Genomic DNA, 111,099 nt, shown 5'->3' on the forward strand with positions numbered 1-111,099 from the left:
TAGTGGCAGCACCTGGAGATTCGGATGAACCGCCCTCGATATTTTCAAATCACGTATGGCTTCAAGAAGACTCGGCATATTTTTATTCAACCCGACTCCCATATGTCTGAGGCAGACGCTTGGTACTACGCCTGCCTGCATTCGGGGATCGGGCTTTCGTATGGGGACAATCACGATCAGCAAGACTTTGATGCGCTACGAAGCCACGCACAGGAAAATGGCTTGAGGCAGGTGAGTTGGGAGGAGTTACCGTAAATGACCGTGTGCGGCCGCTGAGGTGCCGCCGTCCACGCCCTCTGTTGCCGTTGCAAATGCAGTGCTCGCCTCTTTCACCAACTTGCGCCATTCCACGCCGCTGATCAGCCCGGTACGTTCCATCTCGTCGGCAGACTTGAGCAACTCGTCGTACTGTTCCTCAACATCCATGTGAATTTCCGGTTCTTTCAGAAGCTTGTACCAGGCCGCCAGGGCTTGCTTCTTTTGATCATCATTCATCGCCAAACTCCCAGGGACAGTTTTCACTTGGATGTTATCCAGCGAATGACCGTTCCTCAGTTCCGACATACGGCGCTTACAACCGAAACTCACATGCATTGAGTCTTACAAGCAGCTACGAACCGCCTTGCGCATCGCGCCCGACTTGGCCCATGGCGGGCCCTGATACAGCGAGACTCGACTGCCATCCTTGTATTTCACGATGTCCAGAATCTCGTCAGCCGTAATAATGCTGGGCGCGTTGATCCGGTAGCCATTGGAAATACCGGTCTGAGTCGTCTTGGGGACTTCCTGCTGCCATAGTGGCAAAAGACACGCGGCGTATTCTTTGGGCGCCTTGTTACTGTACTTGCTGACGTTAGGCTCACCTGGAACCAGGGATGCCGGCAATGAACAACCCGCCAGCATCGCCATCGCTATTCCCCCAATCAACATCCGCATGACGCTTCCTTATCCTGAAAAACGGGAAATGTAGCGCGTAGCGAACCAGACATCCATCTATAGAATCAGCCCTCAGGGCGTTACGTTGTGATCGGGATACGACCGTTTGTTCAAATACGTCATCCATCGCTCATACGCTTCATGCTGCCATTGAGTGACCCGCTCCCACTCCGGCCCACTTAACTGATGGGCCGAAATCAGCTTCATCATCTCCGCAGTTGCTGCGTCCAGGTCAACCATCAGCTCATGCGCATGGAATCTGAAATCGTCGGTGCTGGTCATTTGAAGTTGCCTCGCCCTAGCGAACATTCGCCACTTCAGTACGACATCACGCGGGTTCGTTCGCGCTCACTCTCCCGACAAGCGGCGCACCTTCCATCCCCTGAGCAGCAGGCGAGCAAACGCCCCGCCCGTTAATTGGGACTACTCTTTTGTAGCGGGGTATCAGCAGGAGGTCATCATGTGGCTCAACGAAAATGAAAACGAACTTCGGCGTGATCTGCAAGGAGTTGCGTCGGACCTGAGGTGGTCGGCAGTGGAGCTCTTGCGCATCGCAGAGCAGCTACGCCTGGCCGGCAATGATGTCGATGCGCAAGCAACTAAAAGGCTGTGCGAGTTATTTCAGGGTGATGAACAGCGACTGATGGGCTATGCCGATGAAGTGAAAGCCAAAATCATCAGCCGGACGAAAGCCCAATAACGGGAGCGTTGTCATGAACGCCTCTATTCGCGCTAGTTGTCATGCTGGCAGCGACGGGTGGCTGCAGCATTGATTCATACGTTTATCGGGACCAGCCGCTGGTCGCCAAGCATGGTTACTAGCCAACATGGGGTGGCAAGCTAGCTGGAAGCGGGTTTATTACAAGTGTCCCGCCATTTATCCGCGAACCTGTTAATGGCTTGGCTTTTGAGTTCTGGAGAATCGAGGACGGGCTGGTTGTACGCTTCGTTGATCAGCATGGCACCCAACTTGTCATGATCAGGATTGCCCGACTTCACGACCAGCAGGCTTTCTTTCGTTTCGTTATTTTGCCGAGACTGCATGATCGATCCGGCCAATGTACGAAAAACATCGCAGACCTTTTGGTTGGTGTGGATTTCGCCTTGCGTCTGGGCTAGAACCTGACCAACACCAGCAAGGTAAACAGCAGATAACAATGCCAGAGCAGTGCAGCGACCTTTCAACATGCTTTCTTCCTTGAATTAAAAGCGGCCACCCTATCATCCAAATGTCACGTTTAAAATCTTACAACTCCTGATTTCAAGACAAAAAAAGCCCCGGCATCCCAGGGCTTCAAACTTGCGCTCATTCTGATTTCTGGCTTGGCGTCGATCGAACCGCTCTTGCTCTGTAGGCAGGAAGCGCTGCCGCAAACGCCAGTGCCTCCTCTTTGCTGCCAAAAGCCCCGAGACGGTCGCCTTTGGTGCACACCCGCCAGGGGCCGTTGTTTACGCTGAGTACGTCATAACCGTTCATGTGCATTTTATTCAGCATCGGAACGCTCATAGTCACCTCCTTTTCGGCAGTGATAAGCCACGATTGACTCGGTTACCTTACACCCGCCCTTTGCCCAAGTGCCGACCAGACGTCGTGTCAGGTTTTCGACATTCCTTTGCACTTTCTACCGCTTCCCTCACTCCAACCCTTTGAAACAGAGGCACGGGCCTGAATATTGCATTTTCATGACTGTTTTATGACACGCGGCGGTTTAGTAACACATGAAAGTACGGGCAACAGTCATTTGCGAGCAGGATCGGCATGTTCTCCTGGTGCGCAAACTCAGGTGTCGCTGGACCTTGCCCGGAGGAAAAGTCGAGCGCGGCGAAACCACTGCGTGCGCCGCCATGCGCGAACTCCAGGAAGAAACCGGGCTTGGAGTCGACGGCTTGTTGTACTTGATGGAACTGGAAACGGGCAGCACCCGCCACCATGTGTTCGAGGCGTCGGTCCTCAACTCGGACGAAGCCCGGCCCCAAAATGAAATCTTCGATTGCATGTGGTTTCCGCTGGACTCAGTCCAGAACCTGAACACAAGCGACGCCACGCTCAAGATCGTCAAAGCCTTCCAGCGTCGCTTGTAGTTTGCGCAGCCGCCTCAGCCCTGATCGCCGCCGCCCACCGGCATGACCATGCCGGTGATGTACGAAGCCTCGTCGCTGGCCAGAAACAGAATAGCGCCAGCCTGCTCATCCAGCGTGCCGTAGCGCTTCATCAAACTGCTGTCGAGCGTCTGGCCGACAAGTTGCTGATACCAGACTTTCTCTTCGGCGCTCTGCTCTGCGCTGTTTCGCGGGATGACCCGCGGCGGTGCTTCGGTGCCGCCGGGCGCGGTGGCATTGACCCGGACTCCGCGACCGGCGGTTTCAAACGCCAGGCAAGCAGTCAGCGCATTGACACCGCCCTTCGCCGCGCCATACGGCACACGATTGATGCTGCGGGTGGCGATGGACGAAACATTGACGATCGCGCCGCTGCCCTGTTCAAGCATGAACGGCAGCGCGGCATGGCAGCACCACAAGGTCGGAAACAACGAACGACGGACTTCGGCTTCGATCTGCTGCTCTTCGTAGTGTTCGAAAGGCTTCGCCCAGATCGTGCCGCCCACGTTGTTGACCAGCACATCCAGACGCCCAAAGCGCTCGACGGCGGTGCGCATCACGCGGCTGCATTCGCTGTATTGCTCAAGGTCGGCGGTCAGGGCAAGCACCTGGCTGCCCTGCCCCAATTGTTGCTGCACCTCGAACACCAGGTCCGAGCGATCAACCAGAATCAATCGCGCACCCTCAGCGGCCATGCGCTCCGCCACCCGCCGACCAATGCCTTGCGCCGCGCCGGTGATCAGCGCGACTTTTTCGTGAAATCTGTTCATGTGGACCTCGTGACGAAGGATGCCATGCAGTGAAAACGTCCCAGACAAAACACTGACCTGTGGAATCAGTGATCACGCAACGGCTGGACTCAAGCCGCGCTGGCAGCGAATTTCTCGTAATAGAAGTTCGCAGGCGCGACGCCTTGCTCGCGAATGTACTGACTGACCGCTTCGACCATCGGCGGCGGGCCGCACAGGTAGATGTCGACGTCGCCCTCGTTCAAATGTCGTGGCTCGATGTGCTGGGTCACGTAGCCTTTGAGCGGATGCTGGCTGTCGGGGTTGGCGACGCAGGCACTGAAGCTGAAATTCGGGATGCGCGCGGCAAACGCTTCGAGCCGGTCCATTTCCACCAAGTCAAAATCGTTGGTCACGCCATAGATCAGATGCAGCGGATGCTCGCTGCCCTGCTCGGCTATTTTCTCCAGCATCGCGGTTAACGGCGCCAGACCGGTTCCACCCGCCAGCAGCAACAACGGCCGGCGAATGTCGCGCAGATAAAAGCTGCCCAACGGCCCGGCCAGACGCATGCTATCGCCGGCCTTGGCCATGCCGGTGAGGAAGCTGCTCATCAAGCCGCCGGGCACGTTGCGGATCAGGAAACTCACTTCGCCGTCACGCTGCAACGAGCTGAAGGAGTAAGCGCGGGTCTGCTCGCTGCCGGGAACTCCCAGGTTCACATACTGACCCGGCAGAAACGCCAGTTTGCTCAGCGCTTCGCCCTTGATCGACAGCGCGATGGTGCTGTCGGACAACTGCCGCACGGCGCTGATGGTGGCGTCGTAACTGGCCTGCTGGGTACGGCAAACCTGCGATGAAGTCGGCACGCGCACCACGCAATCGCTCTGGGCGCGCATCTGGCAGGTCAGGACAAAACCCTGCTGCGCTTCATCGGCGCTGAGCGCGTCTTCGATGTATTCCTCGCCCAAGTCATAACGACCGGCCTCGGCGAAACACTTGCAGGTGCCGCACGCGCCGTCGCGGCAATCGAGCGGAATATTGATGCCTTGACGGTACGCGGCATCGGCCACGGTTTCGCCCACGTTGGCGTCGATGAACCGGGTGACGCCGTCTTCGAAATTGAATGCAATGGAATGAGTCATGACGGCCGCCTCAGAGGTGGTAGACATCGATGACCTGGCGAACGTAATCGTTCTTCAGGATCACTTTCTTGGCCTTGATCAGCAGGTTTTCACCGCGCCCATCAAGGGTGTAGAAACTGCTGCCGAAATAGCTGTCGACGGTCTTGTAGCGAAAGCTCAGGGTGTGCCAGTTGAAGCGCACCTTGCACAGGCCGTCGGCCTGCTCAAGCAGTTCGATGTTGCTGATGTTGTGCGATGTGCGGGTGTCCGGAACACTGGCGCTGGAGCGCTCGGTCTTGATGCGGAAGATGCGGTCTTCCAGGCCGGTGCGGTTGCCGTACCAGATCAGCGAAATTTCCCGCTGCGGATCTTCGGTCAACTCGTCGTTGTCGTCCCAGGAAGGCATCCAGAACGAGGCATCGGCGGCGTACATCTCCAGCCAGTCGTCCCATTGCTTGTCGTCGAGGTAGCGTGCTTCGCGGTAGAGGAAATCGCGCACTGCATCATAAGTGAGGGTCATTGCACGGCCTCCACAGCAATCAATTCCGGCTGTTCGGCACCCAGGGCCTTGAGCATGGTTTGCTGCCAGTACTTGTGTTGCAGCACGAACAGGCCTTCGTCTTCGGTGCGCACGCCGCTGAGCAAGGGATGCAGGTCGATTTCCCTGGCCGCCTCATCGGCGCCCTCGACCCAGTGTTCGGCACCGCGGGACATGTCATTCCACGTCGTGACGCTGCCCTGATAGCTGGTCTGGCACGAGCGAAACTCTTCCAGATCATCCGGGGTGGCCATGCCGCTGACGTTGAAGAAATCCTCGTACTGACGAATCCGGCTCGAACGGGCGTGGTCGCTTTCGCCTTTGGGGGCGATGCAATAAATGGTGATTTCCGTGCGGTCGACCGAGATCGGGCGGGCGATGCGGATCTGCGAGCTGAACTGGTCCATCAGGTAGACGTTCGGGTACAGGCACAGGTTGCGCGAATTCTCGATCATCCAGTCGGCACGGGCCTGGCCGAAGTCCCGGGACAACTCGTCGCGGCGTTCGTAGAGCGGGCGATCCTCGGGGTTGGACCAGCGGGTCCAGAGCAGCATGTGGCCCTTGTCGAACGAGTAGAAACCCCCGCCCTGCTTGGCCCAGGTCCCGGCGCTCATGGTCGGATTGCTGTCACCGGCTTCACGCTGTTTGCGCTGGTTCTGGGTAGCGGCGTAGTTCCAGTGCACGGAGCTGACGTGGTAGCCGTCGGCGCCGTTTTCGGCGGTGAGTTTCCAGTTGCCTTCATAGATATAACTTGAGGAACCGCGCAGCACTTCGAGGCCATCGGCGGACTGGTCGACGATCATGTCGATGATCTTTGCCGACTCGCCCAGGTGCTCGACCAGCGGCACCACATCGGCGTTGAGGCTGCCGAACAGGAAGCCGCGGTACGACTCGAATCTCGCGACTTTGGTCAGGTCGTGGGAGCCTTCGCAGTTGAAGCTCGCCGGGTAACCCGCAGCCGCCGGGTCTTTGACCTTGAGCAGTTTGCCGGAGTTGTTGAAGGTCCAGCCGTGGAATGGGCAGGTGTAGGAGCTCTTGTTGCCGGTCTTGTGCCGGCACAGCGTCGCGCCGCGATGGCTGCAGGCGTTGATGAAGGCGTTGAGCACACCTTCCTTGTTGCGCGCGATGAAGATCGACTGGCGCCCCATGGTGGTGGTGTAGAAATCGTTGATGTTGGGGATCTGGCTTTCGTGCGCCAGGTACAGCCAGTTGCCTTCGAAGATGTGTTTCATCTCCAGGTCGAACAGCCGTGGATCAGTGAACATCTCGCGCTTGCAGCGGTAGATGCCCTGTTCTTTGTCATCTTCAAGCAGGGAGTGAAGGTATTCGGGTCGCAGGGACATGGCCGCCGCCTCCATTGTTTTTATTCAGGCAGGGCCATGCTAGGACGGGGGGAGGCGGGGGACTATCCGATGGGTGCAGACCTGTATCCGTTTACTGCAACGTGCGGTGAATCATTGATGCCCACCCATCAGGACCGACAGGAACCTGTGGCGAGGGAGCTTGCTCCCGCTCGACTGCGCAGCAGTCGCAAACCTGTGCCCCCCGGTTTTGCAGAATAATCGCGGTCGCAGGTTTTGGCGCTGCTTCGCAGCCCGGCGGGAGCAAGCTCCCTCGCCACAAGTTGCATGTCGCCTGGGGTCAGTGCCGGCGCTTGAGGGTGTCGGACGGTAACTCGCCGAACTGTTTGCGGTAGTTGTCGGAGAACCGCCCCAGGTGCAGGAAGCCGTAATCCATGGCCACTTCCGTGACGTTTCGCACGTTGCAGGTCGGGTCGCTCAGGCACTGGTTGATGCGTTCGAGTTTCTTCTGCCGGATGTAGTTTTGCGGCGAAGTCCCTGCGTTGCGTTCGAACAAACCATACAGCGAACGCAGGCTCATCCGCGCCTGACGCGCCAGTTCTTCACTGTCGATGTCCTGCTTGAGGTTGCGCGCGATGTAATCGGCAATCCCCTCGAACGTCGTCGCCGGCGAGCCAAGGCTGCTGCGGATGACGTTGGTTTTCATCAGACTGAGCATCTTGCTGACGATGATCTGCGCGTAGTGTTCCTGAACCCGGGGAATCTGCTGGGTGGCCTCGGCTTCCTGGCAAATCATCGCCAGCAGGCCGACGAAACCTTCCAGCTCATCAAGCTGATAACGATTCTCCAGAAACCGCACGCCCTGCCCCGGATAGCGCCAGCGCTGCTCCTCGCACACCGACTCGAACAGCCGGGTAGGTACTTTGAGGATAAATTTTTCGCAATCGTCGGAGTACGTCAAGTCCACCGGGTCGTCGGGGTTGATCAGCAGCAATTCACCTGGCGCAAAGTAATGCTCCTGACCGTAACCGCGCCACAGGCAGTTGCCGCGCAGTAGCACTTGCAGGTGATAGATCGTTTCCAGTGCGCCCGAGGTCACCCGCACGCTGGCGCCGTAGCTGATGCGGCACAGGTCAAGGCTGGCGAATTTGCGATGATCGAGGCTGGCCAGAGGACGGCCGGCCCTGGGCATGAGGATGCAATGATTGCCGACATGCTGATTGACGTAACCCGACACCGCGTAAGGGTCGGCGTGGTCGAATACTCTGCTGCGCGGACTCAACAGTTGCGCCTGCATCATCGGGTTACTCTCGTTGTTGTTATTGATTGCGTCGGGTCATTCTAAGGCCATATTTGCAGCGGTGTGTCAGTGGGCTGACCTGTGGAAGGTTCTGGCCCTATCGCGAGCTGGCTCGCTCCCACAGTTGACCGCGTTCGCCCTGATGTAACTTGGTCAATGTGGGAGCGAACCTGTTCGCGATAGGGCCATCAGTCTCAACATCAACGTTGACGGACACCCCGCATTCGCAAGCAGGCTCGTTCCCACAAAGATTCGACGATCGAGGCGATCAATCCTCGAGCGCGCGAACCCGTTCGTGGCGCTGCTGCTCGTCAGGTTGCGCGGAGGTCTGCAAGGTAAAATCGAAGTCAATCTCGGCAAACCGGCCGCTGACACCATGGGCCGCCGCGCGCTGCGGGTCGTCGCTGAAGGTGATGTGGGCGATCAGCTCGTCGCGGGTGGCGTAGGCAAAATCGTCATGCAGGTACTGATCGCCATCGAGGTTGATCTGGGTGGTCAGGTGACGATGGTCCGGCGCGGAGATAAAGAAGTGAATGTGCGCCGGACGCTGGCCATGACGGCCCAGTTGATCGAGCAATTGCTGGGTCGGACCGTCCGGCGGGCAACCGTAGCCCGACGGCACGATGCTGCGGAAACGGTAGCGGCCCTCGGCATCGGTGACGATGCGGCGGCGCAGGTTGAATTCCGATTGCGTGGTATCGAAGTAGGAATAAGTGCCGCCCGTGTTGGCGTGCCAGACATCCACCACTGCGCCGGCCAAAGGTTCGCCAGCGGTGTTGCGTACCTGGCCCTGCATGAACAGAACCACGCCCGGATCGACGCCATCGTCCAGTCGTGCCTCAGCCTCGGACAACGGCGCGCCCGCCACATACAACGGGCCTTCGATGGTCCGCGGCGTACCGCCCGCCTTCCCCGCCTGCTCGTCTTCGGCGTCCATCAGCAAGTCCAGGTAGTGTTCCAGGCCGAGGCCGGCCACCAGCAAACCGGCCTCCTGGCGCGCGCCCAGCACGTTGAGGTAATTGACCGCTTTCCAGAACTCTTCCGGGGTCACGGCGAGGTCTTCGATGATGTTTACCGAATCACGCAAAATACGGTAAACCAAGGCTTTGACCCGCGGGTCGCCAGCGTCGTTGAGCAAGCCGCTGGCGTCTTCGAGAAACTTCTGGGCACTGGCAGTGTGGGAAATCTTGACGTTCATTTTTTGGGGTTCCTCATCTTGTAATTATGGGCGTAGCGAACTGAACAGGCTGGGTTCAGCGGTCATCCTCGCGAATGGAAGAAGGATGCCGGCACATCGCATCGACCTCGATCGCCATGTACGGAAACAGCGGCAATTGCATCAGCAGGTCGTGCAGTTCCTGAACGCTGTCGACGTCGAAAACGCTGTAATTGGCATAGTGCCCGGCGATGCGCCACAGGTGACGCCATTTGCCTTGCTCTTGCAGGCGCTGGGCCAGGGCTTTTTCATCGGACTTGAGCTGGGTGGCGAGATCCGGGTTGATGTCGACCGGCAGATTCACGGTCATTTTTACGTGAAATAGCATGATGCTCTCCTCAGGCTTGATGAACGGAAGTGGATGTTTTGTCGCGCCGGAAAAACGCCAGGCGTTCCTCATCCAGGCTCAGGCCAAGGCCTGGTGTTTGCGGCACGTGCAGCGCAAAGTCGCGATAGACCAGCGGCTCGCTGAGCACGTCTTCCGTCAGCAGCAACGGGCCGAACAGCTCGGTGTCCCAGGCCAGTTTATTCAGGGTGATAAAGGCATGGGCCGAGGCCAGCGTGCCGACCCCTCCTTCAAGCATAGTGCCGCCGTACAGACCGATACCGGCAGCTTCGGCGATGGCGGCGGTCCGCAGCACGGCCCGTGGCCCGCCGTTCTTGGCGATTTTCAGGGCGAACACCGAAGCGGCCCCTTCGCGTGCCAGATTGAAAGCGTCTTCCACGCACTCGATCGATTCATCGGCCATGATCGGCGCCGGGCTCATGGCGTTCAGTCGCACCATGCCCGCGCGGTTGGTGCGTGAGATCGGCTGTTCGATCAAGTCGATGCCGTTGCTGCCCAGTATCCGGCAGGCGCGCAGTGCGACCGCCTCGTCCCAGGCCTGATTGACATCGACCCGCACGCTGGCGCGATCGCCCAGGGCTTTCTTGATGGCAATAACGTGGGCCAGGTCATGATTGACTTCTCCGGCACCGATTTTCAGTTTGAAGATCCGGTGGCGCCGCAGGTCGAGCATTTTTTCCGCTTCGGCGATGTCCTTGTCGGTGTCGCCGCTGGCCAGGGTCCAGGCCACCGGCAGCGCATCACGAACGCGACCGCCCAGCAACTCACTGACCGGCAGGCCAAGGCGTTTGCCCTGGGCGTCGAGCAAGGCGCTTTCGATACCTGATTTGGCAAACGTGTTACCTCGAATGCTGCGCTCCAGGCGCAACATCGCCGCATTGATGTTGCCGCTGTTCTCACCGATCAGCAGTGGCGCGAAGTGTTTGTCGATATTGGTCTTGATGCTGTCCGGGCTTTCATTGCCATAGGCCAGGCCACCGATGGTGGTGGACTCACCAATGCCTTCGATGCCATCGGCGCAGCGCACGCGGATGATCACCAGAGTCTGGTTCTGCATGGTGTGCATGGCCAGTTTGTGCGGGCGAATGGTCGGCAGATCGACGATGATCGTCTCGATCGATTCAATGGCAGTTGCACGCATGTCGATACCCGTCAGGTTCTTTAAGTTCTGAAATGGATTCTCATACGGCTTTTTGCCGACGGCCAATATAGAATTGGTCTGGATCGATACCTTAAAGGTATTCAGCCGCTCAATGCCTGGAGGCACCATGGAATTGCGTCACCTGCGGTATTTTCAGGTGTTGGCTCAAACCCTCAATTTCACCCGCGCCGCCGAACTGCTGCACATTGCCCAGCCCCCGTTGAGCCGACAGATCCAGCAACTGGAAGATGAACTCGGGGTGTTATTGCTCGAGCGTGGCCGTCCGCTGAAGCTGACCGACGCCGGGCGCTTCTTCCATGAACACTCCACCGCCTTGCTCGAACAGCTGGCCAAGGTCTGCGACAACACCAAGCGCATCGGCCTGGGGGAAAAGACCTGGCTGGGCATCGGTTTTGCGCCATCGACGCTGTATGGCGTGCTGCCGGAACTGATTCGTCGCTTGCGCAGTGGCGAGCCTCTGGAGCTTGAGCTCGGGCTTTCGGAAATGACCACGCTGCAACAGGTGCAGGCGCTCAAGGCCGGGCGCATAGACATCGGTTTCGGGCGGATCCGCATCGACGACCCGGCGATCATCCAGACGGTATTGACCGAAGACCGGCTGGTCGCCGCCCTGCCTGCCGGCCACCCGCTGCTGGCCGGGCCGATCAGTCTGCGCCAACTGGCGAAAGAGCCTTTTGTGCTGTACCCCGGCAATCCACGCCCCAGCTACGCCGACCACGTTATTGCGCTGTTCGAATCCTACGGCGTGAGCATCCACGTGGCGCAATGGACCAACGAACTGCAAACAGCAATCGGTCTGGTAGGGGCCGGTATCGGGGTCACACTGGTGCCCGCGTCGGTGCAGTTGCTGCACCGCGACGACATTGGTTTCACCCCGTTGCTGGAAGACAACGCGACGTCACCGATCATTCTCAGTCGGCGCGTGGGCGATGTGACGCAGGGGTTGAATCATTGCTTGAAGATAATTGATGAACTGCTGCCCCGCTAACCGGCGAAGGCCCGGCGCCCGGCACGCAGTTCGGTGCGTAATTCGCCAATAAGGTCGGAGATCGCGCGAACGGTGGTCAGCCTGGCGGGCGTTACACAGGGAATCAGCAAATCGATGCGCCCGGTGGCCCGGTCGTACACTTTGATCCGCAACAATCCATTGGGATTCACTGTGCACTCGCAGGAAAGCGGCTTAAAACCGGACTCTATAATGATGCAAAGGACTGAAATAGAAACCATGACTGACGCCTCCTTGGCGGCTCATCGGATTCGACCCGCTGAGGATAGATCCATTTTCGCCCGTCTGCGCCCGCCGGCCTCACATTAAGTGTTAGCTGTTTCTCATTTTGCTGAAGTTCTAATGAGAATCCCCGTCCCACAACCAATTCCAGATTCCCGGCAACTTCACTGCCTCTGAACCGCTTCTGACGGTGCGCGCCAAAGCCGCCCGTTGCAGCGCCGCCCTGTCGTCGTAAAACGGCTTCTGCGCCACCGTCACCCCCGTGGCACGGGCGCTGTCGAGGAGGATTTGCAGGTATTCGCGGGCATGCCGGGCGGTGTAGCGATTCAGGTCGTGGAAGGTCACCACCACCGGAATCACACCGTCCACCGTCGGCAATTCGCCCAGTGCAATGCGTTCACGCACTTCGGACAGTTGCCGCAACATGTTGGCCCGTCGCCGCGGGCTGGCGTTGAAGCCCCAGATCTTGCCGTCGTTGGCGCTCAGGTCGGTCAGCAGCAGGTGCAGGCCATGTCGCTGATAGGCGGCGAACACGCGTTTGTCATAGCTCCAGAACGGCGGACGCACCAGGGTGGGCGGTGCGCCGGTGATTGCGGCAATGTCGGCACTGCCCTTGCTCAATGATTGCTCCAGCTCTTGCGGGCTCAGCGAGCGGTGATTGGTGTGCGAGTGGGTCGCCGTGTGGAAAGCCAGCACATGCCCTTCAGCCTGCTCCCGGTGCATGACCCCGCGCCCGATGTCGCTGTCGCCGGCCCGTGGCGCGCCGGTCTGCACGAAGAACACCGCTTTGATCCCCGGTTGCACCGGGTTCTGCGCGAGGCTGTCGAGCACCGTCATGCTCGGGTTCCAGAAACTTGATGCGCTGGGACCGTCGTCGAAGGTCAGCACAAAGCGGATCGGTGGCTGCGCGCGCAGACGCTGTTCGGTCTGCGGGGTCAGGTCGATCGGTGAAGCGATGCAGCCAGCGAGCCCGACAGCGATGGCTAGCGTAGTGAGAGCCTTGAACAACTGTTTCATGGTTTGCCTTGGGCCAGACCGTAATGGTCATCACGTTAAAACGGCAAAAACCCTTCGCCCATTGATCCCTTGTCAGCCCGCAGGTCGCTGCAGGCCGAGGTTGGATCAGGGTACACAGTGTTTGGTTCCAGCGCTCACCCTCGTGGCTTACCGCGCCAACGACTGCTGGAACCATCGCCAGAGCTACATTCGTCAGGAATTGGCCGTTCAACCACAGCATCCTCGCGAAGGACGGTACCCGTGCTCCTACACTAAAAGCTCAAGCCTGAGGATTAACCGATGTGCGGACGACTCTCGCAGTACCGTGGCATTCACGACTTTGTCGCGGTGCTGAGCATTCCCGACGCGCTGATCAACCATGTCGGTGATGAACCGCTGGCCCGCTACAACGCCGCGCCCACCACTCAACTCGCCCTGCTGCACCTTGAGCCTGACGGGTTGCACGCCGATTCGGTGCGCTGGGGATGGCGGCCGCACTGGGCGAAGGACCGGGCGGCGCCAATCAATGCCCGGGTCGAGAAAGTCGCTCATGGCCCGTTCTTCCGGGCGATCTGGCCGCACCGTGCGATTGTGCCGATCGACAACTGGTTCGAATGGGTGGATGCCGGCGACACGACGCGGCAGCCGTGGCTGATTCGTCGACGGGATCGGGCGCCGATCTACTGCGCGGCGATCGGCCAGTTCCCCCACGGTGGCAGCGAGCCGCGCGGCGACGACGGTTTCGTCATCATCACGGCGGACAGCGCTGGCGGCATGCTCGACATTCATGACCGACGGCCAGTGGTGTTGTCTGTGCAACTGGCACATGAATGGCTGGACCCGGCTACGCCTAAAGAGCGTGCCGAGCAGATGGTGCTCATGCAAGGTGAAGTCAGTGAAGTGTTCGAGTGGTACAGAGTCGATAAGGCAGTGGGAAATGTCAGGAACCAGCGTGCAATGTTGATTGATAAGCTGACTTGAATTGGATCCATTTCCGGTTTCTGAATAGCCGAACGGCATAAACGTTACACGGACTGTTTCATCCAAGAAACACTAAAAGGAATGCGGCAAAACGATGCATTAACCGCTTGTCTGACAATTGAATTGTTGTACATACATTTAGTAGTGCTACAGATAGCATGCGCGCCGCATTTCCCCTGGCAGTACCTAATTGACCAAAGAGTCAATAAACAAGGAAATCCCTAAATCCAACGAGCCTGCAGAGAACTAAGTTGCGCGAAGATCTTGTCATTAATCAAGTCGGCGGTCTGGAGTGCGTGTACCTGTCGCTGACAGAACGCTATCAACTTGACTGCTTTATCGGGCAATACATAAAGACCCGAAACCTGCGTTCCATCCCCAATATCAACGACATCCTGCGCTCAACCCTCGCAGCCTACTCTGGCAAGCCGCCGGTCATGGTCAACGAATTGAATGCCTGGATCGACAAGACGTTGGGCTACCGGGCCTCCCACCCGGATTTTCCGTCACTGGACGATATTTGAAGTGAGGCGCTGCTGAGTTCAGCACAAGACTGAACGAACCGGACATTGTTGCACTCTGAAGAAGAGGCCCATCGAGGCCTCTTTTTTTCAGCTCTTATCCGCACAAGGATTGCACCCCAGACTTTGCGAATTGCCCGTTCGATGCCTGAATCAAAGCCCTGGCGAATTTAAGGAGGAATACATGAGCGAACTCGTTCCCTATGCCGTGCATTATTTGCTCGATGGCGTTCGTCAGCACTTTTTCAAACTGGCTGAACAGTTCTCCGATGTTGACGCGATTCGTTCAGCCTCGGCGCATGCCTTTCCGCAATCCGACGGAAAGATCGCCGCCCACGCCTCCCCCGAAACGGCGCGCTTGAGCGCTCAACAACTGGGTATCACGCAGATACGTTGGAATGAGGCGATCTGACGGCCTTACCCGCCCTGCTTGATCGCGAATGACTGTTCAATCAAGCAAAGCACTTCAGACACACCTGCTTTTGTGGCGAGGGCGCTTGCTCGACTGAAGATCAGCGGGCGGGGATGCGGACCCGTCAGGGCTTCAGCGGACGCTCTTGGTCACGATCTGACAGTTCTTTACCATCGTCGGGGTGCTTCCAGTCAGGTGTCGAACGCCTCTGTCGCTCAAGCTCTTCTTGAGTCGGTTCATCCTCATCTTCATCCAGATCAGGACGTTTTGGTTCATTGGCCATACGCGCCTCGCTTCCTGAAGGAATTCCCTTTAAGCGTAGAACAGTTTCCGAAGCGCGACTCAAAGCCACCAGCGCAGCAAAAAGAAAAACCCCATGCTCAAAAGCATGCTGAGCAAGGTATTGCGGGTGTACAGCACCAATCCCACTGCCACCAGCGAACTGATCAGGTACGGGTTGTCCCACTGCAGATTCAGCTGTTTGTCGGGCATGAACACAATCGGTCCGCAGATCGCGGTCAACATCCCCGGCACGGCAAAACCGAGGAACTGCCGGGCATTGCTGCTCAAGCGCAGCGGCAGTCGTGGTTCGAGGAATACGTAGCGGTTCAGGAAGACGAGCACGCCCATCCCGATAATTACAGCCCAGACCATCATGTGCGCCCCCCATGGAATTTGTTGCAGATGAAGCCTGCAGTCATGCCCGCCAACCCCGACAGCACCAGCGCCGAGCCCCATTGCCAGTAGCTGAACAACACGGAACAAAACAGCGAAACCGCGACGCAGACCACCGTCGGAACGTTGCGTACCACCGGGGTGATCAGGGCAATGAAGGTCGCAGCGATGGAGAAGTCCAGCCCCAGGTGTTCGAGGCCGGGAATGCTGCTGCCGAGGACGATGCCGGCCAGCGTGAACAGGTTCCAGGCGATGTAAAACGTCAGGCCAACGCCCAGGGCGTACCAGCGATTGAACTGCTGTTTGTCATGCTGGCTGGTCAGGGCGAACAGCTCGTCAGTGAGCAAAAACCCCAGCCCCACGCGCCAGCGACCCGGCAGCGGTGAAATCACCGAACGCATACTCATTCCGTACAGCAAATGCTGGGAGGTCAGTAACAGCGTGGTCAGCAAAATCGAAAAGATCCCGGCACCGCCCTTAAGCATGCCGATGGCGACCAATTGCGCGGCACCGGCAAACACGATGCTCGACAACCCTTGACCTTGCAGCGGCGTGAGATTGGCCTCGATGGCCATGGACCCGGCCAGCAGGCCCCAGGGCGCGGTCGCCAGGGACAACGGCATGATCGCTACAGCGCCGCGAAGAAAGGCACTGCGCGGCATGAGTGAGTTCGACATAAAGCTCTACAACCAGGGGAAGACGCCAGACTGTGCCAGCAGTTGCGTTCGATGGCTTGAACAATCTTGCGCACTTGCGGGCAGCGCTTGCCGAATGGCTCTGGGCAGCAGCAAGGAACAGAACCCGAGTACCATGGAGCCATTCGCCTAACGCGTCAGGGAGTCGACATGCTTTACCGGATCGCCGCCGATGGGCTGGTGCTGTTTCATTTGCTGTTCATTCTGTTCGTGCTATTCGGCGGGCTGCTGGTGCTCAAATGGCGACCGCTGATCTGGTGGCACCTGCCCGCTGTTGTGTGGGGCGTGAGTGTGGAAGTCTTCCACCTGATGTGTCCCCTGACTCAATGGGAAAACGTCATGCGCCAGGCCGCTGGGCAAACCGGTTACGGCGGTGGCTTCATCGAACACTACGTGTGGCCGGTCATTTACCCCGCAGGGCTGACACCGGCGATTCAACTGGCGCTGGGCAGCGTGGTGCTGGTGATCAACGTCATGGTCTATCTTCGGCTGATCAGGTTGTGGAAGTTACGCCGGGCAGCCTGAAATACCCGCCGAGAATCGAAAATGCTGTCGATTGAAGACCTGACGTTGCTTCAAGCCATCCGCGAAACCGGCAGCCTGTCGCTGGCCGCCGCGCACTTGGGCAAAGCGCCTTCTACCGTGTCCTGCTGTCCAGGGCAGTGACCGCTTCGTTTGAAGTCAGTTGGCGATGACGCTCATGTTCCGCCCACTGGCCTTGGCCACGTACAACGCTTTGTCCGCAGCGGTGACGAGGTCGTCGGGCTGATCCTGCGAGGCCGGGTTGTAGGCGCAAACCCCCACGCTGACAGTCACCATACCCTCAGGGCATTCGCTGTGTACGATGCCGGCCTGCTGCACCCCGCGACGAATTTTTTCGGCGACCAGAAACGCCCCCACATAGTCGGTGCCGGGCAGCACCACCGTGAACTCCTCGCCGCCATAGCGGGCGGCCAGATCGCCGGGGCGTTTGATGTTGTCCTTGATAATCGCGCTGATTTTGCGCAGACAGTCATCACCCGCCACGTGCCCATAACGATCATTGAAGCTCTTGAAGTGATCGACATCGATCATCAGCATGGCGAGGTGGGTCACCGTGCGCCGGGCCCGGCCCATTTCCGCGAGGATGAACAGATCGAACTGACGCCGGTTGGAGAGCCCGGTGAGTGCGTCTTCGAGCGCCAGCAATTCAAGGCTGCGGTTGACCTCGATGAGCTTTTCCCGGGCATCAAGCAGCACGCTCTGAAAATGATTCTGCTGCTTCATGAAGCGAATGAGGCGATAGCCGAGCCCTCCCAGAAACACCAAAAGCAACAGCACGATGCCAGCGCTGAGGATGGACTCCTCGCGCCAGCCGGCCAGGACGTCTCGCTTGTCCAGGCCGGCAAAGACGATCAGCGGATAACCATCAACCCGTCGAAACCCCACGACTCGCTCCACACCATCAACATATGACTTGACGGTGGCCGTGCCGGAATTGCCCTTCGGCAACAGCTGCATGAACAGCGGCCCCTTGGCGACGCTGGTGCCGACGTCTGCTTCGTTGAATGGCCGGCGAACGACGATGCTGCCATCGTCGGCGATCAGGTTGATCACGCCGTTTTGGCCCATGTCGATGCTGTCGTACAGCGCGAGAAAATGGTCGAGGTAGATCGTTGCCAGCGCCACACCGGCGAAACTGCCATCTGGATGATTGATCCTGCGTGACACGGTCATGATCCATTCGCGGGTCGATCGACTCTTGATCGACGGTCCGATATGAGGTCCCCGGTCAGTATGATCACGATGGTAGATGAAGTATTCACGGTCGGAATTGTTCGCACCGGGTATATCCGCACCGTTGGAATTGGCGATCCACCCCCCTTTTTCGTCAAATACGAACAGACCATGGAGCTGGGTCAGCTCACTGCGTTGGGCGGCGAGCAAACGTCTGAATCTGGGCAGCTGCGCTGAGGCCACGCCCTCGTTTTCGACGCGGTCCACCAAGGCAAACAGCAGCGTATCGGCCTGTTTGATTGACGACTGCGCTTGCGACGTCAGGGTCTGGGCAAGGTTGGACATTGCCACTTCTTTGTCATGCAAATGGTACTGGCGCGAGTTCCAGGCTTCCCAGATCACAATGGCCGTCAAGGACAGGCACACCGCCACGAGCAGGACAACCGCGTAGCGGACCCTGCGCCGGGACTCGATTTGCTCGGCCCCCCAAGGCGCGACGGGCCGGCTGTGTTCAATTCGGTCGTTGATGGACGGATGCCCCATGACGCTCCCTGACTCGTTATGACATGGCGACTTTTCCCGTTCGCCCTTTTAGCGCCATCCAGTCGTGCCTGACACTCGGACCGCTATGCCCCACCAGAAACAAGATAGGCGATTTGCTCGCGTTGTGACGGGTTTGTGTGGGGTGAGGATGCGACCCCACGGGATTTACGTCGGTGTCTGCTTCACCGCTTCAAGCCAGGCGGGGTTCAGTTGTGTCTGTTCAGTGTCGAGGCCCAGCGCTTCCATCCGCGCCTTGTGTTGCTCCACTTCCCGGCTCAATTGCCCATGGTCGCTGGAGTTGCCGTCCAGTTCGTGCATCTGGCTCAAGCCCAGATGGTAGAAGCGCAGCAGTTTCATGGCCGTCGGATCACCCGCCTCCACCGCCGCCGTCACTTGATGCATCACATTGGTGATGCTCATCAGGCTGCGCTTGAGCTGCCAGCCGTACACCGCCGGCGTCATCCAGGCCTGAGACCAGAACATGCCGCGCATCAGCGCCACCATCAGCAGCACCGCGACAAACACGCCGCCGACGTTAAATCGCAGATTGTCGCCCCCCGGCTCGCCAAACAACGCCACCGCCGCAGTGGACAGCACCATCGCCAGCGCCAGAAATATCAGCGCAATAATGACCGTGCTGCGCCGCGTCTGCTTTCGAAAGAGTTCGGCGTTCATCGGCTGGATTTCGAACATCGTGACGGGGTTCCTTGCATCAATGGTAAAAGGCTCGGTGAGCGAAAAGACTGCGGGGCATTATCGCCCCTGTGCAGGATTTAGCTATGCTGGGCGCCTCTTCATCTTTTCATCGTCAAACGGGGAACATGGCGATACAGCGCAGTTCGTGCCATCTTCTTTCTTGGATACACACTATTCGGATGCCATTTGCCTGTTTGAACGGCATCGTTTTAAGGATCATTGAATGACCCAACGACAAGTAATCAACGCCTCCGTCAGCCCTAAAGGCAGCCTGGAAACCCTTTCTCAACGTGAAGTACAGCAACTGAGCGAAGCCGGATCCGGCAGCACCTACACCTTATTCCGCCAGTGCGCCCTGGCCATCCTCAATACCGGCGCCCATGTTGATAATGCCAAGACCATCCTTGAAGCCTACAAAGATTTCGAAATCCGCATCCACCAGCAGGACCGCGGCGTCCGCCTGGAACTGCTGAATGCCCCCGCTGACGCCTTCGTCGACGGCGAAATGATCGCCAGCACCCGGGAAATGCTGTTCAGCGCCCTGCGTGACATCGTCTACACCGAAAACGAGCTCGACGCCCAGCGCATCGACCTGAGCACCTCCCAGGGCATCAGCGACTACGTCTTCCACTTGCTGCGCAACGCCCGCACCCTGCGCCCCGGTGTCGAGCCGAAGATCGTGGTGTGCTGGGGTGGCCACTCGATCAACACCGAAGAATACAAATACACCAAGAAAGTCGGCCATGAACTGGGCCTGCGCAGCCTCGACATCTGCACCGGTTGCGGCCCCGGCGTGATGAAAGGCCCGATGAAAGGCGCGACCATTGCCCACGCCAAGCAACGCATCCACGGTGGCCGCTACCTCGGTTTGACCGAGCCCGGCATCATCGCCGCCGAAGCGCCGAACCCGATCGTCAACGAACTGGTGATCCTGCCGGACATCGAGAAACGCCTGGAAGCCTTCGTGCGCGTGGGCCATGGCATCATCATTTTCCCGGGCGGCGCCGGCACAGCCGAAGAGTTCCTGTACCTGCTCGGCATCCTCATGCACCCGGACAACGCAGGCCTGCCCTTCCCCGTGGTGCTCACCGGGCCGAAACATGCGGCGCCGTATCTGGAGCAACTCGACGCGTTTGTCGGCGCAACGCTGGGTGACGCCGCGAAACAACACTACGAAATCATCATCGACGACCCGGCCGAAGTCGCGCGCCAGATGACCCAAGGCCTCAAAGCGGTCAAACAGTTCCGCCGCGAGCGCAATGACGCGTTCCATTTCAACTGGCTGCTGAAAATCGACGAAGGCTTCCAGCGCCCGTTCGACCCGACCCACGAAAACATGGCCAACCTCAAACTCAGCCGCGACCTGCCACCCCACGAACTGGCGGCCAACCTGCGCCGCGCGTTCTCCGGCATCGTCGCCGGCAACGTCAAGGACAAGGGCATCCGACTGATCGAAGAACACGGCCCTTACCAGATCCGTGGCGATGCGGCGGTCATGCATCCGCTTGATCAATTGCTCAAGGCCTTCGTTGCGCAGCACCGGATGAAACTGCCGGGTGGCGCGGCTTATGTTCCGTGCTATCAGGTGGTTGCATAACAAAGCTTATGTGAGCTGTAACATCGCGAGTCGGCCTTGTGAGAGCAAGGTTGCTCGCGATGAGGCCGGTACATCCAACTGTGCTGTTGCCTGTACGACCGCTATCGCGAGCAGGCTCGCTCCTACAGGTTGAACGGGTAAATCCGGGGAATCTGTTCGGCCCGAAGGCCGCCAAGATCAGCCGCCCTGATTGCCACACGCCGCAAACTTGCTGTAATCCAATACCTTCTGCGTACCGCTCGAATCCAGATACGTCACCCGCGCATTCACAATCCCGCAATTTGCCCCGCCGTCTTCTACAGTGGAAATCACCGTCTTGATATCCCCATTTAAACGGCCGGAGGTATCTTCCATGTGTCGTAAAACCGGGACTATTAAGGCGTAAGGTGTCACACAGGGCAGCCGATACCCGCCCCTGAAAAAAACCGACTTGTATGCCCCTGTATCAAAGTCATCTCCAGATACAGTGAGATACAAAGGCCGGCAGGCAGGTGCGGCGTGGCTCCCTAGAATGCGCGACGTGCGAATAACAAGAGGTTTGAGCAATGGAACACGTGAACCACATCCTGATCGTCGATGACGATCGCGAGATCCGTGAACTGGTCGGTAATTACCTGAAAAAGAACGGCCTGCGCACCACCGTGGTTGCCGATGGCCGGCAGATGCGCAGCTTTCTTGAAACCAACACCGTAGACCTGATCGTGCTCGACATCATGATGCCCGGCGATGACGGCCTGCTGCTGTGCCGCGAGCTGCGCTCAGGCAAACACAAGGCCACGCCGATCCTGATGCTCACCGCCCGCAACGACGAAACCGACCGCATCCTCGGCCTGGAAATGGGCGCGGACGATTACCTGACCAAACCGTTCTCCGCCCGCGAACTGCTGGCGCGGATCAACGCCGTACTGCGCCGCACCCGGATGCTGCCGCCCAACCTGCTCATCACCGAAAGCGGCCGGTTGCTGGGCTTCGGCCGCTGGCGCCTGGACACCACCGCCCGCCACTTGCTGGACGAAGACGACACGATGGTTGCACTCAGTGGCGCCGAGTACCGCTTGCTCCGGGTATTCCTCGATCACCCGCAGCGCGTGCTCAGTCGCGACCAGTTGCTCAACCTCACCCAGGGCCGCGACGCCGACCTGTTCGACCGCTCCATCGACTTGCTGGTGAGCCGTCTGCGCCAACGGCTGATGGATGACTCCCGGGAGTCGACCTACATCAAAACCGTGCGCAGCGAAGGCTACGTGTTCTCCTATCCCGTGGAATTGCTCGGCGCCGAATCATGAAACGCTACCTGCATTGGCCACGGACGCTGTCGGTGCGCAATATGCCTTGGCGTTTACTCGCATCCAAGGTGCGCAACAGCACTTCCAGGCACACCTGAAACTCGCCGACGGCAGCCCGCTGACCATCGACGTCCGGCCATCGGTGATGCCGTTGTCCTCGTGGCTGCCGATGGTGCTGCTGGTGCTGCTGGTGCAACTGACCCTCTTATTGATCTGCACCTGGCTGGCGGTCAGGGTCGCCATCCGCCCCCTCACCCGCCTCGCCCAGGCAGTGGACACCCTGGATCCGAACACCCACGCGGTGCATCTGGACGAAAAAGGCCCGACCGAAGTCGCCCATGCCGCCAAGGCGTTCAACGCCATGCGAAGGCGGCGGCCTGTGCGCCGAGCTCACCCTCGCGGCACAACCCTTGTCGCAGCTTGGGGCAAGGGTTTTGTATCCGTCTGTATAAGAACCCCGAACGGATACGTATAAGCCGATTTCAGCGCGTTCAAGCACACATCACCGATACACCCGGGCGTTTAACTGTGTTCACCGGATAGCAGCAGCTACCGACCCACACACATTCAAGCGCACGGAGAATCACCCATGTTCAACTTCTCGAAAGTCTCGTCCCTGGTACTCGGTCTGGCATTGGTTGGCGGCCTCGGCCTGTCGAACCTGGCGTCGGCCAATACCGTCAGCGCTGCGTCCCACAGCCAGATCCAGCAACTGTTGGTGGAAGGTGGCTCGGACCGGTTGCAACAGAATCGCGTCGCAGAATATGGCTCTGAAAACCTGCAAAACAACCGTGTTGCTGAAGGTGGCTCCGATCGCCTGATCGAGAACCGCGTTGCCGAAGGCGGCGCTGATCGCCTGCAAGAGCTTCGTGAGCGTGTGGCTGAAGGTGGCGCGGATCGCCTGCAAGAACTGCGCGAACGTGTCGCGTCGATCAGCCCGAAGAATGCTGTACAAGGGGGGGTTGTCGTCGCGGAGAATCGCCCTGAGTTCGGCTCCAAATATCAGCGTTACTGATCAAACTCTGCAAACCGCCAGAGATCAAATGTGGAAGCGAGCCGGCCCCAGGCGGCGTGGTGGTGATGGCGCGCTGGCAACAGGCGCTGGATGAAATGAGACGCGACGGACGTCTCGAACGACTCAGGCAGCGTTGGGCCAGCACCCCCCGCTGACAGTGGATCAACGCGCTCGATATCAACTATGCGCAAGGGTGTTTTCTCATCGGGACGCTCCAGCACTACAGTGGCCACATCTTCTCCCCACTCTACTGGAGCAACATCATGAAAAGCATCATTGGTCTTGGTTTCGCCCTGTCGGTTCTTGGCGCTACATCCGCCATCGCCGCCCCACATGCCACCTCGCAAGTCGTTGCGGCAGCCAAAGTCAGCCAACCGGCAACATTGAACGTGAACACTGTCGGCGTTGATCACAAAGACAGTCAGGCCAGCAAACTCTACGTCGCGGAAAACCGCCCTGAGTTTGGTTCGAAGTATCAGCGCTATTGATTAACGGCTTTGGGCCGTTTGAAACAGGAAACCCCGGGTAGATCCGATCTACCCGGGGTTTCTCGTATCCGGGCAGACGTGTAACCGAATCACAGTAGATCGTAGGCTCCAGCGGCGCAGGCGCTGCCAAAGTCTACGATCATGTTCGCGCTTCAGGCCGCCAGCTGGCCGCTGGCAATCGCCGCCGACGCGGCCAGCATCGCCCGCAACAACACCGCACACCCTGCCGCCAGATCATCCGGCGCGGCATTTTCGATTTCGTTGTGGCTGATGCCGCCTTCGCACGGCACGAAGATCATCCCGGCCGGGCCGAGTTCAGCGAGGAAGATCGCGTCGTGCCCTGCTCCGCTGACGATGTCCATGTGCGACAGCCCCAGACCCTGCGCAGCCCCGCGTACTGCTTCGACGCAACCCTTGTCGAAGTAGAGCGGCGGGAAGTCGGCGGTGGGTGTCAGTTCGAAGGTCAGGCCGTGCTCCTCGCAGGTGGTTTCGATGACTTCACGGACTTCGGCGATCATCGAGTCCAGGCGCGCCGGTTCCAGATGACGGAAATCCAGGGTCATGCGCACTTCGCCGGGGATGACATTGCGTGAGCCGGGATAGGCTTGCAGGCATCCGACGGTGCCGCAGGCGTGAGGTTGATGGCCGAGAGCGGCGCGGTTCACTGCGCCGACAATCACGGCAGCGCCGACCAAGGCGTCCTTGCGCAGGTGCATTGGCGTCGGGCCGGCGTGGGCTTCGACGCCGCGCAGTTTCAGGTCGAACCATTTCTGGCCGAGGGCGCCCATGACGATGCCGATGGTTTTGTGTTCGTCTTCGAGGATCGGGCCTTGCTCGATGTGCGCCTCGAAATAGGCACCGACGGCGTGGCCGCTGACCGTGCGTGGGCCGGCGTAACCAATGGCATTCAACGCTTCGCCAACGGTGACGCCATCGGCATCGACCTTGGCCAGGGTTTCTTCGAGGGTGAATTTTTCCGCGAACACGCCGGAGCCCATCATGCACGGGGCGAAGCGCGAGCCTTCTTCGTTGGTCCAGACCACCACTTCCAGCGGCGCCTCGGTTTCAACGCCGAGGTCGTTGAGGGTACGCAGCACCTCGACGCCGGCCAGCACACCGAAGCAGCCATCGAACTTGCCGCCCGTGGGTTGAGTGTCGATGTGGCTGCCGGTCATCACCGGGGGCAGGTTCGGGTTGCGGCCGGGGCGGCGGGCGAAGATGTTGCCGACGGCGTCGACGCTGACGGTGCAACCGGCCTCCTCGCACCAGTTGACGAAAATGTCCCGGGCCTGGCGGTCGAGGTCGGTCAGGGCGAGGCGACAGACGCCACCCTTGACCGTGGCGCCGAGTTTGGCCAGGTCCATGAGCGACTGCCACAAGCGGTCGCGGTTGATGTGCTGATGGGTGGACTGCAGAACGTCTACAGCAGCGTTCATGGTGATCTCCTCAGGCAGTTCTTATGAATATTTTTTTGGTGTTTTTGAGGCCGTCTTCGCGAGCAAGCTTCGCTCCTGCAAGGAATACGCGAACCTGTAGGAGCGAGGCTTGCCCGCGAAGAGGCCAGTGCTCACGCCGCAGATTTCGCGATTGACGCGCTAGGCCGCATCGAGCACAACCCGTAATAAATCAGCCCCCCCAGCGCCGAGCCGGTAAACCAGCCATAACTGTAAAACCAGCTGAACGCATCGCTGCCCAGGGACAGCAGCGTCAACGCCACCGGCACGCCAAACGCGATAAACCCGAACCAGTTCCACGCCGGGTACACGTCATCGCGATACAGACCGGCCAGGTCCAGTTGCTGTTTCTTGATCAGGAAATAGTCCACCACCATGATCCCGGCGATCGGCCCCAACAGGCTCGAATAGCCCAGCAACCAATTGGAGTAAACCGTCTCCAGGCTCAGATCCGAAACGATCAATCCAAGCTTCTTCAACAGCTCATGGGCCATCAGCGCCAGGCCGACCAGGCCAGTGAGGATCACCGCCTTCGTGCGGTTGATGAGCTTGGGCGCGACGTTCTGGAAATCGTTGGTCGGCGACACGATGTTGGCCGCCGTGTTGGTCGACAGCGTGGCAATGATGATCAGCGCCATGGCTACCGCGACCCAGACCGGGCTCTGAATGTGACCGATCAGGGTGACCGGATCGGAGACGCTGACGCCCACCAGTTTGACCGAGGCCGCCGTCATTACCACGCCCAGCGAGGCGAACAGGAACATGGTCAAGGGCAGTCCGATGATTTGCCCGATGATCTGGTCCTTCTGGCTTTTCGCATAACGACTGAAGTCCGGAATGTTCAGGGACAACGTGGCCCAGAACCCGACCATCGCGGTCAGCCCAGCGGCAAAGTAACTGACCACGCTGGCCCCTTCCGGGCGCTTGGGCGGGATCGCCATCAGTTCGGTCATCGACACGTTTGGCATGGCCCACACCAGCAGGCCTGCGCCCACCAGCACCAACAGCGGCGCCGAAAGGGTTTCCAGCCATTTGATCGAGTCCGCACCGCGAATCACCACCCACAGGTTCAAGGCCCAGAACACCATGAAGCCAATCACCTCGCCGGTGCCGCCGAGGGCTTTCCAGCCATCGAACACCGAGCCGAGAAACAGGTGAATGGCCAGTCCGCCAAACATGGTCTGAATGCCGAACCAGCCGCACGCCACCAGCGCCCGAATCAGGCAAGGAACGTTGGAGCCGAGGATGCCGAAGGACGAACGCAGCAGCACCGGAAACGGAATGCCGTACTTGGTACCGGGGAAAGCGTTCAGGGTCAGCGGGATCAATACGATGATATTGGCGAACAGAATCGCCAGCAGTGCTTCGCCGACGCTCAGACCGAAATAAGCGGTGAGTACGCCGCCGAGGGTGTAGGTCGGCACGCAAATCGCCATGCCAACCCACAGGGCGGTAATGTGCCATTTGTTCCAGGTTCGTTCACGCACCTTGGTCGGTGCCATGTCGTGGTTGTAACGGGGACTGTCGAGGACGTCGCTGCCGGCTTCGAGCTCAAACAAGCCGTCGCGCTCGGTCACTTGCGATCTGATCTGTTGCATGGCCGCTCCACTGTTCTTTGAATTATTTTTTGCTCATCAGGGGTTGTTGGCATCAATAAGCGTGCCGGGCACCCCGTTTTCGCATCGGGCAGTTCCACAAAAACTTCGCAACCAACTGATGTTTATCAGTTTTTATATACCGTCCAAATAGTCCCTTGGTTACTTGCCTGTTCACTCAGGCCGAATGCCGGGCAAGTTGTCCGAACCGTCAGGGCTCAATCTGGTGCATGGGTCTTTTTTTCAAAGTTGCGCATCAACCATAGACCATCCTCAAGCAGCTGATTTCACATAAGAAATCTCGTTCATTTTGAGAACCTGTCAAGTGCGTCAAAATGGTTCAGGACCACACCATTTTGGTGATTTCACAATTTAATCGTTATTTATCAATATGTTAAAACAGATATAAGCTTATAAAAAATATTCTTGCTCATTCCATAAACTCAGACTAGTTTCTATTCCTGACAGCGCTGACAGGAATACACCTGTTTGCGCCGGCTTCATATAAAACATTTAGAACCGACATAAGTCGGTCATTGCCTGCGAGGAACTCGGAATGTCTCTGTTGATCCGTGGCGCCACCGTTATTACCCATGATGAAAGTTATCGCGCCGACGTCTATTGCGCCGACGGCGTGATAAAAGCCATCGGCGACAATCTTGATGTTCCGGCCGGCGCCGAAGTGCTCGACGGCAGCGGCCAATACCTGATGCCCGGCGGCATCGACCCGCACACGCACATGCAACTGCCCTTCATGGGCACCGTGGCCAGTGAAGACTTTTTCAGTGGCACTGCGGCAGGCCTTGCCGGTGGCACCACGTCGATTATCGACTTCGTGATTCCCAACCCACAGCAATCCTTGATGGAGGCGTTTCATCAGTGGCGCGGCTGGGCCGAGAAGTCGGCGTCGGATTACGGTTTCCATGTCGCCATTACCTGGTGGAGCGAACAGGTGCGCGAGGAAATGGCGGAGCTGGTCAGCCAGCACGGGGTCAACAGCTTCAAGCATTTCATGGCGTACAAGAACGCGATCATGGCCGCCGACGACACCCTGGTAGCGAGTTTCGAGCGCTGCCTGGAGTTAGGCGCGGTTCCGACCGTGCATGCGGAAAACGGTGAGCTGGTCTATCACCTGCAACGCAAGTTGATGGCCCAGGGCATCACCGGTCCCGAAGCGCATCCATTGTCGCGACCTTCTCAAGTGGAAGGCGAAGCCGCGAGCAGGGCAATCCGCATTGCTGAAACCCTGGGCACGCCGCTGTACCTGGTGCATGTCTCGACCAAGGAAGCGCTGGACGAAATCACCTACGCCCGCAGCAAGGGCCAGCAGGTCTACGGCGAAGTGTTGGCCGGGCATCTGCTGCTGGACGACAGCGTCTACCAACACCCGGACTGGCAGACCGCCGCCGGTTACGTGATGAGCCCGCCCTTCCGTCCTCGCGGCCACCAGGAAGCGCTTTGGCACGGTTTGCAATCAGGCAACCTGCACACCACCGCCACCGACCACTGCTGCTTCTGTGCCGAACAAAAAGCCGCCGGGCGAGATGACTTCAGCAAAATCCCCAATGGCACTGCCGGTATCGAAGACCGCATGGCTGTGCTCTGGGATGAAGGGGTCAACACCGGCCGTTTGTCGATGCAGCACTTCGTGGCGCTGACCTCCACCAACACCGCGAAGATCTTCAACCTCTACCCGCGTAAAGGTGCGATCCGCGTGGGCGCTGATGCGGACCTGGTGCTGTGGGATCCGGAGGGCACGCGGACCATTTCGGCGAAGACTCACCACCAGCAGGTCGACTTCAACATCTTCGAAGGCAAGACCGTGCGCGGTGTGCCGAGCCATACCGTGAGCCAGGGCCGAGTGGTGTGGGTCGATGGTGATCTGCGCGCTGAGCGTGGTGCCGGGCGGTATGTCGAACGGCCGGCGTATCCGGCGGTGTTTGACTTGCTGAGCAAGCGGGCTGAGCAGAATAAGCCGACTGCCGTGAAACGCTGAAAATCGAGGCCTTCGGCCTTCGCGGGCAAGCCTCGCTCCTACAGTGGCACGCAATCCAAAAAACAGGAGCGAGGCTAGCCCGCGAAGAGGCCGGCCGCGACAACACAAAACCAATGCCCATCAGAGGCAGTACCTCAATAACCGTGAGGCCAACACCGTGATCAAGTCCCTGAACCACCTCCCGCATCCCTATGAGAATGCGGCCGCCCTCGCCGGCCACTTCACCGACCTGGCACCGCCACTCAACGACCGTCAGGCGCATCTGGAAGCTTCGCGCTGCCTGTATTGCTACGACGCGCCGTGCGTGAATGCCTGCCCGAGCGAGATCGATATCCCGTCATTCATCCGCAATATCCATCAGGACAACGTCCAGGGCGCCGCGCAGAAAATCCTCTCCGCGAACATCCTCGGCGGCAGCTGCGCACGGGTGTGCCCGACGGAAATCCTCTGCCAGCAAGCCTGCGTGCGCAACAACGACCACGAGTGCGCACCGGTATTGATCGGCCTGTTGCAACGTTACGCCGTCGACAACGCGCACTTCAGCGAACACCCCTTCCAGCGCGCCGCCACCACCGGCAAACGCATCGCTGTGGTCGGTGCCGGCCCGGCCGGGTTGTCCTGCGCTCACCGCAGTGCGATGCATGGCCACGACGTGGTGATTTTCGAAGCACGGGAAAAGGCTGGCGGCCTCAACGAATACGGGATCGCCAAGTACAAACTGGTGGATGACTATGCGCAGAAGGAGCTTGAGTTCCTGCTGCAGATTGGCGGCATCGAAATCCGTCACGGCCAGAAACTCGGCGAAAACCTGACCCTCAGCGAACTGCATCAGCAATTCGACGCGGTGTTCCTTGGCCTCGGCCTGGCCGCCAGCAAGCAACTCGGTTTGCCTCACGAAGACGCACCCGGCCTGCTCGCTGCCACCGATTACATCCGCGAACTGCGTCAGGCCGATGACCTGAGCCAACTGCCGCTGGCCGATCATTGCATCGTCCTCGGCGCCGGCAATACGGCCATCGACATGGCCGTGCAAATGGCCCGCCTCGGCGCTCACGACGTGAATCTGGTGTACCGCCGTGGTGTCGAGGAAATGGGCGCCACCGGTCACGAGCAGGACATCGCCAAGGCCAATCAGGTGCGCTTATTGACGTGGGCGCAACCCGAAGAAGTGCTGCTCGATGACCAAGGCAACGTGCGCGGCATGCGCTTCGCCCGCACGCACCTGGTGGACGGTCGTCTGCAAACCACCGGCGAAACCTTCGAGCTGGCCGCCGACGCGATCTTCAAAGCCATCGGCCAGGCCTTCGACGCCAGCGCCCTCGCCGATCCGCTGGCACGCGAACTCAAACGCCAGGGTGATCGAATCCAGGTCGATGAACAGCTGCGTACCAGCATTCCCGGCGTGTATGCCGGTGGCGACTGCACCAGCCTCGATCAGGACCTCACCGTGCAAGCCGTGCAGCATGGCAAACGGGCGGCCGAGGCCATCAACGCTCAACTGATGCTCAACGTGGAGGCTGCGTAAATGGCCGATCTTTCGATTGTCTTCGCCGGCATCAAATCGCCGAATCCGTTCTGGCTGGCCTCCGCGCCGCCGACCGACAAGGCCTACAACGTTGTTCGTGCCTTTGAGGCTGGCTGGGGCGGCGTGGTCTGGAAAACCCTGGGTGAAGACCCGGCAGCGGTGAACGTGTCATCGCGTTACTCCGCGCTCTTCGGTGCCAACCGTGAAGTGGTGGGCTTCAACAATATCGAGCTGATCACCGACCGCTCGCTGGAGATCAACCTGCGGGAAATCACCCAGGTCAAAAAGGACTGGCCGGACCGCGCGCTGATCGTGTCGCTGATGGTGCCCTGCGTCGAAGAGTCGTGGAAGTTCATCCTGCCGCTGGTGGAAGCCACCGGCGCCGACGGCATCGAATTGAACTTCGGTTGTCCCCACGGCATGCCGGAACGCGGCATGGGCGCGGCGGTCGGCCAGGTGCCGGAGTACGTCGAGCAGGTCACCCGTTGGTGCAAGACCTATTGCTCGCTGCCGGTGATCGTCAAGCTCACGCCGAACATCACCGACATTCGCGTCGCCGCCCGTGCGGCCCATCGCGGCGGGGCCGATGCGGTGTCGCTGATCAACACCATCAACTCGATCACCAGCGTCAATCTGGAGCGCATGGTCGCCAATCCCGCCGTGGGCAGCCAAAGCACCCACGGTGGTTATTGCGGTTCGGCAGTGAAGCCGATTGCGCTGAACATGGTCGCCGAAATCGCTCGTGATCCGCAGACTCAGGGTTTGCCGATCTCCGGCATTGGCGGCATTGGCAGCTGGCGTGATGCCGCGGAATTCATCGCCCTGGGCAGCGGCTCGGTCCAGGTGTGCACCGCGGCGATGCTGCATGGCTTCCGGATTGTCGAGGAGATGAAGGACGGTCTGTCACGCTGGATGGACAGTCAGGGTTACGCCAGCATCCCGGAGTTTTCCGGTCGCGCAGTGGGCAATACCACGGACTGGAAGTACCTGGACATCAACTATCAAGTGATTGCGAAGATTGATCAGGACGCGTGCATTGGCTGCGGACGCTGCCACATTGCTTGCGAAGATACCTCGCACCAGGCGGTGGCCAGTTTGAAGCAAGCGGACGGAACGCATAAGTATGAAGTGATTGATGATGAGTGCGTCGGCTGCAACCTGTGCCAGATCACCTGCCCGGTGGAGGATTGCATCGAGATGGTGCCGATGGAGAACGGCAAGCCGTTTCTGGATTGGAATCATGACCCACGAAATCCCTACCACGTCGCCGTTTGAGATCTGCGTCGCCTGAGCCTTCGCCTGCGTCTTCGCGGGCAAGCCTCGCTCCTACAGGTTTTGTGTCGATCCACGATTAATTAATCGACGCTGGCCCTGCAGGCGCGAGGCTTGCCCGCGAAGAGGCCGTCAGCCGCACCGCAAACCTCAAGGCTCCAACCCGATCCCGCGCAAAATCACACTCGTCACCGTCTGCACCGCCCGTTCGAACTGCATGTCCGACAGCGGCTGATGGTCGTTGAGGATATTCACCTGATGATCAAAGTCCGCGTAATGCTGGGTCGACGCCCAGATCATGTACAGCAGGCTTGAAGGCTCCACCGGCAGGATGCGTTTGTCGTCCACCCACTGGCGGATTTTCGCTTCTTTCATCTTGGCCCAGTCGTACAGGCTCGCGTCCAGCGCCACGCCCAGGGTGGGGGCGCCGTGGATGATTTCATTGGCCCAGACTTTTGACCCATAAGGCCGGCTGCGCGAGTGGTTCATCTTGGCGCGGATGTAGCTGCTGAGCACTACGCGCGGATCATCGAACATCTCGAAGCACAGCGCGTCCTGCTTCCACACTTCCAGCAAACCCAACAGCACGGCGCTGTACAGCTCGCTTTTGGTGCTGAAGTAGTAATGCAGGTTGGAGCGCGGCAGTTGCACTTCGGCGGCAATGTCGGCCATGGCGGTGCCGCCGAAGCCTTTTTCGGCGAAGACCTTTTCGGCCCCCAGCAAAATCTTCTCGACGTTACTGCGACGAATCTCGATCTTGTGATTGCCCATGAGGGCTCCCTGACAACAGCGTTGGCCAAGACTAGCATCCGCTCTAGCTCGCGGCGACAAGGGAAAAACGAAACTTCACTCGCAGGTAAACTGGCGCTCCTTTCGACCGGCCTCCGAGGCAGCAGCGGTGTCTCCTCGGCTCCTTGCCCCCGACAATCGTGAGCCGAACCGGATCCCACAGGGATTCGAGCACACCGGCGCAAGTCATCGTATAACTTCTGATTGACAATCCCTGAAAGCCCCGCAAATAATCGCCCCAATGTTGTACGACGACGTATGACAAAAAAATAAAAACAACAAGAAACAAGGGAGCGTCACTGTGAGCAAACTCGTCCGCAATTCCTTCGCCAGCACCCCTCGCCCGACCTTTGTATGCCGCACCACCCTGAGCCTGATCGGTTGCAGCGGCCTGGCCTTCGCCTTGCCGATGACCAGCTATGCAGAAGGTTTCGTTGATGACGCCAAAGCCACGTTGAACCTGCGTAACGCCTACATCAATCGCAATTACACCAACCCGGCCTATCCCCAGGGCAAGGCTGAGGAATGGACGCAAAACTTCATCCTCGACGCCAGGTCCGGATTCACCCCGGGCCCGGTCGGTTTCGGTGTGGATGTGCTGGGCTTGTACTCGCAAAAACTCGACGGCGGCAAAGGCACAGGCGGCACCCAGCTGCTGCCGATCCACGACGACGGCCGCCCGGCCGACAATTTCGGCCGCATGGGCGTGGCCCTCAAAGGCAAAATCTCCAAAACCGAAGTGAAGGTCGGGGAATGGATGCCGGTGCTGCCGATCCTGCGCTCCGACGACGGCCGCTCGCTGCCGCAAACCTTCCGTGGCGGCCAGGTGACGTCCACCGAGATCAGCGGCCTGACGCTCTACGGCGGCCAGTTCCGCCAGAACAGCCCGCGCAACGATGCGAGCATGGAAGACATGTCCATGAACACCAAGGCCGCGTTCACCTCGGACCGCTTCAACTTCGGCGGCGGCGAATACGCGTTCAACGACAAGCGCACCCAGGTCGGCGTCTGGTACTCGGAACTCAGCGACATTTACCAGCAGCAATATTTCAACCTGAGCCACAGCCAGCCCATCGGCGACTGGACCCTGGGCGCCAACCTCGGTTACTTCATCGGCAAGGAAGACGGCAGCGCCTTCGCTGGCGACCTCGACAACAAAACCGCATTCGCCATGCTCTCGGCCAAATATGGCGGCAACACCTTCTACGTCGGCCTGCAAAAACTCAGCGGCGACGATGTCTGGATGCGGGTCAACGGCACCAGCGGCGGCACCCTGGCCAACGACAGCTACAACTCCAGCTACGACAACGCCAAGGAAAAATCCTGGCAGTTGCGTCACGACTATAACTTCGTCGCCCTCGGCGTCCCGGGCCTGACGATGATGAACCGCTACATCAGCGGCGATAACGTGCACACCGGGACGATCACCGATGGCAAGGAGTGGGGCCGCGAGTCGGAACTGGCCTACACCGTGCAAAGCGGCCCGCTGAAGAACCTCAACGTCAAATGGCGCAACGCGACCATCCGCAAGAGCTTCAGCACCAACGAATTCGATGAAAACCGCATTTTCATCAGTTACCCGATTTCGTTGCTGTAAGGCAGACATCCCTTGCAGGCTCACATCAATCCTGTGGTCAGAAGATCCTCTTATCACAGGGATGTGTGAAATGACCCTCCGTCATTTTCAACCAAAGTCGCGTTGACAAGACTCGGAAAGCCTTACGATACTTCAACAAAGTCATACGACAACCTACAACAATAATAGCGCCCCAAGGGACTCCCATGACCACCACTTCCACAGCCCCTTTCAATCGCCTGTTGCTGACCGGTGCCGCCGGTGGCCTCGGTAAAGTGCTACGCGAAAGCCTGCGCCCTTATGCCAATGTCATTCGCCTGTCGGACATCGCCGACATGCCCCCCGCCACCGATGACCGCGAAGAAGTCGTCAAATGCGACCTGGCGGACAAGCAGGCCGTCCACCAACTGGTCGAAGGGGTGGACGCGATCCTGCACTTTGGCGGCGTCTCGACGGAGCACTCGTTTGAAGAGATCCTCGGTGCCAACATCTGTGGGGTTTTCCACATCTACGAGGCCGCACGCCGCCATGGCGTGAAACGGGTGATTTTCGCCAGTTCCAACCACGTCATCGGCTTCTACAAGCAAGGCGAAATCATGGACGCCCACTGCCCTCGCCGCCCGGATAGCTATTACGGCTTGTCCAAGTCCTACGGCGAAGACATGGCCAGTTTCTATTTCGATCGCTACGGCATCGAGACCGTCAGCATCCGCATCGGCTCCTCGTTCCCGGAACCGCAGAACCGCAGAATGATGAGCACCTGGCTGAGTTTCGGCGACCTGACCCACTTGCTCGAACGCGCGCTGTACGCGCCGAACGTCGGGCACACCGTGGTGTACGGCATGTCCGACAACAAGAACGTCTGGTGGGACAACCGTTTCGCGACCGCCTTGGGCTATGCACCGCAGGACAGCTCTGAAGTGTTCCGCGAAAAAGTCGAAGCGCAGCCGATGCCTGCGGCGGACGACCCGGGCATGGTTTACCAGGGCGGCGCGTTTGTGGCGTCCGGCCCGTTCGGTGACTGAAGCCGCTGACTTCACTTGATCCCCACAACAAAAATCCAAGGGAATGAGTTGCCATGCAAGCCGAATTGATTGTTGATGCCCGTAACGCGGTAGGAGAAAGCCCGGTCTGGGTCCCTGAGGAAAACGCCCTGTACTGGGTGGATATTCCTGCCGGTGGATTGCAGCGCTGGAGCGCCGACAGCGGTCATGTCAATGCCTGGAAAGCCCCGCAGATGCTCGCCTGCATCGCCCGTCACCGCAATGGCGGTTGGGTGGCCGGGATGGAAAGCGGCTTCTTCCATTTGCAGCCGCACAACGACGGCAGCCTCGACAGCGAACTGCTGGCCCACGTCGATCACGCCCGCGTCGACATGCGCCTGAACGACGGTCGCTGTGATCTTCAGGGCCGTTTCTGGGCCGGCAGCATGGTGCTGAACATGGGCGCCAACGCCGCCGATGGCACGTTGTATCGCTACAGCGCCGGGCAACGCGGACCGCTCGAAGCGCAACTCGGCGGGTTCATTGTGCCCAACGGCCTGGGCTTCAGCCCGGACGGCCGGACGATGTACCTGTCTGATTCCCATCCCCTGGTCCAGCAGATCTGGGCCTTCGATTACGACATCGACAGCGGCACGCCATCCAATCGGCGGTTGTTCGTCGACATGAATCAGTTCCCCGGACGCCCCGACGGCGCTGCGGTCGATGCCGAAGGCGGCTACTGGATCTGCGCTAACGACGCCGGGCTGATTCACCGCTTCACCCCGGATGGCCGACTGGACCGTTCCCTCGCCGTACCCGTGAAAAAACCCACCATGTGCGCCTTCGGTGGCAGTCGACTGGACACGCTGTTCGTGACCTCGATCCGCCCCGGTGACGACGATGACCCGCACTCACTGGCCGGCGGCGTGTTTGCGCTCAATCCCGGCGTCAAAGGTTTACCGGAACCGCTGTTCAACGATCTGCTTTAACCGCTTCTGCTACACCCTTGCGCCTTGAATACAAAAAAAATAACAAACTGGAGACACCCCCATGGACTTCAAACGCACCTTGCTCGCCGCTGCACTCCCTTTGGCCTTCACCCTCAGCAGTGCCGCTCAGGCGCTGGAAATCAAGTTCGCCGACATCCACCCCACTGGTTATCCGACCGTGGTGGCCGAGGAGCAACTGGGTAAAACTCTGGTGGCCGACAGCAACGGCGCCCTGACCTTCAAGATGTTCGCCGGCGGTGTGCTCGGCTCGGAAAAAGAAGTGGTTGAACAAGCCCAGGTCGGCGCCATTCAGATGGCGCGGGTCAGCCTCGGTATCGTCGGGCCGGTGGTGCCGGACGTGAACGTGTTCAACATGCCGTTCGTGTTCCGCGACCAGGCGCACATGCGCAAGGTCATTGACGGTGAAGTCGGCGACGAGATCCTGGCCAAAATCACCGATTCCGAGTTTGGCCTGGTTGCCCTGGCCTGGATGGATGGCGGTACTCGCAACATCTACACCAAAAAACCGGTCAACAACCCCGAAGATCTCAAAGGCATGAAGATCCGCGTAATGGGCAACCCCATGTTCATCGAAACCATCAACGCCATGGGCGGTAACGGGATCGCGATGGACACTGGCGAAATCTTCAGTGCCTTGCAGACCGGTGTGATCGATGGCGCAGAAAACAACCCGCCAACGCTGCTTGAGCACAACCACTATCAAAACGCCAAGTTCTACAGCCTGACAGGCCACCTGATCCTGCCCGAGCCTATCGTGATGTCGAAAATCACCTGGGAAAAACTCACCCCCGAGCAGCAGACGCTGGTGAAGAAAGCCGCCAAAGCCGCACAGGCGCAAGAACGCATCTTGTGGGATGCGAAGACGGCCAGCAGTGAAGAAAAACTCAAGGCCGCCGGGGTCAAGTTCATCACCGTCGACAAGAAACCTTTCTATGAGGCAACCGCCTCGATCCGCGAAAAATACGGCGCACCTTATGCCGACCTGATCAAGCGCATCGAAGCCGTTCAGTAACCCTCCTTGCCCTCATGAAAGGCCCGGCGCCATTGGGTATATGTCAGTGCGCGCCCGGTTACGGTGAAACCCGATGAAGAATCTACTGCTACGCATCAACGACAAAATTTACATGACCTGCATCTGGGTAGCCGGTCTGTCGGTCCTGACCATTTCCCTGATCATTCCCTGGGGCGTCTTTGCCCGTTACGTCCTCGGCACCGGCTCAAGCTGGCCGGAGCCCACTGCCATCTTGCTGATGATGGTCTTCACCTTCATCGGCGCCGCTGCCAGCTACCGCGCCGGCGCGCACATGGCCGTGGCCATGCTCACCGACCGCATGCCCCCCGGAGTGCGCAATGCGATGGCGATTGTCTCGCAACTGCTGATGGCGACCATCTGCCTGTTCATGACTATCTGGGGCACCAAGCTCTGCCTGTCGACCTGGAACCAGTTCATGAGCGCCATGCCGACGCTGCGCGTGGGCATCACCTACATGCCGATCCCGATTGGCGGGTTGCTGACGCTGATCTTTGTCCTGGAAAAACTCTTGCTCGGTGACCAGAGCAACCGTCGGGTCGTGCGTTTCGACCTGGTTGAAGAAAGCGAAGGGGCTGCCTGAATGGACGCGTTGATTCTGTTGGGCAGTTTTATTGCACTGATCCTGATCGGCATGCCGGTCGCTTACGCACTGGGGCTTTCCGCCCTGATCGGTGCGTGGTGGATCGACATCCCGTTCCAGGCGCTGATGATTCAGGTCGCCGGCGGCGTGAACAAATTCTCGTTGCTGGCGATTCCGTTCTTTGTACTGGCCGGCGCGATCATGGCCGAGGGCGGCATGTCCCGCAGGCTGGTGGCCTTTGCCGGTGTGCTGGTCGGGTTTGTCCGTGGCGGCTTGTCGCTGGTCAACATCATGGCGTCGACCTTCTTCGGCGCAATCTCCGGCTCTTCGGTGGCGGACACCGCCTCGGTCGGCTCGGTGCTGATTCCTGAGATGGAACGCCGCGGCTACCCGCGGGAGTTTGCCACGGCCGTCACGGTCAGCGGCTCGGTGCAAGCGCTACTGACCCCGCCCAGCCACAACTCGGTGCTCTACTCACTGGCCGCTGGCGGCACGGTGTCGATTGCGTCGCTGTTCATGGCCGGCGTCGTCCCGGGCCTGCTGATGAGCGCGTGCCTGATGGTGCTGTGCCTGATCTTCGCGAAAAAGCGCAACTACCCCAAGGGCGAAGTCATCCCCTTGAAGCAGGCGCTGAAAATCTGCGGCGAAGCCATGTGGGGCCTGATGGCGATGGTCATCATCCTCGGCGGGATTCTATCGGGTATTTTCACCGCCACCGAATCGGCGGCGATTGCGGTGCTGTGGTCGTTCTTCGTGACCATGTTCATCTACCGCGACTACAAGTGGAGTGAACTGCCGAAGCTGATGCACCGCACGGTGCGGACGATTTCGATCGTGATGATCCTGATCGGCTTCGCGGCGAGCTTCGGCTACATCATGACGCTGATGCAGATTCCGTCGAAGATCACCACGATGTTCCTGACCCTGTCGGACAACCGCTATGTGATCCTGATGTGCATCAACGTCATGCTGCTGTTGCTCGGCACCGTGATGGACATGGCGCCGCTGATCCTGATCCTGACGCCGATCCTGATGCCGGTGATTCTGGGCATTGGCGTGGACCCGGTGCAGTTCGGCATGATCATGCTGGTGAACCTGGGGATCGGATTGATCACGCCGCCGGTGGGCGCGGTATTGTTTGTGGGGTCGGCCGTGGGCAAAGTCAGTATCGAAAAAACCGTGAAGGCACTGCTGCCGTTCTATGCCGTGCTGTTCCTGGTGCTGCTGGGCGTGACCTACATTCCGGCGCTGTCGCTGTGGTTGCCACATTTGGTGTTGTAAAACCTTTTCTGCAGGAGCCAGGCTTGCCGGCGAAAGCGTCCCTGAGTGGGCCTTCGCCGGCACGCCTGGCGCCTACAAACAGCCTGTTCACCCATTACCGAAAAACCTGAATATCGCGGGTCAACATGACGCCAGAAATTCTCGAACTCAAAGACGAACTCACCCACCTCACCCTCGCCCCCGAACTCGGCGGCAGCGTTGTCAACTGGACCGTTCGCAGTACCGGGCAGCCGCTGCTGCGCCACAACGACGCCCATGCGCTGAACACCGGCCTGCCGGGCAAGCTGGGGTGCTATCCCCTGGTCCCCTGGTCTAACCGCATCGCCGAAGGAGGTTTTGACTGCCCCGAAGGCTGGCTCGCCTTGACGCCCAACAGCCTCACCGATCCGTTACCGATTCACGGCAGCGCCTGGCAACAACCGTGGCAGGTGATGTCGCAGACCCATGACGAAGTCGTCCTGCAACTCAACAGCATTGCCCCCTTCGCCTATCGCGCCCGGCAGCGGTTTCATCTGAAAGAGGGCCGATTGAGTATCGATCTGCACGTCACCCACTTGGCCAAACACCCCGCGTGGCATGGGCTCGGCCTGCACCCGTACTTTCCGCGCACCGCCGGCACACGACTACAGGCTCAAGCGGAAAAAGTCTGGTTATGCGATCAATCTAAACTGCCGACCGAACGGATGGACGTGCCCGACGAGTGGGACTTTCATCAGCTCAAAACCCTGCCGGACACGCTGGTCGACAACGGTTTCTGCGAATGGGACGGTCATTGCCTGATCCAGCAACCCGAGCTCGGTTATGAACTGGAATGCCAGGCCACCGGCAGCGATAACTACCTGCTCTACTGCCCGGTGGGCCTGGGTTTTTTCTGCATCGAACCGGTCAGCCATCCGGTCAACGCCCACCACTTGCCGGGTCGGCCGGGGCTGCGTCTGCTGGAGCAAGGTCAATCCACCGAACTGGGTTTCAGCCTGCACTATCGCCGGCTTGATCAGCCCAACATCTGACTGAGCACTGCACGCAACTTGCCGGGTTTCACCGGCTTGTTCAGCAGCGGCGCGTCGAGTCGCTGCAACGAGCGCCGACATTGGTCGGTGCGGTCGGCGGTGATGATCACCGCTGGAATCGTCCGGTTGAAATGCTCGCGCAAGTGCCGCACAACATCACAGCCCACCACCCCGTGATCGAGGTGGTAGTCCGCCAGGATCAGTTCCGGCGCCCGCCCCTGCAAGGCCGCCAGCGCTGAGTGTTCATCCGTGGCAATGACCACCTCGCAACCCCACTGCCCGAGCAACGCGCTCATGCTCTCCAGAATGCTCACTTCGTTGTCCAGCACCAGCAGGCGCCGGCCCGGCAACGGGTTACCCGTACCCGGCTGCGGCGCGGCCAGACTGATCGGTAGCGGAATCTCATGGGAAATCGGCACGTCAATGCTGAACATCGAACCGCGTCCCGGGCGCGAATGTACGCCGATTTTATAGCCGAGGATCTTGGCGATACGCTCGACAATCGCCAGTCCGAGCCCCACGCCCTTACGGTCAGCGGCGCGCCCGACGTCCAGTTGATTGAATTCGAGGAAGATCGAGTCCAGCCGGTCCGCCGCGATCCCGCGCCCGGTGTCCCACACTTCCAGGCGCAGCATGTTGCCGCGCCGTCTGGCCCCCAGCAGAATGCAGCCCTCATCGGTATATCGGCAGGCGTTGCTGAGAAAGTTGCGCAGGATCCGCGTCATCAAGCGCAAGTCGGTGTGAATGGCGTAGTCGCCCATGTGCACCCGCAGGTTCAACCCGGCGGCCTCGGCCACCGACTGGAACTCCGAGACCAGCGGCGCGAGCAATTCGTCGAGGCGGTACAACGCGACGTCCGGCTTGACGGCGGCCTGATCGAGCCGGGAAATGTCGAGCAAATCGGTGAGCAAATCTTCAGCGCCTTCCAGGGCCTGGTGCGTGCGCTCCACCAGCACCTGCTCGACATCCGGCAATTTGCGCTCGCGTAACGTCGAGATCAGCAAACGCGCGGCGTTGAGCGGTTGCAGCAAGTCATGGCTGGCGGCAGCGAGGTATTTGTCCTTGCTGCGGTTGGCGGCTTCGGCGGCGTCCCGGGCGTCGCGCAACGCTTCTGCGATCTGTTTACGCTGGGTGATCTGCTGTTGCAGGTTGCGATTGGCTTCGAGCAGTTCGTCGGTGCGCGCGGTCACCCGCTGCTCCAATTCGTCATTGAGTTGTTGCAGGCGCTGCTGGGCGATTTTGCGTTCGGTGATGTCGGCGACAAAGCCCTCTACCAGCCCTTCCTGATCGGGTTTGAGCAACAGGTTCATCAACACGTCGAGGCTGCTGCCGTCCTTGCGCCGCAATTGGGTTTCATAACCGTGCAGGCTGCCTTGGTGGCGGAGGATTTCGCCGATGTTCTCCAGCTCCCGGGCACCGCCGACAAACAGGTTGCTCGCCAGGTCCGCCAGCGAAAACAACACTTCTTGCGGGTCCTGATAGCCGAGCATTCGTGCCAGCGCCGGGTTGGCGGCGCGCATGCCTTGCAGCAGGCTGGCCTGGAAGATCCCGTGCACGGCGTTTTCGAACAGCCACTTGTAGCGGTTGCGCTCGGCTTCCAGCTCGTCCAGCCGTGCGGCGAGTTCCGGGTAATGGCTCTTGCGCGCCGAGTGGCTGCCTAATCCCAGTAGCCCGGCGAGCGCGCGTTGCTGCTCGTCAGAGGGCTTCGCCATAGACGACCTCGACATCACGCTGACTGGATTCGCGCGGGTTGGTGAGGATGCAGGGGTCGTGCATGGCGTGTTGCGACAGGAACGGAATGTCCGCGGTGCTGACCCCGTGCAACCCCAGGGTTTCATGGAAGCCGATCGCGTGTTTCAGGGCGATCAGGTGCTCGACCAGCCGTCCGCTGATCTGCCGGTGATTGAGGCCACGGCAATCGATGCCGAGGGTCTCGGCGATCACCTTGAAGCGATCCGGCGCCGAGCTGTAGTTGAACGCCACCACGTGTTCCACCAATACCGCGTTACACAAGCCGTGGGGCAAATCGAGGAAGCCGCCGAGGCTGTGGGACATCGCGTGCACCGCGCCCAGAATCGCATTGGAGAACGCCAGTCCGGCCTGCATGCTGCCCAGCATGATTTTTTCGCGCAGGGCGATGTCGCCCGGGTTGGCGATCATCTGCACCAGGTTGCCGTTGATCAACCGCATCGCTTCCAGGGCGTGCGGGTCGGTCAGCGGCCCATGGCCGGTGGAGACGAACGCTTCGATGGCATGCACCAGCGCATCGATGCCGGTACAGGCCGACAGGAACGGGTCCATGCTCAGGGTGGTTTCCGGGTCGATCAGCGACACGTCCGGCACCACGGCCTTGCTGACGATGGAGAACTTCATGCGTTCTTGCTGGTTGGAAATGATCACGAATTGCGAGACATCGGCCGAGGTGCCGGCGGTGGTCGGAATCAGGATCAACGGCGGACTGGGCACACGAATGGTGTCGACGCCTTCGAATTCAAGGATGTTGCGCCCGTGGGCGACGACGATGCCGATGCCTTTGCCGCAATCCATCGGGCTGCCACCGCCGACCGCGACGATCACGTCGCAGTGGTTTTCCTTGTACAACTCGGCGCCGAGCATGACTTCCTCGACCCGCGGGTTGGGTGACACGTCGCTATAGAGAAAGTAATCGATGCCCTGGGCTTGCAGGCTGGCTTCGACATCGGCCACCCAACCGGCGGCAATCACACCGGGGTCGCTGACCACCAACACCTTGCGCGCACCAAAGGTTTTGGCGCAGTTGCCGACGTTATGCCGGCAACCGGCACCGAAGATGATTTCAGGCGAAACGAATTTACGCAGCTGGCTGAGACTCTGGCTCATTGGAAAGCCTGTTTTTATTGTTTTGAAGGTAGAACCACACTAACCCATCCCGACGCGAATGCAATCAGACCAATGGGTAGCAAGCAGGCCGATATTGTATTCACCGCAAATCCCCTGTGGGAGCGAGCCTGCTCGCGAAAGCGGTGGGTCAGGCAATGTAGATGTTGAATGTGCAGGCCTCTTCGCAAGCAGGCTCACGCCTACAGGGAATTTGTGTCGTCCTTGGTTTATCCGCGATAGATCAGCCGCGATGCTTTCTCGTTACGCAACGTAAGGTGCTCCATGCCCTGCCCCGGCGCGTCCGCTTCGTCGCGGGCCTTGAGGATCACCCCGTGGTGCGCCGACTTGCTGCACACCGGGTCAGCGTTTTCGGCATCACCGGTCAGCATGAACGCCTGGCAGCGACACCCACCCAAATCCTTGTGCTTCTCATCGCAGGAGCGGCACGGCTCTTTCATCCAGTCATCGCCACGAAAGCGATTGAAGCCGAAGGATTCGGTCCAGATGTGCGAGACGCTATGCTCGCGCACGTTGGGAAACTCCACCGGTAACTGGCGGGCGCTGTGACAAGGCAGTGCCGTGCCGTCCGGGGTGATGTCGAGAAACAGGTTGGCCCAGCCGTTCATGCAGGTCTTGGGGCGCTCTTCGTAGTAGTCCGGGGTGACGAAGATCAGCTTGCAGGGATGCCCTTGGGCCTCGAGTCGCTCGCGGTATTCGTTGGTGATGCGCTCGGCACGCTGCAATTGCTCGCGGGTTGGCAACAGGCCGACGCGGTTGAGTTCGGCCCAGCCGTAGAACTGACAGGTGGCCAGCTCGACGAAGTCCGCTTCCAGTTCCAGGCACAGGTCGATGATCTGCGCGATCTGGTCGATGTTGTGCCGGTGGGTGACGAAATTCAGCACCATCGGGTAACCCTGGGCCTTGACTGCTCGGGCCATGGCGAGCTTCTGGGCGAAGGCCTTGCGCGAGCCGGCGAGCATGTTGTTGACCTGTTCGTCGGCGGCCTGAAAGCTGATCTGGATGTGGTCCAGCCCGGCGACCTTGAAGTCGCGGACTTTCTGCTCGGTCAGGCCGATGCCCGAGGTGATGAGGTTGGTGTAATAACCCATGTCCCGCGCCGCTTTGATCAGCTCGGCCAGGTCCTGTCGCACCAACGGTTCACCGCCAGAAAAACCCAGTTGCGCCGCGCCCATCTCCCGGGCTTCGCGGAACACCCGAATCCATTCTTCGGTACTCAATTCCTCGCCTTGCTGGGCGAAATCCAGCGGGTTGGAGCAATACGGGCACTGCAACGGGCAGCGGTAGGTCAGCTCGGCCAATAACCACAAGGGCGGACCGGGTGGCTGTTCGATCAGGTTCACAGGGCGATCCCCCGGTGCCAGACATTCTGCTTGGAGACGGTGTGATACGGCGGCCGACCCAGCTCATAGGCCATGCTCATCGCGTCGAGCATGCTCCACAGCACGTCGAGCTTGAACTGCAGAATCTCCAACATGCGTTGCTGGCCGTCGACCGTGACGTAGTGCGCCAGGGTGATGCGCAAACCATGCTCGACATCGCGCCGCGCCTGGCTCAGGCGCGTGCGGAAATAGTCGTAACCGGCCGGGTCGATCCACGGGTAATGGGTGGGCCAGGCGTCGAGTCGGGATTGATGGATCTGCGGCGCGAACAGTTCGGTGAGCGAACTGCTGGCCGCTTCCTGCCAACAGGCGCGACGGGCGAAATTGACGTAGGCGTCCACCGCGAAGCGCACGCCAGGCAGCACCAATTCCTGAGAAAGGATTTGCTCACGGTCCAACCCCACCGCTTCACCCAGACGCAGCCAGGCTTCAATGCCGCCTTCGCTGCCGGGGACGCCATCGTGGTCGAGGATGCGTTGCAGCCATTCACGGCGCACGTCGCGGTCCGGGCAGTTGGCGAGGATCGCGGCATCCTTGAGCGGGATGTTCACCTGGTAGTAGAAGCGATTGGCGACCCAGCCCTGAATCTGCTCGCGGGTGGCACGGCCGGCGTACATGGCTTGGTGGAACGGGTGGTGGATGTGGTAATAGGCGCCTTTGGCGCGCAGGGCTTGCTCGAACTCGGCGGGGGACATGGGTTGGTCAGTCATTGCGGTTCTCCGGATTTCTCGGTGTTACGGCTGACACCTTCGCGGGCAAGCCTCGCTCCTACAAGGTTTCGCCGACTGCAGAAGTGGCGCACGACACAAAACTTGCAGGAGCGAGGCTCGCCCGCGAAGAGGCCATGAGCTACAGATCAATACTCATGCCATCAAAAGCCACCTCAATTCCCCGCCGCGTCAGCAACGCGCGCTCAGCCGAGTCTTCATCGAGGATCGGATTGGTGTTGTTAATGTGGATCAGCACTTTGCGTTGACGGGTAAACCCTTCCAGCACTTCAAGCATCCCGCCAGGACCGCTTTGCGGTAGATGCCCCATTTCACTGCCCAGGCTCTGGCCGACTTCACACACGCGCATCTCGTCGTCGCGCCACAGGGTGCCGTCCAGCAGCAGGCAATCGGCGCGCTGCATCCAGCTCAGCACCTCGTCGTCGATTTGCCCAAGGCCCGGGGCGTAGAACACGCTGGCGCCGCTGCGCCGGTCTTCGATAAACAAACCGATGGTGTCGCCCGGTTGCGGATGGCCGCGATTGGGCGAGTACGGCGGCGCGTTGCTCACCAGCGGAATCGCGCGAAATTGCAGGTGTTCGCAGGCTTTGATGCGGAATGGTTCACGGTCCAGCCCGACCGGTTGCCAGTGCAACCCGCCGTTCCAGTGCTCAAGCATGGTGAATAAGGGAAAACCACTGCTCAGGTCTTGATGCACGCGTTCGGTGCACCAGACCGAATGCGGGCAGCCTTCGCGCAGGCTCAACAGACCAGTGCAATGGTCGATCTGGCTGTCCAGCAGGACGACTGCGGCGATCGCCGTATCGCGCAAGCGGCGGGCCGGTTGTAGCTCCGGGAAACCTTCAAGCTGCGCGCGAATGTCCGGTGACGCATTGCACAGCACCCACTCCACACCGTTGTCGCTCAGGGCAATCGACGACTGCGTGCGCCGTTGCGCCCGCAGGCTGCCATTGCGCATCCCGGCGCATTGGCGGCAGTTGCAGTTCCATTGCGGAAAACCGCCACCAGCGGCGGAACCGAGAACGCGGATGTGCATGGGAGGCTCCAGAAGGCAGGCCCGGCCAACGCGACGGCTGGCCGGGTGGACAATCAACGGTTGGCGAAATACATCGTCACTTCAAAACCAATGCGCAGATCGGTAAACGCGGGTTTATTCCACATGGGTCAATCCTCTTCTTGTGCCGGGACATTCCGGTAAAGCCATTAATGCACGGGGCGCGAGACGACCGGATGCTACTTTCGAACGAGGTCGCGGCGTGCGTTGGTAGGGGGTCTTCAATCGCACAAAAACCAATGTGGGAGCGAGCCTGCTCGCGAAGAGGCCAGCACATTCAACATGGATGTTGACTGTCAGGCCGCCTTCGCGAGCAGGCTCGCTCCCACAGGGGATTACGGTGTGCCTAGGGGATCAGAAAAAGCCCATCGGGTTGATGTCGTAGCTCACCAGCAGGTTTTTGGTCTGCTGATAATGGTCGAGCATCATCTTGTGGTTTTCACGGCCGACACCGGACTTCTTGTAGCCACCGAACGCCGCATGCGCCGGGTACAGGTGGTAGCAGTTGGTCCAGACCCGCCCGGCCTTGATCGCCCGGCCCATGCGGTAGGCGCGGTTGATGTCGCGGGTCCACAGGCCGGCGCCGAGACCGAACTCGCTGTCGTTGGCAATCGCCAGAGCTTCGGCTTCGTCCTTGAAGGTGGTGATACCCACCACCGGGCCAAAGATTTCTTCCTGGAACACGCGCATTTTGTTGTGGCCCTTGAGCAGGGTCGGCTGGATGTAATAGCCGCTGGACAAGTCGCCCTCCAGACGCTCGGCCGCGCCGCCGGTGAGCAGTTCGGCACCCTCCTCCTGGGCAATTTTCAGGTACGAGAGGATCTTGTCGTACTGCTGCTCGGACGCCTGGGCGCCGACCATGGTTTCGGTGTCCAGCGGGTTGCCGCGCTTGATCTTGACGATCTTCGTCATCACCACTTTCATGAAGTCGTCGTAGATCGACTCCTGCACCAGGGCCCGGGACGGACAGGTGCAGACTTCACCCTGGTTGAAGAACGCCAGCACCAGGCCTTCAGCGGCCTTCTCGATGAACTGCGGCTCGGCTTGCATGATGTCTTCGAAGAAGATGTTCGGCGACTTGCCGCCCAGCTCGACGGTGCTTGGAATGATGTTCTCGGCCGCGCATTTCATGATGTGCGCGCCAATCGGCGTGGAACCGGTGAAGGCAATCTTGGCGATGCGCTTGCTGGTGGCCAGCGCCTCACCCGCTTCACGGCCGAAGCCCTGAACGATGTTCAAAACGCCGGGTGGCAGCAAGTCGGCGATCAGCTCGGCGAAGACCATGATCGACAGCGGCGTCTGTTCGGCGGGTTTGAGCACCACGCAGTTGCCGGCAGCCAGGGCCGGGGCGAGTTTCCAGGCGGCCATCAGCAGCGGGAAGTTCCACGGGATGATCTGCCCGACCACGCCCAGCGGCTCGTGGAAGTGATAGGCGGTGGTCAGCTCATTGATCTCGGCGGCGCCGCCCTCTTGGGCGCGGATGCAGCCGGCAAAATAACGGAAATGGTCGGCGGCCAGCGGCACGTCGGCGTTCAGGGTCTCGCGCACGGCCTTGCCGTTGTCCCAGGTTTCGGTGACAGCGAGGATTTCCAGGTTCTGTTCGATACGGTCGGCGATTCTCAGCAGCACCAGCGAGCGATCCTGGGCCGAGGTCTTGCCCCAGGCATCCGCCGCCGCATGGGCAGCGTCGAGGGCTTTTTCGATGTCGGCGGCGTTGGAACGCGGGAATTCGGCGATGACTTCACCGGTGACCGGCGAGGTGTTGGTGAAGTACTCGCCATTGACCGGGGCAACGAACTCGCCGCCGATGAAGTTGCCGTAGCGCGCTTTGAAGGAAACGACGGCGCCGGGTGTTCCGGGTTGTGCGTAGATCATGGTGGGCCTCTGTCTGGGTCGATGCCTGTCGGGCAAACAGGCGATGAACCGATAGTAGAGAGCCCCGCGTGCCAGACGAATGCGCCGTTGGCAGGGGGACTCTCGTTATTTGGTCGTAGAAAACGCCTCGGTTCTTGATCGTTCCCACGCTCCGCGTGGGAATGCCTCAACGGACGCTCCGCGTTCGGCTCTTGGGACGCAGAGCGTCCTGGGCTGCATTCCCACGCTGAGCGTGGGAACGATCAATGCGGTGGATTCAGGGTTAGTGTTTGGCCACGACGAGGTCTTTGGGCAGCTTGAAGGTCCAGAGCATCCCGCCCTGGTTGAAGTCCTTGATGCGCTTGGCTACTTCGCCGCCCCACAACGGCACGGCGCCGCCCCAGCCGGACAGCACCGAAACGTATTGTTCGCCGTCCATTTCCCAGGTCACAGGCGAGCCGAGGACGCCGGAGCCGGTCTGGAATTCCCAGACTTTCTCGCCGGTCTTGGCGTTGAACGCCTGGAGGAAACCTTCCGGCGTGCCGGTGAACACCAGGTTGCCCTTGGTGGTCAGCACCCCGCCCCACAGCGGCGCGAAGTTCTTGTGGCGCCAGACTTCCTTGCCGGTCTTCGGATCGATGGCACGCAGCACACCGATGTAGTCTTCATTCAACGGCTTGATGGTGAAGCCTGCACCGAGGAACGCCGCGCCTTTCTTGTAGGCGATGCCTTCGTTCCAGATGTCCATGCCCCACTCGTTGGACGGCACGTAGAACAGTCCGGTGTCCTTGTTGTAGGCCATCGGCATCCAGTTTTTCGCGCCGAGGAACGCCGGGGCGACAAACACCGAACTGCCTTTGGCTTCGGTGCCCGGTGCGCCAGGGCGGCTGGCTTCGTTGTAGATCGGCCGGCCCTCTTTATCCAGGCCAGTGGCCCAGGTGATCTTGTCCACGAACGGGAAGCCGCGAATGAATTTGCCGTTGGTGCGGTCCAGCACGTAGAAGAAACCGTTACGGTCAGCAGTGGCGGCGGCTTTGATTTCTTTGCCGCCTTCGGTGTAGTTGAACGACACCAGCTCGTTCACGCCGTCATAGTCCCAACCGTCGTGAGGCGTGCTCTGGAAGTGCCATTTGATGGTGCCGTCGTCCGGGTTGAGCGCCAGGCGCGACGACGAGTAGAGGTTATCGCCAGGACGCAGGTGCGAGTTCCATGGCGCCGGGTTGCCGGTGCCGAACAGCAGCAGATTGGTTTCCGGGTCGTAGTAACCGCCGAGCCAAGGCGCCGCGCCGCCGGTTTTCCAGAGATCGCCGGGCCAGGTCTTGCCGGCTTCACCGCCGGAGATACCGTTCTCTACCGCTTTGCCGTCTTTGTAGGTGTAACCCATGTGGCCTTCGACGGTAGGTCGGGTCCACAGCAGATCGCCGTTTTTCGGGTCGTAGGCTTCGATCTTGCCGACCACGCCGAATTCGCCACCGGCCACGCCCGTGATCAGTTTGCCGTTGATCACCAACGGCGCGGCGCTGATCGAATAACCTTCTTTGTGGTCGGCAACTTTCTTGCTCCAGACCACTTTGCCGGTGTCCTTGTTCAGGGCCACAAGCTTGGCGTCGAGGGTGCCGAAGAACACCAGGTCGCCGTACAGCGCGACGCCGCGGTTGATCACGTCACAGCAAGGACGGATGTCATCGGGCAGGCGCGCATCGTATTGCCAGAGTTTCTTGCCGGTGCGTGCATCCACCGCGAACACCCGCGAGTAGGAACCGGTCATGTACATCACGCCGTCCTTGATCATCGGCTGTGCTTGCTGACCGCGCTGTTTTTCCCCGCCAAAGGAGAACGCCCAGACCGGGCGCAAGTCCTTCACGTTACTGACGTTGAGCGTATCCAGCGGGCTGTAGCGCTGACCCTGGACGCCCAGACCGTTGGTGACGATCTGCTCCGGGTTCTTGGGGTCCTGGAGAATGTCCTGGTCGGTGACGCCGGCCAATGCCTGGCCGGACAACAGCATGGCACTGAGCAACAGGCTCAAGACGAAGGGTTGGCGACGTGCGGGTTGGGTCATGACGGCTGCCTCTGCGGTTTTTGTTATACCCGGGAAATTTTCCCGGTCTGGTGCAGATTCTTGGGCGCCGCCGCCCTCGCAACAATTGCCCGCAGTGTGGAGATTGCTAGTTCCTTAGTAGCGGGTCGGAGCAAATGAACACCGGTTATGTAGGTCGACACCTGCCCCTGTGGGAGCGAGCCTGCTCGCGAAGGCGCCGTGTCAGGCAACATTATTGTCAATCGGCACACTGCTTTCGCGAGCAGGCTCGCTCCCACAAAAAAGTGTGTGGGTCATTTGTTTGCGGTGGAATCGACTCGGGTCATCTGCGCGCGCTCATAGCGCGGATACAGATGACTGACACTGCGAATCAGCTCATAGCGACTCAGGCTGATGCCAGCAAACCGCTCGGGAATGGGGCTGCGGATCATCTCGCTCATGTCACTGCCATTGGCGGCGCCGTCGCGCATGAGCTGATCGAGCCAGGTGAGGTAGTCGCGCATTTGCTCGAACGGTTTTGTGTCCGTGGCCACCGGTCCATGGCCGGGCACGATCAGCGTCCATGGCAGGCCTTGTAGCGTGGCGATGTCCGCCAGCCACACCGACAGCCCCGGACTGTTGGGCGTGGTCAGCGCCCTTTGATAAAACACCAGGTCCCCGGCAAACAGCACGCCGGTTTTCTGGTCGAGAATAGCCAGATCCGCACCGGTGTGCCCACCCAGGCTCAGCAGGCGCAGATCGTGATTCCCAAAATTCAATACGCCAGGCGCCAGCGTCCGGGTCGGCAGCAGCACTTCGGTGCCGCGCATCCAGTCCCCCACCAGTCGATACATATTTTCGGCCATGGCGTCACCCTGCCGATGCAACAGCTCGGTGGTGCCGGCCAACGCACCGATTGGCACGTCGCTGAAGGCCTGGTTGCCCAGCACATGGTCCGGGTGGTGATGGGTCAGCAACACCTCAATCACCGGTTTATCAGTGGTCGCGGCGATGGCTTTGCGCATCGCTTCGCCGTAGCGCCTGGACGGCCCGGTATCGATCACCACCACCCCGCGGTCAGTGACGATGAACGCGGTATTGACGATGTTGCCGCCGTTGGCCTTGGCGAAATTGTCGGTGCTGCCTTCGAGCAGCCAGGTGTCTTCGGCGATTTGCCGGGGCTTGAGCACATAGTCGAGGTCCGCCAGGGCCGGCAGGCTCAGGCTCATGAACAACAGCAGCATCCAGCGCATCACGCGCTCCTTGGGGTCAGGGTATGGCCGCATCGAATTGATTGCCGCTGTTGTCGCGCAGCACCAGGCGCGTCTGCCCTGCCCCTTCGATGTCGAAGGCCAGGTTGGGGTTCTCGCTGACGGCGGGAAACAGCTCCAGTCGGGCCAGCAGCTGATCGTTCCCGTCGCGCAGTTCAGCATGGTTGATAAAGAATTCAGGGATGCCGCTGACCATGCCGTTGTCCATCGGATGCGCCACTTGCAAGCGCACCCGGCTGAACTCACCGCGCGGATAACGACCGCCCAGTACTTCGCCGATATGCTCTTCCCAGCCAGGCTCGGTGCGCACGACGCTGGGCGCAGTGCAACCACCGCCCGCCGCATCGATCAGTGTCGAGCCGACATGCCAGAGGCCGTCACGGGTCAGCACCGCCGCGCGCAACGGCGTGGCTTGCTCGATACGGATGCGGATCGACAGCCACGGCAATACGCGATCCAGCGGTTGGAAATCGACTATTTTCGGCAACGGATTGAGTTCCGCCCAAGCGAGGATTTTCACCACCTCGCCTTTAAACGCCCGGGCGTCGATTTCCAATGGCACTTGCCGGGCATCTTCGGCGAACGGCGGCGCCAGCAGCTTGACCCGGTCATCGAACACGAACGGTGCATTGCCGAGCATCTGCTTGTGGTAGAAGGCCCACATCACCGAGGGCACCGGGTCTTTGCCCGGCTCGATACCGGCAGCGTGCGCCGCCAGGGGCAACCAGCAGAGCAACAGGCAACTCGCTCGCCAGTTCACGGTTGGTACATCTCGGGCACGTCATAGCGCAGGCCGTAATGACCGTAAATGGTGTTGACCGCCCCTTCACGGATCAAGCCCTCCAGCGCCTCTTCCACGGCATAGGCCAGTTGCCGGTTGCTTTCATGCACCGCCATGCCGATCTCCCAGAGTTGCTTGCCCATGTTCGGGTAAGCGTTTTGCGCCAGCGCCACTTGTGGATCGTTGGCTTGGTGAACTTGCCAGTCGATCTCGCCACGCATGGCCATCACCGCATCGACTTCACCGGCCTTCATCGCGGCGAAGGCTTGCGGTACACCGGGATAGTGGTGGGTTTTGCCGGCGAGCATGCCGTTAAATACCGACGTCAGGTAGAACGACGGCACGCTGTCGACTTCGACGCCAATCGGATGGTGTTCGAACACGGCGACGCTGCCTACCTTGTCGAGACGGCGGCGATCATAGGCGACCTGCCATTGTTCGTTCTGGTACGGCCCGAACATCACCACATGGCCGTTTTCCAGCTCACCCAGTTCGTTGCGTTTTTGCGCGTAATCGCGGTCATACGGCACGCGCATCATCAGGTCGGCCAGTTGCAGATCATGCAGCTGACTGGCCCGCCAGATGTAGTCGCGCAGGTCGTCATCGAGCTTCTCGCCGGCGGGCGCCCAGATCAGCGTCAGGCGCACGCCCAGCGCTTTGGCCAAGGCTCCGGCGAGCTCGACATCAACCCCGCGCGGCTGGCCGGCGTCTTCAAAACTGTAGGGGGCGAAGTCCTTGTAGACCGCCACTTTCAACTCACCGGCAGCGATCATTTCGTCATAGGTACGGACCTGCGCCTGCACGACTTGGCAGCACAGCAACACAGCGCTGATCAACACAGCGAGCAGGCGCATGGGTTACTCCTCGACGCGAACGGTGTCCAGGTAGGTGCGCACAGCCCACAGAGCTTCCTGACTCAGGTAATCCGCCATTTTCGGCATGTACACCCGGCCATCCCGCACAGCGCCGTGGCGCACGCGTTCGACGAACCATTCATCACCCGCTTCACCGACGTCGAGCATGCGCAAATCGGGGGCGATGCCGCCGGACTTGGCTTCCAGGCCATGACAGGCGGCGCAGTTCTGGTTATAGGCCGAGGAGCCGATTTCCACGGCTTTCTCATGTTCCGGGGAGGCGCGATACGGATTCACCGCCGCCCAACCGTCGGCATCCACCTGCACGCCGGCATCTTTGATCGGGGTCAGGCCTGGGGTGGCGATCGCCTGCGGTACCACGTTGCCGTGGGCCCAGACGGAGCCTGCACTGATAAAGCCGGCCAGCAGTCCGGCAACGAGCAAGGCGTTGCGTTTTGTTGTCATTGTTATGCCCTCAAGATTGCACGCAAAACCTCTTTGAAGAGGCTATGGCACCCATATTGGTACCGGCCTCGCGCAATCCCCATGCTGCTTTGGTGGCCGCCTTCTAGTCCCTTGGTAGTAGGGCTTGTGACGCACACCCAAATCAGGTGCCGTTCGGGAAGTCTTCCCGGTCACAGCGGGACTTTTTCCGTATCCGGCAACCGGCCGGGCGCACCACCCTGTGCAGGCCAAAACCTCCACTGGGAACCGCAACCATGACAATAAGATCGCTACCCGCCCTTTCCCCTCTGTCTATCGCCGTGCAGGCTTTTCTGCTGGTGGGCAGCCTGTCCCTGAGTGCTGCAAGTCACGCCGCAACCGCTCCGGCCACGCCCACCCGCAACGTGACGTGGGAAGACATTGCCAACGATCACCTGACCACCAAGGACGTGCTGCAATACGGTATGGGCACCAACGCTCAACGCTGGAGCCCGTTGGCGCAGGTCAACGACAAGAACGTGTTCAAGCTGACGCCGGCCTGGTCCTATTCGTTCGGCGATGAGAAGCAGCGCGGCCAGGAATCCCAGGCCATCGTCAGCGATGGCGTGGTCTACGTCACCGGTTCCTATTCGCGGGTGTTTGCTCTGGATGCCAAGACCGGCAAGCGCCTGTGGACCTACAACCATCGCCTGCCGGACAACATTCGTCCGTGCTGCGATGTGGTCAATCGCGGGGCGGCGATCTTTGGCGACAAGATCTACTTCGGCACCCTCGATGCGCGGCTGGTCGCCCTGGACAAGAACACCGGCAAGGTGGTGTGGAACAAGAAGTTCGGCGATCACGCCGCCGGCTACACCATGACCGGTGCCCCGGTGCTGATCAAAGACAAGACCACCGGCAAGGTGCTGCTGATTCACGGCAGCTCCGGCGATGAGTTCGGCGTGGTCGGCCAGCTGTTTGCGCGCGACCCCGATACGGGTGAAGAAGTCTGGATGCGGCCCTTCGTCGAAGGCCACATGGGCCGGCTGAACGGCAAGGACAGCACCACCACCGGCGACGTCAAGGCACCGTCCTGGCCGGATGACCCGACCACCGAAACCGGCAAGGTCGAAGCCTGGAGCCACGGCGGTGGTGCCCCTTGGCAGAGCGCCAGTTTCGATCCGGAAACCAACACCATCATCGTCGGCGCCGGCAACCCCGGCCCGTGGAATACCTGGGCGCGCACCGCCAAGGATGGCAACCCCCACGACTATGACAGCCTCTACACTTCTGGCCAGGTCGGCGTCGACCCGAGCACCGGCGAGGTGAAATGGTTCTACCAGCACACGCCAAACGATGCCTGGGATTTCTCCGGCAACAACGAACTGGTGCTGTTCGATTACAAGGACAAGGACGGCAAAACGATCAAGGCCACCGGCCACGCGGACCGCAACGGTTTCTTCTACGTGGTCGATCGCAACAACGGCAAATTGCAGAACGCATTCCCCTTCGTCGACAACATCACCTGGGCCAGCCACATCGACCTCAAGACCGGCAAACCGGTGGAAAATCCAGGCCAGCGTCCGGCCAAACCTTTGCCGGGCGAGACCAAGGGCAAGTCAGTGGAAGTGTCGCCGCCGTTCCTCGGCGGCAAGAACTGGAACCCGATGGCGTACAGCCAGGACACCGGGCTGTTCTACATTCCGGGCAACCAGTGGAAAGAGGAATACTGGACCGAAGAGGTCAACTACAAGAAGGGCTCGGCCTATCTGGGCATGGGTTTCCGCATCAAGCGCATGTACGACGATCACGTCGGCTCCCTGCGCGCCATGAACCCCACCACCGGCAAAGTGATTTGGGAACACAAGGAAGCGCTGCCGCTATGGGCCGGCGTATTGGCCACCAAAGGCAACCTGGTGTTTACCGGCACCGGCGACGGTTTCCTCAAGGCGTTCGACGCGAAAACCGGCGCTGAGCTGTGGAAGTTCCAGACCGGCAGCGGCATCGTCTCGCCGCCGATCACCTGGGAACAGGACGGCGAGCAATACGTCGGCGTGACCGTCGGTTACGGCGGTGCGGTGCCGTTGTGGGGCGGTGACATGGCCGAGCTGACCAAGCCGGTGGCTCAGGGCGGGTCGTTCTGGGTGTTCAAGATTCCGAGTTGGGACAACAAGACTGCGCAGAAGTAATCCGCTTGCCCCCTGTGCTCACAGGGGGTTTTCTGGTGCTCAACAAGCTTTTCTGTGGCGAGGGAGCTTGCTCCCGCTGGGCTGCGAAGCGACCCCCTCATTTTTCAGCAACACCGAGTTGCCTGGATTTACGACTGCTGCGCAGCCGGGCGGGAGCAAGCTCCCTCGCCACAGGAACCCACATAACCGTTGTTTTTTGTGTATCCAGCTGCCCTCCACCTTTCGAGGACCTGTCATGAAGTACCTGCCTCTACTGCTATTGCTTGCCGCCCTTCCGGTTTTCGCCGACAACGGCGACGACTCCCCACTCATCATCAACGGCTGCACCATCGCCGATCACAGCCAATGCCCCGGCGCCAATCTCAAAGGCGCAAACCTGAGCAATCAGGACCTGCGCAACATGAACCTCAGCGGCGCCGACCTGCGCGATGCCGACCTGCGGCACGCCCGACTCGACCTCGCCAACCTGGAAAAAGCGCAACTGCAAGGCGCCAACCTGACCCGCGCCAGCCTGCAACAAAGCAACCTGCGGCTGGCGGATTTCACCGGTTCAACGTTGATGGCGATCCAGGGCTGGGGGATGTTTGCCCAAGGCGCGCAATTCCAGGACGCCAACCTCAGCGGCGCCTACCTGCAATTCGCCCGCCTCTCCGGCGCGAGAATGCACAACACCAATCTGCGTGCCGCGGACCTGGAAATGACCTGGTTGAGCAAGGCTGACCTCAAAGGTGCCAACCTCAGTGACGCCAACCTGCAAGAAGCCAAATTAAGTGAAAGCAATCTGGAACAGGCCAACCTCAGCGGGTCGCGGCAGCATTATGCGAATTTTCAGGATGCGAACATGGAGGGCTGCAGCGGTTGCCCGACGACCTGGAACAAATGAACTGTATGCACACAAAACCATTGTGGGAGTGAGCCTGCTCGCGATAGCGGTGTAACAGTCAACTGAGAGGTTGAATGTGCCGACGTATTCGCGAGCAGGCTCGCTCCCACAGTGGATATGGGTTGCCGGCACTATCGAGTCAGCCCGCCTTGCGCACAACCCCCATATCAATCCCCAGATGCACCAGTTCGGCATGGGACGTGACCTGCAATTTGCTCTTGAGCAAGGTCAGGTGGTTGGAGACGGTTTTGCTGCTGATGCTCAACTGTTCGGCAATCAACCGCGCTGGCGTGCCTTTGGCGAGCATCACGAAAATCTCCAGCTCACGCTGGGTCATGCTCTGCAATCGCGGGTCGCTGGCGTTCTGTTGCGGGTGGCACGCCAGTTGGGTGGCCAGGGGCTGTTCGATGTAGGCATGGCCGGCGAGGATCCGCTGCACCGCCTCGATCAGCACTTGCGGCGCCGAGCTCTTGGTCAAGTAACCCGAGGCACCCGCCTCCAGCGCCTGGCGCACCAAGGGCAGTTCATCGTGCATGCTGAAAAACAGCACCCGCAGTTGCGGCAGTCGTTGACGCAAACGCCGGGTGGTTTCCAGCCCGCTGATCCCCGGCAAACCGAAATCCATGATCACCAGGTTCGGCACGGCTTCCTGAACCCGGATCAGCGCGTCTTCGCCGGTGGCGGCTTCACGCACTTCCATTGCCGGCAACAACGCCCGCAACAAACTCGCGTAGCCCTGACGGACCACCGCATGGTCATCGACCAGCAGAATATTCATGACACCTCCAAAGGCATGCTCAAGGCCAGCGCCCATCCGGCGCCGGGGTGGCTGATGACCCGCAATTCGCCGCCGACGCTGCGCGCGCGTTCGTACATCGAATACAAACCGACGCCGGGCCGCTGCGGTTGTGTGGCGCCGCGCCCGTTATCGCGAATCAACAGGTGCAGATACGCGCCTCGATGTTGCAGGCGAACCCGCACCCGGGTGGCCTGCGCATGCCGGGCGACGTTGGTCAGCGCTTCCTGCAACAGGCGATAGAGCTGGGTTTTGTCCGGCGCGGACAAGGGCGGCAACTGCGCGCCGATCCGCAGCTGGCAGTCAATGCCGTGCCGCCCCTGCCATTGCTCCACCAGCAGGCCAAAGGCTTCTGCCAACGGCAGGTGTTGCAGTACCACCGGATAGAGGTCATGCACCAGCGCCCGAAATCCCTGTTGCAGGTGTTCGCAGTTGTGTTCCAGCTCACGCACCGTGCGTTCCATCACCACGGGTTGATCCGTCACCAGCCGCAACAGACAGGCCTGGGCGCGAATCCCTGCCAGGTACTGGCCGAGATCATCGTGCAGGGTCTGCGCCAGATGAGTGCGCTCCTGTTCCTGCACCGCCAATAACGTCTGTGTCAGATGGGCGTTATCGGCGCGCGACTGCTCCAGCGCCGTGGTCATGCGATTGAAATGCGCTGCCAGCTGCCGTGCCTCCGGCATACCTTCCGCGCGCAATCGCACCTTGAGCTGGCCGCCCGAGACCTGCTGCAACGCGCGCAACAATTCATCGAGCAAGCCCATGCCACGGCGCACGGCCCAGCGGATGGTGAGCAGGCTCAAGATCAAGGCGAGGCCGCACAGGCCCAGCAATTGCTGTAGCGAATCCCAGACTTCGTCGATCTCATCCCGTGGATCGACCGCGATCTGCACGCGCCGGCCATCGTGCAAATCCAGGACTCGCGCACTGTGCCGGGCTTCGGCGAACAACAGCCGCCCGAGCCACGCATCGAGTCCGGCCTGAACCGGCAGCCGTGCCGCTTCGCCGGGCTCCAGCCAGCGCACCCGCACATGCCGCAGGCTGCCCGTCAGTCGGGGCTGGAGGCTGGCGGGATCACGCTCGGCGGTTTCGCTCAGGTACTCGACCACCGCCTCGGCGGATTGCAGCTCACGCTCCACGTCCGCTAGCGCCTGATGCACCAGCAACCCCATGCACGCCAGGGTGACCAGGACGAAAAACCCGCAGACCCAAAGGTTGATCCGCCACAGGGCCGACACGGTTAGTGCCCCGGTGTCGCGGGCAAGACCAGCAATGGCACCGGGCGGGGGCTGTGGAGCTTGTCGACGCCGATCAGGGTCAGGATCAACAACAACGGCAGGAGCAGCGCTTTGAGAATACGCATGGTCAATCTCCTCCAGTGTGATGGCCGTGATCACCCATGCTAAAACCGCGCCGCTCCGGGCGAGCTACTACCTTGGTACTGCCTGACTGGTACTTTCTGCATATTTCAATCTGCCTCGCAGGCTTCCTATGCTGGCGCTACCTGTAATGGAGTGCCTTTATGCGCCAGCTTGCCCCTCACGCCCTGATGTACCTGCTGGCGATTGCCTGCGCCGCCGGGCTGGCGACGCAGAGCCAGGCGGCGGATGCGCCGTTGCAGGTGCGGATCGGCTACCTGGGCTACCGGCCTGACCCCGGTCCGCTGCTGTCCAACGTGATTCCCGAACCGGTCGATGCCGGGCTTCGCGGCGCCGAACTGGCGATCACCGACAGCAACAGCACCGGGCGTTTTCTCAACCAGAGTTACAGCCTCGTCACGGCCAATGCCGACAGCCCGGACGCGCTGATTGAAGCGGCCAAGGCCCAACATGCACAGGGTCTGCGCCTGTTTGTGGTGAATGCGCCGGTGGAGAGCCTGCGCCGGCTCAGCGCCGTGCTGCCCGACAGCTTGCTGTTCAACGCCGGCAGCCCGGATGACAGCCTGCGCACCACCGACTGCCTGCCAAACGTGCTGCATAGCCTGCCGAGCCGGGCGATGCTCGCCGATGCCCTGGCGCAATTTCTGGTGCTACGCAAATGGCAACGGGCGCTGCTGATCGTCGGCCCGACCCCGGACGATCAGGCCTACGCAGCCGCCCTGCGCCGCGCCGCCAAACGCTTCGGCCTGACACTGGTGGCGGAAAAAGCCTGGAGCTTCGACAACGATCAGCGTCGCAGCGCCCAGGCCGACATGCCGCTGTTCACCCAGACCGCCGAATACGATGTGGTGCTGGTGGCGGACGAACGTGGCGATTTCGGTGAATACGTGCCCTACCAGACCTGGTACCCACGGCCGGTCGCCGGCACGCAGGGCCTGACCCCCGTGGGCTGGCACAAAACCGTGGAAACCTACGGCGCCGCCCAACTGCAGAAACGCTTCGAAGCCCTGGCCGGGCGCTGGATGAATGACCGCGACTTCGCCGCCTGGATCGCCGTGCGCAGCATCGCCAGTGCAGTGAGCAAACTGCGGCAGGCCGATCCCGTGGCGATCCGCACCCTGGAAATCAGCGATCAATTGCCGCTGGACGGTTTCAAGGGGCGCAAGCTCAGTTATCGCCCGTGGAACGGTCAGTTGCGCCAACCGATTCCCATCGTCCAGCCCCGAGCGCTGGTCAGCACGTCGCCGCAAGACGGCTTCCTGCACCCTTTCAACGAAATGGACAGCCTTGGCTACGACAAGCCCGAGGTCAGCTGCCGCTTTCCCTGAGCCAGCGTTCCACAAGAACTACAACAAGAAGGAATCCGCCATGCGTCGCACCCTGCTCTCTTGCGCCCTGCTGCTCGCCGCCGGGCACGCCGCTGCCTCTACCGCTTGGGTCTCCAACGAAAAGGACAACACCCTGAGTCTGATCGACCTGCAGACGTTGCAAGTCACCGACACCCTGCCCGTCGGCCAACGGCCGCGCGGTTTGCTGCTGTCCCACGACAACAAGCTGCTGTACATCTGCGCCAGCGACTCGGACCGGGTCCAGGTGATGGACGTCGCCACCCGCAAGATCATCAAGGAGTTGCCGTCGGGCAAAGACCCCGAGCAGTTCGCCCTGCATCCCAACAATCGCTGGCTCTACGTTTCGAACGAAGACGATGCGCTGGTGACGGTGATCGATACCGAAACCTCAAAGGTGCTAAGCCAGATCAGCGTTGGCGTCGAACCCGAAGGCATGGCCGTCAGCCCCGACGGCAAGTGGGCGGTGAACACCAGCGAAACCACCAACATGCTGCACTGGATCGACACCAGCACCCAGACCCTGGCCGACAGCACCCTGGTCGATCAGCGGCCGCGTTTCGTCGAGTTTTCACCTGAAGGCTCGCAACTCTGGGCCTCGGCGGAAATCGGCGGCACGGTGACCATTCTCGACGTCGCCACCCGCAAGGTCCTCAAGACCCTGACTTTCCAGATCAAGGGCGTGCACCCGGACAAGGTCCAGCCGGTGGGCATCAAGCTCAGCGCCGACGGCAAGTACGGTTTCGTCGCCCTCGGCCCGGCCAATCATGTGGCGGTGATTGACGCCAAGACCTTCGAGATTCTTGATTATCTGTTGGTCGGTCGTCGGGTCTGGCAGATGTCGTTCACCCCCGATCAAAAACAGTTGCTGGCCACCAACGGCGTCAGCGGCGATGTATCGGTGATTGATGTCGACAGCCTCAAAGTGACCAAATCGGTGAAAGTCGGGCGCTATCCGTGGGGCGTGGTGGTGACGCCATGAACGCACTGGAAGTCAGCGAACTGAGCTTCGCCTATGGCGCGCGGGAGGCGTTGCGGCAGGTGAATTTCAGCCTGGCGCCCGGGCGTTTCGCGGCGTTGCTGGGGCCGAACGGCGCGGGAAAATCGACGCTGATTGCCCTGCTCACCCGGCTCTATGATTTGCAGCGTGGGGACATCCGGGTCGGCGGCTGCTCCTTGCGCAACGCGGCGCGTCCGGCGCTCAAGCAATTGGGCGTGGTGTTCCAGCAAAGCACGCTGGACCTGGACCTCAGTGTCGAGCAGAACCTGCGTTATCACGCCGCGCTGCATGGCATGTCCCGGCGCCAGACCGGCCTGCGGGTCGACGCCGAACTGGCGCGGCAGGCGCTGACCGAACGCCGTCGCGAGCGGGTGCGTGAACTCAATGGCGGTCACCGGCGCCGGGTGGAAATCGCCCGCGCCTTGCTGCATGAGCCACGGCTGTTGCTGCTCGACGAGGCCAGTGTCGGCCTCGATCCGGCCAGCCGGCTGGCGCTCAATCAACACATTCGCGACCTGTGTCGCGAGCAGCACATCAGCGTGCTCTGGACCACCCACTTGCTGGATGAAGTGCAGCCGAGCGATGACTTGCTGATTCTTCATCAGGGCCGTCTGGTGGCCAGCGGGCGGGCTGATGCCTTGAGCCAGGCGCATGGCGGCGACCTCGGTTCGGCCTTCACTCGCCTCACGACATCAGGAGCCGCGAGATGAATGCGTATTGGCAATGCTTCAGCGGCATCGTGCTGCGTGAATGGCTGCGCTTTGTGTTGCAGCGCACGCGGTTTCTCAGCGCGCTGGTGCGGCCATTGCTGTGGCTGCTGGTGTTCGCCGCCGGTTTTCGCGCGGCCCTCGGGATCGCGATCATTGAGCCCTACGACACCTACATTCCGTATGAGGTCTACATCATCCCGGGGCTGGCCTGCATGATCCTGCTGTTCAACGGCATGCAAGGTTCGCTGTCGATGGTTTACGACCGGGAGATGGGCAGCATGCGCGTGCTGCTGACCAGCCCCCTGCCCCGGACCTTCCTGCTGTGCAGCAAACTGTTGGCCACTTCGCTGATTTCGCTGTTGCAGGTGTATGCCTTTCTGGCGATTGCCTGGGTGTACGGCGTGCAGCCACCGGCCATGGGGCTGTTGATCGCCTTGCCGGCGTTGTTGCTGGTGGCGTTGATGCTCAGTGCGCTGGGCCTGCTGCTGTCCAATGCGATCCGGCAACTGGAGAACTTCGCCGGGGTGATGAATTTCGTGATCTTCCCGCTGTTTTTCCTGTCGTCGGCGTTGTATCCGCTGTGGAAGATGCGCGAATCCAGCGAGTGGCTGTACTGGCTGTGCGCGCTGAACCCGTTTACCCATGCTGTGGAACTGGTGCGGTTTGCCCTGTATGAGCGTTTCAATCCGCTGGCGCTGGCGGTGTGCATGGGGCTGACGCTGCTGTTCGCCCTGCTCGCTGTCCTCACTTTCAACCCGCAGCACGCCGCCCTGCGCAAAACCAGCTGACACCATCAATCCCCTGTGGGAGCAGACTCGCACCCACACTGGATCTGCGTCCTACAGATATTGCGAACAAATGAAGACCCACTGTGGGAGCGAGCCTGCTCGCGATAGCGGAGTGTCAGTCAATAGAGATGTTGAATGTTAAACCGCCATCGCGAGCAGGCTCACTCCCACATGGGATTTGTGGTGCACTGGCGAGGGAAATTACTACTTTAGTACTGGTTTTCCTGTCTATCGTCGCATTCCCAACGCCCCGAGACTGGCATGTAATGGGTTCATAACTATAAGGATTGAACCCCCATGCCGCATGCCCAACGTCGTCTGTTGCGCCCTTCCCTTGCTGCGCTGTCGCTGAGCCTGCTGCTGGGCGCCGCGCATGCCGATACACCGCTGTTCTCCGCCGACGGCTATCGCATCAGCCTCTATCGCAGCCCGACCCCGAATCAGCTTCAAGGCGCGGCCATCGTCGACACCGCCGCCTTGCAAACCCTGCTCACCCAGACACCGCGCCCGGTGCTGATCGACGTTTATCGCCGCCAATGGCTGCAAGGACGATTCATCGAAGACCAGCCCCACGAGAACCTGCCCGGCAGCCATTGGCTGGCCAATACCGGCGACGGCGACCTGACAGCTGACTGGCAGGGCTATTTTGCGCGTAACCTGAACGCATTGACCGCAGGAGACTTGGCGCAACCGCTGGTCTTCTACTGCCGCTCCGACTGCTGGCTGAGCTGGAATGCGGTAAAACGCGCCGCGGCCATGGGCTATAAGACACTGTATTGGTACCGCGACGGCCTGGACGCCTGGCAAGCCGCCAACCTGCCCGTTGAACCGGCCCGGCCCGAGCCCTTCCCCTGACCTTTACGCGTGCGTGTTGTTGCCACACCATAATGAAAATAATGAGGTGAAAGGCTATGTACAAAATTCTGATTGCCGACGATCACCCGCTGTTTCGCGAAGCCATTCATAACGTCATCAGCGATGGTTTTCCGGGCAGCGAGGTGATGGAAACCGCCGACCTCGACAGTGCCCTGCTGCTGACTCAGGAGCACGACGACCTGGACCTGATCCTGCTCGACCTGAACATGCCGGGCATGCACGGCCTCAATGGCCTGATCAACCTGCGCAACGAGGCGCCGACCATTCCGGTGGTGATTGTTTCAGCCGAGCAGGACAAGCAGATCGTGCTGCAAGCCATCACCTATGGCGCAGTGGGTTTCATCACCAAATCCTCGCCCCGGGTGCAGATGACCGAGGCCATCCAGCAGATTCTCAATGGCAATGTGTACTTGCCGCCGGACATCATTCGCACACAAAAGTCAGGCACCCATCGGCGCATGAATGACAACCCGAGCTTCCCGCCCGAACTGCTCCAGGCGCTGACCCGCAAGCAGTTGCTGGTGCTGGAACGCATGACCAAGGGTGAATCGAACAAGCAGATCGCCTACACCCTGGAAATCGCCGAAACCACAGTCAAGGCGCATGTCTCGGCGATCTTGCGCAAACTCAATGTGCACAACCGGGTGCAAGCGATTCTGAGTGCTGGGGATATTGATTTCGGGTCTTATCTGCGGCGCTGAATGTTGGGCATTCCCAGATCCCTGTGGCGAGGGAGCTTGTTCCCGTTGGGTCGCGAAGCGGCCCCCTTCAAACTTCCAGGTAAACCGAGTCGCCTGATTTACGACTGCTTCGCAGCCGGACGGGAGCAAGCTCCCTCGCCACAGAAAGCCTAGTCACCACAGGTCTGATGCCCGACGTGGCTAACGGGATGGGCCAAGCAAATGACTCATTGCCGTTTTCAGCTTCATCGGCCGTACAGGCTTATGCATCAACGTATGCCCCAACTCGCGAATCTGCTGCTTGAGCTCATTGCTGTAGTTGGCGGTAATCATCATCGCCGGGATCGCTGAACCGCGCCGGGCGTTGATCCGGGCCACGGCATCGACGCCGTTCTGCTCGTCATCGAGGTGATAGTCGGCAATCAGCAAGTCGGCTTCTTCGTGGTAGTTGTCCACCTGCCGCGCCAGGTCCTGCTCCGACAGTGCCGTGACCACCCGACACCCCCACCCTTCGAGCAATGTGCGCATGCCAGCGCAAATCGCCGCGTCATTATCCAGCACCCACACCCGCGCTCCGCGCAGACGCTCGAGCATCGGCTCACTCATCAACAACGCTGGCTGAGCCTTCGGAGCCGTGGCGCTCAACGGCACCTCGACGGAAAACATCGAGCCCTTGCCCGGCCACGAACGCACGTGAACGCGATGACCGAGAATCCCGGCAATCTTCTCGACGATGGCCAGCCCCAGCCCCAACCCGCGGTCCTGATCCGGACGCTGCACATCGCCCCGTTTGAACTCCTGGAAAATCTCTTCCAGTCGATTTTCGGCAATGCCCATCCCGCTGTCCCAGACCTCGATCGTCAACCGCTGATGATGACGCCGACATCCGAGCACCACCCGACCGCTGTAGGTATAACGAATGGCGTTGCTCAGCAGATTGCGCAGGATCCGCGCCAGCAACTGAATGTCGCTGCGCACCAGCGCCGAACACGGGATGAAATGCAGCTCCAGCCCTTCATTGCGGGCCACCTGTGTGTACTCGGCCGCGAGGTTTTCCAGCAGCTCGCTCAGGGCGAACGGCGCGATGTCGGCTTTGATCACCCCGGCATCCAGTTTGGAAATATCCACCAGCGTGCCTAGCAGGTTTTCCACGTCCTCCAGCGAATTGCTGACATTGCGTACCAAAATCGCATTGGCCACCGGCTCGCGACGTTCCAGCAAAGCGCTGGTGAATAGCCGAGCCGCGTTGAGCGGTTGCAGCAGGTCGTGACTCACGGCGGCGAGAAACTTGGTTTTCGACAGGTTGGCCTGCTCCGCCTCAAGTTTGGCCTCGCGCAAACGCGATTCCACGCGCCGGCGCTCGTCGATTTCACGCAGCAATTGGTCATTGAGGGTGGTCAGTTCGGTGGTCCGTTCGCGTACCCGCAACTCAAGATTCTGATAAGCCTGGTGCAGCGCCTCGGCCGTGCGGCGGCGCTCGGTGATGTCACGGATCAACACGAAGATCCCCACCACTTCCCCGGTGGCCAGGCGATTGGGCACGTAGGAGCGCAGCATGTAGCGCTCCTGATTGTTGATGTTGGTTTCGGCAAATTCGAACGTCACGCTCTCACCGGCCAAGGCCCTGGCCACGTAGGCCTCGAGGCGCTGGTAATGCTGCGCGCTGTGAACTTCGCGCAGGCTCTGCCCGAGCATCACGCCGCGAGGCCAGCAGTACCATTCTTCGTAGACCTTGTTGGTGAATTCGTAGACCAGATCGGCATTGAGGTAGGCGATCAACGCGGGGACATGGTCGGTGATCAGGCGAATCCAGCGCTCGCTTTCGCTGAGGGCTTCGGCGTGCTGGTAACGTTCGGTGATGTCGGTGAAGGTATTGACGAAGCCACCGGTGGGCAACGGATGCGTGCGGATTTCCAGCACCCGGCCATCGTAAAGACGTTGCTCGCATTCCTGCACGTGCCGCCCGTTGGCATCGCGACTGGCCGGGGTCAGCAGGGTCAACTCGCTGTCGCCGATCACTTCGGCAAACGGCCGATGGGCCGCCACCGGGGCGAGCCCGCTCAGTTCGAGGAAGCGCCGGTTCCACAGTTCCAGGATGCCTTCGGCATTGACCATGGCCACGCCTTGGGACAGGTTGTCGACCGCCCGTTGCAGCAAGTGCGATTTCTGCGCCACGGCTTGCTCGCGGCGCACGGTTTCGCTGAGTTTGACGTCAGTAATGTCGGTGAACAGGATCACCCGCCCACCTTCCTGCGTGGGCCGTTCGCTGACTTGCAGCCAGCGGCCGTCCTGCAAGCGATAGATTAGGTTTTCGTCGGCATGCCCACGGGGTTCTTCCGTGAACAACCCGGTGGCGGACATCAGCCGTTTCACCTCGACCAGGCGCATGCCGGCGTTGATCCGCACCCGGCTGTTGTCCCAGAACGCCTTGAAACGGCTGTTGAACAAAACGATGCGCTGCTCGGCATCGAACAGCACAAAGGCATCGGAAATGCTCTCGATGGCATCGATCAGATGCTGATGCGCGGTTTCCGCCCGCAGGCGCGCTTCGCTGAGCAAGTGATTGCCCGACTTGAGCTCGGCCATGGCCTGGTTCAAGGCGTCGGTGCGCTCACGCACCTGCTCGGCCAGCACCACCGAATGCTGGAACGCCGCGTAGGGATCATTGCCGCGCGTGACACCGGATTCGATCCGCTCGATCAGCGCGCCGTTGATGCGCTGCAGTTTATGGTTGTCGTGGCGCAGGCTGGCGAGCTGCGCCTGCAGCTCAACGATGTCCAGGGGACCGGCCTCGGGCAATGGCAACCCCGGTGAAGGTCTGGTTGATGTGCATGCCATTGAACTGTTCTCCGTAGGTGTTGAAACCCATCACCCGTTGGTCGCGCAAAAACGTTCCGATCTGCTCCAGGCTGCCGCCGTCTTCCAGCTCCAGACGCCTGAGAAAACAGTCGCAGCCGATGGTCAGTAACAGGTCGCCGAGGCGCTCCTGCAAGCCTTCGAACAAGGTTTGCAGGTTCGGCAGCATCGGGCCGGGGGTCATGACGGTGAGGACGATGCCGTTTTCCACGGCGCAGTAGAAGCTCAGGCTCAGGTCTGGATGAACCTGCTGGATCGCCCGCACGTAATACTGATCGTTGATCCGCACCGCCAAGGGGTGAGCGGCGAAGACCCGGTGATCGAGTTCGGCCACCGGCACGCCGATGTGTCGGGCGTACTCCTCGGCAGCCGGCTCGGCATTCAGTTCAAAGACCCGGCGCGAGGCGCTGTCGGCTCCGGTGACCACCAGTTTCTCCGCCCTCGGCAAGATGTGGTGCGTGGTGAACACCTCGAAATCCAGCCAGGTGTTGACCAGCACCACCACCGCCGCGCCGCTGTGAAACTCGCCGCCGAAATAGACGTGGGTGTGGGTCAGGTAGTTGTCATCGCCGGCCGAACCGCCGAAATGCGGGATGTCGCCCAACGCCGCGCTCAACGCCGCGAGGACCATTTCTTCGCGGCTGGACAGACCATCGAGCAAGGTCAGGGCAAAGCTGTTGCCCTTGATCGGCGCCAGGGTGTTACTGCGACAGCCGCTGGCCAGGCGCTCGACCATTTGCTGGGCGTCGATCAGGCTGAAGCGCTCCATCTCGCTGATCAGTTCGGCGTCGATGGAAAAATGCCGATGGTCGAACCCCACCGCCGTCACGCAATTGCGGCCGTAGCCCAGGGGCGTGATCTCCCCGGCGCTGGTGCAGCCGACCAGGCGAATGCCGCCGAAGCTCAGATGCAAGGCCTGGCCCAGCGCCTGCAAGTCGTACTCGGCGGAGCAGAAGAACAACACGAAGCCCAGATGCGGGTGCAATAACTGCCGCGCGAGCTCCTGAGCCACTTGTTGGGCATCGGTGGCCTGGGACATGCCGCTGACCACCCCTTCACTCTGGACCTGCTGCATGACCACCCCCGCAGGTGCGCGTGTATGAGACACGAGTGTACGAAGCCTGCGGGCTGCGACGTATGCTACTTGGGTAGCGGGTAGCCGCTTCGATGGGATGAGAGTCGGCGGGTTGACGGCTTGATGGCTGAAGCTTTTGTGGCGAGGGAGCTTGCTCCCGCGGGACTGCGCAGCAGTCCCCCAACCGGCCGATGCGCGACCAGAATAGGGACCGCTACGCGCTCCAGCGGGAGCAAGCTCCCTCGCCACAGCGGTAGGGTTCACAGATCAGCTTGTTACCAGTTCAACACCGCCCCCACCGCAAAAGTGTCGGTGTCTTCGTTCTGGGCGCTGGTGTCGTGGCCGTTGATTTCGAACTGGTTGTACTCGGCCACGAGTTTGAGGTTGTCGTTGACGTCATGGAACAACGCAATGCCGCGGGTTTCATAGTCCGCGCCGCTGCCGACCACACCATTGCCGTCGTCATTGGTCTTGCCGTAAGACAAGGCCAGGCGGTTTTTGCCCAGCTTGTACGAGCCTTGCAGCAAGTAACCGTCGCTGTCGACGTTGCGCAGGGTCGGTTCGCCGGCGTTGTTGGTGAAGAACGGGTTAATCCCTTTGGCCTGGAAACCGGAGCCGGTCAGCGACAACCCGCCCATCTTCGCCTGCACACCGTAGCCGACGCCTTTGGAGGTGACCGATTCAACGGTGGAGTCGGTATTGTCCGACGTCTGGTAGCTGCCGTTGACCCAGCTGTAAATCTTCGCGCCGCCGACATCAAACTGATAGGTGACCTCGCTCTCGGTACGCGGATTCTCCTGATACGCCTTGCCCAACGGGCTGCTGTCGTTGGTGTCCACCGGGTCGAGAATCCCAACGGCCACCCGCAAACCCTCCATCACCGGGGTGCGATAGGTGATCTGCGAGGTCGGGAACGGGTACGGGTAACCCGTACCGATATTGCCGAACGACACGCCGCCACCGTCCACCAACCCCAGGGTATCGCTGACCTGGCCGTAACCGGCGAGCATTTCATCGAGCAGAATGTTGGAGCGGGCGAACAGGCCGAAGTCCTTGCCGATCAACACTTCGCCCCATTCCGGATTGGCCACGGTGCCGTAGAACTGCCGCACGTCGATGGCGGTGTCGGTGCCATTGGTCTGGCTGTCGTTGATGGTCACCCAGAACGACGCCCGCGCACCGAGCTTCAGGTCATCGACCTGTTTGCCCATGTTGAAACCCAGGTAATTGGGCAGATAGCCCATCTTCACCCGCGCCTGTTTCCGGTCGTACTGGTCGCCGGCACGGTCCACATCGCTGTTCACGTAGAAGGCGTTGATGTAGCCGTCGGTTGAGAACGTGGTCTGGTCCTTGTCGTACAGCACGATCTCGGCCTCAGCCATCGTGCTCAAACCGAGGGTCGAGAGGCTGGCGATGAAGGCAGGCAAGTAACGATGCTTGAAGTTCTTATTGTTGTGCATGACGCGCTCCGCAGCGGGGGACTGGATGTCGGAGGCGATTATCGAAAGGGGACGGGCGGCGGCATACGCTGCCTTGGGGGCGGTTTTGAAGTGCTTTGGAGTGGCCGGGCGTGAGCGGCAAATTCGGTGTAAGACCGGGCTCAGGCACGGCCCGAAACTTTAGGTGTAAGACCGGCTAGGTCGCCGCTCTGAACAGCATGTAGGCCGCGACCACGACACACACGCTGGCAAAACCGATTTGCAGGGCTCGGGCCGGGACGCGCGCGCTCAGTTGTCGGCCGGCGATCATGCCGACCACGCTGGCAACAATGAACGCCACACCCAATGCGTCGATCCTGACCCCGGCATGAAACGCCCCGATCACACCGATGGCGGAAATCAGGCTGATCACCATCAAGGAGGTGGCGACGATGCCGCGCATTTGCACATCGGTCAGTTGCTTGAAGGCCGGGACAATCAAGAAGCCGCCACCGACCCCGAGCAAACCGGAAACAACGCCGGTCACCGCGCCCAATGCCGCGAGGGTCGCGGTGCATTTGGCGGTCCAGGAAAAACGCCCGGTCTGCTGATCAAGCATGCAGTTCTTCTGACCCCAGTTGGCGTGGCCATGGTCGCTCGGTCCTTCTTCCTGGCGCTCGCGACGCAACATCCGCCAGGCCACCATGACCATCAGCAGACTGAACAGAATCATCAGGATTTTTTCCGGCAACTGATGGGCGAAGTAGATGCCGACCGGCGAAAAAATCGCCCCCAGCAGTGCGATCAGCAACGCCGCGCGATAGCGCACCAGGCCATGGCGCAAACCATCAATAGCCCCGACCGCTGCCGCGCTGCCCACCGCAAACAACGCCACCGGCGCAGCCTGGGTCATGGTCAATCCCAGCCCCAGCACCAAGGCCGGCACTGCAAGAATGCCGCCCCCTGCCCCGGTCAATCCCAGGACGAGGCCCATCACCACGCCAAAAAAACCTGCCAACAGCATAAAACGCTCGTAATCCGTGGGAAAAAGCCGGGAGCGCCCGGTATCGATGTCTGACAGGATAGAGCGCGTGCGAATTTTTTCCTTCAGCATTTAACGCGGGGCTGGTCAGCGCAGGGAAAATGACACTACCCTCTTGGCTCGTCCTGAAAGAAACGGCCACCATGCCTGCCTTGATTGAAGCTTTTTTAGACCCTGCCTCCTCGACCTACAGCTACGTGATTCATGAAGGTGCTGGCAGTCAATGCGCCATCGTCGACCCGGTCCTCGACTACGACCCCGCCGCCGGTCGCACCGCCACCACCCAGGCGGACAAAATCATCGCCTTCGTTCGCAAGCATCAGTTGCAAGTGCAATGGCTGCTGGAAACCCACGCCCATGCCGATCACCTGTCCGCCGCACCGTATCTGCGTCGCGAGCTGGGCGGCAAAATCACCATCGGCCAGTCGATCAGCAAGGTCCAGGGCGTGTTCAAGGCCCTGTTCAACCTTGAGCCGGCATTTCGCAGTGACGGTTCGCAATTCGACCACCTGTTCGCCCCGGACGAATCATTCATGATCGGCCACCTCAAGGCCACGGCCCTGCATGTGCCCGGCCACACCCCGGCGGACATGGCCTATTTGATCGACGGTGACGTGATTCTGGTAGGCGATACCTTGTTCATGCCAGACGTGGGCACGGCCCGTTGCGACTTCCCCGGCGGCAATGCCCACCAGATGTTCGCCTCGATCCAAAAACTGCTGGCCTTCCCCGCCAGCGTCCGGCTCTACGTCTGCCACGACTACCCACCCGAAGGCCGCGAATCCCGCTGCATGACCACGGTCGGCGAGCAACGCAAAAGCAATATTCACGTCCATGACGGCATCGACGAAGCGGCGTTCGTCGCCATGCGCACCCAGCGTGATGCCGGGCTGGGCATGCCAACGCTGTTGCTGCCGGCGATTCAGGTGAATGTGCGGGCGGGGAATCTGCCGCCGGCGGAGGACAATGGCGTGACCTACCTGAAAATCCCCCTGAATAAACTCTGAAGCGATCGTTCCCACGCTCTGCGTCACATCAGAAGCGGAACGCGGAGCGTCCCTGGCGGCATTCCCACGCAGAGCGTGGGAACGATCACTCTAGGCCCCCAAGGTCAGGCCGTTGGCGGGCAACGGCAGTGCGGTTTTATAGCGCACTTGCTTGAGCGCAAAGCTTGAACGGATGTTGGCCACACCAGGCACTTTGGTCAGGAAGTCCATCATGAAGCGTTCCAGCGACTGAATGGTCGGCACCAGCACCCGGATCAGATAGTCCGGGTCCCCTGCCATCAAGTAGCATTCCATCACTTCCGGGCGATCCGAAATCGCTTCTTCAAAATGATGCAACGCCTCTTCCACCTGTTTCTCCAGGCTGACATGAATAAACACGTTCACGTGCAAACCCAACAAGTCGGCGTCCAGCAGCGTCACTTGCTCGCGAATCAGCCCTAATTCTTCCATCGCCTTGACCCGGTTGAAGCACGGCGTTGGCGACAGGTTCACCGAGCGTGCGAGGTCGGCGTTGGTGATACGGGCGTTCTCCTGAAGGCTGTTCAAAATGCCGATATCGGTACGGTCCAGTTTGCGCATGAGACAAAACCACCTGTTTTTTATGTTTATGCAGGTTTTTTATCCTCAAATGATCTCCCGCGCAACGAAACAGAGATAAATATTCTTCTGCGCCGGGCCTATGATTGTTGTAGGACAAGATTTCTTTTATCGAAGAATGACGGTCAGCTCACTACAAGAAATTCACAAGATCGAGCGTAGAAGCCATGAACCAAGCGTATGAACCGCTGCACCTGCACGTTCCCGAACCATCGGGCCGTCCTGGCTGCAAAACCGACTTCTCCTACCTGCGTCTGACCGACGCCGGCACGGTGCGCAAACCCCCAATCGACGTTGAACCCGCCGACACCGCCGACCTGGCCAAAGGCCTGATTCGCGTGCTCGACGACCAGGGTAATGCCCTCGGTCCATGGGCTGAAGGCGTACCGGTCGAGATCCTGCGAAAAGGCATGCGCGCCATGCTTAAGACGCGCATCTACGACAACCGCATGGTGGTCGCCCAGCGTCAGAAAAAAATGTCGTTCTACATGCAGAGCCTTGGCGAAGAAGCCATCGGCAGCGGCCAGGCCTTGGCGCTGAACGTCGATGACATGTGCTTCCCGACCTACCGCCAGCAAAGCATCCTGATGGCACGCGATGTACCGCTGGTAGACCTGATCTGCCAACTGCTGTCCAACGAGCGCGATCCGCTCAAGGGCCGTCAGTTGCCGATCATGTATTCGGTCAAGGACTATGGCTTCTTCACCATTTCCGGCAACCTCGCCACCCAATTCGTACAAGGTGTGGGCTGGGGCATGGCCTCGGCGATCAAGGGCGACACCAAAATCGCCTCGGCGTGGATTGGCGATGGCGCCACCGCTGAATCCGACTTCCACACCGCCCTCACCTTTGCCCACGTTTACCGTGCGCCAGTGATCCTCAACGTGGTCAACAACCAGTGGGCGATCTCGACGTTCCAGGCGATTGCCGGTGGTGAAGCCACTACGTTCGCCGGTCGTGGCGTGGGTTGCGGCATTGCCTCCCTGCGGGTCGACGGCAACGATTTCGTCGCGGTCTACGCCGCCTCCGCCTGGGCCGCCGAACGTGCGCGCCGCAACCTCGGCCCTACGATGATCGAATGGGTCACCTACCGCGCCGGTCCGCACTCGACCTCCGATGATCCGTCCAAATACCGTCCTGCCGACGACTGGAGCTACTTCCCGCTGGGCGACCCGATTGCGCGCCTCAAGCAGCACCTGATCAAGATCGGCCACTGGTCCGAAGAGGAACACGTCGCCGTCAGCGCCGAACTGGAAGCCGAAGTGATTGCCGCCCAGAAAGAAGCCGAGCAGTACGGCACCCTGGCCGGTGGCCAGATCCCAAGCGCCGCGACCATGTTCGAAGACGTCTATAAAGAGATGCCGGAGCACTTGAAGCGCCAGCGTCAAGAGTTGGGGATCTGACATGAACGATCACAACAATAATATCGAGTTGGAAACCGCCATGACCACGACCACCATGACCATGATCCAGGCCCTGCGCTCGGCCATGGATGTGATGCTTGAGCGTGACGACAACGTCGTGGTGTTCGGCCAGGACGTTGGTTACTTCGGCGGTGTGTTCCGCTGCACCGAAGGCCTGCAGACCAAGTACGGCACCTCCCGGGTGTTCGATGCGCCGATCTCAGAAAGCGGCATTGTCGGCGTTGCCGTGGGCATGGGTGCCTACGGTCTGCGCCCGGTCGCCGAGATCCAGTTCGCCGACTACGTGTACCCGGCGTCGGACCAGATCATTTCCGAAGCCGCGCGCCTGCGCTATCGCTCGGCCGGCGAGTTCACCGCACCGATGACCCTGCGCATGCCTTGCGGCGGCGGCATCTACGGTGGCCAGACCCACAGCCAAAGTATTGAGGCGATGTTTACTCAGGTCTGCGGCTTGCGCACGGTCATGCCGTCCAACCCTTACGACGCCAAAGGCCTGCTGATCGCCTCCATCGAAAACGATGACCCGGTGATCTTCCTCGAGCCAAAACGCCTGTACAACGGCCCGTTCGACGGCCACCACGACCGCCCGGTAACCCCGTGGTCGAAACACCCGGCCGCCCAGGTCCCGGACGGTTACTACACCGTGCCGCTGGACGTTGCCGCCATCGCCCGTCCCGGCAAGGACGTGACCATCCTGACCTACGGCACCACCGTTTACGTGTCGCAAGTCGCCGCGGAAGAAACCGGGATCGACGCTGAAGTCATCGACCTGCGCAGCCTGTGGCCTCTGGACCTGGACGCCATCGTCAAATCGGTGAAGAAAACCGGCCGCTGCGTGATCGTTCACGAAGCGACCCGCACGTGCGGCTTCGGCGCCGAACTGGTCGCCCTGGTGCAAGAGCATTGCTTCCACCACCTGGAAGCGCCGATCGAACGCGTCACCGGTTGGGACACTCCCTACCCGCACGCGCAAGAGTGGGCGTATTTCCCTGGTCCGTCCCGAGTGGGCGCGGCGTTGAAACGGGTCATGGAGGTCTGAATGGGCACGCACGTTATTAAAATGCCGGACATTGGCGAAGGCATTGCAGAAGTTGAATTGTCGGTATGGCACGTCAAGGTTGGCGACATGGTCGTCGAAGATCAGGTGCTCGCCGATGTCATGACCGACAAGGCGATGGTCGACATCCCGTCTCCGGTGCACGGCAAGGTGATTGCGCTGGGCGGACAGCCAGGCGAAGTCATGGCGGTGGGCAGCATCCTGATCAGCATTGAAGTCGAAGGCGCGGGCAACGTTAAAGAGTCGGCTCAGCCGGCAGCCCCTGCGGTGAAAGAAGCGCCGGTTGCGACGCCGAAAGTTGAGCCCGTGGTCGCAAGCAAACCGGTCGTTGCAGCAGCGCCCCGAGCCGCCGTTTGCCAAGGCCCGATGGTCGCTCGCGAAGCCGACGAACGCCCGCTGGCCTCCCCGGCCGTGCGCAAGCATGCGCTGGACCTCGGCATCCAGTTGCGTCTGGTCCGTGGCACCGGCCCTGCCGGTCGCGTGTTGCACGAAGACCTCGACGCCTATCTGGCCCAGGGGCAGCAGCCGCAATCGACCGTGGCCGCCGCTTACGCCCAGCGTAATGACGAAGAGCAAATCCAGGTCATCGGCATGCGCCGCAAGATCGCCCAGCGCATGCAGGATGCCACTCAGCGTGCCGCTCACTTCAGTTATGTCGAAGAAATCGACGTCACCGCCGTTGAAGAACTGCGCGCGCACCTGAACGAAAAACACGGGGCGACCCGAGGCAAGCTGACATTGCTGCCGTTCCTGGTCCGCGCCCTGGTTGTCGCCCTGCGCGACTTCCCGCAGATCAATGCCCGTTACGACGACGAAGCCCAGGTCATCACCCGCCTCGGCGCCGTCCACGTGGGCATCGCCACGCAAGCCGACATCGGCTTGATGGTGCCGGTGGTGCGTCACGCCGAAGCCCGCAGCCTGTGGGATAACGCGGCCGAAATCGCCCGTTTGGCCACGGCCGCACGTAATGGCAAGGCCAGCCGCGATGAACTGTCCGGCTCGAGCATCACCCTGACCAGCCTCGGCGCGCTGGGCGGCATCGTCAGCACGCCGGTGCTGAACCTGCCGGAAGTGGCGATCGTCGGCGTCAACAAGATCGTCGAACGCCCGATGGTGGTCAAAGGCCAAATCGTGATTCGCAAGATGATGAACCTCTCCAGCTCCTTCGATCACCGCGTGGTCGATGGCATGGACGCGGCGCAATTCATCCAGGCCATCCGTGGTTTGCTCGAACATCCCGCCACCCTGTTTGTGGAGTAAGAGATGCAGACTTTGAACACCACTCTGCTGATCATCGGCGGCGGCCCTGGCGGTTATGTGACGGCGATCCGTGCCGGCCAGTTGGGCATCTCGACCATTCTGGTGGAAGGCGAATCGTTGGGCGGTACGTGCCTGAACATCGGCTGCATTCCGTCGAAGGCGTTGATTCATGTCGCTGAACAGTTCCACCAGACGCAACACCACAGCCAGCACTCTGCGCTGGGCATCAGCGTCTCCGCGCCAACCCTCGACATCGGCAAAAGCGTCGAGTGGAAGGACGGCATCGTTGATCGCCTGACCACCGGCGTCGCGGCGCTGTTGAAAAAGAACAAAGTCCAGGTCATTCAAGGCTGGGCGAAAGTGATTGATGGCAAAACCGTGGAAGTAGGCGATACGCGAATCCAGTGCGAGCACCTGGTGCTGGCCACGGGCTCAAAAAGCGTGAACCTGCCGATGTTGCCGATTGGCGGACCGATCATCTCCTCCACCGAAGCCCTGGCCCCGACGTCCGTGCCGAAACGCCTGGTCGTGGTCGGTGGCGGTTACATCGGTCTGGAGCTCGGAATTGCCTATCGCAAACTCGGCGCTGACGTGAGCGTGGTCGAGGCGCAGGAGCGCATTCTGCCGGCCTACGATGCCGAACTGACCCAGCCGGTACACGACGAACTGAAAAAGCTCGGTGTAACGCTTTACTTGAAGCACAGCGTCCAAGGCTTTGATTCTTCTAGTAATACACTGCAAGTTTTGCAACCGGGTGGCGACACCCTGAACCTGGAAACGGATCAGGTGCTGGTGGCCGTCGGTCGCAAGCCGAATACCCAGGGCTGGAACCTTGAAGCGCTGAATCTGGACATGAATGGCTCGGCGATCAAGATCGACCACCGCTGCCAGACCAGTATGCGCAACGTGTACGCCATCGGCGACCTGAGCGGCGAACCGATGCTCGCGCACCGGGCCATGGCTCAGGGCGAGATGGTGGCCGAACTGATCAGCGGCAAATCCCGCGAGTTCAACCCGACCGCCATCGCTGCCGTGTGCTTCACCGACCCGGAACTGGTGGTGGTCGGCAAGACCCCGGACGACGTCAAGGCTGCCGGCCTGGACTGCATCGTTTCCAGTTTCCCGTTCGCGGCCAATGGCCGGGCGATGACGCTGGAATCGAAAAGCGGCTTCGTGCGCGTCGTGGCACGCCGTGACAATCATGTGATTGTTGGCTGGCAAGCGGTGGGTGTGGGCGTTTCGGAGTTGTCGACGGCGTTTGGCCAGAGCCTGGAGATGGGCGCGCGGCTGGAAGACATCGCCGGCACGATTCATGCGCATCCGACGCTGGGCGAGGCGGTGCAAGAAGCCGCGCTGCGCGCTTTGGGGCATGCACTGCACCTGTGATTCAGAACATGGATGGCGGCATAGATGACCCCATCGCCAGCAGGCCAGCGCCCACATTTGCAATGCCTTCTCCTGTGGGAGCCAGCCTGCCAGCGATTTCTTGAGGTCAACTCGATTTATCTGTCTGTCATCCGATAGTCCGGGCTGCGAAACAGGCCCGTAATGAAGTATTGTTGTCCCCATCCAGAAAAACGTCAGAAGCCTTGAACCGTTTCGGCGGTTGTTAAGTGATAGAGGGTGTCATGGGTAACGAAAGCATCAATTGGGACAAGTTGGGTTTTGACTACATCAAGACAGACAAGCGCTATCTGTCGCACTGGCGTAATGGCGAGTGGGACACAGGCACCCTGACCGAAGACAACGTGCTGCACATCAGCGAAGGCTCCACTGCCCTTCACTATGGCCAGCAATGCTTCGAGGGCCTGAAGGCTTATCGTTGCAAGGACGGTTCGATCAACCTGTTCCGCCCGGATCAGAACGCCGCCCGCATGCAACGCAGCTGCGCCCGTCTGCTGATGCCGCAGGTGTCCACCGAGCAGTTCGTCGAAGCGTGCAAGGAAGTGGTCCGCGCCAACGAGCGTTTCATCCCGCCTTACGGCACCGGCGGCGCGCTGTACCTGCGGCCGTTCGTAATCGGCGTGGGTGACAACATCGGCGTGCGTACCGCCCCCGAGTTCATCTTCTCGATTTTCTGCATTCCGGTCGGCGCTTACTTCAAAGGTGGCCTGACCCCGCACAACTTCCTGATCTCCAGCTACGACCGCGCCGCTCCACAAGGCACCGGTGCAGCCAAGGTCGGTGGCAACTACGCGGCCAGCCTGATGCCAGGTTCCCAGGCCAAGAAAGCCCACTTCGCCGACTGCATCTACCTGGACCCGATGACCCACACCAAAATCGAAGAAGTCGGCTCGGCCAACTTCTTCGGGATCACCCACGACAACAAGTTCGTCACGCCGAACTCGCCGTCGGTCCTGCCAGGCATCACCCGCCTGTCGTTGATCGAGCTGGCCAAATCGCGTTTGGGCCTGGAAGTGGTTGAAGGTGACGTGTTCATCGACAAGCTGTCCGACTTCAAGGAAGCCGGCGCTTGCGGTACCGCTGCGGTGATCACACCGATCGGCGGCATCAGCTACAACGACCATCTGCATGTGTTCCACAGCGAAACCGAAGTCGGCCCGGTCACCCAGAAGCTCTACAAAGAGCTGACCGGTGTTCAAACCGGTGACGTCGAAGCGCCAGCGGGCTGGATCGTCAAGGTTTGATCTGACGCCAGCGGCATCGAAGCCCTCCATCGCTTTGGCGATGGGGGGCTTTTTTATCAGCGCTGCCCGGCTTCTCCCCGCGCAATACGTTTACCTCCCCTGCCCTTGATTCCACTCGCCTGGCCGTCCTGTTGCTTACCCGTGCGTGCCTGGGTGATCAGTCCCGGAATCAGCGCACCTTCCGGCAGGTTTTTCCAGAACCGGGCCGGCAAATGCCCTTGCATGACTTTCGGGTTCAGGCGCGCCGGATTGAAGATGTGGCTGTAGTAGGTCAACCACATGTCGCTGTGCGGGTCGTCGACGTTTTGTGCCAGCTGCTGCCACTCAATTGGGCACTGGCGTTGGTGGATCAACTGCTCACCGTCGTAGTAGACCCCGTCCCTGGGCGTTGCAATCAACCAGCGATGCCGGCCCATGCGCCCGATAAAATGTTCACTGGCACTGTGCAGGATGTCATGGGCCGGTTCATGCCAGGCAACGTATTGCGGGCCCTCACTTCCAGGCATTGCGACGAATCGTACGAATGCATGTAAGTGATGAGATTCACGCTGTACCTGTTTGATTCTTCTATGAAATTCACTGCCTAATTTGTCTCCGGCCAGCATGGCGGTGCGGTCACCATGACTGACCCGCCACAGCACTTCGTACAACAGACTCCAGCGCTGATCCCCCCGATAACGAGCGGCGCGCTCCAGGGTGTCCAACAGCGTTCGCGGTATTCGTGCGTGAAACGGCCCCTGGGTTTGAGGTGGCGCATCGTCGCTGGCGAACAGATCGCAGACGCCTTCACTGGCCCAACTCACCCGGCTCGGGTCCACCTCATGGCTGAGCAGCCAGCGCGCCTGCTGGCGCCACGTGTCGAACAGGTCATCGCAATCGAGGCTGATCATCCCCATAACCCCATTTGTTGCGGCTGCGGCCGGTCGCGCAATTGCTGATACAACAAATGGCTGGTGACCTCGGCCTGCTGCGGGTGGTAATCGCTGGTGATGAAGAACGGTTTGGCCTTGGCCAGCACGCAACGCATCCGGGTCAGGTCTTCGTAGCGGATGCGGCGCTGACGGCGCAATTCCACCAGGCGCTCGGTGGTGCGAAGGCCAATACCGGGAATGCGTGCGATCAACGATGCCTCGGCGCGATTGAGGTCCAGGGGGAAGATCTCGCGGTTCTCCAATGCCCACGCCAGTTTCGGATCGATGTCGAGCGCCAGGTGCCCGGGCCCTTTGAACAGCTCGCCAGCGGTAAAGCCGTAGCTGCGCAACAGGAAGTCCGCCTGATACAAACGGTGCTCGCGCATCAATGGCGGCGCGGCCAGCGGCACGCTTTTCGGGCTGTTGGGGATCGGGCTGAACGCCGAGTAATAGACCCTTCGCAAACTGAAGTTGCCGTACAACGCCTGGGCGCTATGGAGAATGGTGCTGTCATCGGTGTCATCAGCACCGACGATCATCTGCGTGCTCTGCCCGGCCGGGGCAAATTTCGGTGCGCGGGGTTCGTTGAGTACGGTCTGGACACCGGTGTAGATGGTTTGCATCGCTTGCTTGATCGAGCCCAGCTGTTTCTCCGGGGCCAGGGTTTGCAGGCTGGCGTCGGTGGGCAGTTCAATGTTCACGCTCAAGCGATCGGCATAGCGCCCCGCTTCCTCGATCAGCGCCGGATCGGCTTCGGGAATGGTCTTGAGGTGGATGTAGCCTCGGAACTCGTGGTCTTCGCGCAGCAGTTTGGCCACGCGGATCAGTTGCTCCATGGTGTAGTCCGCCGAGCGAATGATCCCGGAACTGAGAAACAACCCACTGACGCAGTTGCGCCGGTAGAAATCCATAGTCAGCGTCACCACTTCTTCCGGCGTGAAGCGTGCGCGTGGCACGTCGCTGGAACGTCGATTGACGCAATACTGGCAGTCATAGAGACAGAAGTTGGTCAGCAGAACCTTCAGCAATGACACACAGCGGCCGTCCGGCGTGTAGCTGTGGCAAATGCCCATGCCGTCGGTCGAGCCCAGGCCGCTCTTGCCCTCGGAACTACGCTTGGGCGCGCCACTGCTGGCGCAAGACGCGTCGTACTTGGCGGCGTCGGCGAGAATGCTGAGCTTGTCGATGAGTTCCATGGGGCACGCCTATTACTGTGTGGATATACAGTATAGGGTCGACCTTCAAGGCACAAGTCATCAGCGAACCCTTGGTCGGGTCAGATCACATCACGCGCAGGTAGCGGTGGGCGTTGTTCGCGGATGGGTTGCACGGTTGGCTGCGCCAGCGTCAGGTCGAACTGTGCACCCAATTCCTTGCGCCCCAGCGCCGTCAACGCCAGCGCCCTGCTGTCCAGATCCTGCGTCACCCATTTGCGCTTGATCGCGGTTTGCAGCAACGCCGCCCCCAGCGAACCTCCCAAATGTGGCCGACGCATGCTCCAGTCCAGGCATGGGCACGCGAAGCGGCGACGCAAGGTGTTCAGGTCATTGACTTCAATGCCCAACCCTTCCATCAACGCCTCGCCGCTGTCGCTCAGGCGGTAAGCCTGCTCGTCAGTTTCCAGCAACCAGCCTTTTTCCAGCATCCGGTCGTGCAGCAGCACCGCCAGCGTCCCGGCCATGTGGTCATAGCAAGTGCGGGCGAATTGCAGGCGATCCGGTGTACGCGAGGTGAAAGTCGGCGCAGTGTTCTGGCCGATCACCATCAGCGCTTCCAGCGCCTGGGCTACGCGCTGGTCGGCGAGGCTGTAATAACGATGGCGACCCTGCACGTGCAAACGCAGCAGCGCCAGCTCCTTGAGCTTGGCCAGGTGAGCGCTGGCGGTGGAAGCGCTGACATCGGCAATCGCCGCCAGCTCAGTGCTGGTGCGGGCGTGGCCGTCCATCAGCGAACAGAGGATTTTCGTCCGGGCCGGTTCCGCGATGGCCGCGGCCACTTGAGAGACGCCGATGTCGTGTTGTTCAACGTTCATATTTCGCTCCCGGACGAATCAAGGCCGTTTCGAACTGGAGATAGTAGCAACACTTCTCCCACCACGAACAAGGCTGCGACCCATGGACCCGATCATCGCTGCGACTCATACCGATCCCTATCCCTATTACGCCCGGCTGCGCGCCGAGGGTGGGCTAGTGTTTCACCAAGGACTGAAATTGTGGGTGGCGAGCAGCGCCCAGGCCGTTGCGGCAGTGCTGGCGCACCGGGATTGCCATGTCCGACCGGCCGCTGAGCCGGTACCCAAAGCGATTGCCGACGGCATGGCCGGCAAGGTATTCGGGCAATTAATGCGGATGAATGAGGGCGAGCGCCAGCGTTGCCCGAGGTCAGCGATTGAGCCGGGGTTGGCGCTGATTGATGTGGACGAGGTCAACGCACTGGTGAGCGCGCGGTTGATCACGCCGGATGCCGACGGGTTGTATAACGCCATGTTCCGAGGGCCGGTTTGCGTGGTGGCGGCGCTGTTGGGGTTTTCACCGGCTCAGGGCCGGGCGATCAGTGAGCTGACGGCGGATTTCGTGGCGTGTCTGTCGCCGCTCAGTGATCCGCTGCAATTGGAGACTGCCCACGCTGCCGCTGAGAAATTAAGGGGGCATTTCGTTGAATTGCTGGATGATTCGGGCAATAAAAGCTCACTGCTCAGCGGGATTCGGACGCGTTGCGCGGGTGATCCTGAAATGTTGATTGCCAATCTGATCGGGCTGTTTTCCCAGACGTATGAAGCCACCGCCGGACTGATCGGCAACGCAATGTTGGCGTTGATTAAAAACCTGTCGCTGCTACGCGACTCGACACCCGTTGACGACTTGATCGCCGAAGTTCAGCGCTTCGACCCTTCGGTGCAGAACACCCGCCGGTTTGTCGCAGCACCGTGCGAAATCGAGGGTGTAAGTCTCAATGCCGGCGATGTGGTTCTGGTGCTGCTGGCTTCGGCCAATCGAGACCCCCAACTCAATGAGAGTCCCGACGCATTCATTCTGGATCGCCCGCAGCGGCGCAGTTTTACGTTTGGTGCGGGGCGGCATCAATGTCCCGGGCAACTGCTGGCGTTGGGGATTGCCAGTGCCACGTTGAGCGAAATTCTGCTGCATCCCCCTGCACTGGATCGATTGGCCTGGAAGTACCGGCCTTCGCTGAACGGGCGTATTCCAGTCTTTAGCGAGTATTCCCCGTCGCCGCAATGAAGGTCATCGCCACCAAGTGTCATATTGACTACAGAGCAGTCGTTACGACTACTTTTCAATGGAGTCAAAGTAACAACAGAGCCTCCATAACCCGCGTCCTGCCTGACATCCCGGACTGGCCCGTTTTTTGATCACACGTTTACGCTTTCGATCAACCAACGATCGCCCCCCTAAAAGACAGGCTGGATTATCAGGAAGAGGATTACTGCATGCTCAACGAATTTCACAATCGCGTGGCCGTCGTTACTGGCGCGAGTTCCGGCATCGGCCTGGCTGTTACCGAACAGCTATTGGAGCAAGGCGCTCGCGTATTGGCGATGTCACGCCAGATAGGTGGCCTGGGCGAACTGGCGGAACGCTACAAGGACCAACTCGCCTGGGTGGCCGGAGATATCACCCGCCAAGAGGACCTCGCCCGGCTGGGCACTCGCGCCGAAGCCTTGGGGCCAGTGGATTTCGTGGTGCCCAATGCCGGCATTGCGCAACTGGCCGATGGCCTGGATGTAGCCGCCTTCGACCGACAGTGGGCGGTCAACGGCGCCGGTGCGCTGAACACCTTGGCCTGCCTGCGCAGCCACCTTGCGGCAACCACGTCGGTGGTGTTCATTGGCACGTTCCTGGCCAACGTGACCTTTCCTGGTCTGGCCGCCTACATCGCCTCGAAAGCAGCGCTGATGGCGCACGTCCGGACCCTGGCCGTAGAATTGGCGCCTCACGGCATCCGTATCAACACCGTATCGCCAGGCCCTACGGCTACCCCGATCTGGTCGACGCTTGGCTTGAAGCCTGCGGAACTGGGCGATGTCGCCAACTCGGTGAACCAGCGGCTGCTCGACGGAGAGTTTCTAAAACCGGGTGCCGTGGCAGACGTCATCCTGTTCCAATTGAGCCGTGGCGCACGTAGCGTGTACGGCCAGGATTGGGTGGTCGACAGCGGGTACACCCTGCGCTAGACCCGCATTTGTCTGCGCTTCAGGACGCCACGATCACGCCAGTCGATCCGCGACAAACTCGACAAAGGCGTGCAACTTGGGCAACGATTTCCTGGAGCGCGGATACACCATCTGCACCGGTTTGGGCGGCGGTACGTAGGCGTTCATGATCCTCACCAGCTCACCTTTGGCCAACGCCGCCGACACCAGAAAGTCGGGCTGCATCAAAATCCCCTCCCCAGCCACGGCCGCCTGCAACAACACCTGACCGTCATTGCTCTTCAACACGGCGCTTTCGGGCCAGGGCACTTCGCTGGAGCCGTTTCTCAGCGGCCAGGCAAACCGGTTGTTCCAGGACGTATGAGTGAGAATTCGGTGCCGGTGCAGGTCCTCGGGGGACTGCGGTTCCTGCCATCTTTCCAGATACCGGGGCGAAGCGCAGATCACCATGCGATACGGCGGCAACGGCGTGGCCAGCAGGTTGACGCCAATCAGCTCGGAAATCCTGAACGCCAGATCGAATGACGTCTCGTACAGATCGATCACTTCATTGCTCAAAATCAGCTCGACCTGGATCTGCGGATAACGCTGCATGAATTCGGACACCAGCGGCCCGACCAGGGAAACGCCGAGACTCATCGGCGCGGTGATGCGCAACAGGCCGCTGGGTTCCGGGCTGGACGCTTCCACCCGACTGAACGCGTAGTTCACTTGCTCCAGCGCCAGTTTGGCTTCTTCGTAAAACAGCCGCCCCTCGCCCGTGATGGATTGCCGACGCGTGGTGCGTTTAATCAGCTGGGTATTGAGGGTTTTCTCCAGCCCCTGGATATGCCGCCCGACCATGACCGCCGACATCCCGACTTCACTGGCCGCATCGGCGAAGCTGCCCGCCTCGACCACGGCGACGAAGACTTCCATTTGCCTGAGTTTGCTCATGTCCCTGCCTTGCATTCAATACATCAGGTTAAAGGAGTAATAACCGGCGATGCGTTTATCACCCGGGACTTTGTCCCTAGAGTCACTGCATTAAAGTGCATAACGAGGCGCCATTGATGCAAACCCTACTGGACATGTCACTGAGTTCTTTTGCGCGGGCAGACCTGTTGCAAGGCCCGACGCCGATTCAGCGCGCCGAACGCCTGGAACAGCTGCTGGGTTTGAAGGCACAAGGCATCGGCCTGTTTCTCAAGCGCGATGATCACATGTTGATCGGCGGTGGCGGCAACAAACTGCGCAAACTCGAATTCCACCTCGGCGCGGCGCTGGCGTCCGGGGTCGACACGGTCATCACCATCGGCGGCCTCCAGTCCAACCATGCACGGCTAACGGCCGCCGTGTGCGCCCGCCTGGGCATTGCCTGCGAATTGATCCTGACCCGCTCGGTGCCCAAAGCCGAAGTGGACTACGAGCTCAACGGCAACGTCCTGCTCGATCAGTTGTTCGGCGCCGACTTACGGGTGCTTGCCGGCGGCAGCGACTCACTCGCCGAGGCCGAGAAACGCGCCGCCCACCTTCGGGAAGCCGGGCGCACAGTGTTAGTGATACCAACGGGTGGCTCAACGCCGCTGGGCAGCCTCGGTTACGCACGCTGCGCAGCGGAGATCGCGCAGCAGGAAACGCAACTCGGCCTCACCTTCAACCAGGTGGTCGTGCCCAATGGCAGCGCCGGCACCCACGCCGGACTCGCTGCAGGGTTCCAGGTGCTGGGTCGGGGTACGTCGATGGTCAAATCGTTTTCGGTCTTGTCTGATCGGGACACGTCAGCGGACAGAACCGTGCGACTGACTCAAGACGCACTGACGTTATTGGGCAGCAGCGCCGTCGTTGAGGCGTCAGAGATTGTGATTGATGGCAGTCAACTGGGCGACGGTTACGGTCTGCCGACCCCCGCGATGCTCGACGCGGTGCGCCTGATGGCTCGCGCGGAAGGTCTGTTGATTGACCCCGTGTATTCCGGGAAAGCGTTTGCCGGGCTGTTGGGTGATATCAGGCAGGGACGTTTCCAGCGCGGTGACAATCTGCTGTTTGTGATGACCGGGGGAACGGCGGGATTGTATGCGTATCGGGAGACGTTTCAGGTCTGATCCGAAAGGTTAACGGGAATCTGTGGTGAGGGTGCCTCTTCCCTCACCAAATTTGGAAAAAACGACCGAACATTCAGAAAAAACTTACATCCATTTAATGCCCATTGCTATAGCGTCCGCATCGTTTACAAAAGTTGAAACAAGGATGCTCATGGCTAGCAAGACAGACACACCTGCAGTTCAAAACCCACCGTCACGCGACGGGCACCCGGCTTGCAACAACCGCCAGGATCACTCGGGAATAGATCAGCAGGCCCACTACGTTTTCTGGATCAGTGGATTTTCAAAAGGTGATGATGAAGGTGACTTCTTAAGGTACGAACTGACCGTTCTACCTGAATTTGAAGCTGCAATATTGAATGTACTTGGCTGGAACAATCTTGATGAAAGCGCCTATGGGGATTGTTTACTGACTGCCGAGCAAATTATAAAAATAGCCATAGCCATTGATGTGCAGCTACCGACTGACCTGGACCTCTTCATAGGCGTGCGGGAATAGTGGGGAAAGCTGTTTGATTGCAGCGAGGGGCTTGCCTCCTCGCAGCACCAGCCATTTCAGCCCACGCGCCAATCAATCATCCCGCGTCAGCACTTCCAGCAATTCAATCTCGAAAATCAAATTCGAATTCGGCGTGATCGCGCCCATCGTCCGCTCGCCGTAGGCCAAATGCGCCGGCACCCACAATTTGCGCTTACCGCCCACCTGCATGCCCATAATTCCCTGATCCCAACCCTTGATCACCCTCCCTGTGCCAATCACACACTGAAAAGGTTTGCCACGACTGTAGGACGAATCGAATTCGGTGCCGTCTTCCAGCCAGCCGCGGTATTGGGTGGTGATCAGTGCGCCTTTGACGGCGGCTTTGCCGCCGCCCACTTCAAGATCGATTATCTGCAATTCATCATTCATCACGTTCACTCTATTGTTCTCACACCCGACAGGGCCCAATGGGCGCCGTTTTCCCAGAAATGTGCGCCATTGGCAACCCATTCGGAACGGTTTTCGGCATTAACCTCAACTAAGATAAGCAACACCAAGACACTCGGATCAATATGACACGATGGCAACCCCTGAATGAATGACGTCTGGACCAGCGCAGCCATCGGCTCAGTGATGCTTGCCCTGATCATTGCGCTGATCTGCCGCGAGCGCTCGCTGCAAAAGCAATTGGCCGAGCAACGCGCGCTGATCGCCAGCCTGTCCGAAGGCCTGCACATTCGCCAGGACGGCGACGCCGAGCGTTTCAAGCGCAGCCAATACTTCGCCCGCATCGGCACCTGGGACTGGGATGTCGACACTGACAAGCTCTACTGGTCGGACGCGATCTACGGGATGTTCGGTTTCAAGATCGGCGAGGTCACCCCCTCGTACGCACTGTTCTGCGCCTGCGTACACCCGGACGACCGGGCCAACGTTCGTGCCGGGGAATTGCGATGCCTGGAAACCGGTGAAAACCATGACGAGGAATACCGCGTGGTCTGGCCCGACGGCAGCATTCGCTGGCTGCGGGAAACCGGCAACGTGGTCAAGAACGACCATGACGCAACCATCAAGATGATGGGTGTGGTGCGCGACATCACCGAGGAAAAAGCCTCGGCCAGTTACCTGCAACACCTGGCCCATTACGACCCGTTGACCGGCCTGCCCAATCGCCTGGTGCTTGAAGAACGTCTGTGCGAAGCGCTCGAACAGGCACGGGTCAGCGCCACCCGGGTGGCATTAGTGTTTGTCGATCTCAACGGGTTCAAGGCGATCAACGACCACTACGGTCATGCGGCCGGCGACCGGGTCCTGATCACGACCGCTACGCGATTGAAGAAAATCCTGCGCTCGACCGACACCGTTGCCCGGATCGGCGGCGATGAATTCGTGGTCATTCTGCAAGGGTTGCCCCAAGGCGTCAGCCTGCAAGACGAGGCTCGCACCATCTGCCAGAAAATCTTCGTCGAACTGTCACCGCCCATCACCATCGGCAACGACCAACGCCACATCGGCACCAGCCTCGGGGTCGCGGTATTCCCGGACCATGCGCCGAGCATGGACCGGTTGATTCATATAGCGGACCTGGCGATGTATGAGGCGAAACGCAGCGGGAATAATCAGTATCGATTGGGCACTGAAAGCCCGGTGCGCGCTCACAGCGAGTAGCCGTTCGACCTAACGCTCAACCGGCGTAATGTCCACAATCGTGCCGTTGGTGATCATCACCATCATGTACTTGTCATTGATCTGCACCCACTGCGCCTGTTCCTTGGGTGCTTTCAGGCCTTTCGCCTTCCAGTTGCGCAGCGCTTTATCTGTGTGTTGATACATGTCCGGAGCGCGATCGCCGACCACCAGTTCGCGGGTGTTATTGACGCCGGGCTGGACGGTTTTTGCGGCGGGTTCATCCGCCTGAACGAGGGGGCTGATGCCGGCAACGCCAGCAGCGATGACCAGGGCGGCGATGAGGGATTTGCTGTTCATGGGTGATCCTTGGTTGATGGCATACCCAACTCCGACTGTGTCCGCGGTGAATCATTCCGTTCGTACACATTGATCCGCCTCACGCATTAATGCATGCCAACAATGCACTTATCATATCGATCGCCCTGCTCCACCATTCGCCTCAATAAGAACCGTGCACTGCGCCCAGGCAATGCACGTCATAAAAGCGGTGGAGTACAGGTCAATGACAACAGCAATCCCTTCCGGGCGCTCTCGCGCCGGAGCAATTTTCCGGGTCACTTCGGGCAACTTCCTCGAACAGTTCGACTTCTTCCTCTTTGGCTTTTACGCCACGCAGATCGCCGCTGTCTTCTTTCCGGCCAGTAGCGAATTCGCCTCGCTGATGATGACCTTCGCGGTGTTTGGCGCAGGCTTCCTCATGCGTCCGTTGGGCGCAGTGGTGCTGGGTGCCTACATCGACGATGTGGGTCGGCGAAAAGGGTTGATTGTGACGCTGTCGATCATGGCCAGCGGCACGATATTGATTGTGTTGGTGCCCGGTTACGAAACCATCGGGCTGTTCGCACCGGCCATCGTCCTGATCGGCCGATTGCTGCAAGGCTTCTCGGCCGGTGCGGAAATGGGCGGGGTCTCGGTGTACCTCTCGGAGATCGCCACGCCTGGCAACAAAGGCTTTTTCACCAGTTGGCAGTCGGCCAGCCAGCAAGTGGCAATTATTGTCGCAGCGGCATTGGGGTATGGACTGAATCAATGGATGGCGCCGGCCATGATTGCCGACTGGGGCTGGCGGATACCGTTTTTCGTTGGCTGCCTGATCGTGCCGTTCATTTTCTTCCTGCGGCGCAACCTGGAAGAAACCGAAGAATTCACCGCGCGCAAACACCGTCCGAGCATGGGCGATGTATTCCGCACACTGGCGCAGAACTGGGTGATCGTCTTCGCCGGAATGATGATGGTCGCGCTGACCACGACCGCCTTTTACCTGATCACCGTGTACGCACCGACGTTCGGCAAAACCGTGCTGCACCTGAGCACGTCCGATGCGCTGCTGGTGACCTTGCTGGTGGGGGTGTCGAACTTCTTCTGGCTGCCCCTGGGCGGGGCCTTGTCCGATCGTATCGGACGACGTCCGGTATTGATCGCCATGGCGTTGCTGACCCTTGCCACCGCGTATCCGGCGCTGACCTTCCTGGTCAACGCGCCGAGCTTCATGCACATGCTGCTGGTGTTGCTGTGGCTGTCGTTCATTTACGGCTTGTACAACGGCGCGATGATCGCCGCGCTGACGGAAATCATGCCGGTCGAGGTGCGGGTCGCCGGTTTCTCCCTGGCCTACAGCCTGGCCACGGCGGTATTCGGCGGTTTCACCCCGGCGATGTCGACCTTCCTGATTCAGTACACCGGCGACAAAGCCGCGCCCGGCTACTGGATGAGTTTCGCCGCGCTCTGCGCCTTGTGCGCGACGCTGTATCTCTACCGCCGCTCGACCGGTCGCCTGCAACCGGCGCTGTCTTGAACCCGTCCTTTTCGAGAAGATGCCCATGAAGAAGCTATTTAATCTTGCAGCCCTGGCCTTGGCGGCCAGCCTTGGCCTGAGTGCTGTCGCCCAGGCCGAAGAGATTCGCGTGATGACCTCCGGTGGCTTTACCGCTGCCTACAAAATCCTCGGCCCCAAGTTCGCCGCATCCACCGGCAACACGCTCGACACCGCCCTGGGGCCATCGATGGGCAAGGCACCGGAAGCGATCCCCAATCGCCTCGCTCGAGGTGAAAAGGCCGACGTGGTGATCATGGTCGGCTACGCCCTCGACGACCTGATCAAACAAGGCAAAGTGGACCCTGCTTCACGGGTGGAACTGGCGGATTCGCGGATCGGCCTGGTGGTGCGCGAAGGCGCGCCGAAGCCAGACATCAGCTCGGTGGACGGCTTGAAAAAGACCCTGCTTGACGCCCGGTCGGTGGCGTACTCCGACAGCGCCAGCGGCGTATACATCGAGAATCAACTGTTCAAGCGCCTGGGCATCGAAGATCAATTGAAACCCAAATCCACAATGATCCCGAAAATCCCGGTCGGCTCGGTGGTTGCCACGGGCGACTATCAGTTGGGATTCCAGCAAGTCAGTGAATTGCTGCCCGTGCCGGGGGTCAGTTTTGTAGCGAAGCTTCCGGAATCGGTGCAGTCGGTGACACGTTTTGCCGCCGGCATTCCAGTCGGCGCGCAACACCCCGCCGAAGCCAAGGCACTGCTCGACTATATGGCCTCTGCAGCCGCCCAGTCGGACGTGAAAGCAACCGGACTGGATTCGGTCAGCCGCTGAGAACGGGTGGCTGCACTTTCATTTCCACCACCAGCCGTTCCAGCTCCAGCGCCGCCGGGGTCAGGGTTCGCCCCCGGCGTTTGATCAGACCGACACTGCGCATCACCTGCGGATCGGTCAGCGGCACCCGTGTCAGGATCGGGTGATCGGCTGCCGGCATCGCCATCGACGGCACTGCGGCCACCCCTAATCCCGCCTCCACCAGCCCAATCATCGTCGTGACATGGCGGGTCTCGCAGATACTCGGCCGCTGCGGCACGATGCCGGTCAGTGCCTGGTCCAGCAAAAAACGATTGCCGGACGTCTTGTCCAGCGAGATGTAATCCTGCTGATAAAACTCATCCCAGGCCACGCTGCTACGGCCGGCCAACGGATGATCGCGCCGACAGGCCACCACGTAACTTTCTTGCACCAGCGGCTCGAACTCGACCTCGGCCTCCAGCGCGCCCATGAAACTCAGACCGAAATCCGCCTCACCGTTGACCACTGCGCTGAGCACGTCATGTGCGCTGGAGTCGAGTACCTTGACTTTGATCCGAGGAAATTGCCGGTGGTAATGGGCAATCACGCGCGGCATGAAGTAATAAGCCGCCGAGGGTACACAGGCGACCGTGACATGGCCGAGCCGGGTTGAAGCCACTTCACTGATGCCCAGCAACGCGACGTCGAGGTCATCAAGCAATCGCTCGACACTCGGCATAAAACCACGGCCGGCCTGGGTCAGGCTGACCTTGCGGGTGGTGCGTTCGAACAAGCGCACACCGAGGGCATCTTCGAGTTTTTCAATTCGCCGGCTCAGTGCTGGCTGGGAAATGCGCACGGTATCGGCCGCCTTGCGAAAGCTGCCCTGCTCGACCACGGCACGGAAGGCTTGCAGATCGTTGAGGTCGAAATTGATCGCCATGGTGTGCACTCAAGGGACGGACAGATTGATCAGCTTATCCTATGAATGTAACCAATTGATGCAAGTTGTAACAGCATGACTCCCGCTCTTTGCTGACGTGTGAAGTCCCAACCTTTATCCTGTCGCCCCCGCCGTACCGAGTAGCTGGAGTTTTGTCATGCCCCATGAAGGCAACCTTTTACAAGCCGCCGTTGTGTTCCTGTTCGCGGCGGTGCTCACCGTGCCCTTGGCCAAGCGCCTGCAATTGGGGGCCGTGCTGGGTTATCTGTTTGCCGGTGTCATCATCGGTCCATCTGTGCTGGGATTAATCGGCAATCCACAAAGCGTCAGCCACATCTCCGAACTCGGCGTAGTGCTGCTGCTGTTCATCATCGGCCTGGAATTGTCGCCGCGTCGCTTGTGGGTGATGCGTAAATCGGTGTTTGGCGTGGGCCTGGCGCAGGTGTTGCTGACCGGTTCGGTGATCGGCGTGCTGGCGCTGTTTGTCTTTGGCCAGCCGTTGAACAGCGCCATCGTCCTCGGCCTGGGGTTGGCGTTGTCATCTACCGCGTTTGGCCTGCAAAGCCTGGCCGAGCGCAAGGAACTGACCAGCCCTCACGGGCGTTTGGCGTTCGCGATTCTGCTGTTCCAGGACATTGCCGCGATCCCCTTGATTGCCATGGTGCCGCTGCTGGCGGGCGGCGACCACACCACCACGGCGGCCGAGGATTTGAATCACGGTTTGCGGGTGTTGGGCAGCATCGCGGTGGTGGTGATCGGCGGGCGGTATCTGCTGCGTCCGGTGTTTCGCGTGGTGGCCAAGACCGGTTTGCCCGAGGTGTCTACCGCCACCGCGTTGCTGGTGGTGATCGGCACGGCGTGGCTGATGGACCTGGTCGGCGTGTCGATGGCGCTTGGGGCGTTCCTCGCCGGGTTGCTGCTGGCGGATTCTGAATACCGTCACGAACTGGAAGCGCAGATCGAACCGTTCAAGGGCCTGTTGTTGGGTCTGTTTTTCATCAGCGTCGGCATGGGCGCCAACCTGAGCCTGCTGCTCAGCGCGCCAATCACGGTGTTGGGCCTGACCCTGTTGCTGATCGCAATCAAACTGCCGCTGCTGTTTGTGGTGGGCCGATTGGCCGGCGGGTTGGGCAGGGTCAGTGCGATTCGCCTCGGCATCGTGCTCGCTGCCGGTGGTGAATTCGCGTTTGTGGTGTTCAAGATTGGCCGCGACCAAGGGTTGTTCGAGGCGCGTCTGTACGACTTGCTGGTGCTGACGATCACCCTGTCCATGGCGGTCACGCCGCTGCTGTTGCTGCTGTGCGCCCGCCTGTATTCGCCGAAGGTGCAGCCTGTGGTGGTGCCGGAGAAATTCCGCGACATCGACACCGACGCACCGCGTGTGGTGATCGCCGGCATGGGCCGGATGGGGCAGATCGTGGCGCGGATTCTGCGGGCACAAAACATCAAGTTCGTGGCGCTGGACACGTCCGTGGAAACCATCGAGCTGTCCCGCAGCTTCGGCGGCGTGCCGGTGTTCTACGGCGATCCGATGCGCCCGGAAATCCTCAGCGCGGCCAAGGTCGAGCAGGCGGAGTACTTTGTCATCGCCACCGATGACCCGGACACCAACATCAAGACCGCCGAGGTGGTGCACAAGCTCTATCCGCACATCAAGATCATCGCCCGGGCCCGTAACCGTCAGCACGTGCACCGGCTGGTGGACCTGGGCGCCGAGGCGATTCGTGAAACCTATTATTCGAGCCTGGAAATGAGCCGTCGCACCCTGGTCGGACTGGGGCTGACCCAGGCGCAGGCCGATGCGCGGATCAAGCGCTTCAAGCATCACGATGAACAGGTGCTGGAGGCTCAGCATGCGGTTTATGACGATGCCGCGAAGGTGCTGCAGACCGCCCAGGAAGCTCGGGCGGAACTGGCGCGGTTGTTTGAGGCGGATCAGATGGAGGAGCGGGAAGCGGGCAAGGCTTGAGTCATTGGGTGAGTCTTATGCCGCTTTCGCGGGCAAGCCTCGCTCCTACAAGGGCAGCGGATCTGTAGGAGCGAGGCTTGCCCGCGAAGAACGATAACGCGGTGTAATGTCAGGCCAACTTCTTCAACCCAACGCGCTCCTCGGCAAACCGATCCGCCAAAAACGGTGTGATATCCAGCGGCAGCGGTTCGTTGTTAACCAGTTTATCCAGCAGCACCCCGGTAATCGCCGACGTCAGAATCCCCGTGCGGAAATGCCCACACGCATTGAGATAACCCTCCACCCCGTTCATAGGCCCGAGAATCGGCAACTCATCCGGCGACCCCGGGCGCAGCCCCGCCCAAGTCCGTTTGAGGTTGACGTCCGCCAGCTCGGGAAGACAGCGCACCGCCCCCTGCACCAGCCCGGCAATTTCCGGGTAGGTGGTGGTCACGTCGAAGCCTTTATCCTCCGTCGTGCTGCCAATCAGGATCTCGCCGTTGTCTTTCTGCGCCACATAACAATCGCTGGTGGTCAGGCAACCGTTGAGGATTTTCGGCAGGCGTTCGGTCAGTAGAATCTGCCCCTTCACCGGTTTCACCGGAATCCGGATACCGGTGGCCTGCTCACTCAAATCCGCCGCCCAGGCACCCGCTGCGTTGATCAGCGTGCTGCAGTGAAACACTCCGGCTTCGGCCGTCTGCACACCGCTGACGCGAGAACCCTGGTGCAAAACCCCGGTGACGTTGGTGTTGAAATACAGGTCCACGCCGTTCTGTCGCGCGCCTTCGGTGTAGGCATCGGCCAGTCGGAACGGACTGACTTGATGGTCGCAGAGAAATTCCAGCGCCCCGCTCGCCTCATGGCTGACACTCGGCTCGGCCGCGCGCAGCGCCGCCTGGTCGAGCCAGCGCACCTGATCGGCCAAATGGGGAATGCAGGCTACGATGTGTTCGGCGTAGAGTCGGTCTTCCTCGTCGTAGATCACGAATTTCAGGCCGGTCTTTTCGAACTTGAAATCCATCCCGTGACGGTCTTTCAACTCGCGGTGCAGTGCCGGGTACATCGCGTTGGACTGCAAGGCGAAATCGAAGAACGACTGCGGCAGGATGTGCGGCGTGCTGGAATCCACCACCACCGCCGAACCCTGGGCTTCACGCTTGCGGTTGGCTGACATCATGCGAAAGAAAATTACCCCGCAGCCCAGTCCTACCGACTCGCCAATCGCCCACAAGCCGCCGGCTGACGCGCGGGTAGCGTTGCCCGGGCGCTTGCAGTCGATCAAGGCGACTTTGAGGTTTTTGCGCTTGGATAACTGATAGGCGCAGGACGCCCCGATCACACCGCCACCGGCGATGACCACGTCATAGGACTTACTCATGATTCGCGGCCTCCGTGCCGACGGAGTGGAACGCAGAAAAGGGAATCGGATCGATAGGGAAACGCGGCCGCAACCAACCCACGTCCTGCCGACCGGTGACTTCGCGCAACCGGTCGGTGCAATAGCCGACGCACATCCGCCCCTGACAATCGCCCATGCTCACTCGGGTGCGCATTTTCAGGCTGGCCAGGTCTTGCACGCCTTGCTCCAGTGCCCGGTCGATGTCGGCGCGGGTCGCGTGTTCGCAACGGCAAATCACCGTATCGGCGGCCGGCAGCGCGGTTTGTCCGGCGCCTCGCTCGGTGTATCGGTCGACCGCCGCGCGAAAGCGCACGATGGCCTTGAGTTTCGACAAATAGCGATTGCGCCGTACCAGGGCCAGTTCCGCGTCCAGCACGTCCCGTTGCAGCAGGATCGATGTGGCCGCAATCCGTCCCGCGAGCATCGCCGCTTCGCCACCGCGAATGCCGCCCATGTCACCGGCCAGGTGCACGTGAGGCTCGCTGCTTTGCTGCCAGATATTGGCACTGGCACGCAGATAACCGTCGTCGCTGTACCCGTGGTTCAGGCCCATCTGCTGACTGAGTTGGGTGCGCGGGATAAAACCGTAGCCAACCGCCAGCGTTTGCGCAGCAATCTGCTCGGCACGGGTCAGGTCCGGCACCCAGGTGCTGGAATATGGCGCCACGGTCACGGCACTCAGCTCTCCTTCGCCCTGCGCCGCCACCACGCCCCAGCCGTAATGCATGGGGATGCCATGCAGCTTGAGGAACGCGAGCATGCTCAAGCCATCGAGGAACAACTGCGGCTTGTTCAGCAGTGACAGGCTTTCCCGAGCGATCTTGCCGAACGCGCTGGCCTCGTAAACACCCGCGACGGTCACACCGCACGCGTGCAGCTGACAGGCCACCAACGGCAATAAAGGGCCGGTGCCGGCAATCACCACGGGGCCTTGAGGCTTGACCACCCCGCTCTTGATCTGCAATTGCAGGCCGCCCAGCAGGATCACCCCGGGCAAGGTCCAGCCAGGGAACGGCACGCTGCGTTCATGGCAACCGGCGGCGAGCAGCAATTGCGGGTAGTCGACTTTCTGCAACTGCTCCTCGCTGTCCAGCACCACCAACGCGCGCGTGCCTTCGGCACCGACCACGCGGTGATTCAGGCGCACCTCGATCAGCGCTGCGTGCGCCTGGAACTCGCCATGCAAGGTGGCCAGCGCCTCCGAGTACCGCGGCCCCAGATAGTCCAGTTGCACGCCATCGCGCAACGGTCCGCGATAGACCACGCCGCCCAGCCGCGAAGCTTCTTCAAGCAACGTGCAACGCACGCCGTGCCGGGCCAATTCAATGGCCGCCGCCATCCCTGCCGGCCCACCGCCGACGATCACTGGAAGCAGGCTCATACACCCTCCTGCTCAACGATGCGGTTGACTTGGGTTTCGACCCGCATGCCGTCACGCACCACGGTCTGACAGGCGCGACGTTTGTGCCGACCATTGATTTTCACCAGGCAGCATTGGCACACGCCCATGCCGCAATAGGCGCCGCTGATTTGGTCGTGATCGTTACGGGCCACCTGGCGCAGGCCAAGGGATTGAATGACCGAGAGGACGGTTTCACCAAGGGCGGCGCTGACCGGTTGGCCGTTGATATGCACAGTCATATCCGCGCGCGGTAGCGGCTGGATATCAAACATTCTGTCTAGGCGAGGCATTGCGATGTTCTTCCATGAGAGTTCAGGTGAGGTTCCACAGCTCCTTGCTGCACTACACCTTGCGGGCCAACGACTCGGTAAAAGGCTCGCACCGGTACTTCGACAGCGCAACAGGGTGCGCGTCAAAGCAATGTAGTCGAAGCCACAGAAGGGGCTTGGATCTTTTACGGTAGGAGATATCGCAGAAGAGAATATTGATCCAGGCCAGTGAAAGACTCCGCCCCCCAACCTGTCGATCAGTTAGAGAAAACGTACTGACCCTTGACCTTTTTCGATCCCACGAAGCCCAGGTCCGGGAACAACAGGTTTTTTACCAAGGCGACGAAGAACACCATGCCCAGGGTGATAACGACGCCGACCACGGTCATCACCGGGTCTTCTTCATATCCCTTGAACATCCGCGAAATCTGGCTGACGGTCAGAATCACGTAAATGGTGTAGGCCTGTGCCACGTTTTTGTAGAAGCCCCAGGCAAACGCCAGCGGTACCAACACCGCAAACAGGGTGAAAAACACGACCGCACCAGAACCGATCATCGCGCCCAGGTAAAACCCGGACACCGCACCCAGCAAGGCCTGTACGCAGGTCAGCGCGATCAGAAGGGTGACCTTGCGTGAATGCTTTTCCCGCAGTGCCGGATCGGGCCGGGCGCCAATCCAGTAAGCCAGCACCCGATCCTTGACCGCCCCACCGGAGAACGCCTTGAACGTCTCGGTTTTGGAGCGCCCGGCGTCGAGCATCGCCACCAGTTGCCGCTTGATTTCCTTTTTGTCCAACGTACTTCTCCCCTTCTTGAGTCAATGCAAAATAAAGGTGGGAGCGAGCCTGCTCGCGAAAGCGGTGCATCAGGCGACATCCTCATCGACTGAAAGTCCGCTATCGCGAGCAGGCTCGCTCCCACAGTGGGGCATCTTCGCTTTATTGGCCGCCAGAAAGCAAAACGCCGCTTCCACCCGAGGCGGAAGCGGCAGAGGCAAGAGCCTCAGTCGATCAATGCATGAACAGGGCGATCAAGATGATGATCGGGATGGGCACGCCAAGAAAAAACAGTAGTAATGAGCGCATGGTAATTCTCCTGGGTTAGCGAACAGGTGGCACGGAAGTGGTGGTCACGTAGGTGTCGGTTTCCAGATACACCACGGCATCCCGACGACGGCCGCCGAAGGTCGCGGCAAGGCTGGCAAAAAACGCACCGATCAGCAGTGCAATGAACATCCACAGCGAGGTCCAGGCAGCGACTTTGGCGGCAGTGTCAGCCGCTTGTTGCGCAGCGAGCTTGGCGTCGGCCACGGCTTTCTGGGTGCGGGCGTAGACTTCATCGACACGGCGTTCGGCATCGGCCTGGGTCAGGTTGGTGCGCTGGGCGACCAATTGCGCCAGGTAAGTCCGGTCTTCGGCGGACAGCTGACCGTCATTGCTCAGGGAGCGAACGAAGATGCGAGTCACGGTGCTGCGGGCGGCGTCATCGCTGACGGCAGCCGGACGATCATCGCGGAACAGACTGTCAACGAAATAGCCGTACTGGTCACTGTCGGTATTACCCGCCGCGGTGCCCGCCGCCTGAGTCGCAACGCTGGCAGCGCCACCGACCACACTCGCGCCGGCTTGCACGCCACCGCTGACAATGCTGCTGACCGAACCGACGACCAGTGTCGCGGTGACCAGCGTGGCCACGCACCAGGCCAGGAAGCCATGGGCTGTGTCACGGAAATAGACTTCATCGCCGTGCATGTTGGCCCACTTCACCCGCAAGCGACCGGCAATATAGCCACCGAGTCCGGATGCGACGATTTGCGTAGCGGCCAGCCAGATGATCGTCGAGATCCCCAGGCCCTTGGCACTCACGCCTTCATTGGCCCAGGGTGAAACAGCCGAGAATCCCAGACCAAATCCCAGCAGCACCAGAATCAGCGACAACGCCGCCGCTGCGGCGGCACCGGCAAAGATCGCGCCCCAGGACACACCCGATAGCGTGCTTGATTCTTCGTAGGCGGGATAGAAACCATCAGAGGATCTATTCATTGTTTTATCGCTCCAGGCAGAAAGATGGTGTTACAACTCTTCGAAGAAGGAAGTGCAGTCACCGTGCCAGTCGCCAACTTTAAATAAATCGTTTTATTTCAATGATTTATAAATTTTGAACTTCCAATCCCGTTGCATTTTGCAAGGATGGCTGGATAGCAGCGGGTTTTATGCATTGATCAAAAGCGAGCTCGCATGAAGTTTTATTTAGAAAGCCGGCGGTCATTTCTTGGCAAAATGCCGCTCTATGTTGAGCACCTCTAATCAGGCAGGCCCCATGACCCGCATCTTGACCATCGAAGACGACGCCGTGACCGCCCGGGAAATCGTCGCCGAACTCAGTAGCCACGGCCTCGACGTCGATTGGGTCAACAACGGCCGCGAAGGCCTGGAACGTGCGGTCAGCGGCAACTACGACCTGATCACCCTCGACCGCATGTTGCCGGAGCTCGATGGCCTGGCCATTGTCACCACGCTGCGGACCATGGGCGTGGCCACGCCGATCCTGATGATCAGCGCCCTCTCCGACGTCGATGAACGAGTGCGCGGCTTGCGCGCCGGCGGGGACGATTACCTGACCAAGCCGTTTGCCACCGATGAAATGGCCGCCCGGGTTGAAGTCCTGTTGCGTCGCCAGAACACGGTCACGGCCCAGGCGACCACGCTGCGGGTGGCCGATCTTGAGCTGAACCTGATCAGCCACGAAGCCAGCCGCGACGATCAACTGCTGACGCTGTTGCCCACTGAGTACAAGTTGCTGGAATTCCTGATGCGCAACACGGGGCAGATTCTGTCGCGGATGATGATTTTCGAAGAAGTCTGGGGGTATCACTTCGACCCCGGCACCAACCTCATCGATGTGCACATCGGCCGGCTGCGCAAGAAGATCGACCCGCCTGGCAAAGTCCCATTGATTCGGACCGTGCGAGGCTCGGGTTATGTCATTGCTGAACCCCTCTAACGGCTGGCGCTCATCCAGCAGCCGCTTGCTCGCGCTCTACAGTTCACTGTTCGTGATCTGGAGCGGGATTCTGATGGGGGTCATGTACTACGAGGTGTCCGCGTACCTGGACAATCTGGCCAAACACTCGCTGATGCAGCGCCAGCACCTGTTTTCGCACTTTCAAGGCGAACAATTGGCCGACGCCCTCGCCGTCAGCATGACCTTCGACATTCGCGGCATCGACGCCTATGGCCTGTTCGATTCGCAGCACCGTTACCTCAGCGGTGCGCTGCGGCACATGCCCGAAGGCTTGCCGCTGGATGGCAAGATCCACATGCTCGGCGACTGCGCCGAGTCTGACGACCCCAGCCTGCCCACCGACAGTTGCGACGCGGTCGCGACCCAGACCAAGGACGGTGGCTGGCTGGTGCTGGTTCGCGATAACGGTTCGTTGTTTGCCGTGACCCGGATCATTCTGCACGCGTTGCTCTGGGGCGTGACGCTGACCATTTTGCCCGGCATCGCCGGTTGGCACCTGTTGAGGCGGCGTCCGCTGCGGCGGATTCGTGCAATCCAGGCCAGCGCCGAGGCCATCGTCGCCGGCGACCTTACCCGGCGTTTGCCACTGTCCAATCGCCGCGATGAACTGGACATGCTCGCGGCCATCGTCAACGCCATGCTCGAACGCATCGAACGCTTGATGAACGAGGTCAAGGGCGTGTGCGACAACATCGCTCATGACCTGCGCACACCGCTGACACGCTTGCGGGCGCAGCTGTATCGAATCCAGCAGCAGGCGGATGACGGCTCGACGCTGGCCGTGCAGCTGGACTCGGTGCTCGGTGAAGCCGATACCTTGATGGCGCGGTTTCGTGGATTGCTGCGGATTTCCGAACTGGAGGACCGCCAGCGGCGTTCCGGTTTTGTACAGCTGGATCCGGTGCCGTTGTTGCAGGAGCTGCATGATTTTTACCTGCCGCTGGCGGAGGAAGGCGAGCTGCTGTTCAAGCTGCAATTGCCTGCGTCACTGCCAATGTTGAACGGCGATCGGGCGCTGTTGTTTGAAGCCGTGGCGAACCTGCTGAGCAACTCGATCAAATTTACCCCGCCCGGTGGCGAGGTGATTTTGCGCGGGGTCAATGACGCAGGGCACACGCGAATCGAAGTGCTCGACTCAGGGCCGGGTATCCCGGAAAGCGAACGCGAAGCGGTGTTCCAGCGCTTTTACCGTGCCGAGAGTGGGAATCAGAAAAGCGGGTTCGGGTTGGGGCTGTCGATCGTCGCGGCGATTGTCAGCCTGCATGGGTTTGCGCTTGAAGTGGGCACCAGTGAACTGGGCGGTGCGCGGTTGGTGCTCGATTGCGGCCACGATCTGCTTCCCCAGACCTGACCCGGTCTCCCTGAACGAACACATCCCCCTGTAGGAGTGAGCCTGCTCGCGATAGCGGTCTATCAGTCAATCTCTATGTTGAAGCTGAAGACGTCATCGCGAGCAGGCTCACTCCTACAGGGGATTTATGGTGTTATCAGGTTGGGTAGTTCGCCCGCAGGGCTTCAAGACCGCCCTGATAGATCCCGGCAAACAACGCTTCAACTTCTGTTTCACTGACACCGTCGGGCGTAAAGCGACCCGACCACGTCACCCGAGCCCCCTGCCCCTGAGCCTCGACCTTGATCGTCGCCAGGTACTCGGTCGCCGGAAACGGTGCATGCAAAATCGAGTAGCTGTAAGTCTTCCCGGCGTTATCAAACGTCTCCAACCGCTCAACTACCTTCGCCCCATCCGCCGTTTGCAGGCTGCGCACCCGCCCGCCTTCACTCAGTTCGCTTTTCGGGATAAACGGCAGCCAGTCCGGCAGCGTGTCGAAACCGCCAATCAATTGCCACACCTCATCGGCCGAAGCCGGAATGTCGATAAATGCTGATGCCTTTGCCATGTAATCCTCTCTCTCAATCAATAAATTCAGATGGCCATGCTGTCGACGACACCGCCGTCGACCCGCAATGCCGCGCCCGTCGTGGCCGAGGATAGCGGCGAGGCGATGTAGGCCACCAGGTTCGCGACTTCTTCGACATTCGCCACACGCTGGATGATCGAGGTCGGCCGGGCCTTGCGCACAAACGCATCGGCTTCTTCCCGGACACTACGCCCCGATTCGGCGGTGGCCTCCTTGAGCATCTGCTCCAGGCCATCGGTCAATGTCGGGCCGGGCAGGATCGCATTGACTGTCACGCCAGTGCCCGCCAGCCGTTTGGCCAGGCCGTGGGACACCGCAAGGTTGGCGCTTTTGGTCACGCCATAATTAAGCATGTCGGCCGGGATAGCGATCCCGGATTCCGAGGACAGGAAAATCACCCGGCCCCAGCCCTGCTTGACCATGTCCGGCACGTAATGCCGGGACAGGCGCACGCCGGAGATCACGTTAACCTCATAGAAGCGCGTCCACTCGCTGTCCGGCGTGTCGAAAAAATCCACCTCGTTGAAGATCCCGAGGTTGTTCACCAGGATGTCCGCGCGCGGTTCGGCGGCGAACAGCTTTTCGGCACCGTCGGCGGTGCCGAGGTCAGCGGTCAGGCCACGCAATTGCGCGCCCGGCACGCTCTGGCGAATGCTCGCCAGCGCCTGCTCGACCTTGGCCGTCTCGCGGCCGATCACCACCACCGTGGCGCCGGATTCGGCCAGCGCCTTGCTGATGCCCAGGCCAATGCCGGCGGTGCTGCCGCTGACAATGGCGAGTTTTCCAGTCAGATCGATTTTCATGCTCAAACTCCTCAGAGGGGCAATGGCGCGCGTTCGCTCACCAGTTTCGCGTCACGCATCGCCTGCCAGAATGCAGCGGGGATCACGGCCGACAGTGCCGCAACATCTTCGGCAATCCGGTCCGGACGGCTGGAGCCCGGAATCACCGCAGCCACGGCCGGGTTAGCCAGTGAGAACTGCAGCGCAGCGGCCTTGATGTCGACACCGTGGGCCGCCGCGATGCGTTTGATCTGCTCGACTTTGTCGACGATCGCCGGGCTGGCTTTCTGGTATTCGAAATGGGTTCCACCGGCCAGAATGCCCGAGCTGTAGGGGCCGCCGACCACGATTTCGACGTTCTGCGCCAAGGCCGCGTCCATCAGACGTTGCAAGGCCCGGTCGTGGTCGAGAAGAGTGTAGCGACCCGCCAGCAGAAAACCGTCCGGTTGGGCTTCGGTCAGATCAAGGGTCAGCTCGCAAGGTTCGACCTTGTTCACGCCCAGGCCCCAACCCTTGATCACGCCTTCTTCACGCAAACGGGTCAGCACTTTGAACGCGCCGGTGCGGGCCTGGTTGAAGTATTCCAGCCACTGGTCGCCGTAAAAATCCTGGGCGATGTCATGCACCCAGACGATGTCCAGGCGATCGGTTTGCAGGCGCTTGAGGCTGTCTTCGATGGAGCGCATCGTGGCGTCGGCGCTGTAGTCGTTGACGATTTTGTTCGGGCGGCCGTGTTCGAACACCCCGCTCTTTTCGCCCAGGTCACGGGCCGATGCATCTTCGACTTCATCGAGGATGACCCGGCCGACTTTGCTGCTCAGCACGTAGTCGTCGCGGTTGTATTGGGCCAGTGCAGCACCCAGGCGAATCTCCGACAGGCCCGAACCGTAAAACGGCGCGGTGTCGAAGTAGCGAACGCCGGCATCCCAGGCCGCGTGAACGGTGGCCCGCGCCTCGTCTTCAGGAATGGCGCGGAACATGTTGCCCAACGGGGCCGTGCCGAAACCCAGCGCGCCGGGCAGTTTGTCTTTCAAGCTCATGGTTCAAATCCTCGTCAGTGTCAGAGGTCAGCTGAGTGACCGTTTGGCAGATCCTAGATTGCGATGATCGGACCGTCCAAGACATAATGCGCAGCACTTGAGTCCCTATAGGTCTTACATGATCGACATCCGCCAATTGCGCTACTTCGTCGCCGTCGCCGAAGAAGAACACGTCGGTCGCGCCGCCGAACGCTTGCACATCTCCCAATCACCCTTGAGCCGGCAGATCGCCCAGCTTGAAGAACGCCTGGGCCTGACCCTGTTCGAGCGCAGCCAGCAGCGCATCCGCCTGACCCGCGACGGCCAGACCTTCCTCGCCGAAACTCGCGCCCTCCTGACCCATGCCAGCCGCCTCGAATCCCTGGGCAAACGCCTCGGTCGCGGCGAAGAAGGCGGCCTGTGCATCGGCTACATCGAAAACGCCATGCACGCTGGCGTGCTGCCCAATGCCCTGCGGGTGCTGCGCGTCGACCGGCCGAACGTGCACGTTGCGTTGTACAACCTGAGTTCCGCCGAACAACTCGAAGGCCTGCGCCAGCGTAGTCTGGATATCGCCCTGGTCAGTGAACCGCCCGTCGCCGACGACCCGGACCTGCTGGGGTTTCAGGTGCTGGACGACCCGATGCTACTGGCCCTGCCCGAACACCATCCCCTCGCCCACCAGGCCACACTGACCCCGGCCGACCTGGCCAATCAGGAATGGATCGGCGTGCAACACCGACAGAACTGCGCCAGCCGCGAAGACTTCGTCAGCGCCTGCATCCGCGCCGGTTTCACCCCGGACATCCGCATGGAAGCCACCGAGCCCTTCACTGCGCTGGGGCTGGTGGCGTCGGGGCTGGGCATTGCGATGATTCAGAAAGGCTTGAGCCGCAATGCGCCGCCGGGTGTGGTGCTGCGGGAAGTGCCGTGGATTTCGTTTACCACGCCCTTGTGGGCGGCGTGGCACCGGATCAATTTGCGGCCGCTGGTGGAGACGTTCAGGAAGGTGCTGACCGAATCGGAGGCGGTTCACACCCCCTGATGGTGCATCTGCATGATTTTTTGTTGGCGCCAGGCTTGCCGGCGAAGGCGTCCTCAAGTGCGCCTTCGCCGGCAAGCCTGGCTCCTACAGGTACGGCTTGTCCCTGATTTATTACACATGAGATTTGTTCAAGCGGCCCTGCGGTTTTGTGCTTTGACCCGTTTCCCTTCCGCCGACTACAACAGCCACTCGCTTGTCATTCACGGGGGAACACCTTATGCCTGAGAGTAAAACCGCATTACCCGCCAGCCTGGCGATCACTCTGGCACTGTGTTGCGGCTTTTCGGTTGCGACCATCTATTACAACCAGACCATGCTGCCGTTGATTGGCGCCACGTTCAGCATTTCGGGCGCCCACGTCGGCCAGATCGCCATGCTCACCCAACTCGGTTACGCCCTCGGCTTGTTGCTATTTGTGCCGTTGGGCGACCGCGTAACCCGGCGCTCGCTGATCCTCGGCATGTTGAGCCTGAACTTCCTCAGCCTGATCGCCTCCGCCGTTGCGCCGACCTACTCCTTTTTGCTGCTGGCCAGTGTGGTGCTGGGGCTGTCAGCTGTCAGTGCGCAGATCATCATTCCCGCCGCCACTGCCCTCGCGCCCCCGGAGCAACGCGGTAGCGTGCTGGGCATGATGGTCAGTGGTTTGTCGGCCGGCGGTCTGTTGGCGCGGGCCTTGAGCGGCGCCGTCAGCACCTGGATCGGCTGGCGCGGCATGTTCTTCGCTGCCGCCGTGATGAACGTGATGCTGTTCATGGCGATCATGATCCGCATGCCGGTGACCGCACCGTCCAGCACCCTGCCCTATCTGGACCTGATGAAGTCAATGTGGAAACTGGTGCGCGCCCACCCGACCCTGCGTCGCTCCTCAGTCAGCGGTGGCCTGATTTTCGGTGCGCTGAACGTGTTCTGGGGGTCGATGGCCTCGTTGCTGTCGCTTGAGCCTTATCACTACTCCAGCGGCCAGGCCGGGCTGTTCGGGCTTTCGGCGATTGTCGGGATCGTCGCCGCCTCTTGGCTTGGCCGACTCACGCAACACTACGGCATCAAACTCAGCTACCTGGGGACCGGCGCGGTGCTGCTGGCCTTCATTGCGTTGTATCTGGGTGGTGCAGGCGGTTTCTGGTGGTTGATCCTGGCCTGTGCCACCGCGCTCGACATCGGCAACCGGGCCAACCAACTGGCCAATCAGGCGCGCATTCTGGCCTTGGCTCCCGAGGCGATCAGCCGCTTGAACACGGTATTCATGGTCACCTACTTCAGCGGCGGCGCGTTGGGGTCGGCCCTCGGGGCCAGCGCTGCCGAGTATCACGGCTGGCCAGGGCTGGCGGCGGTAGGTGCGTTGTTTGCGGTGTGCGGATTGGTCTCGATCTTTCATTCCCGACGCGCTGAAAAAAACGGCCCGTGAAGGGCCGTTTCTCATTTCGTGCAGGTAACGGCACTTCTGTGGGAGCGGGCTTGCTCGCTCCCACAGGGTTTGTGTTTCTGGCATGAAAAAGGGGCGGATCATCCGCCCCTTTTTCATTGATGTCCGATCAACGCAACGGCTGCCCCCGCGTCTCCGGCATCCGCAGGTAAACCACCGCGCTGATTGCACTGATCACCGCCAGGTAAATCCAGAACAACCCGCCATACCCCCAACCCGCCATGGCGGCCATCAGGTACGGGGCGGTGCCGCCGAACAAGGTCACCGACAACGCATACGGCAAGGCGATGCCCGTCACGCGAACCTCGGCCGGGAATTGCTCGGCCATGGTCACCGCCGAGGCGGCGCCGAAGCCGGTCATGATGACCATCGAGACGGTCTGGATCAGCGTCACTTCCATCAGGCTGATGCCGACGTGCAGTAAGCCAAAGCTCGGCCAGGCCCACAGGATCGAGGCGATGGCGAAGGCGATCAGCACCGGACGCCGCCCGACGCGATCCGCCAGTTTGCCGGCGAATGGCAGCAATACCAGCGACACACCAACGGAAATCACCCCGGCCAGCAAGGTGTCGCGGATCGACATGCCGGTGATCAAATGCACCTGGTTCGGATAGCTGACCATCCACACGTAGTTGAGCAGGTTGCCGGCCATGGCGATGCCGATCACGCGCATGGCATCGCGGCGATGGCTGAACAGCAGTTCGCGAATCGGGCGTTTTTTGCCGTGGCTGGCGATGCGCGATTTGAAGATCTCGGTTTCGCGTACCGACAGGCGAATCCATAGGGTGATCAAGCCCATCAGCGCGGCAATCACGAACGCGACGCGCCAGCCCCAATCGTAGAGCGCAGTGTCGCTGCCCATCGACGCCAGGGCAAAGCCGAGCAGGAAGGACACCAGCGTGCCGGCATTGATTGCAAACCACTGCCACGACCCGGCGAAGGCCCGGCGATGCGCAGGGGCCGACTCGATCAGAAATGCCGAGGCGGAGCCGAATTCGCCGCCCGCCGAGAAGCCCTGAACCAGCCGCGCCAGCACCAGGATGATTGGCGCGGCAATGCCGATGCTTTCATAGTTGGGGCAGATGCCGATCACCAGAGAGGCGACGGACATCAGCAGGATGGATAGCGTCAGGCCCTTCTTGCGACCATAGCGGTCAGCCAGTTGGCCCAGCACCGCGCCACCGATCGGGCGCATGATGAAGCCGACGGCGAACACGGCCAACACCGACAGCAAAGCGGTTGCCCCGTCACCGGCGGGGAAAAACTGCTTGGCGAGAATGGAGGAAAAGGTCGCATAGATGACCCAGTCTGTGTACTCGACGATGGTGCCCAGGGTCGCGGCGACAATCGCTTTTTTCTCTGCACTGTTGAGTTGTCGACCTTGGCTCTGAGTCGTGGCAGTGGCGTTGGATGCGGACGGCAGTTCGCTGTCCACCGTAGGGTAGTTGCTCATGGTTATGGCTCCCGTGGGCGCTATTATTGTTGACCTTTAGACGCGGCCTCAGTGTTGCTACGGGAGAAATATCCAGCACCGTCAGCTTCTCGTGTAGCGAGTTTTCAGGACGGTTCGATTGACTAAAAATCAACCCACTGTGTTGAGGTTTTCTCAACGCATACCCCTGTAAAACTCGGTTGAAGGCGCCCGCGCGAGCGAGGGTAAATGCAGGCAATCATGGGGCTGCCCACGACCTCCCCCATGTACCGCATCGACAATAAAAGTTTCGCGAGGAGAACCCGCAATGTTTGAGCAAACCAACAGCTTCATCGATGGACGCTCCGTGCCGCCGCTGGACGGCCAGTACGAAGACAAAATCGATCCACGCACCGGCGAAAAACTCAACGAAGTGGCCAGCAGCGGCCCGGCTGATGTGGCCATCGCGATCGATTCCGCCGCCGCCGCGCTGCAAGCCTGGCGTGACATGCGCCCGGCGGACCGCGGGCGCATCCTCAACGATTTCGGGCGTTTGATCCGCGCCAGCGAAAGCACCCTCGGTGCGCTGGAACGGGCCGAAACCGGCAAACCCGGGCGCGAGATGGCGACCCTGATGGACCTCACGGCGCAGTACTTCGAGTTCTACGGCGGCATCGTCAATGTCATGGACGGTGAAGTGATCAACCAAGGCCCGAATTACCACGTCTACACCCGCCGCGATCCGTTCGGCGTGATCGGTGTGATCCTGCCGTGGAACGCTCCGCTGCATCAGGCGGCCCGGGCGATTGCTCCGGCGCTGGCCACGGGCAACACGGTGGTGGCGAAACCGTCGGAACACACCTCGGCATCGCTGGTGGAACTCGCGCGCATGGCTGTGGAGGCCGGAATTCCGCCGGGGGTGTTCAACGTGATCGTCGGCAAAGGCAGCGTCATCGGCCCGGCCATGGCGCATAACCCGCACATCCGCAAAATCTCCTTCACTGGCGGCATTCGTGCCGGTCAGGAGTTGGGGCATATTGCGGCGGAGCGGATCCTGCCGTTGACCCTGGAACTGGGCGGCAAGTCTGCCAACATCGTGTTCGACGATGCCGACCTGGACGCCGCGGCCAAAGGCTCGACCCTCGCGTTCACCTGGAACAGCGGACAGTGGTGCGCTGCCGGGACCCGGTTGCTGGTGCAGGAATCGATCTACGATCGCTTCGTCGACAAACTGGTGGCCGAGGTCGGCAATCTGCGGGTCGGCCCGCAGGACGATGCGACGTCCGGTCCCATCACCACCCGCGCCCAGTTCGAGAAAATCCAGAGCTACTTTGCAATTGCCGAACGCGAAGGCCTGACCCCGGCCATCGGCGGCAAGGTGGCGAGCCATCCCGGCTTTGAAAACGGCTGGTACATCGAGCCGACCGTCTACACCGGCGTAACCAATGACATGACCCTGGCCCGTGAAGAAATCTTCGGGCCGATTGTGTGCGTGATTCCGTTCAAGGATGAAGCGGACGCGTTGCGTATTGCCAACGACAGCGAGTTCGGCCTGGGGGCCGGTATCTGGAGCCGTGACATTGGCCGGGTGCACCGGGTGGCCGCGAACCTTGAGGCCGGGCGGATTGTGGTCAACGAATACAGCGGCGGGTTCGTCCAGACACCGTGCGGCGGGTTCAAGCAAAGTGGTTACGGGCGTGAGCAAGGGGTTGATGCGTTGTCGCATTACACGCAGCTCAAATCAGTGATCATCCGCCTCTGACGTCCCGTCTAACACCCAAGGGTGCAGCCATTGCTGCACCCTTTTTTCGTCCTCAAATACACCGCCCTCCAGAGGTGAAAGAAGTACCTGTGGCGAGGCACTCGACACAGGTAATTCTTTCACCACGAGTGAGCATCAGTTCATAGATCTAGGGGTTTACCAAAGCGCCAACGAGTAGGTCACAATCAAGCGGTTCTCATCGATATCACTGGAGAAATTGCTCCGCGCACTGGCGTTTTTCCACTTCAGCCCCAGGTCCTTCAACGGCCCGCTCTGGATCACATACCCCAACTCGGAATCACGCTCCCATTCCTTGCCGCCCTCCGCCCGGTTGCGCACGGTGACGTCGTCGCCCGACAGATAGCGGGTCATGAAGGTCAGGCCGGGAATTCCCACGGCGGCAAAGTTGTAGTCGTAGCGCGCCTGCCATGAACGTTCGTCCTGGTTACCGAAATCGTTGATCTGCACCAGGTTGACCAGATAGCCGTCGGTGCCGTTGATGTTGGCGAAACCGGTGTCGCCGCTCATGCGCTGATAACCCAGGCCCACCGCATGGCCACGGGCGCTGTAGGTCAACATCGCGCCCAGCGCCGAGTTGTCGACATTGCTGTTGCCCTCGTCAAGGCTACGCGCCCAGCGTAAATCCGAGTTCAAGGTCTGGTCTTCGCTGATCGTCCATTTGTGGTTCAGGGTCAGGTAGTGCTGCTGATATATCCCCTCCAGTTCACCGTAGTGATAGGCCGTGCTCAGCGCCGGCACCCAGCGGTAGGTGGCCCCGGCAAAGTCGAAGCGGTCACTGGTGGCGTGGCTTCCCAGGCGGATATTGCGCGACCCGCCGTTGAAAACGCTCATGTCTTCATTGTCGGAAGAGTTGCGCAAGTTGGTCTGGTCGAGTCGACCAAGGTCCAGGGACAGGTTGTCGAGGTCCGCGCTGTTGAGCCAGGCGCCGCGAAAGGTTTGCGGCAGCAGGCGTGAATCGTTGTACATGACCACCGGCATCCGAGGCAGCAAGGTGCCGACTTTCAGAGTGCTGCGCGCCAGGCGCAGTTTGCCGGTCAGGCCCAGTTCGCCGTAGTCATCCTCGGCTCGTCCACCCGGTCCACGCTCGGTATTGAGCAGCCCGGTGCCGGAGCGATCCGGCGATGAATCGAGCTTGACGCCCACCAGTCCGATAGCGTCGAACCCGACGCCGAGCATGCCGTCGGTGTAGCCCGATTCCAGCCGCAGGATGAAGCCCTGCGCCCATTCCTCTGCCTTGCTTTGAGCGACGCCGGACTGACGAAAATCACGATTGAAGTAATAGTTGCGCAGCTCCAGGCTGCTTTTGCTGTCCTGAAGGAAATCGGCACAGGCCGGGTTCATCAGCGTGCTGACGGCACTGCACAGCGACAGGCGCCATACCAGCGGGAAGCCCTTCCGGGCGTTGGAAAAGGGGCTGTTCATGGGTGTGTTTCTCTTATTGTTGTCAGGTTCGGCCACGGGCCAGACAGGCGCGTGACGGTCGATCCTGAAAGCCGCGCTGCCGACCGACAATCGAGAAAAACACGCCCCTCCCTTGAGTTTTAATCAAGTGGGTTTAGGCTTTGGTTTACGTACACTGCGCGCCGCTCCTCCCATAAGAACAAGAGTTGCTCACCATGGAACGTCTGCCTCCCCTGAATGCCATCCGCGCATTCGAATCCGTCGCCCGGCATTTGAGCATCACCCTGGCCGCCGATGAATTGAACGTCACCCCGGGCGCAGTCAGCCGGCAGATCCGCACGCTCGAAGAATTTCTCAAGCTCGACCTGTTCGTGCGCGGGCACCGCCAGATCACCCTGACCGCTGCCGGCGAGCAGTACTTCCGCGCGGTGGCCCGGGTGGTCGAAGACCTGCGCGGAGCCACCAAAAAACTCATGTCTCCACCGCTGCGCCGTCAGCTGAAAGTCCGCGCCTACACCACCTTCGCCATGCAGTGGCTGATCCCGCGCCTGGCAAGCTTCCACGCGCAGAACCCGAAGATCGAAGTGCTGCTGACCGCCTCCCTCGAGCCCGTGGACTTCTACAAGGAAGACATCGATGCCGCCATCCGCCTCGGCTCCGGTGAGTGGCCCAACTGCAATTGTCACGTGCTCAGCGATAACCAGCTGGCCCCGGTGTGCAGCCCGTCGCTGCTGCAGCATGGCCCAGGGTTGCAGACGCCGGCCGATATCGCCAACTACACCATGCTGCACTCGATCGCCCGCCTCGAAGACTGGCGTTACTGGCTGGAAGCTTGCGGGGTCAGTCGCGAAGTCGATGCCCACGCCGGCATGACTTATCAGAGTTCGTCGATGGTTTACGCGGCGGCGGTCGGCGGTCAGGGCATTGCCATGGCGCAGCTGTTTCTGGTGAACAAGGAACTGCAGGACGGCAGCCTGATCCGGCCGTTCGAACAGGTGGTGGACATGGGCGTCTACACCTACTACCTGCTGATTCCCAAGCACCGCGAGGAAAGCGAAGACCTGCGAATTTTCCGTGAATGGGTCCTTGAACAGGCACGCATCACCCGCGATCTGGCTTGAGCTTTGATCAAGGCACTGCGGCGTAAAACTGCTTTGTCGGTCATTTGTCACCGTGTCTAGCATGGGTCTCCATCCACAAGAAAGAGACCCGCCATGACCACCCCCGATACGCCTTCCATCGGTTTCATCGGCCTCGGCGCCATGGGCCAGAAAATGGCCCGCCATCTGCTCGACAAAGGCTTTGACCTGAACCTGTTTGATCCCAATCCCCACGCCTTGGCGCCATTGCTTGAACGGGGTGCGCGCAGCCATGCAACGCCTCGGGAAGTGGCGGACCACGCGCACATCGTGCTGGTCTGCGTGCCAACCCCGGACATCGTCGAAAACGTA

Annotated in this window: 112 protein-coding genes and 2 pseudogenes (1 of these 114 running past the window's edge); 53 read left to right on the forward strand and 61 right to left on the reverse strand. The window is 60.5% G+C overall.

The features are described 5' to 3' along the window. Positions 1 to 24 precede the first annotated feature (24 nt). Positions 25 to 255, forward strand: a complete 231-nt coding sequence (locus JIO00_RS30015) for a DUF6555 family protein (protein WP_311095957.1) — start codon at positions 25 to 27, stop codon at positions 253 to 255. On the opposite strand, the gene JIO00_RS16660 is transcribed toward JIO00_RS30015, so the two are convergent. The 3 genes from JIO00_RS16660 to JIO00_RS16670 all read right to left on the reverse strand — a co-directional run bounded on the left by JIO00_RS16660 (position 247) and on the right by JIO00_RS16670 (position 1,218). Further along, on the reverse strand, positions 247 to 495 hold the full coding sequence (locus JIO00_RS16660; protein WP_200666343.1) for a hypothetical protein: 249 nt from the start codon (positions 493 to 495) through the stop codon (positions 247 to 249). The genes JIO00_RS30015 and JIO00_RS16660 overlap by 9 nt on opposite strands. Before the next feature lie 105 nt (positions 496 to 600). Further along, positions 601 to 936 (reverse strand): hypothetical protein, encoded by a 336-nt coding sequence (locus tag JIO00_RS16665; RefSeq protein WP_042932783.1) that lies wholly within the window; start codon positions 934 to 936, stop codon positions 601 to 603. Positions 937 to 1,008: 72 nt separating this feature from the next. Beyond that, positions 1,009 to 1,218, reverse strand: coding sequence for a hypothetical protein (locus JIO00_RS16670; protein ID WP_042933086.1), 210 nt, complete (start codon positions 1,216 to 1,218; stop codon positions 1,009 to 1,011). Between the two features lie 178 nt (positions 1,219 to 1,396). Between JIO00_RS16670 and JIO00_RS16675 the strand changes: the two genes are divergently transcribed. Beyond that, positions 1,397 to 1,636, forward strand: a complete 240-nt coding sequence (locus tag JIO00_RS16675; protein ID WP_154501108.1) for a hypothetical protein — start codon at positions 1,397 to 1,399, stop codon at positions 1,634 to 1,636. A 140-nt stretch (positions 1,637 to 1,776) separates the two neighbouring features. Here the strand turns inward: JIO00_RS16675 and JIO00_RS16680 are convergent, their stop codons facing one another. Next, a complete protein-coding gene (locus JIO00_RS16680; protein ID WP_200666345.1) occupies positions 1,777 to 2,124 on the reverse strand; it encodes a hypothetical protein in 348 nt (115 codons plus the stop codon). A gap of 118 nt (positions 2,125 to 2,242) precedes the next feature. Then, positions 2,243 to 2,443: a hypothetical protein gene (locus JIO00_RS16685; protein WP_010455040.1), complete on the reverse strand. Its 201-nt coding sequence runs from the start codon at positions 2,441 to 2,443 to the stop codon at positions 2,243 to 2,245. Positions 2,444 to 2,655: 212 nt separating this feature from the next. On the opposite strand from JIO00_RS16685, the gene JIO00_RS16690 reads away from it, so the two are divergent. Continuing rightward, a complete protein-coding gene (locus JIO00_RS16690; RefSeq protein ID WP_200666347.1) occupies positions 2,656 to 3,018 on the forward strand; it encodes an NUDIX hydrolase in 363 nt (120 codons plus the stop codon). Positions 3,019 to 3,032: 14 nt separating this feature from the next. On the opposite strand, the gene JIO00_RS16695 is transcribed toward JIO00_RS16690, so the two are convergent. The 8 genes from JIO00_RS16695 to JIO00_RS16730 all read right to left on the reverse strand — a co-directional run bounded on the left by JIO00_RS16695 (position 3,033) and on the right by JIO00_RS16730 (position 10,730). Continuing rightward, positions 3,033 to 3,806, reverse strand: a complete 774-nt coding sequence (locus JIO00_RS16695; protein WP_010455044.1) for a 1,6-dihydroxycyclohexa-2,4-diene-1-carboxylate dehydrogenase — start codon at positions 3,804 to 3,806, stop codon at positions 3,033 to 3,035. Between the two features lie 89 nt (positions 3,807 to 3,895). After that, the gene (benC, locus tag JIO00_RS16700; RefSeq protein WP_200666348.1) at positions 3,896 to 4,909 is read right to left on the reverse strand and encodes a benzoate 1,2-dioxygenase electron transfer component BenC; all 1,014 of its coding nucleotides are present in this window, start codon (positions 4,907 to 4,909) and stop codon (positions 3,896 to 3,898) included. Between the two features lie 10 nt (positions 4,910 to 4,919). After that, entirely contained in the window at positions 4,920 to 5,408 is a 489-nt protein-coding gene (gene benB / locus JIO00_RS16705; RefSeq protein ID WP_083376537.1) for a benzoate 1,2-dioxygenase small subunit, read from the reverse strand. Further along, positions 5,405 to 6,769, reverse strand: coding sequence for a benzoate 1,2-dioxygenase large subunit (gene benA, locus JIO00_RS16710; protein WP_200666350.1), 1,365 nt, complete (start codon positions 6,767 to 6,769; stop codon positions 5,405 to 5,407). Before benA ends, benB begins: the two co-directional genes overlap by 4 nt. A gap of 298 nt (positions 6,770 to 7,067) precedes the next feature. Then, a complete protein-coding gene (locus JIO00_RS16715) occupies positions 7,068 to 8,027 on the reverse strand; it encodes an AraC family transcriptional regulator (protein WP_102595150.1) in 960 nt (319 codons plus the stop codon). A gap of 268 nt (positions 8,028 to 8,295) precedes the next feature. After that, positions 8,296 to 9,225: a catechol 1,2-dioxygenase gene (gene catA, locus JIO00_RS16720; RefSeq protein WP_077749268.1), complete on the reverse strand. Its 930-nt coding sequence runs from the start codon at positions 9,223 to 9,225 to the stop codon at positions 8,296 to 8,298. A 55-nt stretch (positions 9,226 to 9,280) separates the two neighbouring features. After that, positions 9,281 to 9,571 (reverse strand): muconolactone Delta-isomerase, encoded by a 291-nt coding sequence (gene catC / locus JIO00_RS16725; protein ID WP_010455050.1) that lies wholly within the window; start codon positions 9,569 to 9,571, stop codon positions 9,281 to 9,283. 10 nt (positions 9,572 to 9,581) lie between these two features. Beyond that, on the reverse strand, positions 9,582 to 10,730 hold the full coding sequence (locus JIO00_RS16730) for a muconate cycloisomerase family protein (protein ID WP_177346248.1): 1,149 nt from the start codon (positions 10,728 to 10,730) through the stop codon (positions 9,582 to 9,584). A gap of 127 nt (positions 10,731 to 10,857) precedes the next feature. Here JIO00_RS16730 and JIO00_RS16735 point away from each other — a divergent pair, with 127 nt between their 5' ends. Continuing rightward, complete coding sequence (locus JIO00_RS16735; RefSeq protein ID WP_145310614.1) at positions 10,858 to 11,739, forward strand: LysR family transcriptional regulator; 882 nt, start codon at positions 10,858 to 10,860, stop codon at positions 11,737 to 11,739. Here JIO00_RS16735 and JIO00_RS16740 read toward each other — a convergent pair. Together JIO00_RS16740 and JIO00_RS16745 are read right to left on the reverse strand one after the other, a co-directional pair. Then, positions 11,736 to 11,978 (reverse strand): DUF1652 domain-containing protein, encoded by a 243-nt coding sequence (locus tag JIO00_RS16740; protein WP_145310612.1) that lies wholly within the window; start codon positions 11,976 to 11,978, stop codon positions 11,736 to 11,738. The two genes, JIO00_RS16735 and JIO00_RS16740, sit on opposite strands and share 4 nt — an antisense overlap. Before the next feature lie 118 nt (positions 11,979 to 12,096). Next, positions 12,097 to 12,996: a polysaccharide deacetylase family protein gene (locus JIO00_RS16745; RefSeq protein WP_145310610.1), complete on the reverse strand. Its 900-nt coding sequence runs from the start codon at positions 12,994 to 12,996 to the stop codon at positions 12,097 to 12,099. Between the two features lie 279 nt (positions 12,997 to 13,275). Here JIO00_RS16745 and JIO00_RS16750 point away from each other — a divergent pair, with 279 nt between their 5' ends. The 3 genes from JIO00_RS16750 (at position 13,276) to JIO00_RS16760 (ending at position 14,889) form a co-directional block, all read left to right on the forward strand. Next, on the forward strand, positions 13,276 to 13,956 hold the full coding sequence (locus tag JIO00_RS16750; RefSeq protein ID WP_200666352.1) for an SOS response-associated peptidase: 681 nt from the start codon (positions 13,276 to 13,278) through the stop codon (positions 13,954 to 13,956). Between the two features lie 251 nt (positions 13,957 to 14,207). Continuing rightward, complete coding sequence (locus JIO00_RS16755; protein WP_077749271.1) at positions 14,208 to 14,480, forward strand: hypothetical protein; 273 nt, start codon at positions 14,208 to 14,210, stop codon at positions 14,478 to 14,480. 181 nt (positions 14,481 to 14,661) lie between these two features. Then, positions 14,662 to 14,889: a DUF6555 family protein gene (locus tag JIO00_RS16760; RefSeq protein ID WP_077749272.1), complete on the forward strand. Its 228-nt coding sequence runs from the start codon at positions 14,662 to 14,664 to the stop codon at positions 14,887 to 14,889. 124 nt (positions 14,890 to 15,013) lie between these two features. Here the strand turns inward: JIO00_RS16760 and JIO00_RS16765 are convergent, their stop codons facing one another. From JIO00_RS16765 to JIO00_RS16775, 3 genes are read right to left on the reverse strand one after another with little or no spacing between them, the layout of a single operon-like run. Then, on the reverse strand, positions 15,014 to 15,172 hold the full coding sequence (locus tag JIO00_RS16765) for a hypothetical protein (RefSeq protein ID WP_167362281.1): 159 nt from the start codon (positions 15,170 to 15,172) through the stop codon (positions 15,014 to 15,016). A gap of 59 nt (positions 15,173 to 15,231) precedes the next feature. Then, on the reverse strand, positions 15,232 to 15,543 hold the full coding sequence (locus JIO00_RS16770; protein ID WP_010455066.1) for an AzlD domain-containing protein: 312 nt from the start codon (positions 15,541 to 15,543) through the stop codon (positions 15,232 to 15,234). Next, positions 15,543 to 16,241, reverse strand: coding sequence for an AzlC family ABC transporter permease (locus JIO00_RS16775; RefSeq protein ID WP_042932778.1), 699 nt, complete (start codon positions 16,239 to 16,241; stop codon positions 15,543 to 15,545). Before JIO00_RS16775 ends, JIO00_RS16770 begins: the two co-directional genes overlap by 1 nt. A 168-nt stretch (positions 16,242 to 16,409) precedes the next feature. Here JIO00_RS16775 and JIO00_RS16780 point away from each other — a divergent pair, with 168 nt between their 5' ends. Together JIO00_RS16780 and JIO00_RS16785 are read left to right on the forward strand one after the other, a co-directional pair. Further along, positions 16,410 to 16,784 carry a DUF2784 domain-containing protein gene (locus tag JIO00_RS16780; protein ID WP_077749273.1) on the forward strand — a complete coding sequence of 125 codons (375 nt, stop codon included), beginning with the start codon at positions 16,410 to 16,412 and terminating at the stop codon, positions 16,782 to 16,784. 21 nt (positions 16,785 to 16,805) lie between these two features. Continuing rightward, positions 16,806 to 16,907 (forward strand): annotated as a pseudogene (locus JIO00_RS16785) (LysR family transcriptional regulator); the annotation flags it as partial. Positions 16,908 to 16,940: 33 nt separating this feature from the next. Here JIO00_RS16785 and JIO00_RS16790 read toward each other — a convergent pair. Both JIO00_RS16790 and JIO00_RS16795 read right to left on the reverse strand, forming a co-directional pair. Further along, positions 16,941 to 18,518: a sensor domain-containing diguanylate cyclase gene (locus tag JIO00_RS16790; protein ID WP_077749274.1), complete on the reverse strand. Its 1,578-nt coding sequence runs from the start codon at positions 18,516 to 18,518 to the stop codon at positions 16,941 to 16,943. Positions 18,519 to 18,683: 165 nt separating this feature from the next. Beyond that, positions 18,684 to 19,211, reverse strand: coding sequence for a DUF3087 domain-containing protein (locus tag JIO00_RS16795; protein WP_200666354.1), 528 nt, complete (start codon positions 19,209 to 19,211; stop codon positions 18,684 to 18,686). A 226-nt stretch (positions 19,212 to 19,437) separates the two neighbouring features. Between JIO00_RS16795 and ppnN the strand changes: the two genes are divergently transcribed. Then, positions 19,438 to 20,811 carry a nucleotide 5'-monophosphate nucleosidase PpnN gene (gene ppnN, locus JIO00_RS16800; RefSeq protein WP_010455076.1) on the forward strand — a complete coding sequence of 458 codons (1,374 nt, stop codon included), beginning with the start codon at positions 19,438 to 19,440 and terminating at the stop codon, positions 20,809 to 20,811. 177 nt (positions 20,812 to 20,988) lie between these two features. Here the strand turns inward: ppnN and JIO00_RS16805 are convergent, their stop codons facing one another. Further along, entirely contained in the window at positions 20,989 to 21,165 is a 177-nt protein-coding gene (locus JIO00_RS16805) for a DUF2790 domain-containing protein (RefSeq protein ID WP_083377299.1), read from the reverse strand. A gap of 191 nt (positions 21,166 to 21,356) precedes the next feature. On the opposite strand from JIO00_RS16805, the gene JIO00_RS16810 reads away from it, so the two are divergent. The 4 genes and pseudogenes from JIO00_RS16810 to JIO00_RS16825 all read left to right on the forward strand — a co-directional run bounded on the left by JIO00_RS16810 (position 21,357) and on the right by JIO00_RS16825 (position 23,600). Further along, entirely contained in the window at positions 21,357 to 22,097 is a 741-nt protein-coding gene (locus JIO00_RS16810) for a response regulator (RefSeq protein ID WP_077749277.1), read from the forward strand. A gap of 22 nt (positions 22,098 to 22,119) precedes the next feature. Continuing rightward, positions 22,120 to 22,470, forward strand: a pseudogene (locus JIO00_RS29855) (HAMP domain-containing protein); the annotation flags it as partial. Between the two features lie 216 nt (positions 22,471 to 22,686). Then, positions 22,687 to 23,112, forward strand: a complete 426-nt coding sequence (locus JIO00_RS16820; RefSeq protein WP_077749279.1) for a hypothetical protein — start codon at positions 22,687 to 22,689, stop codon at positions 23,110 to 23,112. Positions 23,113 to 23,375: 263 nt separating this feature from the next. Beyond that, positions 23,376 to 23,600 carry a hypothetical protein gene (locus JIO00_RS16825; RefSeq protein ID WP_010455083.1) on the forward strand — a complete coding sequence of 75 codons (225 nt, stop codon included), beginning with the start codon at positions 23,376 to 23,378 and terminating at the stop codon, positions 23,598 to 23,600. Positions 23,601 to 23,752: 152 nt separating this feature from the next. On the opposite strand, the gene JIO00_RS16830 is transcribed toward JIO00_RS16825, so the two are convergent. Both JIO00_RS16830 and JIO00_RS16835 read right to left on the reverse strand, forming a co-directional pair. Continuing rightward, positions 23,753 to 25,036: a Zn-dependent hydrolase gene (locus tag JIO00_RS16830; protein ID WP_077749280.1), complete on the reverse strand. Its 1,284-nt coding sequence runs from the start codon at positions 25,034 to 25,036 to the stop codon at positions 23,753 to 23,755. 131 nt (positions 25,037 to 25,167) lie between these two features. After that, complete coding sequence (locus JIO00_RS16835; RefSeq protein WP_010455088.1) at positions 25,168 to 26,652, reverse strand: NCS1 family nucleobase:cation symporter-1; 1,485 nt, start codon at positions 26,650 to 26,652, stop codon at positions 25,168 to 25,170. Positions 26,653 to 27,205: 553 nt separating this feature from the next. Between JIO00_RS16835 and hydA the strand changes: the two genes are divergently transcribed. The 3 genes from hydA to preA all read left to right on the forward strand — a co-directional run bounded on the left by hydA (position 27,206) and on the right by preA (position 31,445). Beyond that, complete coding sequence (gene hydA / locus JIO00_RS16840; protein ID WP_200666356.1) at positions 27,206 to 28,645, forward strand: dihydropyrimidinase; 1,440 nt, start codon at positions 27,206 to 27,208, stop codon at positions 28,643 to 28,645. A gap of 157 nt (positions 28,646 to 28,802) precedes the next feature. After that, a complete protein-coding gene (locus JIO00_RS16845) occupies positions 28,803 to 30,170 on the forward strand; it encodes an NAD(P)-dependent oxidoreductase (RefSeq protein ID WP_077749282.1) in 1,368 nt (455 codons plus the stop codon). Further along, positions 30,171 to 31,445, forward strand: a complete 1,275-nt coding sequence (gene preA / locus JIO00_RS16850) for an NAD-dependent dihydropyrimidine dehydrogenase subunit PreA (RefSeq protein ID WP_010455094.1) — start codon at positions 30,171 to 30,173, stop codon at positions 31,443 to 31,445. 147 nt (positions 31,446 to 31,592) lie between these two features. Here preA and JIO00_RS16855 read toward each other — a convergent pair whose 3' ends face one another. Beyond that, positions 31,593 to 32,213 (reverse strand): TetR/AcrR family transcriptional regulator, encoded by a 621-nt coding sequence (locus JIO00_RS16855; RefSeq protein WP_010455096.1) that lies wholly within the window; start codon positions 32,211 to 32,213, stop codon positions 31,593 to 31,595. 319 nt (positions 32,214 to 32,532) lie between these two features. Here JIO00_RS16855 and JIO00_RS16860 point away from each other — a divergent pair, with 319 nt between their 5' ends. From JIO00_RS16860 to JIO00_RS16890, 7 genes are all read left to right on the forward strand, one after another. Continuing rightward, complete coding sequence (locus tag JIO00_RS16860) at positions 32,533 to 33,828, forward strand: OprD family porin (protein WP_010455098.1); 1,296 nt, start codon at positions 32,533 to 32,535, stop codon at positions 33,826 to 33,828. Positions 33,829 to 34,013: 185 nt separating this feature from the next. Further along, positions 34,014 to 34,832, forward strand: coding sequence for an NAD-dependent epimerase/dehydratase family protein (locus JIO00_RS16865; protein WP_200666358.1), 819 nt, complete (start codon positions 34,014 to 34,016; stop codon positions 34,830 to 34,832). 53 nt (positions 34,833 to 34,885) lie between these two features. After that, positions 34,886 to 35,779: an SMP-30/gluconolactonase/LRE family protein gene (locus JIO00_RS16870; protein WP_145310595.1), complete on the forward strand. Its 894-nt coding sequence runs from the start codon at positions 34,886 to 34,888 to the stop codon at positions 35,777 to 35,779. A 61-nt stretch (positions 35,780 to 35,840) separates the two neighbouring features. Then, a complete protein-coding gene (locus tag JIO00_RS16875; protein WP_010455104.1) occupies positions 35,841 to 36,812 on the forward strand; it encodes a TRAP transporter substrate-binding protein in 972 nt (323 codons plus the stop codon). A gap of 73 nt (positions 36,813 to 36,885) precedes the next feature. Next, the gene (locus JIO00_RS16880) at positions 36,886 to 37,413 is read left to right on the forward strand and encodes a TRAP transporter small permease (RefSeq protein WP_010455106.1); all 528 of its coding nucleotides are present in this window, start codon (positions 36,886 to 36,888) and stop codon (positions 37,411 to 37,413) included. Beyond that, positions 37,414 to 38,694, forward strand: coding sequence for a TRAP transporter large permease (locus JIO00_RS16885; RefSeq protein ID WP_109630287.1), 1,281 nt, complete (start codon positions 37,414 to 37,416; stop codon positions 38,692 to 38,694). A 125-nt stretch (positions 38,695 to 38,819) separates the two neighbouring features. Beyond that, a complete protein-coding gene (locus tag JIO00_RS16890) occupies positions 38,820 to 39,704 on the forward strand; it encodes an aldose 1-epimerase (RefSeq protein ID WP_077749284.1) in 885 nt (294 codons plus the stop codon). Here the strand turns inward: JIO00_RS16890 and JIO00_RS16895 are convergent. From JIO00_RS16895 to pedF, 12 genes are all read right to left on the reverse strand, one after another. Further along, positions 39,689 to 41,416: a hybrid sensor histidine kinase/response regulator gene (locus JIO00_RS16895; RefSeq protein WP_010455112.1), complete on the reverse strand. Its 1,728-nt coding sequence runs from the start codon at positions 41,414 to 41,416 to the stop codon at positions 39,689 to 39,691. The two genes, JIO00_RS16890 and JIO00_RS16895, sit on opposite strands and share 16 nt — an antisense overlap. After that, positions 41,400 to 42,563 (reverse strand): alcohol dehydrogenase-like regulatory protein ErcA, encoded by a 1,164-nt coding sequence (ercA, locus tag JIO00_RS16900; RefSeq protein WP_010455114.1) that lies wholly within the window; start codon positions 42,561 to 42,563, stop codon positions 41,400 to 41,402. Before ercA ends, JIO00_RS16895 begins: the two co-directional genes overlap by 17 nt. A 227-nt stretch (positions 42,564 to 42,790) precedes the next feature. Next, a complete protein-coding gene (pqqE, locus tag JIO00_RS16905; protein ID WP_010455116.1) occupies positions 42,791 to 43,924 on the reverse strand; it encodes a pyrroloquinoline quinone biosynthesis protein PqqE in 1,134 nt (377 codons plus the stop codon). After that, positions 43,921 to 44,673, reverse strand: a complete 753-nt coding sequence (pqqC, locus tag JIO00_RS16910; protein WP_200666360.1) for a pyrroloquinoline-quinone synthase PqqC — start codon at positions 44,671 to 44,673, stop codon at positions 43,921 to 43,923. Before pqqC ends, pqqE begins: the two co-directional genes overlap by 4 nt. 139 nt (positions 44,674 to 44,812) lie before the next feature. Further along, on the reverse strand, positions 44,813 to 45,727 hold the full coding sequence (pqqB, locus tag JIO00_RS16915; protein WP_200666362.1) for a pyrroloquinoline quinone biosynthesis protein PqqB: 915 nt from the start codon (positions 45,725 to 45,727) through the stop codon (positions 44,813 to 44,815). 53 nt (positions 45,728 to 45,780) lie between these two features. After that, positions 45,781 to 45,852 (reverse strand): pyrroloquinoline quinone precursor peptide PqqA, encoded by a 72-nt coding sequence (pqqA, locus tag JIO00_RS16920; RefSeq protein ID WP_010455123.1) that lies wholly within the window; start codon positions 45,850 to 45,852, stop codon positions 45,781 to 45,783. Between the two features lie 247 nt (positions 45,853 to 46,099). Next, positions 46,100 to 47,620 (reverse strand): acetaldehyde dehydrogenase ExaC, encoded by a 1,521-nt coding sequence (exaC, locus tag JIO00_RS16925; protein WP_154501125.1) that lies wholly within the window; start codon positions 47,618 to 47,620, stop codon positions 46,100 to 46,102. Positions 47,621 to 47,882: 262 nt separating this feature from the next. Continuing rightward, positions 47,883 to 49,661 carry a PQQ-dependent methanol/ethanol family dehydrogenase gene (locus JIO00_RS16930; protein ID WP_010455128.1) on the reverse strand — a complete coding sequence of 593 codons (1,779 nt, stop codon included), beginning with the start codon at positions 49,659 to 49,661 and terminating at the stop codon, positions 47,883 to 47,885. 272 nt (positions 49,662 to 49,933) lie between these two features. Continuing rightward, entirely contained in the window at positions 49,934 to 50,872 is a 939-nt protein-coding gene (locus JIO00_RS16935) for a quinoprotein relay system zinc metallohydrolase 1 (protein ID WP_169858250.1), read from the reverse strand. Positions 50,873 to 50,888: 16 nt separating this feature from the next. Then, entirely contained in the window at positions 50,889 to 51,650 is a 762-nt protein-coding gene (locus tag JIO00_RS16940; protein ID WP_010455133.1) for a quinoprotein dehydrogenase-associated SoxYZ-like carrier, read from the reverse strand. Next, a complete protein-coding gene (locus tag JIO00_RS16945; RefSeq protein ID WP_010455135.1) occupies positions 51,647 to 52,525 on the reverse strand; it encodes a substrate-binding periplasmic protein in 879 nt (292 codons plus the stop codon). Before JIO00_RS16945 ends, JIO00_RS16940 begins: the two co-directional genes overlap by 4 nt. Positions 52,526 to 52,528: 3 nt before the next feature. Beyond that, a complete protein-coding gene (pedF, locus tag JIO00_RS16950) occupies positions 52,529 to 52,990 on the reverse strand; it encodes a cytochrome c-550 PedF (protein ID WP_010455137.1) in 462 nt (153 codons plus the stop codon). A 254-nt stretch (positions 52,991 to 53,244) separates the two neighbouring features. On the opposite strand from pedF, the gene exaA reads away from it, so the two are divergent. Both exaA and JIO00_RS16960 read left to right on the forward strand, forming a co-directional pair. Beyond that, the gene (exaA, locus tag JIO00_RS16955; RefSeq protein WP_200666364.1) at positions 53,245 to 55,137 is read left to right on the forward strand and encodes a quinoprotein ethanol dehydrogenase; all 1,893 of its coding nucleotides are present in this window, start codon (positions 53,245 to 53,247) and stop codon (positions 55,135 to 55,137) included. Positions 55,138 to 55,372: 235 nt separating this feature from the next. Next, on the forward strand, positions 55,373 to 56,020 hold the full coding sequence (locus tag JIO00_RS16960; protein WP_077749294.1) for a pentapeptide repeat-containing protein: 648 nt from the start codon (positions 55,373 to 55,375) through the stop codon (positions 56,018 to 56,020). A gap of 139 nt (positions 56,021 to 56,159) precedes the next feature. Here JIO00_RS16960 and JIO00_RS16965 read toward each other — a convergent pair whose 3' ends face one another. Genes JIO00_RS16965 through JIO00_RS29960 form a run of 3 tightly spaced genes read right to left on the reverse strand, consistent with a single transcriptional unit; the run spans position 56,160 to position 58,182 of the window. Then, positions 56,160 to 56,798, reverse strand: a complete 639-nt coding sequence (locus tag JIO00_RS16965; protein WP_200666365.1) for a response regulator — start codon at positions 56,796 to 56,798, stop codon at positions 56,160 to 56,162. Further along, on the reverse strand, positions 56,795 to 58,057 hold the full coding sequence (locus tag JIO00_RS16970; protein ID WP_083376514.1) for a sensor histidine kinase: 1,263 nt from the start codon (positions 58,055 to 58,057) through the stop codon (positions 56,795 to 56,797). The genes JIO00_RS16965 and JIO00_RS16970 overlap by 4 nt, the downstream gene beginning before the upstream one ends. A gap of 2 nt (positions 58,058 to 58,059) precedes the next feature. After that, positions 58,060 to 58,182 (reverse strand): hypothetical protein, encoded by a 123-nt coding sequence (locus JIO00_RS29960; RefSeq protein ID WP_256664551.1) that lies wholly within the window; start codon positions 58,180 to 58,182, stop codon positions 58,060 to 58,062. 159 nt (positions 58,183 to 58,341) lie between these two features. On the opposite strand from JIO00_RS29960, the gene JIO00_RS16975 reads away from it, so the two are divergent. From JIO00_RS16975 to JIO00_RS17000, 6 genes are all read left to right on the forward strand, one after another. Continuing rightward, a complete protein-coding gene (locus tag JIO00_RS16975) occupies positions 58,342 to 59,526 on the forward strand; it encodes an ABC transporter substrate-binding protein (protein WP_200666367.1) in 1,185 nt (394 codons plus the stop codon). Positions 59,527 to 59,566: 40 nt separating this feature from the next. Further along, complete coding sequence (locus tag JIO00_RS16980) at positions 59,567 to 60,526, forward strand: YVTN family beta-propeller repeat protein (RefSeq protein ID WP_077749296.1); 960 nt, start codon at positions 59,567 to 59,569, stop codon at positions 60,524 to 60,526. Then, positions 60,523 to 61,254 (forward strand): ABC transporter ATP-binding protein, encoded by a 732-nt coding sequence (locus tag JIO00_RS16985; RefSeq protein ID WP_154913391.1) that lies wholly within the window; start codon positions 60,523 to 60,525, stop codon positions 61,252 to 61,254. Before JIO00_RS16980 ends, JIO00_RS16985 begins: the two co-directional genes overlap by 4 nt. Beyond that, positions 61,251 to 62,042, forward strand: coding sequence for an ABC transporter permease (locus JIO00_RS16990; RefSeq protein WP_083376511.1), 792 nt, complete (start codon positions 61,251 to 61,253; stop codon positions 62,040 to 62,042). The genes JIO00_RS16985 and JIO00_RS16990 overlap by 4 nt, the downstream gene beginning before the upstream one ends. Positions 62,043 to 62,339: 297 nt before the next feature. Beyond that, positions 62,340 to 62,897, forward strand: coding sequence for a PQQ-dependent catabolism-associated CXXCW motif protein (locus tag JIO00_RS16995; protein ID WP_200666369.1), 558 nt, complete (start codon positions 62,340 to 62,342; stop codon positions 62,895 to 62,897). Positions 62,898 to 62,953: 56 nt separating this feature from the next. Further along, on the forward strand, positions 62,954 to 63,619 hold the full coding sequence (locus tag JIO00_RS17000; RefSeq protein ID WP_010455152.1) for a response regulator transcription factor: 666 nt from the start codon (positions 62,954 to 62,956) through the stop codon (positions 63,617 to 63,619). A gap of 180 nt (positions 63,620 to 63,799) precedes the next feature. Here JIO00_RS17000 and nahK read toward each other — a convergent pair whose 3' ends face one another. From nahK to JIO00_RS17020, 4 genes are all read right to left on the reverse strand, one after another. Further along, positions 63,800 to 66,397, reverse strand: a complete 2,598-nt coding sequence (gene nahK, locus JIO00_RS17005; protein WP_077749300.1) for a hybrid sensor histidine kinase/response regulator NahK/ErcS' — start codon at positions 66,395 to 66,397, stop codon at positions 63,800 to 63,802. Further along, positions 66,366 to 67,529, reverse strand: coding sequence for a nitric oxide-sensing protein NosP (nosP, locus tag JIO00_RS17010; RefSeq protein ID WP_010455155.1), 1,164 nt, complete (start codon positions 67,527 to 67,529; stop codon positions 66,366 to 66,368). Before nosP ends, nahK begins: the two co-directional genes overlap by 32 nt. A 275-nt stretch (positions 67,530 to 67,804) precedes the next feature. Continuing rightward, on the reverse strand, positions 67,805 to 68,989 hold the full coding sequence (locus JIO00_RS17015) for a porin (protein WP_010455156.1): 1,185 nt from the start codon (positions 68,987 to 68,989) through the stop codon (positions 67,805 to 67,807). A gap of 175 nt (positions 68,990 to 69,164) precedes the next feature. Beyond that, entirely contained in the window at positions 69,165 to 69,971 is an 807-nt protein-coding gene (locus JIO00_RS17020) for a sulfite exporter TauE/SafE family protein (protein WP_154913389.1), read from the reverse strand. 161 nt (positions 69,972 to 70,132) lie between these two features. Here JIO00_RS17020 and JIO00_RS17025 point away from each other — a divergent pair, with 161 nt between their 5' ends. Further along, entirely contained in the window at positions 70,133 to 70,996 is an 864-nt protein-coding gene (locus JIO00_RS17025; RefSeq protein ID WP_145310562.1) for an MBL fold metallo-hydrolase, read from the forward strand. A 90-nt stretch (positions 70,997 to 71,086) separates the two neighbouring features. On the opposite strand, the gene bkdR is transcribed toward JIO00_RS17025, so the two are convergent. Beyond that, a complete protein-coding gene (bkdR, locus tag JIO00_RS17030; protein WP_200666371.1) occupies positions 71,087 to 71,575 on the reverse strand; it encodes a Bkd operon transcriptional regulator BkdR in 489 nt (162 codons plus the stop codon). 185 nt (positions 71,576 to 71,760) lie between these two features. Here bkdR and JIO00_RS17035 point away from each other — a divergent pair, with 185 nt between their 5' ends. The 5 genes from JIO00_RS17035 (at position 71,761) to JIO00_RS17055 (ending at position 77,982) form a co-directional block, all read left to right on the forward strand. Further along, on the forward strand, positions 71,761 to 72,996 hold the full coding sequence (locus tag JIO00_RS17035; RefSeq protein WP_010455169.1) for a 3-methyl-2-oxobutanoate dehydrogenase (2-methylpropanoyl-transferring) subunit alpha: 1,236 nt from the start codon (positions 71,761 to 71,763) through the stop codon (positions 72,994 to 72,996). Between the two features lies 1 nt (position 72,997). Further along, a complete protein-coding gene (locus JIO00_RS17040) occupies positions 72,998 to 74,056 on the forward strand; it encodes an alpha-ketoacid dehydrogenase subunit beta (RefSeq protein ID WP_010455171.1) in 1,059 nt (352 codons plus the stop codon). Beyond that, positions 74,057 to 75,334 carry a dihydrolipoamide acetyltransferase family protein gene (locus tag JIO00_RS17045; protein WP_083376505.1) on the forward strand — a complete coding sequence of 426 codons (1,278 nt, stop codon included), beginning with the start codon at positions 74,057 to 74,059 and terminating at the stop codon, positions 75,332 to 75,334. A 3-nt stretch (positions 75,335 to 75,337) separates the two neighbouring features. Then, on the forward strand, positions 75,338 to 76,720 hold the full coding sequence (gene lpdA / locus JIO00_RS17050) for a dihydrolipoyl dehydrogenase (RefSeq protein WP_169858255.1): 1,383 nt from the start codon (positions 75,338 to 75,340) through the stop codon (positions 76,718 to 76,720). A gap of 242 nt (positions 76,721 to 76,962) precedes the next feature. Further along, entirely contained in the window at positions 76,963 to 77,982 is a 1,020-nt protein-coding gene (locus JIO00_RS17055; protein WP_010455177.1) for a branched-chain amino acid aminotransferase, read from the forward strand. Between the two features lie 56 nt (positions 77,983 to 78,038). Here the strand turns inward: JIO00_RS17055 and JIO00_RS17060 are convergent, their stop codons facing one another. The 3 genes from JIO00_RS17060 to JIO00_RS17070 all read right to left on the reverse strand — a co-directional run bounded on the left by JIO00_RS17060 (position 78,039) and on the right by JIO00_RS17070 (position 80,925). Further along, positions 78,039 to 78,872, reverse strand: a complete 834-nt coding sequence (locus tag JIO00_RS17060) for a TIGR03915 family putative DNA repair protein (RefSeq protein ID WP_200666373.1) — start codon at positions 78,870 to 78,872, stop codon at positions 78,039 to 78,041. Further along, positions 78,869 to 80,089, reverse strand: coding sequence for a putative DNA modification/repair radical SAM protein (locus JIO00_RS17065; RefSeq protein ID WP_077749306.1), 1,221 nt, complete (start codon positions 80,087 to 80,089; stop codon positions 78,869 to 78,871). The genes JIO00_RS17060 and JIO00_RS17065 overlap by 4 nt, the downstream gene beginning before the upstream one ends. A gap of 80 nt (positions 80,090 to 80,169) precedes the next feature. Then, positions 80,170 to 80,925, reverse strand: a complete 756-nt coding sequence (locus JIO00_RS17070; protein WP_200666375.1) for an ArsR/SmtB family transcription factor — start codon at positions 80,923 to 80,925, stop codon at positions 80,170 to 80,172. A gap of 82 nt (positions 80,926 to 81,007) precedes the next feature. On the opposite strand from JIO00_RS17070, the gene JIO00_RS17075 reads away from it, so the two are divergent. Continuing rightward, positions 81,008 to 82,132: a cytochrome P450 gene (locus tag JIO00_RS17075; RefSeq protein ID WP_154501134.1), complete on the forward strand. Its 1,125-nt coding sequence runs from the start codon at positions 81,008 to 81,010 to the stop codon at positions 82,130 to 82,132. A 209-nt stretch (positions 82,133 to 82,341) separates the two neighbouring features. Further along, positions 82,342 to 83,085 carry an SDR family NAD(P)-dependent oxidoreductase gene (locus JIO00_RS17080; RefSeq protein WP_154501135.1) on the forward strand — a complete coding sequence of 248 codons (744 nt, stop codon included), beginning with the start codon at positions 82,342 to 82,344 and terminating at the stop codon, positions 83,083 to 83,085. A 33-nt stretch (positions 83,086 to 83,118) separates the two neighbouring features. On the opposite strand, the gene JIO00_RS17085 is transcribed toward JIO00_RS17080, so the two are convergent. After that, positions 83,119 to 84,000: a LysR family transcriptional regulator gene (locus JIO00_RS17085; RefSeq protein WP_154501136.1), complete on the reverse strand. Its 882-nt coding sequence runs from the start codon at positions 83,998 to 84,000 to the stop codon at positions 83,119 to 83,121. 116 nt (positions 84,001 to 84,116) lie between these two features. Between JIO00_RS17085 and JIO00_RS17090 the strand changes: the two genes are divergently transcribed. Next, entirely contained in the window at positions 84,117 to 85,148 is a 1,032-nt protein-coding gene (locus JIO00_RS17090; RefSeq protein ID WP_154501137.1) for a D-cysteine desulfhydrase family protein, read from the forward strand. Between the two features lie 151 nt (positions 85,149 to 85,299). Continuing rightward, a complete protein-coding gene (locus JIO00_RS17095) occupies positions 85,300 to 85,647 on the forward strand; it encodes a pyocin S6 family toxin immunity protein (RefSeq protein WP_306092901.1) in 348 nt (115 codons plus the stop codon). 72 nt (positions 85,648 to 85,719) lie between these two features. Here JIO00_RS17095 and JIO00_RS17100 read toward each other — a convergent pair whose 3' ends face one another. After that, positions 85,720 to 86,058, reverse strand: coding sequence for an FKBP-type peptidyl-prolyl cis-trans isomerase (locus JIO00_RS17100; protein ID WP_077749311.1), 339 nt, complete (start codon positions 86,056 to 86,058; stop codon positions 85,720 to 85,722). Between the two features lie 165 nt (positions 86,059 to 86,223). On the opposite strand from JIO00_RS17100, the gene JIO00_RS17105 reads away from it, so the two are divergent. Further along, entirely contained in the window at positions 86,224 to 87,297 is a 1,074-nt protein-coding gene (locus JIO00_RS17105) for a sensor domain-containing diguanylate cyclase (RefSeq protein WP_010455194.1), read from the forward strand. A gap of 9 nt (positions 87,298 to 87,306) precedes the next feature. Here the strand turns inward: JIO00_RS17105 and JIO00_RS17110 are convergent, their stop codons facing one another. Next, positions 87,307 to 87,615 (reverse strand): RcnB family protein, encoded by a 309-nt coding sequence (locus JIO00_RS17110; RefSeq protein ID WP_102594365.1) that lies wholly within the window; start codon positions 87,613 to 87,615, stop codon positions 87,307 to 87,309. Between the two features lie 205 nt (positions 87,616 to 87,820). On the opposite strand from JIO00_RS17110, the gene JIO00_RS17115 reads away from it, so the two are divergent. Together JIO00_RS17115 and JIO00_RS17120 are read left to right on the forward strand one after the other, a co-directional pair. Beyond that, positions 87,821 to 89,113, forward strand: coding sequence for an MFS transporter (locus JIO00_RS17115; protein ID WP_200666377.1), 1,293 nt, complete (start codon positions 87,821 to 87,823; stop codon positions 89,111 to 89,113). Between the two features lie 25 nt (positions 89,114 to 89,138). Beyond that, entirely contained in the window at positions 89,139 to 89,915 is a 777-nt protein-coding gene (locus tag JIO00_RS17120; RefSeq protein ID WP_010455200.1) for a substrate-binding domain-containing protein, read from the forward strand. Here JIO00_RS17120 and JIO00_RS17125 read toward each other — a convergent pair. Further along, positions 89,905 to 90,819, reverse strand: a complete 915-nt coding sequence (locus tag JIO00_RS17125) for a LysR family transcriptional regulator (protein ID WP_154501138.1) — start codon at positions 90,817 to 90,819, stop codon at positions 89,905 to 89,907. The two genes, JIO00_RS17120 and JIO00_RS17125, sit on opposite strands and share 11 nt — an antisense overlap. Before the next feature lie 157 nt (positions 90,820 to 90,976). Here JIO00_RS17125 and JIO00_RS17130 point away from each other — a divergent pair, with 157 nt between their 5' ends. After that, positions 90,977 to 92,788 carry a monovalent cation:proton antiporter-2 (CPA2) family protein gene (locus JIO00_RS17130; protein WP_200666379.1) on the forward strand — a complete coding sequence of 604 codons (1,812 nt, stop codon included), beginning with the start codon at positions 90,977 to 90,979 and terminating at the stop codon, positions 92,786 to 92,788. Positions 92,789 to 92,897: 109 nt separating this feature from the next. Here the strand turns inward: JIO00_RS17130 and hcnC are convergent, their stop codons facing one another. The 5 genes from hcnC to JIO00_RS17155 form a co-directional block, all read right to left on the reverse strand. Beyond that, a complete protein-coding gene (hcnC, locus tag JIO00_RS17135; protein WP_083376495.1) occupies positions 92,898 to 94,148 on the reverse strand; it encodes a cyanide-forming glycine dehydrogenase subunit HcnC in 1,251 nt (416 codons plus the stop codon). Continuing rightward, positions 94,141 to 95,550, reverse strand: a complete 1,410-nt coding sequence (hcnB, locus tag JIO00_RS17140) for a cyanide-forming glycine dehydrogenase subunit HcnB (RefSeq protein WP_200666381.1) — start codon at positions 95,548 to 95,550, stop codon at positions 94,141 to 94,143. Before hcnB ends, hcnC begins: the two co-directional genes overlap by 8 nt. Continuing rightward, positions 95,547 to 95,861, reverse strand: coding sequence for a cyanide-forming glycine dehydrogenase subunit HcnA (gene hcnA / locus JIO00_RS17145; RefSeq protein WP_010455211.1), 315 nt, complete (start codon positions 95,859 to 95,861; stop codon positions 95,547 to 95,549). The genes hcnB and hcnA overlap by 4 nt, the downstream gene beginning before the upstream one ends. 236 nt (positions 95,862 to 96,097) lie before the next feature. Beyond that, positions 96,098 to 96,637: a hypothetical protein gene (locus JIO00_RS17150; protein ID WP_010455213.1), complete on the reverse strand. Its 540-nt coding sequence runs from the start codon at positions 96,635 to 96,637 to the stop codon at positions 96,098 to 96,100. 304 nt (positions 96,638 to 96,941) lie between these two features. After that, positions 96,942 to 97,883, reverse strand: a complete 942-nt coding sequence (locus tag JIO00_RS17155; RefSeq protein ID WP_010455215.1) for a hypothetical protein — start codon at positions 97,881 to 97,883, stop codon at positions 96,942 to 96,944. 277 nt (positions 97,884 to 98,160) lie between these two features. Between JIO00_RS17155 and JIO00_RS17160 the strand changes: the two genes are divergently transcribed. Together JIO00_RS17160 and JIO00_RS17165 are read left to right on the forward strand one after the other, a co-directional pair. Next, positions 98,161 to 98,844, forward strand: a complete 684-nt coding sequence (locus JIO00_RS17160) for a response regulator transcription factor (RefSeq protein ID WP_010455216.1) — start codon at positions 98,161 to 98,163, stop codon at positions 98,842 to 98,844. Then, positions 98,822 to 100,216, forward strand: coding sequence for a sensor histidine kinase (locus JIO00_RS17165; protein WP_200666383.1), 1,395 nt, complete (start codon positions 98,822 to 98,824; stop codon positions 100,214 to 100,216). Before JIO00_RS17160 ends, JIO00_RS17165 begins: the two co-directional genes overlap by 23 nt. Positions 100,217 to 100,352: 136 nt before the next feature. Here the strand turns inward: JIO00_RS17165 and JIO00_RS17170 are convergent, their stop codons facing one another. From JIO00_RS17170 to JIO00_RS17180, 3 genes are read right to left on the reverse strand one after another with little or no spacing between them, the layout of a single operon-like run. Next, positions 100,353 to 100,763 carry an SRPBCC family protein gene (locus JIO00_RS17170; RefSeq protein WP_154913343.1) on the reverse strand — a complete coding sequence of 137 codons (411 nt, stop codon included), beginning with the start codon at positions 100,761 to 100,763 and terminating at the stop codon, positions 100,353 to 100,355. Between the two features lie 26 nt (positions 100,764 to 100,789). Beyond that, entirely contained in the window at positions 100,790 to 101,587 is a 798-nt protein-coding gene (locus JIO00_RS17175; RefSeq protein ID WP_145311032.1) for an SDR family NAD(P)-dependent oxidoreductase, read from the reverse strand. A gap of 11 nt (positions 101,588 to 101,598) precedes the next feature. Beyond that, positions 101,599 to 102,606, reverse strand: coding sequence for an aldo/keto reductase (locus JIO00_RS17180; protein ID WP_077749321.1), 1,008 nt, complete (start codon positions 102,604 to 102,606; stop codon positions 101,599 to 101,601). Positions 102,607 to 102,724: 118 nt separating this feature from the next. On the opposite strand from JIO00_RS17180, the gene JIO00_RS17185 reads away from it, so the two are divergent. Further along, positions 102,725 to 103,630, forward strand: coding sequence for a LysR substrate-binding domain-containing protein (locus tag JIO00_RS17185; RefSeq protein ID WP_010455227.1), 906 nt, complete (start codon positions 102,725 to 102,727; stop codon positions 103,628 to 103,630). Between the two features lie 217 nt (positions 103,631 to 103,847). After that, positions 103,848 to 105,035: an MFS transporter gene (locus tag JIO00_RS17190; protein WP_200666384.1), complete on the forward strand. Its 1,188-nt coding sequence runs from the start codon at positions 103,848 to 103,850 to the stop codon at positions 105,033 to 105,035. 127 nt (positions 105,036 to 105,162) lie between these two features. Here the strand turns inward: JIO00_RS17190 and JIO00_RS17195 are convergent, their stop codons facing one another. After that, positions 105,163 to 106,506: an MFS transporter gene (locus JIO00_RS17195; protein ID WP_010455230.1), complete on the reverse strand. Its 1,344-nt coding sequence runs from the start codon at positions 106,504 to 106,506 to the stop codon at positions 105,163 to 105,165. A 286-nt stretch (positions 106,507 to 106,792) separates the two neighbouring features. Between JIO00_RS17195 and JIO00_RS17200 the strand changes: the two genes are divergently transcribed. Further along, a complete protein-coding gene (locus JIO00_RS17200; protein ID WP_010455232.1) occupies positions 106,793 to 108,226 on the forward strand; it encodes an aldehyde dehydrogenase family protein in 1,434 nt (477 codons plus the stop codon). 156 nt (positions 108,227 to 108,382) lie between these two features. On the opposite strand, the gene JIO00_RS17205 is transcribed toward JIO00_RS17200, so the two are convergent. Next, on the reverse strand, positions 108,383 to 109,669 hold the full coding sequence (locus JIO00_RS17205) for an OprD family porin (protein ID WP_154913341.1): 1,287 nt from the start codon (positions 109,667 to 109,669) through the stop codon (positions 108,383 to 108,385). Positions 109,670 to 109,863: 194 nt separating this feature from the next. Between JIO00_RS17205 and gcvA the strand changes: the two genes are divergently transcribed. Both gcvA and JIO00_RS17215 read left to right on the forward strand, forming a co-directional pair. Next, positions 109,864 to 110,769 (forward strand): transcriptional regulator GcvA, encoded by a 906-nt coding sequence (gcvA, locus tag JIO00_RS17210; RefSeq protein ID WP_010455236.1) that lies wholly within the window; start codon positions 109,864 to 109,866, stop codon positions 110,767 to 110,769. Positions 110,770 to 110,862: 93 nt separating this feature from the next. After that, on the forward strand, positions 110,863 to 111,099 hold the beginning of the coding sequence (locus tag JIO00_RS17215) for an NAD(P)-dependent oxidoreductase (protein ID WP_010455238.1). The gene runs 669 nt beyond the window's last position; only the first 237 of its 906 coding nucleotides appear in the window; its start codon is at positions 110,863 to 110,865; its stop codon lies beyond the right edge, outside the window.

The sequence above is a fragment of the Pseudomonas sp. SW-3 genome, from assembly GCF_016615645.1.
GTDB lineage: Bacteria > Pseudomonadota > Gammaproteobacteria > Pseudomonadales > Pseudomonadaceae > Aquipseudomonas > Aquipseudomonas mandelii.

What these genes read in the sequence shown, in the direction of transcription:
- JIO00_RS17130 (WP_200666379.1), top strand. Translation starts at nt 90,977, where the DNA reads ATGCCCCATGAAGGCAACCTTTTACAAGCCGCCGTTGTGTTCCTGTTC.
- exaA (WP_200666364.1), top strand. Translation starts at nt 53,245, where the DNA reads ATGACAATAAGATCGCTACCCGCCCTTTCCCCTCTGTCTATCGCCGTG.
- JIO00_RS16980 (WP_077749296.1), top strand. Translation starts at nt 59,567, where the DNA reads ATGCGTCGCACCCTGCTCTCTTGCGCCCTGCTGCTCGCCGCCGGGCAC.
- JIO00_RS17025 (WP_145310562.1), top strand. Translation starts at nt 70,133, where the DNA reads ATGCCTGCCTTGATTGAAGCTTTTTTAGACCCTGCCTCCTCGACCTAC.
- JIO00_RS16985 (WP_154913391.1), top strand. Translation starts at nt 60,523, where the DNA reads ATGAACGCACTGGAAGTCAGCGAACTGAGCTTCGCCTATGGCGCGCGG.
- JIO00_RS16825 (WP_010455083.1), top strand. Translation starts at nt 23,376, where the DNA reads ATGAAAAGCATCATTGGTCTTGGTTTCGCCCTGTCGGTTCTTGGCGCT.
- JIO00_RS17115 (WP_200666377.1), top strand. Translation starts at nt 87,821, where the DNA reads ATGACAACAGCAATCCCTTCCGGGCGCTCTCGCGCCGGAGCAATTTTC.
- hcnB (WP_200666381.1), bottom strand. Translation starts at nt 95,550, where the DNA reads ATGAGCCTGCTTCCAGTGATCGTCGGCGGTGGGCCGGCAGGGATGGCG.
- JIO00_RS17125 (WP_154501138.1), bottom strand. Translation starts at nt 90,819, where the DNA reads ATGGCGATCAATTTCGACCTCAACGATCTGCAAGCCTTCCGTGCCGTG.
- JIO00_RS17015 (WP_010455156.1), bottom strand. Translation starts at nt 68,989, where the DNA reads ATGCACAACAATAAGAACTTCAAGCATCGTTACTTGCCTGCCTTCATC.
- bkdR (WP_200666371.1), bottom strand. Translation starts at nt 71,575, where the DNA reads ATGCGCAAACTGGACCGTACCGATATCGGCATTTTGAACAGCCTTCAG.
- ppnN (WP_010455076.1), top strand. Translation starts at nt 19,438, where the DNA reads ATGACCCAACGACAAGTAATCAACGCCTCCGTCAGCCCTAAAGGCAGC.
- JIO00_RS17055 (WP_010455177.1), top strand. Translation starts at nt 76,963, where the DNA reads ATGGGTAACGAAAGCATCAATTGGGACAAGTTGGGTTTTGACTACATC.
- JIO00_RS17110 (WP_102594365.1), bottom strand. Translation starts at nt 87,615, where the DNA reads ATGAACAGCAAATCCCTCATCGCCGCCCTGGTCATCGCTGCTGGCGTT.
- JIO00_RS16820 (WP_077749279.1), top strand. Translation starts at nt 22,687, where the DNA reads ATGTTCAACTTCTCGAAAGTCTCGTCCCTGGTACTCGGTCTGGCATTG.
- JIO00_RS17085 (WP_154501136.1), bottom strand. Translation starts at nt 84,000, where the DNA reads ATGAGCAAACTCAGGCAAATGGAAGTCTTCGTCGCCGTGGTCGAGGCG.
- JIO00_RS16765 (WP_167362281.1), bottom strand. Translation starts at nt 15,172, where the DNA reads ATGGCCAATGAACCAAAACGTCCTGATCTGGATGAAGATGAGGATGAA.
- JIO00_RS16685 (WP_010455040.1), bottom strand. Translation starts at nt 2,443, where the DNA reads ATGAGCGTTCCGATGCTGAATAAAATGCACATGAACGGTTATGACGTA.
- exaC (WP_154501125.1), bottom strand. Translation starts at nt 47,620, where the DNA reads ATGATCTACGCACAACCCGGAACACCCGGCGCCGTCGTTTCCTTCAAA.
- JIO00_RS16715 (WP_102595150.1), bottom strand. Translation starts at nt 8,027, where the DNA reads ATGATGCAGGCGCAACTGTTGAGTCCGCGCAGCAGAGTATTCGACCAC.
- lpdA (WP_169858255.1), top strand. Translation starts at nt 75,338, where the DNA reads ATGCAGACTTTGAACACCACTCTGCTGATCATCGGCGGCGGCCCTGGC.
- JIO00_RS16735 (WP_145310614.1), top strand. Translation starts at nt 10,858, where the DNA reads ATGGAATTGCGTCACCTGCGGTATTTTCAGGTGTTGGCTCAAACCCTC.
- ercA (WP_010455114.1), bottom strand. Translation starts at nt 42,563, where the DNA reads ATGAGCCAGAGTCTCAGCCAGCTGCGTAAATTCGTTTCGCCTGAAATC.
- JIO00_RS16760 (WP_077749272.1), top strand. Translation starts at nt 14,662, where the DNA reads ATGAGCGAACTCGTTCCCTATGCCGTGCATTATTTGCTCGATGGCGTT.
- hcnC (WP_083376495.1), bottom strand. Translation starts at nt 94,148, where the DNA reads ATGAGTAAGTCCTATGACGTGGTCATCGCCGGTGGCGGTGTGATCGGG.
- JIO00_RS17090 (WP_154501137.1), top strand. Translation starts at nt 84,117, where the DNA reads ATGCAAACCCTACTGGACATGTCACTGAGTTCTTTTGCGCGGGCAGAC.
- JIO00_RS16855 (WP_010455096.1), bottom strand. Translation starts at nt 32,213, where the DNA reads ATGGGCAATCACAAGATCGAGATTCGTCGCAGTAACGTCGAGAAGATT.
- JIO00_RS16780 (WP_077749273.1), top strand. Translation starts at nt 16,410, where the DNA reads ATGCTTTACCGGATCGCCGCCGATGGGCTGGTGCTGTTTCATTTGCTG.
- JIO00_RS17100 (WP_077749311.1), bottom strand. Translation starts at nt 86,058, where the DNA reads ATGAATGATGAATTGCAGATAATCGATCTTGAAGTGGGCGGCGGCAAA.
- JIO00_RS16680 (WP_200666345.1), bottom strand. Translation starts at nt 2,124, where the DNA reads ATGTTGAAAGGTCGCTGCACTGCTCTGGCATTGTTATCTGCTGTTTAC.
- JIO00_RS16805 (WP_083377299.1), bottom strand. Translation starts at nt 21,165, where the DNA reads ATGGAAGATACCTCCGGCCGTTTAAATGGGGATATCAAGACGGTGATT.
- JIO00_RS16795 (WP_200666354.1), bottom strand. Translation starts at nt 19,211, where the DNA reads ATGTTCGAAATCCAGCCGATGAACGCCGAACTCTTTCGAAAGCAGACG.
- hydA (WP_200666356.1), top strand. Translation starts at nt 27,206, where the DNA reads ATGTCTCTGTTGATCCGTGGCGCCACCGTTATTACCCATGATGAAAGT.
- JIO00_RS17185 (WP_010455227.1), top strand. Translation starts at nt 102,725, where the DNA reads ATGATCGACATCCGCCAATTGCGCTACTTCGTCGCCGTCGCCGAAGAA.
- JIO00_RS16990 (WP_083376511.1), top strand. Translation starts at nt 61,251, where the DNA reads ATGAATGCGTATTGGCAATGCTTCAGCGGCATCGTGCTGCGTGAATGG.
- JIO00_RS17155 (WP_010455215.1), bottom strand. Translation starts at nt 97,883, where the DNA reads ATGAATAGATCCTCTGATGGTTTCTATCCCGCCTACGAAGAATCAAGC.
- JIO00_RS16930 (WP_010455128.1), bottom strand. Translation starts at nt 49,661, where the DNA reads ATGACCCAACCCGCACGTCGCCAACCCTTCGTCTTGAGCCTGTTGCTC.
- JIO00_RS16975 (WP_200666367.1), top strand. Translation starts at nt 58,342, where the DNA reads ATGCGCCAGCTTGCCCCTCACGCCCTGATGTACCTGCTGGCGATTGCC.
- JIO00_RS16875 (WP_010455104.1), top strand. Translation starts at nt 35,841, where the DNA reads ATGGACTTCAAACGCACCTTGCTCGCCGCTGCACTCCCTTTGGCCTTC.
- JIO00_RS17160 (WP_010455216.1), top strand. Translation starts at nt 98,161, where the DNA reads ATGACCCGCATCTTGACCATCGAAGACGACGCCGTGACCGCCCGGGAA.
- JIO00_RS16960 (WP_077749294.1), top strand. Translation starts at nt 55,373, where the DNA reads ATGAAGTACCTGCCTCTACTGCTATTGCTTGCCGCCCTTCCGGTTTTC.
- JIO00_RS17200 (WP_010455232.1), top strand. Translation starts at nt 106,793, where the DNA reads ATGTTTGAGCAAACCAACAGCTTCATCGATGGACGCTCCGTGCCGCCG.
- JIO00_RS17035 (WP_010455169.1), top strand. Translation starts at nt 71,761, where the DNA reads ATGAACCAAGCGTATGAACCGCTGCACCTGCACGTTCCCGAACCATCG.
- JIO00_RS16885 (WP_109630287.1), top strand. Translation starts at nt 37,414, where the DNA reads ATGGACGCGTTGATTCTGTTGGGCAGTTTTATTGCACTGATCCTGATC.
- JIO00_RS16870 (WP_145310595.1), top strand. Translation starts at nt 34,886, where the DNA reads ATGCAAGCCGAATTGATTGTTGATGCCCGTAACGCGGTAGGAGAAAGC.
- JIO00_RS16865 (WP_200666358.1), top strand. Translation starts at nt 34,014, where the DNA reads ATGACCACCACTTCCACAGCCCCTTTCAATCGCCTGTTGCTGACCGGT.
- JIO00_RS17020 (WP_154913389.1), bottom strand. Translation starts at nt 69,971, where the DNA reads ATGCTGTTGGCAGGTTTTTTTGGCGTGGTGATGGGCCTCGTCCTGGGA.
- JIO00_RS16745 (WP_145310610.1), bottom strand. Translation starts at nt 12,996, where the DNA reads ATGAAACAGTTGTTCAAGGCTCTCACTACGCTAGCCATCGCTGTCGGG.
- JIO00_RS16810 (WP_077749277.1), top strand. Translation starts at nt 21,357, where the DNA reads ATGGAACACGTGAACCACATCCTGATCGTCGATGACGATCGCGAGATC.
- JIO00_RS16690 (WP_200666347.1), top strand. Translation starts at nt 2,656, where the DNA reads ATGAAAGTACGGGCAACAGTCATTTGCGAGCAGGATCGGCATGTTCTC.
- JIO00_RS17175 (WP_145311032.1), bottom strand. Translation starts at nt 101,587, where the DNA reads ATGAAAATCGATCTGACTGGAAAACTCGCCATTGTCAGCGGCAGCACC.
- JIO00_RS17095 (WP_306092901.1), top strand. Translation starts at nt 85,300, where the DNA reads ATGGCTAGCAAGACAGACACACCTGCAGTTCAAAACCCACCGTCACGC.
- JIO00_RS16880 (WP_010455106.1), top strand. Translation starts at nt 36,886, where the DNA reads ATGAAGAATCTACTGCTACGCATCAACGACAAAATTTACATGACCTGC.
- JIO00_RS16995 (WP_200666369.1), top strand. Translation starts at nt 62,340, where the DNA reads ATGCCGCATGCCCAACGTCGTCTGTTGCGCCCTTCCCTTGCTGCGCTG.
- JIO00_RS17180 (WP_077749321.1), bottom strand. Translation starts at nt 102,606, where the DNA reads ATGAGCTTGAAAGACAAACTGCCCGGCGCGCTGGGTTTCGGCACGGCC.
- nosP (WP_010455155.1), bottom strand. Translation starts at nt 67,529, where the DNA reads ATGCAGCAGGTCCAGAGTGAAGGGGTGGTCAGCGGCATGTCCCAGGCC.
- JIO00_RS17075 (WP_154501134.1), top strand. Translation starts at nt 81,008, where the DNA reads ATGGACCCGATCATCGCTGCGACTCATACCGATCCCTATCCCTATTAC.
- pqqC (WP_200666360.1), bottom strand. Translation starts at nt 44,673, where the DNA reads ATGACTGACCAACCCATGTCCCCCGCCGAGTTCGAGCAAGCCCTGCGC.
- JIO00_RS16740 (WP_145310612.1), bottom strand. Translation starts at nt 11,978, where the DNA reads ATGGTTTCTATTTCAGTCCTTTGCATCATTATAGAGTCCGGTTTTAAG.
- JIO00_RS17195 (WP_010455230.1), bottom strand. Translation starts at nt 106,506, where the DNA reads ATGAGCAACTACCCTACGGTGGACAGCGAACTGCCGTCCGCATCCAAC.
- catA (WP_077749268.1), bottom strand. Translation starts at nt 9,225, where the DNA reads ATGAACGTCAAGATTTCCCACACTGCCAGTGCCCAGAAGTTTCTCGAA.
- JIO00_RS17000 (WP_010455152.1), top strand. Translation starts at nt 62,954, where the DNA reads ATGTACAAAATTCTGATTGCCGACGATCACCCGCTGTTTCGCGAAGCC.
- JIO00_RS16660 (WP_200666343.1), bottom strand. Translation starts at nt 495, where the DNA reads ATGAATGATGATCAAAAGAAGCAAGCCCTGGCGGCCTGGTACAAGCTT.
- JIO00_RS17205 (WP_154913341.1), bottom strand. Translation starts at nt 109,669, where the DNA reads ATGAACAGCCCCTTTTCCAACGCCCGGAAGGGCTTCCCGCTGGTATGG.
- JIO00_RS17045 (WP_083376505.1), top strand. Translation starts at nt 74,057, where the DNA reads ATGGGCACGCACGTTATTAAAATGCCGGACATTGGCGAAGGCATTGCA.
- JIO00_RS16935 (WP_169858250.1), bottom strand. Translation starts at nt 50,872, where the DNA reads ATGCGCTGGATGCTGCTGTTGTTCATGAGCCTGAGCCTGCCGGCCCTG.
- JIO00_RS17040 (WP_010455171.1), top strand. Translation starts at nt 72,998, where the DNA reads ATGAACGATCACAACAATAATATCGAGTTGGAAACCGCCATGACCACG.
- pqqB (WP_200666362.1), bottom strand. Translation starts at nt 45,727, where the DNA reads ATGCACATCCGCGTTCTCGGTTCCGCCGCTGGTGGCGGTTTTCCGCAA.
- benC (WP_200666348.1), bottom strand. Translation starts at nt 4,909, where the DNA reads ATGACTCATTCCATTGCATTCAATTTCGAAGACGGCGTCACCCGGTTC.
- benB (WP_083376537.1), bottom strand. Translation starts at nt 5,408, where the DNA reads ATGACCCTCACTTATGATGCAGTGCGCGATTTCCTCTACCGCGAAGCA.
- gcvA (WP_010455236.1), top strand. Translation starts at nt 109,864, where the DNA reads ATGGAACGTCTGCCTCCCCTGAATGCCATCCGCGCATTCGAATCCGTC.
- JIO00_RS16965 (WP_200666365.1), bottom strand. Translation starts at nt 56,798, where the DNA reads ATGAATATTCTGCTGGTCGATGACCATGCGGTGGTCCGTCAGGGCTAC.
- JIO00_RS17165 (WP_200666383.1), top strand. Translation starts at nt 98,822, where the DNA reads ATGTCATTGCTGAACCCCTCTAACGGCTGGCGCTCATCCAGCAGCCGC.
- JIO00_RS16730 (WP_177346248.1), bottom strand. Translation starts at nt 10,730, where the DNA reads ATGCGTGCAACTGCCATTGAATCGATCGAGACGATCATCGTCGATCTG.
- JIO00_RS16790 (WP_077749274.1), bottom strand. Translation starts at nt 18,518, where the DNA reads ATGGGGCATCCGTCCATCAACGACCGAATTGAACACAGCCGGCCCGTC.
- JIO00_RS16835 (WP_010455088.1), bottom strand. Translation starts at nt 26,652, where the DNA reads ATGCAACAGATCAGATCGCAAGTGACCGAGCGCGACGGCTTGTTTGAG.
- JIO00_RS30015 (WP_311095957.1), top strand. Translation starts at nt 25, where the DNA reads ATGAACCGCCCTCGATATTTTCAAATCACGTATGGCTTCAAGAAGACT.
- JIO00_RS17120 (WP_010455200.1), top strand. Translation starts at nt 89,139, where the DNA reads ATGAAGAAGCTATTTAATCTTGCAGCCCTGGCCTTGGCGGCCAGCCTT.
- JIO00_RS16695 (WP_010455044.1), bottom strand. Translation starts at nt 3,806, where the DNA reads ATGAACAGATTTCACGAAAAAGTCGCGCTGATCACCGGCGCGGCGCAA.
- pedF (WP_010455137.1), bottom strand. Translation starts at nt 52,990, where the DNA reads ATGACAACAAAACGCAACGCCTTGCTCGTTGCCGGACTGCTGGCCGGC.
- JIO00_RS16665 (WP_042932783.1), bottom strand. Translation starts at nt 936, where the DNA reads ATGCGGATGTTGATTGGGGGAATAGCGATGGCGATGCTGGCGGGTTGT.
- JIO00_RS16895 (WP_010455112.1), bottom strand. Translation starts at nt 41,416, where the DNA reads ATGGCGAAGCCCTCTGACGAGCAGCAACGCGCGCTCGCCGGGCTACTG.
- benA (WP_200666350.1), bottom strand. Translation starts at nt 6,769, where the DNA reads ATGTCCCTGCGACCCGAATACCTTCACTCCCTGCTTGAAGATGACAAA.
- JIO00_RS29960 (WP_256664551.1), bottom strand. Translation starts at nt 58,182, where the DNA reads ATGCGTATTCTCAAAGCGCTGCTCCTGCCGTTGTTGTTGATCCTGACC.
- JIO00_RS17190 (WP_200666384.1), top strand. Translation starts at nt 103,848, where the DNA reads ATGCCTGAGAGTAAAACCGCATTACCCGCCAGCCTGGCGATCACTCTG.
- JIO00_RS16675 (WP_154501108.1), top strand. Translation starts at nt 1,397, where the DNA reads ATGTGGCTCAACGAAAATGAAAACGAACTTCGGCGTGATCTGCAAGGA.
- JIO00_RS16775 (WP_042932778.1), bottom strand. Translation starts at nt 16,241, where the DNA reads ATGTCGAACTCACTCATGCCGCGCAGTGCCTTTCTTCGCGGCGCTGTA.
- JIO00_RS16750 (WP_200666352.1), top strand. Translation starts at nt 13,276, where the DNA reads ATGTGCGGACGACTCTCGCAGTACCGTGGCATTCACGACTTTGTCGCG.
- JIO00_RS17060 (WP_200666373.1), bottom strand. Translation starts at nt 78,872, where the DNA reads ATGATCAGCCTCGATTGCGATGACCTGTTCGACACGTGGCGCCAGCAG.
- JIO00_RS17080 (WP_154501135.1), top strand. Translation starts at nt 82,342, where the DNA reads ATGCTCAACGAATTTCACAATCGCGTGGCCGTCGTTACTGGCGCGAGT.
- JIO00_RS16670 (WP_042933086.1), bottom strand. Translation starts at nt 1,218, where the DNA reads ATGACCAGCACCGACGATTTCAGATTCCATGCGCATGAGCTGATGGTT.
- JIO00_RS16770 (WP_010455066.1), bottom strand. Translation starts at nt 15,543, where the DNA reads ATGGTCTGGGCTGTAATTATCGGGATGGGCGTGCTCGTCTTCCTGAAC.
- JIO00_RS16830 (WP_077749280.1), bottom strand. Translation starts at nt 25,036, where the DNA reads ATGAACGCTGCTGTAGACGTTCTGCAGTCCACCCATCAGCACATCAAC.
- hcnA (WP_010455211.1), bottom strand. Translation starts at nt 95,861, where the DNA reads ATGCCTCGCCTAGACAGAATGTTTGATATCCAGCCGCTACCGCGCGCG.
- preA (WP_010455094.1), top strand. Translation starts at nt 30,171, where the DNA reads ATGGCCGATCTTTCGATTGTCTTCGCCGGCATCAAATCGCCGAATCCG.
- JIO00_RS17105 (WP_010455194.1), top strand. Translation starts at nt 86,224, where the DNA reads ATGAATGACGTCTGGACCAGCGCAGCCATCGGCTCAGTGATGCTTGCC.
- JIO00_RS17065 (WP_077749306.1), bottom strand. Translation starts at nt 80,089, where the DNA reads ATGGAACTCATCGACAAGCTCAGCATTCTCGCCGACGCCGCCAAGTAC.
- JIO00_RS17070 (WP_200666375.1), bottom strand. Translation starts at nt 80,925, where the DNA reads ATGAACGTTGAACAACACGACATCGGCGTCTCTCAAGTGGCCGCGGCC.
- JIO00_RS16945 (WP_010455135.1), bottom strand. Translation starts at nt 52,525, where the DNA reads ATGCGCCTGCTCGCTGTGTTGATCAGCGCTGTGTTGCTGTGCTGCCAA.
- JIO00_RS17170 (WP_154913343.1), bottom strand. Translation starts at nt 100,763, where the DNA reads ATGGCAAAGGCATCAGCATTTATCGACATTCCGGCTTCGGCCGATGAG.
- catC (WP_010455050.1), bottom strand. Translation starts at nt 9,571, where the DNA reads ATGCTATTTCACGTAAAAATGACCGTGAATCTGCCGGTCGACATCAAC.
- JIO00_RS16890 (WP_077749284.1), top strand. Translation starts at nt 38,820, where the DNA reads ATGACGCCAGAAATTCTCGAACTCAAAGACGAACTCACCCACCTCACC.